At 36.1% G+C, this 81429-nt stretch carries 73 protein-coding genes and 2 tRNA genes; 31 read left to right on the top strand and 44 right to left on the bottom strand.

The features are described 5' to 3' along the window. The 3 genes from SVZ03_16940 to SVZ03_16930 all read left to right on the top strand — a co-directional run. Window positions 1-112: IS5/IS1182 family transposase (locus SVZ03_16940; protein MDY6935891.1), on the top strand; the 112-nt coding region annotated here is incomplete at its 5' end. A 194-nt stretch (window positions 113-306) separates the two neighbouring features. Beyond that, window positions 307-1740 carry an MBOAT family O-acyltransferase gene (locus SVZ03_16935; GenBank protein ID MDY6935890.1) on the top strand — a complete coding sequence of 478 codons (1434 nt, stop codon included), beginning with the start codon at window positions 307-309 and terminating at the stop codon, window positions 1738-1740. Between the two features lie 10 nt (window positions 1741-1750). After that, complete coding sequence (locus tag SVZ03_16930) at window positions 1751-2707, top strand: hypothetical protein (GenBank protein MDY6935889.1); 957 nt, start codon at window positions 1751-1753, stop codon at window positions 2705-2707. 187 nt (window positions 2708-2894) lie between these two features. Here the strand turns inward: SVZ03_16930 and SVZ03_16925 are convergent, their stop codons facing one another. The 7 genes from SVZ03_16925 to SVZ03_16895 all read right to left on the bottom strand — a co-directional run bounded on the left by SVZ03_16925 (window position 2895) and on the right by SVZ03_16895 (window position 12246). Next, window positions 2895-4334: a polysaccharide biosynthesis C-terminal domain-containing protein gene (locus tag SVZ03_16925; protein MDY6935888.1), complete on the bottom strand. Its 1440-nt coding sequence runs from the start codon at window positions 4332-4334 to the stop codon at window positions 2895-2897. 16 nt (window positions 4335-4350) lie between these two features. Next, on the bottom strand, window positions 4351-6318 hold the full coding sequence (locus tag SVZ03_16920) for a beta-galactosidase (GenBank protein ID MDY6935887.1): 1968 nt from the start codon (window positions 6316-6318) through the stop codon (window positions 4351-4353). A 74-nt stretch (window positions 6319-6392) separates the two neighbouring features. Then, window positions 6393-7553, bottom strand: coding sequence for a glycosyltransferase family 4 protein (locus SVZ03_16915; GenBank protein ID MDY6935886.1), 1161 nt, complete (start codon window positions 7551-7553; stop codon window positions 6393-6395). Between the two features lie 436 nt (window positions 7554-7989). Continuing rightward, entirely contained in the window at window positions 7990-9249 is a 1260-nt protein-coding gene (locus SVZ03_16910) for an SPASM domain-containing protein (GenBank protein ID MDY6935885.1), read from the bottom strand. A gap of 165 nt (window positions 9250-9414) precedes the next feature. Continuing rightward, on the bottom strand, window positions 9415-10131 hold the full coding sequence (locus SVZ03_16905) for a nucleotidyltransferase family protein (protein MDY6935884.1): 717 nt from the start codon (window positions 10129-10131) through the stop codon (window positions 9415-9417). Window positions 10132-10371: 240 nt separating this feature from the next. Further along, window positions 10372-11106: a DUF1698 domain-containing protein gene (locus SVZ03_16900; GenBank protein MDY6935883.1), complete on the bottom strand. Its 735-nt coding sequence runs from the start codon at window positions 11104-11106 to the stop codon at window positions 10372-10374. Between the two features lie 102 nt (window positions 11107-11208). Beyond that, window positions 11209-12246, bottom strand: a complete 1038-nt coding sequence (locus tag SVZ03_16895; GenBank protein MDY6935882.1) for a GDP-mannose 4,6-dehydratase — start codon at window positions 12244-12246, stop codon at window positions 11209-11211. 448 nt (window positions 12247-12694) lie between these two features. On the opposite strand from SVZ03_16895, the gene SVZ03_16890 reads away from it, so the two are divergent. From SVZ03_16890 to SVZ03_16870, 5 genes are all read left to right on the top strand, one after another. Continuing rightward, entirely contained in the window at window positions 12695-14086 is a 1392-nt protein-coding gene (locus SVZ03_16890) for an MBOAT family O-acyltransferase (GenBank protein ID MDY6935881.1), read from the top strand. A gap of 113 nt (window positions 14087-14199) precedes the next feature. Beyond that, window positions 14200-15273 carry a hypothetical protein gene (locus SVZ03_16885; protein MDY6935880.1) on the top strand — a complete coding sequence of 358 codons (1074 nt, stop codon included), beginning with the start codon at window positions 14200-14202 and terminating at the stop codon, window positions 15271-15273. 892 nt (window positions 15274-16165) lie between these two features. Beyond that, window positions 16166-17473 (top strand): hypothetical protein, encoded by a 1308-nt coding sequence (locus SVZ03_16880; GenBank protein ID MDY6935879.1) that lies wholly within the window; start codon window positions 16166-16168, stop codon window positions 17471-17473. Window positions 17474-17934: 461 nt separating this feature from the next. Continuing rightward, complete coding sequence (locus SVZ03_16875) at window positions 17935-18465, top strand: hypothetical protein (GenBank protein MDY6935878.1); 531 nt, start codon at window positions 17935-17937, stop codon at window positions 18463-18465. A 348-nt stretch (window positions 18466-18813) separates the two neighbouring features. Next, window positions 18814-19227 (top strand): DnaJ domain-containing protein, encoded by a 414-nt coding sequence (locus tag SVZ03_16870; protein ID MDY6935877.1) that lies wholly within the window; start codon window positions 18814-18816, stop codon window positions 19225-19227. A 225-nt stretch (window positions 19228-19452) separates the two neighbouring features. Here the strand turns inward: SVZ03_16870 and SVZ03_16865 are convergent, their stop codons facing one another. The 4 genes from SVZ03_16865 to SVZ03_16850 all read right to left on the bottom strand — a co-directional run bounded on the left by SVZ03_16865 (window position 19453) and on the right by SVZ03_16850 (window position 23078). Continuing rightward, complete coding sequence (locus SVZ03_16865) at window positions 19453-20364, bottom strand: prohibitin family protein (protein ID MDY6935876.1); 912 nt, start codon at window positions 20362-20364, stop codon at window positions 19453-19455. 112 nt (window positions 20365-20476) lie between these two features. Then, window positions 20477-20614 (bottom strand): hypothetical protein, encoded by a 138-nt coding sequence (locus tag SVZ03_16860; GenBank protein ID MDY6935875.1) that lies wholly within the window; start codon window positions 20612-20614, stop codon window positions 20477-20479. After that, window positions 20589-21788 (bottom strand): aminopeptidase, encoded by a 1200-nt coding sequence (locus SVZ03_16855; protein ID MDY6935874.1) that lies wholly within the window; start codon window positions 21786-21788, stop codon window positions 20589-20591. The genes SVZ03_16860 and SVZ03_16855 overlap by 26 nt, the downstream gene beginning before the upstream one ends. A gap of 195 nt (window positions 21789-21983) precedes the next feature. Then, window positions 21984-23078, bottom strand: a complete 1095-nt coding sequence (locus SVZ03_16850) for a 4Fe-4S binding protein (protein MDY6935873.1) — start codon at window positions 23076-23078, stop codon at window positions 21984-21986. A 491-nt stretch (window positions 23079-23569) separates the two neighbouring features. On the opposite strand from SVZ03_16850, the gene SVZ03_16845 reads away from it, so the two are divergent. Continuing rightward, window positions 23570-24322, top strand: a complete 753-nt coding sequence (locus tag SVZ03_16845) for a ParA family protein (protein MDY6935872.1) — start codon at window positions 23570-23572, stop codon at window positions 24320-24322. Between the two features lie 71 nt (window positions 24323-24393). Here SVZ03_16845 and SVZ03_16840 read toward each other — a convergent pair whose 3' ends face one another. From SVZ03_16840 to SVZ03_16730, 23 genes are all read right to left on the bottom strand, one after another. Continuing rightward, the gene (locus SVZ03_16840; protein ID MDY6935871.1) at window positions 24394-24813 is read right to left on the bottom strand and encodes a cyclic nucleotide-binding domain-containing protein; all 420 of its coding nucleotides are present in this window, start codon (window positions 24811-24813) and stop codon (window positions 24394-24396) included. A 139-nt stretch (window positions 24814-24952) separates the two neighbouring features. Then, on the bottom strand, window positions 24953-27100 hold the full coding sequence (locus SVZ03_16835) for a diguanylate cyclase (GenBank protein ID MDY6935870.1): 2148 nt from the start codon (window positions 27098-27100) through the stop codon (window positions 24953-24955). Window positions 27101-27103: 3 nt separating this feature from the next. Further along, the gene (locus tag SVZ03_16830) at window positions 27104-29278 is read right to left on the bottom strand and encodes a hypothetical protein (GenBank protein ID MDY6935869.1); all 2175 of its coding nucleotides are present in this window, start codon (window positions 29276-29278) and stop codon (window positions 27104-27106) included. A 618-nt stretch (window positions 29279-29896) separates the two neighbouring features. Further along, on the bottom strand, window positions 29897-30295 hold the full coding sequence (atpC, locus tag SVZ03_16825; GenBank protein MDY6935868.1) for an ATP synthase F1 subunit epsilon: 399 nt from the start codon (window positions 30293-30295) through the stop codon (window positions 29897-29899). 144 nt (window positions 30296-30439) lie between these two features. Then, window positions 30440-31855: a F0F1 ATP synthase subunit beta gene (atpD, locus tag SVZ03_16820; protein ID MDY6935867.1), complete on the bottom strand. Its 1416-nt coding sequence runs from the start codon at window positions 31853-31855 to the stop codon at window positions 30440-30442. A gap of 21 nt (window positions 31856-31876) precedes the next feature. After that, window positions 31877-32764 (bottom strand): ATP synthase F1 subunit gamma, encoded by an 888-nt coding sequence (gene atpG, locus SVZ03_16815; GenBank protein ID MDY6935866.1) that lies wholly within the window; start codon window positions 32762-32764, stop codon window positions 31877-31879. 30 nt (window positions 32765-32794) lie between these two features. Then, complete coding sequence (gene atpA, locus SVZ03_16810) at window positions 32795-34333, bottom strand: F0F1 ATP synthase subunit alpha (protein MDY6935865.1); 1539 nt, start codon at window positions 34331-34333, stop codon at window positions 32795-32797. Further along, window positions 34323-34892 (bottom strand): F0F1 ATP synthase subunit delta, encoded by a 570-nt coding sequence (locus SVZ03_16805; protein ID MDY6935864.1) that lies wholly within the window; start codon window positions 34890-34892, stop codon window positions 34323-34325. The genes atpA and SVZ03_16805 overlap by 11 nt, the downstream gene beginning before the upstream one ends. 203 nt (window positions 34893-35095) lie before the next feature. After that, on the bottom strand, window positions 35096-35614 hold the full coding sequence (gene atpF, locus SVZ03_16800) for a F0F1 ATP synthase subunit B (GenBank protein ID MDY6935863.1): 519 nt from the start codon (window positions 35612-35614) through the stop codon (window positions 35096-35098). Window positions 35615-35678: 64 nt separating this feature from the next. Further along, on the bottom strand, window positions 35679-35906 hold the full coding sequence (atpE, locus tag SVZ03_16795; GenBank protein MDY6935862.1) for an ATP synthase F0 subunit C: 228 nt from the start codon (window positions 35904-35906) through the stop codon (window positions 35679-35681). A 41-nt stretch (window positions 35907-35947) separates the two neighbouring features. After that, window positions 35948-36808, bottom strand: coding sequence for a F0F1 ATP synthase subunit A (atpB, locus tag SVZ03_16790; GenBank protein MDY6935861.1), 861 nt, complete (start codon window positions 36806-36808; stop codon window positions 35948-35950). 59 nt (window positions 36809-36867) lie between these two features. Continuing rightward, a complete protein-coding gene (locus tag SVZ03_16785; GenBank protein MDY6935860.1) occupies window positions 36868-37134 on the bottom strand; it encodes an AtpZ/AtpI family protein in 267 nt (88 codons plus the stop codon). Between the two features lie 344 nt (window positions 37135-37478). Further along, window positions 37479-38996, bottom strand: coding sequence for a monovalent cation/H+ antiporter subunit D family protein (locus tag SVZ03_16780; protein ID MDY6935859.1), 1518 nt, complete (start codon window positions 38994-38996; stop codon window positions 37479-37481). Beyond that, a complete protein-coding gene (locus tag SVZ03_16775) occupies window positions 38993-39370 on the bottom strand; it encodes a cation:proton antiporter subunit C (GenBank protein ID MDY6935858.1) in 378 nt (125 codons plus the stop codon). The genes SVZ03_16780 and SVZ03_16775 overlap by 4 nt, the downstream gene beginning before the upstream one ends. A 4-nt stretch (window positions 39371-39374) precedes the next feature. Continuing rightward, window positions 39375-39833: a Na(+)/H(+) antiporter subunit B gene (locus SVZ03_16770; GenBank protein MDY6935857.1), complete on the bottom strand. Its 459-nt coding sequence runs from the start codon at window positions 39831-39833 to the stop codon at window positions 39375-39377. Window position 39834: 1 nt separating this feature from the next. After that, entirely contained in the window at window positions 39835-40107 is a 273-nt protein-coding gene (gene mbhE / locus SVZ03_16765; GenBank protein MDY6935856.1) for a hydrogen gas-evolving membrane-bound hydrogenase subunit E, read from the bottom strand. Then, on the bottom strand, window positions 40104-40349 hold the full coding sequence (locus SVZ03_16760; protein ID MDY6935855.1) for a hydrogenase subunit MbhD domain-containing protein: 246 nt from the start codon (window positions 40347-40349) through the stop codon (window positions 40104-40106). The genes mbhE and SVZ03_16760 overlap by 4 nt, the downstream gene beginning before the upstream one ends. Further along, entirely contained in the window at window positions 40350-40703 is a 354-nt protein-coding gene (gene mnhG, locus SVZ03_16755; protein ID MDY6935854.1) for a monovalent cation/H(+) antiporter subunit G, read from the bottom strand. It lies immediately after the preceding gene. Then, entirely contained in the window at window positions 40704-40970 is a 267-nt protein-coding gene (locus tag SVZ03_16750; protein MDY6935853.1) for a monovalent cation/H+ antiporter complex subunit F, read from the bottom strand. It lies immediately after the preceding gene. Continuing rightward, window positions 40971-41453 carry a Na+/H+ antiporter subunit E gene (locus SVZ03_16745; GenBank protein ID MDY6935852.1) on the bottom strand — a complete coding sequence of 161 codons (483 nt, stop codon included), beginning with the start codon at window positions 41451-41453 and terminating at the stop codon, window positions 40971-40973. Window positions 41454-41630: 177 nt separating this feature from the next. Continuing rightward, complete coding sequence (locus SVZ03_16740) at window positions 41631-43382, bottom strand: Na(+)/H(+) antiporter subunit D (protein MDY6935851.1); 1752 nt, start codon at window positions 43380-43382, stop codon at window positions 41631-41633. Further along, on the bottom strand, window positions 43372-43587 hold the full coding sequence (locus tag SVZ03_16735) for a hypothetical protein (protein ID MDY6935850.1): 216 nt from the start codon (window positions 43585-43587) through the stop codon (window positions 43372-43374). Before SVZ03_16735 ends, SVZ03_16740 begins: the two co-directional genes overlap by 11 nt. Next, window positions 43587-45086 (bottom strand): monovalent cation/H+ antiporter subunit D family protein, encoded by a 1500-nt coding sequence (locus SVZ03_16730; GenBank protein MDY6935849.1) that lies wholly within the window; start codon window positions 45084-45086, stop codon window positions 43587-43589. Before SVZ03_16730 ends, SVZ03_16735 begins: the two co-directional genes overlap by 1 nt. A gap of 508 nt (window positions 45087-45594) precedes the next feature. Between SVZ03_16730 and SVZ03_16725 the strand changes: the two genes are divergently transcribed. Continuing rightward, a complete protein-coding gene (locus SVZ03_16725; GenBank protein ID MDY6935848.1) occupies window positions 45595-45846 on the top strand; it encodes a hypothetical protein in 252 nt (83 codons plus the stop codon). Window positions 45847-45985: 139 nt separating this feature from the next. On the opposite strand, the gene SVZ03_16720 is transcribed toward SVZ03_16725, so the two are convergent. Next, complete coding sequence (locus SVZ03_16720) at window positions 45986-47377, bottom strand: peptidylprolyl isomerase (protein ID MDY6935847.1); 1392 nt, start codon at window positions 47375-47377, stop codon at window positions 45986-45988. A 617-nt stretch (window positions 47378-47994) separates the two neighbouring features. Between SVZ03_16720 and SVZ03_16715 the strand changes: the two genes are divergently transcribed. From SVZ03_16715 to SVZ03_16685, 7 genes are all read left to right on the top strand, one after another. Then, the gene (locus tag SVZ03_16715; protein ID MDY6935846.1) at window positions 47995-48531 is read left to right on the top strand and encodes a hypothetical protein; all 537 of its coding nucleotides are present in this window, start codon (window positions 47995-47997) and stop codon (window positions 48529-48531) included. A 164-nt stretch (window positions 48532-48695) separates the two neighbouring features. Continuing rightward, on the top strand, window positions 48696-49280 hold the full coding sequence (gene nadD / locus SVZ03_16710) for a nicotinate-nucleotide adenylyltransferase (protein MDY6935845.1): 585 nt from the start codon (window positions 48696-48698) through the stop codon (window positions 49278-49280). Then, entirely contained in the window at window positions 49277-50380 is a 1104-nt protein-coding gene (locus SVZ03_16705) for a LytR C-terminal domain-containing protein (GenBank protein MDY6935844.1), read from the top strand. Before nadD ends, SVZ03_16705 begins: the two co-directional genes overlap by 4 nt. Next, a complete protein-coding gene (gene rsfS, locus SVZ03_16700) occupies window positions 50377-50736 on the top strand; it encodes a ribosome silencing factor (protein ID MDY6935843.1) in 360 nt (119 codons plus the stop codon). The genes SVZ03_16705 and rsfS overlap by 4 nt, the downstream gene beginning before the upstream one ends. Window positions 50737-51372: 636 nt before the next feature. Beyond that, a tRNA-Cys gene (locus SVZ03_16695) sits at window positions 51373-51445 on the top strand. Between the two features lie 215 nt (window positions 51446-51660). Further along, window positions 51661-51745 (top strand) — tRNA-Leu (locus SVZ03_16690). 11 nt (window positions 51746-51756) lie between these two features. After that, on the top strand, window positions 51757-52347 hold the full coding sequence (locus tag SVZ03_16685) for an NUDIX hydrolase (GenBank protein MDY6935842.1): 591 nt from the start codon (window positions 51757-51759) through the stop codon (window positions 52345-52347). Between the two features lie 171 nt (window positions 52348-52518). Here the strand turns inward: SVZ03_16685 and SVZ03_16680 are convergent, their stop codons facing one another. The 4 genes from SVZ03_16680 to pyk form a co-directional block, all read right to left on the bottom strand. Continuing rightward, a complete protein-coding gene (locus SVZ03_16680; protein MDY6935841.1) occupies window positions 52519-53124 on the bottom strand; it encodes a hypothetical protein in 606 nt (201 codons plus the stop codon). Window positions 53125-53328: 204 nt separating this feature from the next. Then, a complete protein-coding gene (gene pta / locus SVZ03_16675; GenBank protein MDY6935840.1) occupies window positions 53329-55431 on the bottom strand; it encodes a phosphate acetyltransferase in 2103 nt (700 codons plus the stop codon). Between the two features lie 137 nt (window positions 55432-55568). Continuing rightward, on the bottom strand, window positions 55569-56777 hold the full coding sequence (locus SVZ03_16670) for an acetate kinase (GenBank protein ID MDY6935839.1): 1209 nt from the start codon (window positions 56775-56777) through the stop codon (window positions 55569-55571). Between the two features lie 138 nt (window positions 56778-56915). Next, window positions 56916-58667, bottom strand: a complete 1752-nt coding sequence (gene pyk, locus SVZ03_16665) for a pyruvate kinase (GenBank protein ID MDY6935838.1) — start codon at window positions 58665-58667, stop codon at window positions 56916-56918. Between the two features lie 544 nt (window positions 58668-59211). Between pyk and SVZ03_16660 the strand changes: the two genes are divergently transcribed. Together SVZ03_16660 and SVZ03_16655 are read left to right on the top strand one after the other, a co-directional pair. After that, entirely contained in the window at window positions 59212-59679 is a 468-nt protein-coding gene (locus SVZ03_16660; protein MDY6935837.1) for a chemotaxis protein CheX, read from the top strand. A gap of 183 nt (window positions 59680-59862) precedes the next feature. Next, complete coding sequence (locus tag SVZ03_16655) at window positions 59863-61824, top strand: sugar phosphorylase (protein ID MDY6935836.1); 1962 nt, start codon at window positions 59863-59865, stop codon at window positions 61822-61824. A gap of 4 nt (window positions 61825-61828) precedes the next feature. Here the strand turns inward: SVZ03_16655 and SVZ03_16650 are convergent, their stop codons facing one another. Beyond that, window positions 61829-62698 (bottom strand): HDOD domain-containing protein, encoded by an 870-nt coding sequence (locus SVZ03_16650; GenBank protein ID MDY6935835.1) that lies wholly within the window; start codon window positions 62696-62698, stop codon window positions 61829-61831. A 57-nt stretch (window positions 62699-62755) separates the two neighbouring features. After that, window positions 62756-64483, bottom strand: coding sequence for a FapA family protein (locus SVZ03_16645; protein MDY6935834.1), 1728 nt, complete (start codon window positions 64481-64483; stop codon window positions 62756-62758). Window positions 64484-64786: 303 nt separating this feature from the next. On the opposite strand from SVZ03_16645, the gene SVZ03_16640 reads away from it, so the two are divergent. Both SVZ03_16640 and SVZ03_16635 read left to right on the top strand, forming a co-directional pair. After that, window positions 64787-65032, top strand: coding sequence for a hypothetical protein (locus SVZ03_16640; protein ID MDY6935833.1), 246 nt, complete (start codon window positions 64787-64789; stop codon window positions 65030-65032). 184 nt (window positions 65033-65216) lie between these two features. Continuing rightward, window positions 65217-65906 (top strand): hypothetical protein, encoded by a 690-nt coding sequence (locus tag SVZ03_16635; protein MDY6935832.1) that lies wholly within the window; start codon window positions 65217-65219, stop codon window positions 65904-65906. Between the two features lie 12 nt (window positions 65907-65918). Here SVZ03_16635 and SVZ03_16630 read toward each other — a convergent pair whose 3' ends face one another. Together SVZ03_16630 and SVZ03_16625 are read right to left on the bottom strand one after the other, a co-directional pair. Next, a complete protein-coding gene (locus SVZ03_16630) occupies window positions 65919-67154 on the bottom strand; it encodes a porin (protein MDY6935831.1) in 1236 nt (411 codons plus the stop codon). 39 nt (window positions 67155-67193) lie between these two features. Beyond that, entirely contained in the window at window positions 67194-68408 is a 1215-nt protein-coding gene (locus tag SVZ03_16625; protein ID MDY6935830.1) for a GEGP motif-containing diheme protein, read from the bottom strand. Window positions 68409-68671: 263 nt separating this feature from the next. Here SVZ03_16625 and SVZ03_16620 point away from each other — a divergent pair, with 263 nt between their 5' ends. After that, window positions 68672-69589 (top strand): helix-turn-helix transcriptional regulator, encoded by a 918-nt coding sequence (locus SVZ03_16620; GenBank protein ID MDY6935829.1) that lies wholly within the window; start codon window positions 68672-68674, stop codon window positions 69587-69589. Window positions 69590-69725: 136 nt separating this feature from the next. Then, window positions 69726-69992, top strand: a complete 267-nt coding sequence (locus tag SVZ03_16615) for a hypothetical protein (protein ID MDY6935828.1) — start codon at window positions 69726-69728, stop codon at window positions 69990-69992. Window positions 69993-70038: 46 nt separating this feature from the next. On the opposite strand, the gene SVZ03_16610 is transcribed toward SVZ03_16615, so the two are convergent. Then, window positions 70039-71457: an MATE family efflux transporter gene (locus tag SVZ03_16610; protein ID MDY6935827.1), complete on the bottom strand. Its 1419-nt coding sequence runs from the start codon at window positions 71455-71457 to the stop codon at window positions 70039-70041. A gap of 486 nt (window positions 71458-71943) precedes the next feature. Between SVZ03_16610 and SVZ03_16605 the strand changes: the two genes are divergently transcribed. The 8 genes from SVZ03_16605 (at window position 71944) to SVZ03_16570 (ending at window position 81228) form a co-directional block, all read left to right on the top strand. Continuing rightward, window positions 71944-72867: a class I SAM-dependent methyltransferase gene (locus tag SVZ03_16605; GenBank protein MDY6935826.1), complete on the top strand. Its 924-nt coding sequence runs from the start codon at window positions 71944-71946 to the stop codon at window positions 72865-72867. A gap of 440 nt (window positions 72868-73307) precedes the next feature. Beyond that, window positions 73308-74600 (top strand): CoA transferase, encoded by a 1293-nt coding sequence (locus tag SVZ03_16600; GenBank protein MDY6935825.1) that lies wholly within the window; start codon window positions 73308-73310, stop codon window positions 74598-74600. A gap of 107 nt (window positions 74601-74707) precedes the next feature. Continuing rightward, window positions 74708-75940, top strand: coding sequence for a CoA transferase (locus SVZ03_16595; protein ID MDY6935824.1), 1233 nt, complete (start codon window positions 74708-74710; stop codon window positions 75938-75940). Between the two features lie 85 nt (window positions 75941-76025). After that, complete coding sequence (locus SVZ03_16590) at window positions 76026-76760, top strand: Sir2 family NAD-dependent protein deacetylase (GenBank protein MDY6935823.1); 735 nt, start codon at window positions 76026-76028, stop codon at window positions 76758-76760. Window positions 76761-76765: 5 nt separating this feature from the next. Beyond that, window positions 76766-77689: a carbohydrate kinase family protein gene (locus SVZ03_16585; protein MDY6935822.1), complete on the top strand. Its 924-nt coding sequence runs from the start codon at window positions 76766-76768 to the stop codon at window positions 77687-77689. An 85-nt stretch (window positions 77690-77774) separates the two neighbouring features. Beyond that, a complete protein-coding gene (locus SVZ03_16580) occupies window positions 77775-78083 on the top strand; it encodes a hypothetical protein (GenBank protein MDY6935821.1) in 309 nt (102 codons plus the stop codon). Between the two features lies 1 nt (window position 78084). Further along, a complete protein-coding gene (recG, locus tag SVZ03_16575) occupies window positions 78085-80181 on the top strand; it encodes an ATP-dependent DNA helicase RecG (GenBank protein MDY6935820.1) in 2097 nt (698 codons plus the stop codon). Window positions 80182-80466: 285 nt separating this feature from the next. Next, window positions 80467-81228, top strand: a complete 762-nt coding sequence (locus tag SVZ03_16570; protein MDY6935819.1) for a methyltransferase domain-containing protein — start codon at window positions 80467-80469, stop codon at window positions 81226-81228. Window positions 81229-81429 lie beyond the last annotated feature (201 nt).

Here is an 81429-nt window from a genome sequence, read left to right as displayed (position 1 = left end):
TCGATTCCGGAGGATTCTTGTTCGATGGGAAAAAAGAGCTGATACTTTTCTTGCAATGTTGCACATCGCATGCGGAATCATTACATGGAGAGCAACTGGCCTACTGGAATAGGCTCTAAGTAAACAATTGATTGGTAATATATTAGCGTACCGAATCTTAAAATCCCTCATCTCTGGTGGTGATTGTTGGCTATATGTAAAAATTAATTAGGCAAGCAAATGTTATTTAATTCAATACAATTTATTATTTTTTTCCCGATCGTGGTTATTATATATTACTGTATACCTCATAGATGGCGGTGGTTTTTGTTGTTGGTAGCGAGTTGCTATTTTTATATGGCTTTTACACCCTATTATATTTTTCTCATAATGGCTGCCATAATAGTTGATTATATTATTGGTATTTTAATAGAAACTTGCAGAGAGCAGGGGAAAAGTAATACAAAGTTATTGTTGGGGATTGGGTTTTTTTTCCCTCTTTTGATACTTTTTGTTTTTAAATATTATAATTTTTTTAATCAGAGTATCATCGATATCGCAAAATTTCTTAACCTGAATTACAGCCCTAATATATTGAATCTGATTTTGCCGGTAGGAATTTCCTTTTATACCTTTCAGACTTTAGGCTATGTTATTGACGTCTATCGTGGGAATCAGAAGGCGGAGAGACATCTAGGCATATTTTCGGTGTATGTGATGTTTTTCCCTCAATTGGTAGCTGGACCAATTGAGAGGTCGAGGAACTTACTGCAGCAGTTTTATGAGAAACATTCATTCGATTATAAAAGAGTCACAGATGGCTTGAAATTAATGGCCTGGGGATTCTTTAAGAAGATGGTTATTGCGGACAGGATAGCGGTAGTGGTTAATGAAGTATATAATAATCCGGGAAATTATACAGGTATTCATTTTATAATAGCCACGATATTTTTTACTTATCAGGTATATTGCGATTTTTCCGGTTATTCGGACATTGCAATTGGCGCTGCCCAGGTGATGGGTTTTAGGTTAATGGAAAATTTTCAACGCCCATATTTTGCGAAGTCGATTCAGGAATACTGGAGGAGGTGGCATATTTCTTTGACTTCGTGGTTTAGGGATTATGTTTACATCCCATTGGGCGGGAATAGGGTAGTTAGATGGCGTTGGTATTTTAATGTATATGTTGTCTTTTTAATAACTGGTTTATGGCATGGAGCGAATTGGACATTTATTATATGGGGAGCGCTTCATGGACTCTATTCTTTATTTTCAATAATGACAAGAAATATAAGGGCGAGGGCAACCAGGTTTATTAGCATAGATAGAGTCCCGATGATAAAAAAGATATGGCAGGTTGGAGCAACATTTAGTCTTGTTAATTTTGGATTTATATTATTTCGATCTAATAGCATATCAGATGCATATTATATAATAACCCATTTATTTTCAGGGATAGATAAATTATTTTATGCAATAATGAGTTTTGATTATCAAATGATAAAAAAACTAGTTATCGTTACAGATACAAATGCTTTAGGTATTAAACCTAGTAAATTATTCCTACCAGAGATGTTCATTGCTATTCTGGCAATTATTATTATGGAGTCTGTTCATCTCATTCAGAGAAAGGGAAGTGTAAGATATTTGCTTTCACAAAAGTCGGCTTTTTTAAGATGGAGCATCTATTATCTATTGCTGTTGAGCATTATATTTTTTGGAATAAACACGCAAAATCCGTTTATCTATTTTCAATTTTAGTTATAAAATAATGAAAAAGCTGCTCATAAAATTATTATTTATATCCCTATTGATAACAATTACTTGTATTGGAATCTGGATTTTACCAGGTAACTATATTTCCGATTTAGCTATACTTATCAATAAAATAAATATGTTACAATCGAAAGATACTCCAAGAATTGTATTTATAGGCGGCAGCAATTTGCTTTCATTAGATAGCCCCCTTATTGAAAGGGAATTAAAATATCTGAATTACTCTGTGGCGAACATGGGATTGTTCGGTGCTCTTGGTATAAAGCATTTACTTAATAATATAAAACCTTATTTAAGACCCCATGATGTGCTTATTATTATTTCTGAATATGGCGTTCTTCTTCGTAAAGAGGAGGAGACAGAAGAGGATAAAAAATTAAGGAAGTATTATTTTTTAATTTCACCAAAGAAAAATATTTCAAGATATTTCATTAATAATCAATATTACACTTTACCTCGGGATATTTTTGAATTATTGGGGCTTAAGATAAAAACCTATTTGAGAAATACAATAGAATTAAATTACACCCAAATATTTGAAAATGGGAGAAGAAATTATAAAAAAAATTATAACGAATATGGGGATAGAATAAATCCTTATCAAATTATACAACCATTGCTAAGTAGTGGAGTGATTTATACTTTTTCTGATGCATCTATTATGAATAATATATTATTCATAAATAATATCTGTGATAGTTTATTGGAAAATAATGTTAAAGTTTTATTGTTTTTACCACCTTTCCCTTATGAAGAGTACAATCTAAACAAAAAAATAATTAATAATTTATATGATAATCTAATAAAATACTTAACAATTCCTGTTATTGGTACTACAAATGATTCTCTCTTTCCAAGAGAATACTTTGCAGATTCTATATACCATCTTAATGTAAAAGGGGAATCCCAAAGAACTAGAAAGCTAATAGCTAAATTAAAGGAGGTTCTATAACGTAATATATTTATTTTCCCTCCTTATAATTATTTCAATAAATAGGGAATGGGATATAGGGATGAAATCCCTATCCTTAGGGAGTGTATCATTCCGGCTGGTCGAGTAGCAAAATGTCGAAATCTAAATTAATGAACAGTGTGTTTATGGGAAAGTATAAAAACTCTTCTAAAGTAACGACTAAACTTCATCTTTCAAATGTAAAAAGCATTCTTTTAATGTTCATTACCTCTTTTATTGTATAACCACGAATAATAAGAACAAAAAATATCATAATTATTATTCCAATAAGAGCCCTTAAAACATAAAAAATTGATGAATAATGCAAAAATATCCCCATAGGAATAACAGTTATAGCAGCAATAATAAAATGTTTTAAAATTTTTACAGGATAAATTTTTCGAAAATAATATACATAAAAGACTATCCCCACTATCTCTGTTAAGACAGTTGCAATAGAAGAACCTATAATCCCCATGGGAGGAATAAGTATAAAGTTCCCAATAATATTTGCACACAATTGGATTATTATTATCCCAAGAAGTGTTTTTTCTTTATGTGCTGAAAGTAATCCGCTATGAAGTGGGGCGTTGATTGTTATAAAGAATAAGGAAATCATGAGTATTCTAAAACATAAAATACTTTCATGATAATTTTCCAGATTATAAAAAATATCTAAAAATGGTACAGCTAATATAATAAAGATAACAGTTACCCCATATCCAGAGAAAATTATAAATTTAATATATGCATCAAAATACTTTGTATAATTTTCAAGGCTGTTTTTGTAATTTTCAAATAGGATAGGATTCATCAGATTAAAAAATATCGCAAAAAACTGAATAATCATAAACATCGCTCTATAGGCAGCACTATACAAACCTACGGCAATATCATCTTTCATAAATTCAAGCATAAAGACATCAAAATAATGTATCATCATTATTGTTATCTGAATAAATCCGACAACAATTCCGCTTGTAATGAATTTCTTCCACAAAGTTGTATTAATATGAGCTTTCCATTTACCATAAAATTTCAAAAAAAAGAGATTATGCAATAAAGCTGTTATAGCATTAATTGAGAGGATAATGAGGCCAACATTTATAAGATCATCAGAAGTTTTCACAAACGTGAGTGCTAAAAAATAATTTATTGCCTGAGTAATTATTGTTACTATTGAAGGAAACTCTAATCGCTTTGTAGCCTCAAAAACAGACTGTGCCGAGAAGGGAGAAACCAATATAGTTGCGGAAAATACTACTAATATCCATCCAAAGTTATTAAATTTAGGAACAAAGATCATCGGCGAGAGCATTATTATAACTGCGGACAAACTGAGGAGTATTTTTAACGGGACAAGAGCACCAAATATTTCATTCAGGCTTTTCTTATCCGTGGTTATCGATCTTATTGCAACAATATCCATCCCAAGTGAACAGAGAAGCAGGAAATAAGTAGTATAGATTAAAAGGAAATTAAACTTTCCAAATCCATCAACTGAAAGGACTTGAGAGTAATGAGATATGATGAGAATATTGATTATTGCATTAAATGCTGAGGAGAATATTTTGAAGAAGAAATTTTTTACAAACTTTTGAAGCTCATTTAATTGTATTTTGAACACAATAACAATTTCAGTCTTATTTTTCCACTTCTATTGATACAATAGTGTCTGGTTCAATATCAATATAAGAATTTGATTTTATATAGGAAGGGAATAAGGTTAGATTTTTTTTTATTGAAAGATCATTTGAGTTATAGAGAATTATTTTATCATTAAAATAAGTGGTGTAAACGTTGTCTGATTCAATATCTACAAATAAACTCCCGATGAAGGGATAGTCCGAGTTTTTATTTGCGATTACCTCAATGATAAAATTGATGTAATTCTGTCGGTTATATCCATTAAACCTGATGATACATCCCTGTTTGACCTTAGATAAATTTCCTTTACCCAAGATTGGTTTAAAAGACTTTTTATTATCATCAATATTTGTCATTGAAGTATACTTGGGATATATTAGAATTCCACCATCAGAAATCCATTGAATAATTTCACGCAAGTGTTGGTCTCTCAACCAAGGGCATTGAAATATCACCAAATATTTATTTTTATATAATGCCCCATCACTTATCATGGTTTCGTCTACGAGATCGATATCAATATAATTACGAAGTTGTGAACATGAGCTATAGATATCAGAAATGGATGTTCCAAGTGCAATTGAAGTATTGGGGAACAGCACTGCGGCATCGATAATTGGTTGAGAAGCGGACATATGACTGATGTTATTTATAAGGTTGACCGCTCCTTTGGTAGGCAAGCCAACAGGAAATTCCCTTTGACTGCAGAGATCAACGCCTGTTCCTATAATGTTTTTACAATAAAAACCCCTTGCACCGGAACTAGCAGCATCAAATATTCTTGCAATAACTCCATTTGGACTATTTATCCAAGCCTCTTCGGTAATAAAGTAAGTTTTATAAAACCGGCTGGCTGATGATACAAGTCGTGTCAAAATAAATGATTCGCTGTAATCATCAGTTTGGTTTGTTATACGAATTCCAGTATTATATTTTTTAGCCATTTTTGTTTGCTCAGAAAAGACTGCTCCAGTCCAAGGCGCTCCATCACCTCCAGTGACCAGATATATCTTGGAGCCTGGGAAATGTGTCCTCGCTGTTTTAATCCAGAATTCAGCCCATTTAGTCATTTCATTTTGGTACCATGAGACGAACTCAAGATATTCCTTCCATCTTGATGGGCGGGATAATATCAGAGGATTGGTCATCCATGGCAATCTTTTATGCAATTGGTTGAATATTAGTCTTTTATATTTATGATATCTATACTTAATAAACCTGAGAACTTTCATAGGGTAATTGGGAGCATCTTTGATGTTATATACAATAACCGGAAATGATATATCGGAGAAAGTGCTATAACTGGTATGATATTCATGATTTAATGCTTTGATATTCCCATACTTATTCTTTAGATAATTCTGATAGCTTTCATAGGCATAATTATCCCCACACCACCATCCTTGATGAGTATGAAAACCGCCCCTGAAACCACCGGTTACAGGAAAGATTGCTTCCCCCCAGTTACCGCTTATACCAAGAAGAATGCTTTCAATGATATCCTTATCCCTGTAATGCTCTGCAAAAACACCTATGAATCGTTCAACACAGTCAGATAAAAATGGATTCCATATTGACTGTATTTTTGATTTCTCTCCATGCTCAAGACATGTTGCATATATAGATAAATCAGATTCGTGAAACCATTCTGGGATCGAATAATTCGGGCCCAGGATAAGAAAGGGAACCCATTTTAACCCATATTTTTTTAACTTATCAATTAGCACATCATAGGCGGAAAAATTAAATATCCCACTAACTTTTTCTATTTCCGCCCAGGAAACATAGGATTGCACACTTGTAATGCCTGATCTTTTTGCATATTCAAAAGCTTTATCTTCAAGCAAATGTGGATGAACGTTGCCAATATATTGCCATTGCTGAATTATTTCTATGCCATCATTCGCTTTTGGAACGTCTTTTGTCCCATTTATAGTGGATATTACATCTTTCGTATTATTCATGATTAGTTAAATGCAGTTTATGCTGCAAACATAATTGGATTTATATCCCTCTCGGGGATTGGGTTGCATCTGCTTTAAAAAATCTTAGAAGAGGTCTTCGCCTCATTAATAGACTTAGAATATATCTCAACCATTTTGCTGCAGAAATTATCCCACGTAAGGTTCTCTCTGACAAATCGTTTGCCTTGTTCTGCCATTAAATTGTATCTTTTTTTATCTTTATATATCTTTAATATAGCCTCAATATAATCTTCTGTCACTATCCCAATATTTTCACGTTCAATTATATATGATGATGTCATTTCGGTTGATACAATAATAGGCTTGCCTGCAGATAGCATTTCAAATGGACTCAGCCAGCCGCCTTGTGATTTTATTGGATGTATCATAAGGTCAGAGTGATAATAAAGCTCTCGAAGTTCCTCCCTGTTTATATGACCCTTAAAAAGTACATGTGAATCAAGCTTATTCGCTTTTACGTAGTCCTCACATTGCTCTTTATATTTTTGATCAAATCCACCTCCTGCAAGTATAAGAAGAATATTTGGAATCGTATCCTTTAACTGAGCAATTGCTCGCAAGCTTTCAAGCTGATTTTTAAAAGGAGTGAACATCCCAACATGCAATACTACAAATTTGTTTAAAAAATCTTTATCCCAATTTACATCTTCACCTTTTGAGAAATAATCGTAATCAATGCCATAATGAATTACACAAGGAAGAAATCTATATATATTCATAAATCTTTGTGCGTTGTATTCATCTGAAACAACCGCATGCTTAATATTTTTTTTCAGGAAGACTTTTTCATATAAAAATAATTTATTGTAATAATATTTAATTTTCAAAGAATACTTTTTAAAATCATCATGGCTAATTGTCAGATATAATTCTGGTTCATTACACATCCATACAACTGGTTTAGAGCTTTTCATTGCCGCAACTTCAGTCGGGAAATTATGGGGATTAATTATATCATACTTCCCTTCATGCTTTCTAAGCCCCTTTTTCAAAGCTTTTATCTCGTTTTGGATAACCTTAGTTTCATTCCTCAGCTTATGTTTTTCAATAATTACTTCAGTTTCGGTTAAATCTGACTCTATTTCAGGTATCATGTGTGTGGTTAGAATAGAATTTTTTATTCCATTACGAGTAAGATAGTTGCAAAGACGTACTAAAAGCACCTCACCTCCACCATAAACGTAGAATTTTGGATATATAATTAAAACTTTCATAACTATTTTATTTCTGTTGTCGCTTTATTAGATTAGTAATTTCAAAAAATTGTCACCAACCTCAAGCCGTTGGATGGTTACATTTACTTCAGCTAAACTCACTATAAGTATTTTATTACTTTTATCAATCATCAGTTTTAGTTGGCAATCTGAGCATATCACATAAGGTAACTTCTCAAAAAACAGCACACGCATGGCTTTCTGTACACAAGGCGTCTGGAATAATATATATTATTGAGCTTTGGTTTAAAACCTGGTCTAACGAAGTATAAAAACTCAAAATTATATTTTCTCGATCCAGGTCTTGCTTGTTATTGCACAGGTATAAACTAAAGCAGCTACTTTCGCAATTCTCCCATGCAGAGTGGTATATTTGAAATCCATGTTCTATCCCAAATACTACGATGGAATGCAAATATCGGATGAAGTCCTATAGTTATTTATCCTTATGAACATCCCATATGCCGTTTTTCGCTATTCTATGCTTTGTCCTAAATGCTCTGCAACCAACGCAGAGTGTTGGAACTGGTTTATCCGGATCATTTACCATACTTCTGAATTTCAAATAGTATTCATTTTCCCAGATATTTATAAAATTGTCATTTAAAACATTGCCGAAAGAATACTTTCGTAAATGCGGTCTATTGTTTGACATCATTACTGCACAGCAGGGAAGCACGTACCCCGGCATCATAATATATGGTTCAAGCCAGGCTATGCATTGTTCAATAGGAGGATTGCTAGGCTCCTCAGCATGGCTAAACTGAAACTCAATACCATCTCTCCTTTTCATTAACTCATCAACAATTGATTGAGGTATCTTTTCGATATAATACTTATTTATCTCTTTAAAGTTGAGTAATCCTGTAAATTCCACCATTGTTGAAGAGCCACCCCACTCGGTTTGCGAAGCGATAGAATTAATTAAATCTAAAAATAGGGGAAGTTCATGAACATTTTTATTAATAATTATATAACGAAATGAAAGGTGAGGGAAAGGGGTGTTGTTCCTTTTTTTATATTGAATTATACTTTTGAGATTATTTATTACATTATCATAATTGCAGCCTATCTTAATTGATTCATAAGTCTCCTTAGTCGCAGCGTCCATTGATATATATATTCCATGGATATATGGGAATACCTCCTTTTGCAGTTTTTCAATTGATATATCATCGAGATGATCAACAAGCCATATAGAAGATTTATGTTTTTCCCATAGATATTTTACCATTAGTGGATAATCTTTGTTTAAAAATGAAGATCCCTCACCGGTTAGATTTGCCCAACGAATGACAGGGAACTGATTAATAATATGTTTAAATTCATCGAGCTTTAGATGCCTTTTCACCTGAGCATCCTTTGACCAATAGATATATTCGCATATTATACATTTTTTATTACATACCGTTGTAGTTTCCATTTCTATGTTGCGAGGAATTGGGATCTTGTCAGGATATTTAATTAATTTTCGATGAAGGCCTAGATGAAAGCCCTCACCAGTCGGCACATAAAGCTTAGTGAAAATAAAATTATATAAACTCTTTAGCTGAAAATGTTTCAACAAATACAAATAACTGCTAAAATCTCTAAACGTACGCTTTATATGTAGAGCTTTAATGAATTTATCACCAAAAAGCATACGATTTAAATCTAAAAGTACTACGTCATTTATGATATTATTCTTATTAATCATTCTCTTACCTTCAATATTTTGATTTTCAAATGGTTTGACAGTAATATTTTTCTATCACCTGATTATTGTATAACCTAGCGGAGTTGCAATCAAATGGATGGATGTTACGCCGCCGTCAAAAGAAGAGGGAAACATCGATTAGTTATTGTTATTTTAGAATAGATATTATAAAAGACTTTCTGCTAATTCAATATCATCTTTGGTGTTAATATTAGTATACTTATCGCATATTATAAACGATTTTACTAAATTGCCATCATCAATCGCACATTGTATTAAGTCGGGCAATTCCTTTTCGTTTCGCTCATGATGAATTGGTGTGACATCTATATAATCAAAAATAGCATTCTTGAAAACACAATCGCCAGTGCCCATATAGTTATTTAAAGGATTACGCGGTTTCTCAATAAGACGATGAATTCTATTATTATCATCCTGAATCAGGGTATATGTCCTTTTTATCAAATTTTTATCATCTACCCACAAGATACCGCATAAAACAAAAACCTCACCCTTATTAAATTCCTCGAGCATTTCTCTATGCCTTGGATTTAATAAAATTTCATCTCCCAATAATAACATAAAATCATCGCCATCAATTGTATCTTTAGCGCATTCAATCGCGTGAACCAATCCCTTCTGCTCCCATTGAATAACATACTTAAGCTTTTTGGTTTTATATCTATTGCCATAAACATTTATTATCTCTTCTGCTCTGTATCCTACAACGATAACGATCTCATCAACATCGGTATTTACTGCATAATCCAAACTAAATTCAATTACATGTCTGCCGTTGACCTTGATCATGCATTTATTTTTATTAGCAGAAAGTTCATCAAGCCTTTTGCCTCTACCTCCAACCAATAACAGGGCTTTCATAATAATATCTACTCCATGAATGGCGTTCCTGCAAAAAGTCAATTTTTATAATATCGATACTGATTACTGTCAATTACAGGCGATTATAGCCAAATATGGAACACAAAATTTTGTCAAAAGTAATTTTTGCAGTAGCGCCATGAATGTGTTATAATATCTTCAGTTAGTATCCTGTTAATACGGATTAATCGCTATTTAATTGAGACAAGTCGGTTCTCCATAATAAACCGGCGATAATAATTATTTATAAGCACATATTATAATGCGACCAAACAAATGCAACCTAAAATTAATTAGTGTTTTTATAGATGTTTTTAAACCAGCGGGAGTTTTATGCAAAATTTCAATTTTATTAAAACCAACATCCTTTAGCATTCCTTTCAAACTCTTTGTGTTGGGTATAAACCAATTCGTTGGGTCCTGATTATAGCTATCACCTTCAGTGTAGTATAAATAAGGGCCTGTGGCAAAGGTATTTAACCATTCTGTTTCAACAATTAAAAAATCCTTAGTTACTTCAGATATCTTTTCTAGAGCTAATAGTGGGTGTTGTAAATGATATAAAACTCCCAGAAACAAAACTATATCAAAGGTACCTATTTTTTCTTTTGTTATATCATATACATCTAAATTAAGAAATTGAACTTTGGAATTTAATATTGCTTTACAAGTTTCAAATCCCATGTTTCCTATATTTGCGTATTCTTTCTCATCCGGCCTCTGCATTCTTTCACAATTATCTATAGCAAGGACCTCCGCCCCCCTTTTCTCGCATTCAAAGCTATAAAATCCATCCCAAGTACCAATATCCAAAACACGTTTACCACTTAAATCAAGCGGAAGGTTTAGCTTTTCAAATGTCAATAAATTATCCATAACCTTCCCGGGAGTGACGATACCATGGGGCAGAGGTATTGAATGTCCCCAGAAAGGCACTTGGGAGATTTTTTCTTCAATTTCTTCTTTTGTTAACATGCATTTACATTCTCATTATGATTTGATATAGCTTATCTGAAAGTCCCAATGAGGCTTACTTGAAGTATGTTTGTGCATTATCCTTCACAGTACTTAAGATGACTACTCAGATATCTTTTGGAATATTATACGGTTTTCTTTTATCCAATCAACAAGCATCTGTATACCTTGTTCAGGCATAATCTTAGGCTCCCAGTTAAGTTCTTTTTTCGCTTTTGTAATATCGCAGATAAAATATCGCAGGTCTCCATGTCTATCAGGTTCAAATTTAACGTCTGGTTTCTTTTTATTAGTCTTTTCTAATATATCCACACATTCGAGCAGAGATATTGCAGTTTCCTCACCACCACCAATATTGTAAATCCCTGGGGTTTGCTTTTTATAGAATGCATCAAAGGCCTTGCATATATCTGTTGCATATATTATATCACGCACCTGCTTGCCTGTACCGTAAATTGTTAATGGCCAACCAAGAATGCTTCTTATTGCAAAGTTCGCCACCCAACCGTGATCTTCACCTCCAAACTGCCTTGTCCCGTATATTCCGGTAAGGCGAAAGCTTGCAACCTTTAGATTATATGTATCAATATAAACCCTTGCATATATATCACCTGATGCTTTTGATGCATGAAGGGGGGTTATTATGCCTTCCAGTGTTGGGTGGTTTTCATCAATTCCAATTGGTTCTCTAACATATTTATTATCTTTTTCAGTCAATGTCTCATTTATCTTATTACCGTAAACATGTATTGTCGCGCAGATGGCGACTGGTATTTTCATTTTCCTTGCAGTTTCAAGAACATTAAATGTACCCATTACATTCGTTGTGATATCCAACTCAGGATCTTCCCAGCTTATTGTCATTGCAGGTTGTGCAGCAGTATGAATGATGTAATCACAACCCTGAGAATAATCCATTAACTCTTCAGCATTTCTGACATCCGCTTTAACAGTTTTAACCCCAATGCTATTTAAAAAGTCCCAATTATAATTTCTTGCAACCTCTTCTGCAAATCCTGTACGTTTTAGTTCATGTTTAGTCATATTGTCATAAGAAATAACCTCATCGCCCTTCTTTGTATAGAATTCACAAACATGTGATCCCAAAAATCCACATCCGCCTGTAACTAGAACTTTCATCCTACTCCTCATATAATTATCTACTATAAAGTTTTCCTCATTTATATATTATATATACAATATTTTCGAAAATAGTCCTCCTCACCTCTCGTTGGAAAAGGATATTTTTCTATATCTTTCGCAATAGTCATTAGACTTCTAAAATTACATGTCAAGAATAAAATTTATTATTGCCAAATTCGTTAATACAACTCAATAAAAGTATAGTATCCTCCACCGTCAGCGGGGGATTCAATAACAACAAGTCTTCGTTCCACTCTTTTTAGGAATGATTGAAGCCGCCGCCTTTGGCAGTAGTGACTGGTTGATGAAAAATTCGAGAATTTTATTAGATGAAAAATTGCATTAAGGTTATTATTTTATGAGTTTTAGTTCTATTACATTCTTATTCTATTTCTTTCCATTGTTTATTTTAATATATAATAAAGCTCCTAAAAGATATAGAAATATGATAATACTCTTAGCCAGCTACTTATTCTATATATGGAGTTCCCCGCAGGGTGCAATCGTTTTATTTATCACAACAGTTATCGATTTTATATTAGTAAAATATCTCTATAATTCGAGAACAAAAATCAAGCAGAATATCATTTTAGCTCTATCTGTGATTGGGAATATCACAGTTTTAATATATTTTAAATATTCTAATTTTTTTATATATGAAATTAATAAAATACTAGAAACATTTCACTTTAATCCCCTGGTATGGGAGAATGTAATTTTTCCAATCGGAGTATCATTCTTTACATTTCATAAAATAAGTTATGTGATTGATGTTTATTCTGGTAAAGCAGAGCCAAGTGATAATTTTTTAAACTATGCGATGTATATTGCCTTGTTCCCAAAGCTATTGATGGGGCCAATAATTCGATATCATAATATTGCTACTCAACTAAAAGGTCATGATAATAGTATTGATGACATTTTTGATGGGCTATTTCGGTTTTGTGTTGGATTTGCAAAAAAAGTGTTAATTGCTGATGTATTGGCCGAAGTAGCGGATAAGGTTTTTCAGCTTGATTTTTCTTCAATCACTGTTGGATATGCATGGTTAGGTATGACATGTTATACTTTTCAGATATATTTTGATTTTGCAGGTTATTCTGATATGGCAATCGGTATTGGCAAAATACTCGGTTTTACATTTCAGGAGAACTTCAACAGGCCATACATTTCACAAAACTTTTCTGAATTTTGGAGACGCTGGCATATATCCCTCTCAAATTGGTTTAAAGAATATCTGTATATCCCACTAGGTGGGAATAGGGTCTCCAAATTCAGAAACTATCTAAATCTATGGGTAGTTTTTCTGATATCAGGTTTGTGGCATGGCGCCAACTGGACATTTATAGTCTGGGGTATCTATCACGGTTTTTTCCTTTTTATTGATAAGATAGCCCATTCTTGTAATTTTTCGAAATTTCGATGCGTTAAAATGTTTTGGGGAGAAAGGTTTAAATGGCTAAGCAAGGTTATCAATATATCCTTAACATTTATTCTAGTTATGATCGGGTGGGTTATTTTTCGTTCAGATAATATTACTTTTGCATTTCAATATCTGCAAAGAATTTTTGATTTCACAAATATAAATCAGATATCAACAAATGTAATGCTTGATGATCTGATCAATAATAGAAATATTTTTACATTATTTATAGCCTCATTTATAAGCTTTTTCCCTGATTCAGGTGTAACCAAACTCCAGGGAAAATTTAAAAATAGGATTAATGAATTACAGACTTTTTGGATAAAACAGTGTATAATAATCATTCTATTTGTGCTTTCCTTTGCTTCATTGCTTAACAAAAGCTTTAAACCATTTATTTATTTTAGGTTTTAATAAACGTGAATCGAACTAAAAATATTTCAATAATAATACTTTTTTTCTACTCTTTATACTTAACAGTAACATTATCACTAACAGTAGTTAAGGGATTGGAATGGACTAGAGGTATGAAATTATCTGGAGTTGAGAAGACTACTAAATTTCCATCATTATCAATAGGTCGTTTTTTCACAGGACAATTTCAAAGGGATATTGAAAAATGGTTGTCATACAATATTGGGTTAAGGGCGGCTTTTATAAGAATTGATAATCAAATAAATTATAGTTTTTTTAATTATGTTAGTGCAACACCTTCGATTATTATTGGAAAAGATAAATGGCTTTACTCAACACCCTATATTGATAACTATTATAATAGAGATATAGTGCCAATTTGTGAATTGGAGAAAAAAGCAATTAATATAACAAAATTACAAAAATTGTTGAAATCAAAAGATATCGGTTTTTTATTAATAATCACACCAAATAAAGCCAGCATCTACCCTGAGTATATTCCCGAGTATATAAAGAAGAAATATATAGCTGAAAAGAACGTTAGAAAGAAAAGCAATTATGAGAATATAATTTCATTATTTAATAAATATAAAATAAACTATCTCGATGGGCATAGTTTTTTTATTGAACTAAAAAAGAAAAGCCCATATCCCTTATTCCCCAAAAGTGGTATTCATTGGAGCTACTATTCTGCATATTTCTTTACAGATAAATTTATTTCGACATTAGAGAGGATAATTAATAAAAAATTAACATCTATAAACTTTAAAGATATTGAAATTACCAAGATTCCTTTTGGTTCAGATAATGACATTGCAGAACTGACGAACATAATATTTACTAAATCGTTATACGACAGATATCAATATCCAAAAATTTCATGCCGCAATAATAATGGGAAATTGTTTAAACCTAAGCTGTTATTTGTTGGTGGTAGTTTTCTGAGGAATATTTTTTACTATCTAAATACATGCGATGTATATTCGCAATGCAATTTATATTTTTATTATAACTTAAACAGGACATTACCTCAGCAAACAGATGAAGTAATCGACAAAAAGAATTTGAATTTGTATATGGAAATGTTAAAAAATAATATTATTATAATTGAAGCTAATGAACAAGTTATAAATAACATTGGTTTTGGATTTGTTGAGGACGCGCTTAAGGCTTTTAATAAAAAATAGTGCCCTATTTTCTTATTGACTGCTTAAGATCTATTCTTCAGTATAGTGTTATTGTTAAGTAAATTTTTTTGTCAATTCAACTATGCTGGAAACAAAAAGCAATTTGATAGAAAAAAAATTGGATCTATTCCTCACTACTATAACACCGGAAACTGCTCCTACGGATGCAGAAGATTCGGGATGAATTGTCCTCATTCAAAAGACGCCTGAGTAGTCACGAAATAACAATGAATATTGTAATAATATAATTCAGCATATCGGAATTTGAAGTTTTTATTTTTTCATTAATTATCCCTTTGCGGTTGTGTCACTTATTTATCGGATAAAAAAATATTATATCTATGAATATAAAAATATGAGGAAAACAATTAACCGATTATCTATTACAAAAATAATTTGTATATATTTATTCATATTTATATCAAGCTTAATAATTTTAACATATGTTATGGAATTATGGCAAATCAATTTAAATATTCCATTTCGATACAGCAATGATTACTTTTTATTCGCTGAATGGATTAAAGGAATGATTGATAATGGCTGGTATTTGCATAATGATTTTGTAGGGATGCCATTTGGTCAGGATGTATATGATTTTCCACAGTCTGATAATCTGCATTTTTTATTGATAAAACTGATCTCATTTTTTTTTGATGATGTTTTCATCGCGATAAATTTATTTTTTATATTTACATTTCCTTTGATCGCTGCTGCATCGTTTTATGTTTTCAGAAAGTTTAATTTTTCATTTCTGCTGTCTTTTGTCGGCGCAATCCTTTATACTTTTCTTCCTTATCATCTCTTTAGAAATATAGACCACATTTTTCTATCAGCCTATTACTTGGTGCCGCTAACGATAATGGTGATACTATGGATATTTTCAGGTGAATTGACATTAGTTAAACCAAAAGAAGGTGGAAAAGGATTTTACTTAAGTATAAATCCTAAAGCTATTTTTAGCATTGTAATATGTATATTAGTTGCTACTTCAGGAATATATTATGCTTTTTTTGCTTGTTTCTTTCTTTTAATTGCAGGAACAGCAAGTTATTTTATGGGAAAGAGGTCACCTTCTTTAATCTCTGCAGTTATTCTTATAGTAACAATTACCTGCACAGGTTTAATAAACATTTCTCCAACTTTTATTTATCAGATAAAAAATGGGATTAACAGTGAAGTGCCAAACAGACATTATGGTGGCACTGAAAAATTTGCATTAAAAATATTTCAGATGTTTCTTCCTGTAACCGGACATAGGGTAGACTTATTAGCAGATGTTAAGAACATATATAATGAGAAAGCGCTTATGGTAAATGAAAATGATTGTGCCACATTGGGAGTAATTGGATTTGCAGGATTTATTATATTAATTGCCTTTTTATTGTTTTATCAAAGGAATATTTTAATGGAAAAAGAGAGAATAAAATTATTGAACCATTTAAGCATCTTAAATATCTCTGCGGTTTTACTAGCAACAGTTGGTGGTTTTTGTTCAATAATTTCTCCCCTTGTTGCTTATAGAATTCGTGCATATAATAGAATTAGTGTGTACATTGCTTTTTTTTCATTTATTGCTATACTTGTTCTAATTGAAATTTTGTATAAAAAATATCTTGATGAAAAGTACTATATAAAACTCCCAATCGGTAAGGGGTATAAAAGGATAAATTTATCGAAATTTTTTTTAAACATTTTTGCTATTCTAATACTACTTTTGGGTTTATTTGATCAATCAAGTTTATATTTTATTCATAAACAAGATAAGTACAAATCAGCTTATGAACACGATAAGGAATTTATTCAGAGAATTGAAAAATCAATCCCTGAAAATTCCATGATTTTTCAATTGCCCTACGACTCTTATCCTGGAACTTCAACAGTTCATAATATGGAACATTATGATCATTTTAGATGTTACTTGCATTCAAAAACCTTGCGATGGAGTTATGGAGTAATAAAGGGTAGGAAAGATGATGCATGGCAAAAATCAATTGCATCAAAACCTGTAAAAGAAATGATTAAAATTTTATCTAAAACCGGATTTAATGGAATATATCTTAACAGAAATGGATATATTGACAATGGTATGAAGATAATAAGTGAGATAAAAAATGTTCTTAAGGATAGACCAATTTATAGTAAAAATAACCAGCTTCTTTTTTTTAGTATGATTGATTATAACGTAAGCACTCAATAATAATGAATATGGAAGAAGAAAAGAAGAAGCACTAAGTGCGAGGGAAATACTTCCCATTTTGATTGTAGCTATACTGGATTATTATAATATTCCACATAATTATACTACTATTCTTTATAGCAATATAATTCACTTAATAGCTTGTTTGATAATCCTGCTAGTCTTGCCATCTATACCTGACTTCGTATATTTATCATATAAATTTCTAAATCACAAAATACCTGGATATATGAGGGTTATGTGATATAAAAATATGTTCTTTCAATATATTACTATTATAACAATCAGGAATAGTTGGTAGGTTTAACTGAAATACGCACTATCTATTAAAATTACTCCACTTTTTAAAATACTACTGATAATAAATGTATTGACAGAATTCACACCAATCCCTAATCTACAAAATCATTAGAACTATGAAAATATAATTATGAAATCTAAATATTATTAAGGAGATAGAAATGAAAATATTGGGAATCCTGTTATTGGTTGTTAGTATTATCTTTATATCAACTGATAAATCATACTCAAGGGCGATGGGGGTAAAAGGTGGATATGCTAAAATGATGGATGATTACTCTGATCTAGAATTCGATGATACTTGGACATTGGGTATCCTCTTTGATTTAGGAACATTTATATTCAATTCTCTTAGGTTTAGACCAAGTATAGATTATGTTGAGATGGCAATAGATGATACGGAATTATTTGATGTTTACGCCTTCCACATCGACTGGTACTGGTTTTTTTTGAAAAAAAGCACTGTATCGCCATTCCTTGGATTTGGACCTGCATTAAACTATCTTGATTACGAAGATGACACCACAACTGATGAGGACTCTGATGCTGGAATTGAGGGATTCGGTGGTATTGAATTTGATATAAACGGACCACTTTCCATGATTTTTGAAGTCAGATTTTTATTTCACGATATAGCTGACAGAGATAAAACAATGCTAAAGCTGACTTTTGGTCTATTATATAGTTTTTAATCGAGGGACTCATTTTATACTGCTACAAGTAATAGTATAAAATGAGAAACAAATTTTATTAATAATAATAAGGATAAATACTTAGTAGATAATGTAAGTTACAGTCTATCAAATCCCCTCAGACTAGACCTATACTTTTTATATATTATACAATAGAGAACAATACTATAATAGTAATTAATTCTATACAATATTCTAGCCTATTATATTCAATTATTTGTTTGCTACCACCTCTACTTATCTGAGTTATATAGAAATTAATTTTTTATTAGTATAAAAACGTTGACTATTATTAACAAATAATAATCACAAAATTTATATAATTCCATACACAGGGCGAATAGGAAAATGATCAAAAAGTATCTTCTATGGATAATAGCAATTGCATATTTGCTCAATCCTTTTGATATTGTGCCAGATTTCTTATTAGGTGCTGGATGGATAGATGACCTCTCAATAATAGCTTTAGTTGTATGGTGGATATCCAGAATGAAACGAATTCACAAAACTGGAAGGGCTTCATCGTACTCATATAGAAAGGAGCAACAATCAACCGATAATAAGAGATATCCGGATGATGACCCTTACAAGATACTTGGAATTAAACAAGGAGCCTCAAAGGAAGAGATTAGATCAGCATATAACAGATTGATAGTACAATATCACCCAGATAAAGTTCAACACCTTGGGCAAGAATTTCAGGAGATGGCCCACAACAAATTTATTTCCATTCAGAAAGCCTACGAAACCCTCTTAAGATAATTTTTCTATACAAAAAAATATTTCATACACTCTCTACATAACCAAGGTCAGGGAAATAATCTCTTGAAAAGTTATATAATGCTCATCTCATAGAAAATAGATACCACATAGTTAGCTACAATAAATGAAACAGTATTCGTATACTTAATAATACAGTCCCTTAGAAATCCTGTTACAATAACACTACAATACAATATTACACTAAAATTAATTCCTCTCCATCTATTATTTAGAATTAAGTATCAATGGCATTCCAGTAGCCTTGGGGTTCGTTGGCATTATAACAAATGTTGTATTCTTCGAGTTTACTAATTCCTTATATGCCGCTATCGCCTCGTGTTGAAGATAATTGGGTGTCAGGGTTCTATTTATTATTGACTGAGCCTGTGCAATCCCCTTTGCCTCCTCTACTTTTATCTCTGCATCCTTTATTGCCTTCAACTTCTTATATTCAGCCGCCTCTGCGTCCTGTTGAGCCTTTATCTTCATCTGAACCGCACTCTCAATATTTTCAGGGAGTTTTATATCCCTCAACATTACATTATCAAGCAACACATATTTTTTTGCTAACTCCATCTTTGCATCTTCAAAAATTTTCTTTGATATATCGGTTCTCTCAACATAAAGCTGTTTTACAGTATACTGTGAAACTGTATTTCTGATTGTAGTCCTTAAAGCTGGGAAGATAATGTTCTCTGCCAAAGCTGTAACATCAGCCGCAATTTCCTTATATATTCTATCAATACTTCCAGTATCCACCTTATACCATGTAGTAGTATCAATCCTTACACTCATCCCATCTTCGGTTCTAACCTCAATAACTGTAGTATGTTCCCTAATTCTCTTAGGATATGCATGAATGGTTGCCCACGGTCTCTTCGCATGTACTCCAGGTGAATCAATAGTAGAGTAGAGTTTACCAAATTGTACAAGTACAACCGCCTCGCCTTCATCAACTGTGAACAAAAAGGAATATATTAATATGAATAAACCTATAATTACACCAGCTAATCCTGCAAATTTGCCAAACTCCTTATTGATACCAAATCCTTCCATAATTTGGCCCCCGGCACCTTTGGAATATGCAATAACTAATCCTAAAATAATTATTATTATTGATATTATAAATAGTCCCATAGCATTTCACCTCTCTTTAATTGAATTAATTATTTTTTAGTAAGGTTAAATCGAAGCAAGGGGTTGTCAAGACAAATCTAATAAAACGATAATAAAAGGAATATTCATGTAGTTAATAGATAGATTTCCCTAATTCCCCAAAAGTAATAATCCTTTTTTTCTTACTAAGCTTTACCACACCAAGGGTGGATTGAAAATTTTCAATATTTACTTGAACAAAATCATCAGCATTTGAAAATTCCATCCTCATAGATTACCCTTTTCTCCCCTGAAGTAAGGGAAGCGGTTACCGTCTTTTTCTCAGTATTTACCAAATCCCAATGTAGTGCCGAATCATTAAATCCCAATTTATCCTTTCCATCTTTTTTAAGCATTGATGCATCCCCATCGTATGTATCCAAATAGGATGAGCCTAGAGCGAGATGACAGTTCCCAAAATTACCCCCGTAATTTTCATCATAGAGGGTGCTAGCCATAAATTTATTTATCTTGGAAAATCTTTTATCAGTGAGTGAAAATTCCCCTACCCTGCTTGCTCCAATATCTATTGATAACTGCTTTGAGATAAAATCTTTCCCTTTAGCAGCCTCAACCTTAAACGCTACACCCCTTCTAAACTCAATACGCACATTCTCAACATAATTTCCACTGCGAAAAGATGGCTGATTGGCAAAATATACACCCTCTGTCCCTCTCCAGTCCGGAGAAAGAAAAATTTCAAAACTTGGTATATTATGACCCGAAATTCCAATCCATTTCCTCTTTTTTCCCGGTTTTATTATTAGATTTATGTTTTCTGACTGAATATGAAAATATTCAACATCCAAGCTATTCATTCTTTTTTTGATTGCAGCAGCATCCTTATAAATCTTTTCCCATTCACCAACAGGATCGTCTTTATCCAGATAACAAGCCCTAATGATTTGATCAGAGTACCTCTTCATAGATAGCCCAGCATGCTTTGCTAACTCAGATGTTGGCAGCATACAAAGAGTCCATCCGAAGGTGCCCTCTGCCTCTCTCTTTTCCAGTATGTCACGCAAGGGCTTTCTAGCTAAGATCGCCTTCCCTATCCTTTTCGGATCTATATGGCTGAGATGTGTTAATGACTCTGGGGCATGAAGAAATATACTCCCATTTATACTCTTATATAATTCCTTCTCACTTGGCGCTTGAAAAACAAGCTGATTATTATTGGCCCTCTCAAAAAAATTTCGCTCCATTCTTGATGTCAATCCCATCCGTAGAACAGGATTCATCCCCATTTCAAGAAATCTTGCATGCATGATTTCAGATAACTCAATTGAACCCCTCTCATAACGAATTAAAATAATATCATTCTTTTTAAAATTACCACTCCTCGCGGTTTTCAGAGCCCATAGGAGAACATCTGAATACCTTTCCATTTGTACCTCTGTTAACATCGTTTTCCCTCTTATTTCTTCTTCAGAATTCACTCTGCAGTTCAATAAAGAGACTAAAGAAATAGGATGTTTGCAATAAGCCAAATCTGTTGAATCTGCTGAATGTAAAATACAAAAGCTAACGCTATAACCAAGCTACTGACAAAATAAAATTAACCAATAAGACTAATTGATCCGGACGACTATCCATAAACTCTAGCTATTATCATTGATTAGACCTTTAACATCCTCCATTTGGATCATACCAAGCTCTCGAAAATCCCTCGGAGGATTCTTCTGCTCAGCTCCCAACACGAGTTCAATCGCATTGTTTGTACAGCTTGAAACACAAACCCCACATCCTATACAGCGATCTATATCCATATGTACCATATACTCACTATCATAATAAATAGCATCCATCTGGCAACGTTCTATACAATAGCCACAACCTACACAATTATTTTTTTCAATCCTGGCAAGATAATTACTCGTTGCAGCCATAGAAGGAATATTAGATGATTTAATAGATCGAAGAATTCCGCAGCAACAGATACAGCAATTGCATATAAAATCGATGCGGTCACGAGTGTTATTTGATGTATGAATGAGTCCTGCTTCCTCGCTTCTCTCAAGAACTTGCCGCGCCTCATCACGACTAATCGCTCTCCCGAATCCTCTCTGCACTACGAAACGCGCAAAGGATCCGAACTGTAGACAAACATCATCAGGATGCTGGCAACCCTTTTCTAAGAGTCTCTTTTCATGGCGGCAGTAACATGTAGAGAGCGAGATAGTATCAGCTTCATCTATATACCGATTAGCCATTTCAAATGGGAATATTTCGACATCCGCTTTAATAGTCTTCTCAACTGGAATCACTCTAGCGAATGGTGTTATCTTAATCTTATCTGTGATCACCCGCTCCTGTGCATGGGAATAATCATCAAAAAGCCTAGCCAATTCTCGACTTCTATCATCAACCTCCCCCCGCATAAACTGAAGCTCAAATATACCCGGGATAACCTGAATGATCTTGTACCATTTATCCTCCCCTCGCTGACTGCAGTATATTACACCCTTATCAGCCATTCCATCCAGAATTTTAGCTATCCTTTTGGGATTCTCCTTCATCCGCTGAGCTACATTCTCCGGAGGTTCTGGAGCCATTGGCGATAGGTTAACAGCTACTCGTGCTTCCTCTTCTGTAAAAAGAGCTTTGAGTAATCTATATAATTCAGGGCAGGAATAAAGACCAAAGCTTATTGTACCAAGATGCATGATAAGATCTTCATAAATACCTTCAGTCATTATAATCCTCACATTTTCACTGAATCAATTTATATAATTATAATCCATTCCATATCTATTTTTATTATTAACAATTCAGTAGAGATCATGAACATTCACCAACTTCATTGAATTACAAATACCATTACCTACTCTAGGCTAGATAAGTCATATCACTTCAAAAGTCAAGAGAAACAATTTAAAATATACAATTTGGACTTGAATTTCATCCCTTACCCTTATGCAAGAATTGCTTTAACATCTAAAGCAACACAAAAACTATTATCAATATTTATGTTTCACAAAATGATAAATTACCTTTTTTGGTTGATTTTTATTAAACCCATATTATAAGAGTAAAAAAACAGGAATAATATAAATTCTGAATATACTAATCCAATAACGCAAATTAAAGCTACTTATATGTTTCGTCTGTTTATTATTCATGTTTTAACTATAATTGAAAAGAGGCTTATCTAATTTTGAGTTGAGAAATGCATAGGGGAATATGAGTGAGAATAATATCAATCTCCAATAATAAGGGCGGAGTAGGCAAGACCACCAGCACCGTTAACATTGCAGCGGGGCTGCAATTGCAGGGGAAACGAGTTCTTGTGATTGATATTGATCCTCAAGCTCAGTCCACCTATCACTTTGGCATTAAATCTAAGGAATTAAAATATAGCATCTTTGATGTAATCAAGGGCGATATATCCTTTGAAGAGACACTGATTGACCGATATGGACTTCATATCCTACCATCCTGTTTAGAGCTTAGAGGAATTGAATTTCTACCAATTCCCGCAAAAGAGTACTTGCTCAAGGACTCACTGGAAGACCTGCAGGGTTATGATTATGTATTGATTGACTGTCCTCCATCGCTTGGAACCTTAACCCTTAACTCCCTCTGTTATGCTAAAGAGATATTTATTCCTGTACAACTTCAATTCCTGCCCTTTCATGGTATGTACAATCTATTTGAAGCAGTGCAGCTTGTAAAAAAGAGGCTAAATAAGAATATTGAGGTTACTGGCATCATCGGAACGATGTACAATGCCAGAAAGATTATTAACCGAGAGGTAATAGATGAAATAAAAGAACGCTTTCCTGGTAAACTTTTTGATACGGTTATCAGGGAGAATGTTTCTCTACAGGAAGCCCCGAGTTGGGGACAAACAATATATGAGTATAAAACTGATAGTAATGGGGCTATTGATTATATGAACCTAACAAGAGAAATATTAAAACAACAAGAGAAGAATTGACATCTCAATGATTATATAAATTACACTAACTTCCCACCATAGACCTACAGAGTTATCCGATAGCAAAAGACCTAATCAACAAAATAATGCAGACCAGACACATCTCTCATAAACTTATATTTGTTAAGTTCTTTGAATTCATTCACGAGAATTTCATTCGTCCTTGCCAATCGCAAGGCCAGAATATGAACCATTTTAGCAGCAAATGTGGGATTCACCATAAGGAACGCCTTTAATTGCTTAATATTATCAATATATGCAAGCTTTACATCCCCATCGGCAGTTGCGGTTGCACTCCTGGGTGTATTATTAAAGAGTGACATTTCTCCAAAGAAATCACCCCTCTTCAAATTTGCCACTATAATCGATTCATCCCCATCAGATAGTGATATCTTTACATTCCCTTCTAAAATTATATACATCCGTTTATCCAGTCTTCCTTCTCTAATAATCCTCTCACCTTTCTGAAAATACATTATTTTCTTGGGCATTGCTCCACTCTTACTCACACGCAAATGAAAATTCCTCTTGATATGAATCTACTATATTTATTATCCCTTGAAATTTATCTGTTATTATAATAATAACACTGCAATTGACTGGCATTAGTCAAAATGTATCTCGCTTCAATCAATCAATGCAATCCAAAAGGGTGTATAGATCATCCCCATCTTCAGGATATTCAGACGTCAGGAATGTTATTAAAAGCTGCATCTCCTTCTTCTTAAATCCTTTAGTAATCTCATTTCTTATCACATTTGCAAAGGGGATAGCATATTTCTTATCCTTGCCAGGAAGGACTATGAGAATTTTATGTCTTGCCAATCTTACAGAAAAATCATCCTCTCCCAATCTGCTCTTTATAACCTCAATTAGGCTATCTATCATTTTTTTTGCTTCATTATATCCAAAAACATTATGATAACGCTTAAAATTCTTTATTGAAAAGAGGACAAGTGTTAAGGGTATTTGCAGATCCTTTGCTTTTTGCAATTCTTGATTAATTCTTTTCAGTAAAATCTCTACATTATCAACATACATACTTTCATGAATATCATAACTCCTAATATTCAGGATGTAGTGGAAGATTATCTTTGAAAACCTAGATAACTTTTTTTCAATCTCGCAATCCCTATTTTTATCCAAGATATCAAATATGGTAATAAATCCTATCAGATGAATGCCAATCTTAAAAGGGTATATCCACAGGATTGACATCTTTTTTAATCGACTCTCACCAAAAAGATTATGAATATCCTTTAATCTATCAAAATCCTTTAGTCTTTCATTATGTCTAATTTTTTGCACATATTCAATAAATGGATTATCACCCTTTATCCTAAAATTTGATTCATTTAACGACAGAAGATCTTCCCTCTCAACAATAATTGGCACATAATCTTCATCCCTTTCATCTTTAATAAAAACTCCAAAACACACAATACTCAATTTTTCAAACTCACTGATAACAATCTCTTCCAATTCCTTTATACTGTTAACATTAACGACTTTTTCATGAAAATTGTCAATATATTGTATAACATCTATATCATTCTTATAGATTGCATTTTGACTTACTAAGTCCTCGATTACATTCATTCTGGATAATGCAATTGCTGAGGAGTTACATACAGAGAGTATAAAATCTCTCTCTCCTTCTGTATAATCGAGGGTATTCAACTTCTCTCCAACGATAAGAGTGCCATATAGGTTATCATTATCAACTATAGGCACCAGTAACCTTGCATCTATTGAGGTTAACTGATAATATAACTCTCTGAATTCTACATTATCCTTATACTCTTCAATATCCACAATTCCTCTTCTCAATTCATTCACTATGCCTTCTGTAAAATCAAAGGCAACATTCTCTTCATTTGGTTTTATTCCCTTTGAACATGTTAGAGTCCACCTTTTCTCATCATTCAGGTCTATTGAAATAATTGAAGAGGAAGAAATAGCAATCTGTCCCATTACTAAGAATAAAATCAAATCAAACAGTTCTCTTCTGCTTCCCATTTTTTCAATTTCTTTCTGGAACTCGTATAATGCTTGATAATCCCTATAGCATGTGGGAGGACTCTTCGCCCCTGCATCAATATCGTCAAAGGCTACACCTGAATCCATTGTATCGGGATAGACCGCTTCTGACAATTCACCTGCAATTATAGACTCTTCCTTCAATATATCATCAAGACCAACATCAACATCTCTATCAATATCGATCTTATCGCTTTCTACATCATCTGCCCCTTCAGTAACACCCTCCTTCATATCCGCAATTATGGGTTCATCCTCAGGACCTAAAGGTTTAAAATCATCCTCTTTGATCCCTCCATCTGTTTTTGAATTAACAATTCCTTCCTCAACAGAAGAATCAATGACACTCTCCTGTTTTTTCGATTTCTGTTCGTTCAAAGCCTCCTTTAAAGATTGATCATCATCATCTGGCAATTGAAAGAGTTCATCATCTATCCCTGTTTTCACTTCTTCGATTTCAGATAGCGTTTTACCATTTTCCTCTTGGGATGCTGTTATAGGATCGCTCTCAAACCCAACATCTAATGAATCCTCGTCATTTATTAAAAATTCATCGCCTCCATTTATGTCCTCTCTATTACCAAAATCAATTGAATCATTCAATCCGTTGTTATTATGAATCATCTCGTCTTCGACGAAATTTGTCTCAGTAGGTAAATTATTATTGTCAGCTAGTGTTTCCGCACCAACGCTGTTCATATCCTTCTTATATTGCATCGCTTTTTCTAATAAACCCATCACTTAACCATCAGAATCTTCTAATGCTTTTTTATATAGCTCATAATACTCAGATTTGGCAAAATTCTCTATTACATTCTCGGGCAATTTCTCTAAAAGTCCATTTAGGTATTTCAATAACTTTTTCATCTCTTTTTGATCTAGCTCCTGTCGCTCATCCTTTTCGGAAACTTCTTCAATTATTATAATATCATCGCTTATATCAGCTATATCCTCTGTATCACCCACCCTCTTCCTAGACTTTCTCTCCAATCTTCTAATGATCTCCTTTACGTCCTCCTCAACAACTAATGCGCTTGATGATAACAAATCAACTTCAATGCTTCTTTTCTCTTCGCCTATTAAACTCTTATCCATTGGAAGTAGATATGTGCATTCCCTAAAGGGAACATCGTCTCTTTTAGTCTCACCTGATACAGCCGTTAGGGTATTGGCAAGTTTATAATGATCATTCACTCCATTTCCATTTTCATATATCTTGTCTTCAATTACATCCATCTCATCAAGTTTAAGACCTAATAATTCTGACATGGAATCAATCCCCTTATCCTCAACCTCATCATCGTCCCCCTTATCCTCCTTGATATAATCCCCAAATCCCTTTCCTGTAAATGAACGATCAATATAGTCTATTTCTTCATCTTTCATTACAAATTTTTCCCCTGTATCATTAAACATATCTTCACTATCAGGGGTAATATCACTTGTTATACCACCAAGACCTCTAAGATTCTCCTGTGCATCTGTCTCAGTTAGAATTATTGCTTCACCCTCCGCTATTTCTACAATCCCAGTACTTATCTTTTCTAACTCGTCATCCTCAAATATAGACTCACTCTCCTCATCCTCTACCATCACCTCATCATCAATTATATATAAATTATCTTCAGTTTTATCAATATTTAACGATCCCGTAGGCAAATCAAATGATTCATTTCCCTCATCATCATGTAATTCTAATCTATCATTGACAATAGGCTCTTCCATATCCCCCACAGATAAATCCATTTCACCCTCTTGGTTTTCTTCAACTGATTCAATAATTTCTGTACCCTCTTTCACCTCTTTCTTATTTAATTCCTCAGGAGTATCATCTATCACTATTATACTTTCATCTTGTATTTCTTCTATAATTGATTGGTTCTCATTTCCTTTTAAATCCATACCATTGGAGTTAGCAACCTCCTCTAAGATCATTTGATCAATCTCTTCATGTTTCACTGATACCTTTTTTGATTTTTCTAAATCTGTCATTCTCTCCTCACTCTTCCCAACCACATCCTTCTCTTCAACATATCCATCCGTAATTACATCATCTTTAAGTTCTTCATTAGTAGTATTAAGTATCGGCATAAGATCTAATTCATCTAACTCTTTGATAAACTCATCCTCAGTTGTAAATTGAAAATCCTCATTTGCAATCTCTTCAGCCTCCTTTAAATTAACCATACTAAGTTCAGACATGTTAAAATCTTCTGGTAATTTATCTAATACACAATTGGGCACCTCTAGGGTAATCGTATTTTTGTTCTTATTATTTAGTGTTTCATTCAAATTGACACTATTTTTATTCCCCTGTTTCGCTTCCTCATAATTATTTTGTTCAATTTCTTTTGACGAGGAATAAGAATCATCCAGCTCTGGATCATTTATGATGTTCTCTAACTCATCTGTAGATAAAGTAATTGTCTCATCTTCTGACAATACCTCAGTATCTTTGACATCTTCAATTGACCTATCAGCAAATGCAACTGCTGCAAAATTCTCTTCTTCAACGAGATTTGTATATTCTACCCTATCTCGTGTCTCATCATCATCTTCATTAGATGAAATCAATGAGTTCGCATCCTCAACTCCCACTATTTGTGTAAGAGTATCAACCTCAGCAGATAACAATTCAACATCAATTGTATCAATGACTCTTCTGTCTATATGCCCTCCATCAAAAAAAGTGCTATCAACAAGTTCATCAATTATTGGAATTGATTCTACAACCTCATTTCTAAAATCCGCAATCTCCTCCAACTCCCCATATTCACTAATTCCATCACTTTCCTCATTTAGTTCGCCATCCTCCCCAATCAGTTCACTATCAGCTTTCTTTTCTGGAAACTCTGCATACTCTTCAAATCTCTTCTCATAAAAGTCTAATTCAATGCTGTCCCCTTCTTTTATCATCTTATTCTTCATCAAAATCTAATTTTATGACTTACTGCGTAAAGTAGCGGTTACAATTTATATTCTACAACATTACATCATTAATAATAAATCATTATATGAGAATATTCTGAAAAAAATAAAAAAATCTGCCATATTATAGTAATCTTGTGAAACAAAAACCTAAAATGCAAGTTAATTTTTATACCTGCCCTTTGCCGCTGTAACGTGACATAGTCATAATAGTAAATCCAATAATACCCCTCCAAGCATAGAGAGAAAGAGAAACAAATTGATCTCACTAATTTTGAAGTCTCTCAACCAGCTGGCGGGAAATAAATAAAAGAGCAAGTTCTCAAAAATTGATGACTAACTTCGAAGTTACAACAATTAAAGAGAGATCCATCTATAATATCGGATACATTTATAATTAAATATAGTTATTGAATTAACCATATTAGCGTTGCTTAATTCAACACAATTATAAAAAAGAATTCTTTGTTTAATGTTGAACCTAAATTAATTCTGGGATTATTTATTAATGTTGGCTATGATGGGAGTTGTAAAGTTGCAGTTTAATTTTGTTCAGATTATAAAAGTGGGTATTATTAATAAACAAATTTGAATGGGTATAATTCATCACCTGGAAGCGACTTTTAACCGTGCCTTCTGTTTTTTAAGCTCAGTTTCAAGCCTTAATCCCTCTTCAGTGTCAATGATTCTTGGGATATTCTTTATTTCCTCAATACTCTCCTGAATCTCAGCTTTACAAAGCTCATCCTTCCTGTAAGCATTTTCTGCTAGCACGATCAGTGTATTATCTCGTATTTCGACAAAACCACCTTCCACAATAAGATACTCAGTATGATCACCATTGCGCATCCTGGCCTCACCATTCCCTAATTCGGATATAAATGGCGCATGATTATACATAAAACCTACCTCTCCATCATGCGCCTGAATTACCATAAGATCAGCCTGACCCTCAAATACAATCCTATCTGGGGTAACTATACTACATTCTATTTTTCTATCCATATCTATATCTTTTTAAGTTATTATATACTTTAATAGTAAGGCAGGCCCTAACCATTCCGCTTGCTCTTTTATGAATACTCATCATTTACTATACAATAGTAGCTAAACAACAGATACCTAAATTATTACGAATAATCCTGTATCTTATGATTCAGACTTCATTTTATTGGCTTTTTCAACTGCCTCCTCAATGGCTCCTATCATGTAGAAGGCCTGTTCTGGCAAGTCATCGTATTCGCCAGCAATAAGTCCCTTAAAACTTCTTATTGTATCTTCCAGCTTAACGAATTTTCCGGCCTTCCCTGTGAACTGTTCTGCCACAAAAAAGGGCTGGGACAAAAATCGTTCAATCTTTCTTGCACGCTGGACAAGTAGTTTATCCTCTTCAGAGAGTTCATCCATTCCCAGAATTGCGATTATATCCTGGAGATCCTTATATCTTTGTAAAATTCTCTTAACCTCCATCGCTACAGTATAGTGCTCCTCCCCAACCAATTCTGGAGCAAGAAGTCTTGAGGATGAATCGAGAGGATCAACAGCAGGATATATCCCCTTTTCAACGATCTGTCTTGAAAGAACAGTGCTTGCATCCAGATGAATAAAGGCAGTTGCTGGTGCAGGATCAGTCAAATCATCAGCAGGGACATAAATTGCCTGCACAGAGGTAATGGATCCATGCTTAGTTGAGGTAATCCTCTCCTGCAATGCGCCCATCTCTGTAGCTAATGTTGGCTGATATCCCACTGCTGATGGCATTCTTCCCAAAAGGGCTGAAACCTCAGAACCCGCCTGAGAAAATCTAAAAATATTATCTACGAATAAAAGAACATCTGTTCCTGACATATCCCTGAAGTATTCACACATAGTAAGAGCGCTGAGCCCTACCCTTAACCTCGCTCCAGGGGGTTCATTCATCTGTCCATAAACAAGGCATGCCTTATTAATGACGCCAGATTCCTGCATCTCTAACCACAAATCATTACCTTCCCTTGTCCTTTCGCCAACACCAGCGAAAACTGAATATCCACCATGATGTTGAGCGACATTATGGATTAACTCCATTATAATAACAGTTTTTCCAACCCCCGCGCCTCCGAATAAGCCTGTCTTACCGCCCTTAATATATGGTGCAAGCAAATCAATGACCTTTATACCAGTCTCAAAAATCACTGATTCAGGCTCCAATTCCTCGAATTTGGGTGGTTCCTGATGAATTGGTCTCCTCTCTTTAACCTTTAATTCTCCCTTCTTGTCTATCGTTTCACCAAGAAGGTTAAAAACCCTGCCTAGAGTCTCTTCCCCGACAGGAACAGAAATCCGCGCACCAGTATCAACTATCTCTACGCCTCTCTGTATTCCATCAGTGGATGCTAAGGCAACAGCCCTTACCCTATTACCTCCTAAATGCTGCTGGACCTCACATACGGTGCTAACCTTCTCTCCCATAATATCTCTTTCCAAGACAAGTGCGTTATATATCTCTGGAATCTGATTCTCAGGAAACTCCGCATCAAGCGTTGATCCAATAACCTGGACTACCTTTCCTTTTACCTGACTCATAGTATGCTCCTTGATGTTACATTATTCCAGCGCTGATGCGCCGCCCACAATCTCCGCTATCTCATTTGTTATTTTTGCCTGTCTGGCTCTGTTATATTTAACAGTTAGTTCCTTTACCATATCAATAGCCGCATCTGTTGCATTTTTCATTGCGACCCTTCGTGCAAATTGTTCTGAAAATCCCGATTCTAACAAATATGTATAGATACTTACTTTAATATATAACGGCAATAATGATGACAAAACCTTATATGGCTCTGGGTCAAAGATATATTGCACTGGCATCTTAGTTAATAAATCTTCACTATCAACATCCATTGTATATGTTATGGGCAATAATCTTATAATTGCTGGCTTCTGAGAAGTTGATGAGACAATCCCAGTATATGATACATAAACATCATCTATCTCGCCCTTTAAGAATAAATCTATTAATTCATCACCAAACTCTGAGGCATCATTAAAGGTTAATTTATCCTCTCTATTCTGAACAGATTGATAAATCGGAATATCCATATAATCAAAATAATTTTTACCCTTTTTCCCTATCGCATAGAGTAAGACCTCTCTCCCATCATCCCTTTCGAGTTTGTCTTTCAAACTGAGGGTATTATCAATCACATTCATATTATATCCGCCGCAAAGCCCACGATTACCCGTTATCATAATTAAAAGCACACGATTGGGATCCTCTCTCTCTTTCATCAGAGGTATATCACTATCCATTATTCCAGATTCTTTTATATGAGAGATTAACTCTTTTGTTCTTAATGAATATGGTTTGGTGGCATTAAGGCGGTCCTGCATCTTCTTCATCTTTGCAGTTGCAACCATTTCCATGGTCTTAGTAATCTTCTTTGTAGTAGATACAGACTGTATTCTCTTCCTTATTTCTTTTTGAGTTGCCACAACCTCAATCCTTTCTATTCATTTCTACGACTATTTATTATCTTCATTAACTGCAGGCCTTCGATTAAATAAAAATTTATCTACAAATTCAGAGGTAATTTGACTTAACCTAGAGTCATCCTTCAACTCGCCTGTATTCAATATCCCTTCCAAAATAGCTGGATGAGAATCATTCAAAAATTGTAAATATTCCACTTCAAAATTACTTATATCCTCAATTTCTATTTTATCCAAAGCACCATCAGTCCCAGCAAAAATAATTGCTACCTGTTCAGCAACTGACATGGGAATATACTGACCCTGTTTCAGCACTTCAACAAGCCTGCGCCCTCTATCTAGCTGGGTTTGAGTTGCATCATCAAGTTCTGTTCCAAGCTGGGCAAAGGCCTCAAGTTCCCTAAACTGAGCGAGATCCAATCTCAATGAACCTGCATACTTCTTCATGGCCTTAATTTGAGCATTACCCCCAACGCGTGATACTGAAATACCAACATCCACTGCAGGTCTTACTCCAGAGGCAAACAAACCTGGTTGAAGGTAAATCTGGCCATCCGTTATTGATATAACATTAGTTGGGATGTATGCAGAGACCTCACCCTCCTGTGTTTCTATAATGGGCAATGCAGTAAGAGAGCCGCCCCCATTGTCATCAGAGAGCTTGACTGACCGTTCAAGCAATCTGGAGTGACAATAAAATATATCACCAGGATAAGCCTCCCTCCCAGGGGGTCTGCGTAATAGAAGCGATAATTGCCTATATGCATTCGCCTGCTTGGAAAGATCGTCATAAATGCATAGTGTATCCTTACCTTTATCAAACATATAGTACTCCGCCATAGCACAACCCGCATATGGGGCAATATACTGTAGGGGAGCGGGATCAGAGGCATTAGCAATAACCACGATTGTATAATCAAGGGCATTATATTGCTCAAGCTTTTCAACAACTCCAGCGACAGTCGAGGCTTTTTGGCCGATTGCAACATATACACAAATAACGTCCTTACCCTTCTGATTAATTATTGTATCAACCGCAATCGCAGTTTTACCTGTCTTCCTATCGCCAATAATAAGTTCTCTCTGCCCCCTTCCTATGGGGATCATTGAGTCAATTGCCTTAATGCCGGTTTGAAGCGGCACGTTAACCGGCTGTCTATCAGCAATGCCTGGCGCCAGATATTCTACAGGACGCTTGTTATTAGCGTTTATGGCTCCCTTGCCATCTAATGGGATCCCAAGCGGATTAACCACCCTTCCTAATAATTCATCTCCAACTGGAACTGCCAGAACCGTGTTTAATCTCTTCACAGCATCCCCTTCAGCGATGGTCAAGTAATCTCCAAAAATAACAGAGCCGATTGAGTCCTCTTCAAGATTAAATACCAAACCATAGGCACCATTCTTAAACTCCAGCATCTCACCTGCCATAGCATTATTCAAGCCATATATCTTGGCAATTCCATCTCCAACTTGAATGACTGTCCCCACCTCACTTAAATCTATCTCTGATTTATATCCTTCAATCTCTTTCCTGATAATTGACTTTATCTCTTCTGCTTTAATCTTCATAACACAGTTCACTCCTGACTTTTCTGCTTAAAAGATTTCTCCTTATTTTTTGAAGATCCTTTATGATCGAGCCGTCATAGATTAAATCACCAATCTTTATTATAACACCGCCTAATATAGACTTATCAATAATCTCTGTAATAATAATATTTTTATTAAGCTTCTTACTTAAAATATACTCAATCTTTTCCAGTATATCCTTATCCAGACCCACGTTGCTTACTATTTCAACCCTCTGCCTATTGTTTTCGAAATCGATCAATTCAATCAGAGATTCATTGATCTCAGAGATACGTGATTGTCGCTCCTTATCGATCAGTACATATAAAAAACTCATAAAGGTCTCTGATAACATGCCTGAAAATATTTTTTCAATAAATTTCTTCTTAGATTCCTTAGTAATACTTGGCGCATTTAAAAAGAGTCTAAAATCCCTATTCTCTATTACTATTACAGTAATAAAATTTAGCTCCTCTTCAATTTGATCTATTTTACCCTTTTCAATACCTATATCAAACAATGCACCTGCATAGGCTCTTGTCATCTCATCAATTGCCAAACTACTATCCCTATAATTAGTGATTTAATTATTATTTACTCCCAAACTTGTGGGAGTTTATTCGTTAATAACTATATTTCTCTACTATACACATTAAATAGTGCCAAATTCCTTACTTCTGTATACTCATTCTAATAAATGCTCACAATCTTTTATGCGGAACTTGATAATAATTTATTACGCGTTCTCCTATAAATAAGCAATTATTGAACAAATTTCTGTGATTCTAAATTCTTCAAAACCTCTTCTACCAAATCCCTTTGATCCTCTGGTTTTAAATTTGTGGTTATTATCTTAGATGCAATATCCGTAGATAAATTAACCACTTCAGCTTTCAAATCAATTATAGCCTTATCCTTTGCCAAATTGATTTCCCTTTTAGCCTTTTCAATAATCTCCTTTGATTCCTCGTTGGCCTTCTCAATCATATCACTCTTTACCTTTTCAGCATGAGATCTGCTCTCTGTAATAATGTTGTTCGCTTCATCCTTAGCCTTATCCATCATCTCTTTATGCTGAGCTAGTAGTTTTTCAGCCTCAATACGATTGCTTTCAGCCCTTTCAATGTCGCCCTTCACCTTTTCTGCTCTAGCTCCAAGCGCCTCGATTATCGGTTTCCAAGCAGCTTTCCATAATATCAAGAACAAAACAAGAAAAGTTATTACTGTCCAAAGGAATAATCCCGGATCAACTTTTAAAAGCCCTTCCCTTATAGCATCCATATTTCACTATCCATATTTTCAATTTATGGACTTCATTGGTAAAAGCCCTCGCTACTAAAGCATACTATTTAGTAGCTAACATAAATGTTACAACCAAAGCAAAAAAAGTAAAACCCTCTATTAATGCAGCAGCAATAATCATTGTTGTTCTAATATCACCACTACTCTCTGGTTGACGGGCTGTACTCTCCAGAGCTGTACTTGCTAATTTTCCAATTCCAAACGAAGCGCCAAGCACTATTAAGCCCGCACCAATACCCGCTGCAAAGTAAGATAGACCTAAACCTTCCATCTATTCCTCCTGTAATCAAATTATTATAATTTAAAACTCACTCAATGAGCATGCATTGACTGCCCAATAAACATTGCTGAAAGTGAAGTAAAAATATAGGCTTGAATAAAAGATACTAATAGTTCAAGTAAGTATATCATCAGTGCGCCAGTAACTGATCCTATTCCGACTAATAGACTGTGAAACATGATTGAAATAAATAAAAAGATAATAACAACTACATGCCCTGCCGTCATATTCGCAAAAAGTCGAATAGTCAGTGCAAAGGGTTTAATAAACAGACCCAACAACTCTATTACCCACATTAAGGGGAATAGAAAGAAGGGAATACCCTTGGGAACTATCCCCGTGAAAATCCATAAAGGACCCTGTTTAATCATCCCAACACCAATCATTCCTATAAGCGTAAATGCGGCTAATCCGCCAGTTACTGCAAGGTTACCAGTAGCGGTTGACATCCCCGGCACAAGACCCAACAAATTACAAAATAAAATAAAGAAAAATATGCTGCACATATATGGCATAGCCTTTTTTACATAATGTGCGTCAAAATTCGTTTCTACTATATCATCGTGAATAAAACCGATGAGGACCTCCCACAGATTAATCCATTTAGATTTTGAACCATTCTTTTCCTTCTTAATTTTTTTAGCAAGAGGTATAAAAATTAACATACATAAAATTGATACTATCCACATCATAATTACCCACCGGGTAATCCTCATATCAAAGATGCCAAAAAGCTTTGTGTTGAGAAATTGCTCGTTTATTTTACCTATAAAACCTGAGGTAATAACATGATCCGTAAGGTGATGAATAACAACTTCGCTAACAGATTCCTCTTCACCATGGCCACCACCAGATACTATTAAATACTTCATAGTGTGCAAAAGCTGAAGCATATTAAATTCCTCTTAAATATTAAAATTTAAACATAGTTAATTATGAAAAAACTAAATAATCATAGCCATTTGCTTTTTGTATTATTAACTTCTTCTTTTTCTCTTTTCGTACTTTCCTCAATCTGCTTTATGCCCTGAAGCAAATTGTAAAAGCCTGCAATCATTCCAATAATTGTACCCGCAATGACAAACAAGGGAGTTGTTTTATAATAATTATCTAACCTATATCCTCCATATACAAAAAGCAATAGAGTGACGGCTAACTGAATTCCTATTGTTGAATATCCAAATATTAGTCTTCTAGTGCTTTTATTCTTCCTATTCAAAATCTTTTATTTAATTAAAATTTAATATATAATTTCACAGAAAGGTAAAGGTTCTCAATCTCGGTTGATAATGACAAGACACGTCTCCTCATAATAAGGCTATGTGTCTCTCATATCTGCTTGCAGCCAATAACCTCTTCTCTATTTAGAAGATTAAAGTGGCAACTAACTTGTGAACATAATTATACACTCAACAAACTAAACACGTCAATTACTTTTAGACCCTTGAAGAATTGGCGGGTACTACTAGCATATAAACAGAGTGTTAAAAACATCTATTTATAATTATGCATACTATTAAATGTTGAGAACATTAGCAAATAGAATGTCCTTCATCGTAATCTTTATAATAATGATGAAGGTATGGCAAAATCAATTATATTATTAACAATATTTCCACTAAAAATTCCAAGAAGAATAATACCAACAGCAATTACTATCATTGGCATAAGCATACTCATAGGCACTTCATCTAAAGCAACAACACTATGATGTACTTCATCATGATGATGAGCATGATCTTCCTCTTCACGTGGTTCAATATAGGCATTTTCAAGCACACGGAAGAAAAGAACCGCATTGATTAAACTGCTAATTAGTAGCACTGTTAAAAGCATCCATTCCTTTGATTGAATCGTGCCCAGTATCAAATACCATTTACTAAAGAAGCCACAGAAAGGGGGAACCCCAACAACTGACAAAGCCCCAACTACAAAGACAGCCAGGGTAATAGGCATTTTTCGATGCAAACACTTAAGTTCATAGATATTTCTGGTACCTGTCTGATAATAGATTGCACCAACTGCAGTAAACAAGCATGTCATCATAAATATATCATTGACGATATGAAGTATGGAACCGGTTAATCCTAGCCTGTTTGCTGAAGCGATACCAATCACTATATAACCCATCTCCGCTACAATCAAATATGAAAACATCCGTTTCAAATCAGTCTGAGAAAGTGCCATTACTCCGGCAAAAATTATTCCAATTGCTGATATCCAACCCAATACTTCTGTCACCGGGTAATCATCTATTGAAAATGAAGGCTCAAACACAGTAAACATCAATCTGATAATAACATATGCACCGACCTTGGTAAATAATGGAGCAAGCAATGAACTTACAGCAGATGGAGCTAGGGTATATGCATCCGGCAACCATGAATGAAGGGGGAAAATACCCATTTTTATCGCAACACCCACCAAGAAAAAAGCAAATCCAACTAATATTGCTTTAGAATTTATTAACTCAGGCAAAATTTGAGATAAATCCGCCATATTAAGAGAACCAGTACTAATATATAGATACCCCACTCCGATGAGATAGAGGCAGGCTCCGATTGTACCATAGATCACATACCGAAAAGAGGCAAAGACAGAACCCCGCTCTCCCATTGCTATAATTGCATATGCTGCAAAAGAGGCAATCTCTAAAAGCACATAGAGATTAAACATATCGCCGGTTGCGCAAATCCCTAACAGACCTGCCACCTGCAGCAACAGGAGTGTATAGAATAAAGGCACCTTTGATTCGGGAAGTTCCTTCTCAACAGACCTCTTCGCATAAAGGGAAACTACCCAGGAAACAAAAGCAACGCACACTAGCACAAGTGCATTTAAATAATCAATAACATATTCAATACCCCAGGGAGGTGGCCAACCACCCATGTAATAGTGAATCGGCTGATCCTCAGTGATGACAGTATGGATAATGCCAATTGAGGATAAGAAACTAATTAAAAGCGAAATAAACACTATTGGATAACACCACTTCTTATTCCACCATCCTACAATAGGAACAATAAAAGCAAGAATTAAAGGAGTGACAACGATAAGTGCTGGCAATTGTTCCATAATCATCTTTTCAACTCCTCAATTATTTCATTTTCTTCTAAGGTACCATACTTCTTATACAGCACAATTAGCAGTGTCAATGCAATTCCAGTTGTTGCCACACCAACTACAATAGCAGTAAGCATAAGAACATGGGGCAATGGATTTATGTAATCTACCGCATGAATAACATCATGCACAGCGCCATGTCCGCCAAGAACAGGCACAGTAGCACCCTTCTTCGCTCCGATGGAGACAAAAAAGAGAATTATTGACCATTGAAAGATATTCATACCAATCAGCTTCTTCATAAGATTGCCCTTTGCCATCATGGCAAAAAAACCGGTAAGTATTAGAACTATATAGATCCAATAATTAATTTTACCTATAATATATTCCATAATCCTATTCCTTTAACATACCCTCATGTTTTCCACTTGTTGCTAAATCAAGAAATATAGTGACCATCACAGCCATAACCGTAATCTGTACACCAGTCTCTATTATCGCCATCCCATAGTACCTCGCCATAATCTCATCCGTTGGCAAAATCTTACTAAGAAAGCCATAATCTAAAAAATTACCACCACAAAACATACACAGAAAACCAGTTCCGACATAAAGAAAAACACCCAGGCTGCAAAGAAGTAGAACCCTCCTCTCCTTAAAGCGTCTGTTTATCTCCTCTATATCATAGGCTACCGCCATTAGGATAAAGCTTGCAGCCAGGATACAACCTCCCTGAAAACCTCCGCCAGGACTTCCATGCCCATGAACCAACACATAAAGGCTGTAAACCTGCATAAATGGTATCATAATCCTGCCAACTGTCTGGATTATAATGTTATCATATTTTCTAATCATTTTATGACCTTCTCCTTAATAACATTACAACTGCAATGCCAGCTGTAAATATAACTGCGGTCTCAAACATGGTGTCATAGCCTCTATAGTCAGCAAGAACCGCAGTTACCATATTGGGGACAGCTGTCTTCTCATAAATCTCTTCAATATATTTTGGTGAAACATGAGTACTGGCTGGTTGATCTGGATCTGCCCATTTGGGGAAATCATTTACTCCGTATACAAGCACCCCCCCAGCTATAAGAATAATAATGATGGATAGTAGCTTCCTCAATCTTTTGACCTCCTAGTTGTGTTATATACCGCAACAATAAAAAATGCAGTACTTACTCCAGCACCTACAGTAGCTTCAGTAAATGCCACATCCACAGCCCCCATCTCCGTCCATATTAGACACATGAAAAGGCTGAATGCGCTAAGGAGCGCAACAGAAGCCAATAAATCTTTAACATTTATGGCAGCAATGGCTACAATCGCTGCAAATATTAAGAGAATAATATCTAATTGCCAAATCATTTATTTCTCCTCTTTTAATGGCCAATCTATTACAGTCTTCCCATCCTTTGTCCACGGCTGAACACCTGACTCGAATGTGGATCTAAGCAGAGCATGTGTGGCCGTAGGACTAGCGATAATCCAGAAGACTGCTATTAATATAAGCTTAACACTTTGAACGATATCAAGCCATACAAATCCATGATGAAGATTATACAGGGCAAATCCCAGTAGAATAAGCAATGCCCCTAAAGTATCCCCCTTCCCGGTTGCGTGCATTCTGCTATAAAAATCCGGAAACCGTAAAAAACCTATTACACCAGTAGTCAGAAAAAACAGACCTGACACAATCAAAATCTTTGACGCTATAACCATCTACTTGTCTCCTTTTCTCACAAAGTACTTGGCAAATAACAAGGTTCCAGTAAAGCTTAAGATTGAGTATACTATGGCTAAATCAATAAACATATCTATTCTATTATAGATAAATCCAATAAGAACAAGAAGGATGATAGTCTTGGTGCCAATGAATCCGGAACCGATTATTCTGTCAAATATGGTAGGCCCAAAAACCGCCCTGTATATACTTAACATCATTAAAAAACCTATTGCTAACGCAATAATTAAAGAGAAATTCTCCATCTAATCCTCCAAAAATACCTGAGCTACCTTTTCTTCCATCTTGCCTGGCAAATCTGCAGCAATAGATTTGTTTATGGCATGAACATAATATTGATCATCCTCAATAAGTACTGTAATTGTACCAGGAGTTAGTGTTATCGAATTGGCAAAGAGTACAAGGGATAAATCTTTTTTAAGTTTCGTTCTAAACTTTATTATGTGTGGGTCTATAAGCTCCCGCATCCTTGGGTGCAATGCTAAATAGGCAATTTGTAGATTCGCCAAAATTATCTGGTACAAGAGCCAAGGCAAATATGTTAATAATCGTAATACTTCCGTGAAGGACTTTCCCCTTACTTTATTATTCTTAAACAATACACTGCTTGACATATATGCAACCAACGCACATGATATTATTCCCAACGTAAAATGCCAGTAGTCAAATAAACCAGATACTAATATCCAAAAAATCAATAAAATTATAAACGTAACTGTAAATGCCATCTTACTTCCTTATCTTATAAAATCTTAACGCTATACAAGCCCATAGACCTATATAAACACTATTACTTCTTTTGCAGCTCTATTTAAACAATTGGGAAAGGTCAAGCAAAACATTTCATTGTAGTAATAATAATATAATCCTTCCATCATGACCTCCGAACACCATAACGACTTCACTTAACTCACCAGAAAGATGATACTGAATAGTGAAAACAGGGCCAGTGAAACCATAACGCCGATCCCTACGGCATTACGATAGATATTCGCATCAAAATGAACTACTTCGGTTTCACTCTTATTGAATATCAACCTTGTATAATATATTGGATTATAACTCAGTTTAATTGCACTGTTTACCAAACGCTTAGCATACTCTTGAACAACGATCCTGAACAGGCTCAACCCCTCGCAGAACCGCATAAATTGTTCACCACCCTTGCGATAAAACCAATCTGTATCCATGCTCACCGTAGGCTCTCCGCCCAATTTGTCAATCATTAGCCAAAATGCAGCACCAGTTAAAACCAAAAGCTGAAGCATTCCAACCACGTGATAGGCGGTGTAGGGATGGTAAGTTACCTCATAAGGCAAAATATTATAGAGCACACTTGGATAAATCCCGGTTAAAACACATAGGAATGCAGCAATCCCCATTGCTAAGAGCATATTAAATGGAGGCTCTTCAGCCTTAAGCTCACCTACAGGCTTATCAGATTTCCCGAACCAAGTACCCCACGGTAGCTTTAGTCCTGTATGAAGAAATGTTCCGACGGATGCGAGATGAAGCATCAACTCAATAGCTGGTCTGTGCAACTCGCCAGCCGCAGCTACTACCATGGTTTTACTAATAAATCCATTAAACAAGGGAACAGCGGAGATTGAAAATGCACCTACCATATAGAGGGTCAAGGTAATCGGCATACTCTTATACAGACCCCTTCCCTGAAGTTCGGTCATCTTATTCTTACCTGTTACATGAATTACAGCTCCAGCTCCCATAAAGAGGAGAGCCTTATATAAGATATGGCAAAAGGCATGCGCACTTGCACCATTAATGGCCATCTCACTACCTAAACCTACACCACACACCATATAGCCCACCTGGCTAATAATATGGTATGCCAACAACCTTCTGATATCGTTTTCAAGAACAGCAAACACAACACCATAAAGGGCCATAATGGCTCCTAACCAAACCAGTATCTCAACCCCAGGGAATGTCCTAGCTAAAATATAGACAGCGCTCTTGGTTGTGAAGGCCGTCATGAATACACTGCCTGTGACAGTAGCTTCTGGATATGCATCCGGTAACCATGCACTAAGAGGAGGTACCGCTGCATTTAATATAAATCCGATAAGTATGAGTATTGGGCCTAAGCCCTCGAACTCGATGTTACTAAAGGCAATTGTGCCTGTATCCGATACTACGATGATTATACCTGCAAGAAGAACACATCCCCCGACAAGATGGACCATCAAATACCTAAAACCAGCCTTTAATGCTCTCTCATTTCGAGCATACCATACCAAGAAAACCGATGATATTGCCATCAATTCCCAAAAAACAAAGAGAGTGAAGAAATCACCAGCGAACACTACCCCTAAAGTGCCTCCGATATATGTTAATGCGGCTACATGTTGACCATATTCTTCAATCTTGATGGCATATACCATACCCAAAAAGGCCATAATCACAAATATATACCCAAAGACGAGACTAAGTTTATCAACCCTGCCAAATACAAGGGTATAGTTTAAAAAATCAAAGCACCAATACACACCCTCTGGCATATGATAGATCATCATAAAAGCAAAAGCAGGAATAAGCAACACAATCAACTGCTTAAGGATTCTCCATTTAAGAAATGGAAGCAGAATAGCCCCAATAATAAATATTAGAGCTGGATGTACTAGGTTATTATTTATCATAATAGTCTTCCTCTTTCTGTAACCAGTTGTGACCTAGTGCTTTTGACACTATGACAATTATTATACAACCAACAAATCCCATAACCGCATCGTAGACAGGTATTTTCTGCCAAAAAAAGTGGGGATGTTCTGCACGAAAATAAAAACCCAAAAGGCAGCATATAGCAATTGAAAGATAAAATATCCATTTAAATAGCTTAAACATCACAATCCTCCTCCAGAAACTATGGATTCAACTGCCAATCCAACTATTGAGTAAAAATTGAATATCAAATCAGGGAACAGGAATAGAAGCACCGAGAAAACCGCTGTAATCACAATAGCAGTCACAGCAAATATAGGCGCCTCATCAAAATGCGATTTAATATCATTTGCAGCTTTCTTAAAAAAGGCACTGTACACTATAGGAAAGAAGTAAGCCGCGTCCAGTATCGCACTCAAGAGGAATACACATAAAAATATTATCGCATTGGCTTGCAAAGCCCCAAGGCATAGATACCACTTGCTAATCAATCCACATACAGGCGGCAGCCCTGTCAGACCTGCCGCGCCGATAGTAAAAGCGGCCATTGTTATGGGCATCTGCCTCCCTATGCCATCAATTTCACTGATATTCTCTTTATGTGTTTTAACAAGAATCGCTCCGGCACACATAAATAGTGTAATTTTCATAAATCCATGAAATGGGATATGAAGCATTGCCCCTTTGATCCCATCAGAAGAGATCAAAGCAGCGCCTAAAATAATTAAAGAAAGATTATTGATTGTTGAAAAAGCCAACCTCCTTTTCAAATGATCCTGTGTTAAAGCAAAGAAGTTGGCAACAATCACAGTAATAGAAACAAAGATAGCTAATATTGTCCATAGTCCTAAGTCTGTCAGCAAATCCGGCCCATAAACATAAAGGATTATTCTAAGACAGCAGAAAACCCCAGCCTTTACAACTGCAACAGCGTGAAGCAATGCGCTTACAGGGGTAGGCGCCACCATTGCCGAAGGAAGCCATTCATGAAAAGGCATTATGGCAGCCTTGGTGCCAAATCCAATGATAAACAATACAAAGACCAGACTCAAAAGGGCATTAGACCCATGCCCACCAATAAATCCACCTGGAATAAAATCTAGAGTTCCTGTAAGATGGTAGGTCATTCCCATGGAAAAAAGAACTAAAGCCGCACCTGACAATAAGTAAGTAAGGTACTTTCTACCAGACTTGATCGCGTCCGGTGTCTCCTTATGAGCTACAAGCAAGAATGTGGCGACAGTCAATATCTCATAAAACATATAAAGGGTTAATAGATTTCCTGCCATAGCTATGCCAGTTGCGCTAAAAATTGCAAGAGCAAAACAAAAATAAAAACGAGTTTGAGCATGCTCCTTCAATCCCCGCATGTATCCAATAGAGTAAATCGAAACCACAATCCATAGAAAGGAAGCGAGCAAAGCAAATATAGCCCCAAAAGCATCTATCCTAAACTGAAGGGATACCCCTTTACAGACCTCCACTAGCGTGAATTCAATAATGTTACCATCGATGACATGAGATATTATTGAAAACAAAAGCACAAATTTAACTACAGAAGCTATAATAGTCCAAGTTTCACGGAGATTAGGTCTCTTCTCACCTGTAAACAAAACCAGGAATGCACCAATCAGAGAAGTTAGTTGCGCGAATAGTGGAGTCGCAGAATGAATTGTCTCCATAATTATCTCTCCATAAAGCGGCTAATTATGATAAATTGAAATAGGCTAACTCAATTAAACCACTTAAAATATCCTGAATATCATATCAAATCATTGTGAATAAAAGGTCAAAGACCGAAGTCTCTCATCACTACAATTATGGTAAAATTTGAATAATCATTAACAATGTTGCCATCTTCGTGATGATGAACAATATACACCTAATAGGTGAAGTGGTAGCTCCAAGTCAACAAATAATTATTAAAATTGCAAAAAATTTTCATCTCCAATATTTTGAAGGGATTCTACACTCGCTTTAATATATATACAATCTCAATACTTGTAAATAATCCTATATTCCTACCCCAAATGACATACTAAGACAAAAAGCCTCTATGCACATTTGGGATAAAAGATATTAAATCTGTTAAGCAACTTTTGATCCAAGTCGATATAATTATTAGCAATAAAAATAGATAGATACAAATCTCTATATCTTCCATCACAAACCGTAATATTAGGAAATAATATGAAATTATCTGTAAAATTGATCGAAGCAGGAAATGAATTCATCGCCACATGTCAAGAGTTAGATATCAATTGTTATGGGCCAACAAAGGAAAAAGCCCTTGGGAGGATTAAGAATGTTCTTTTATTCTATATTGATTCTGCTAAAGAACTTGGATTAATTGTAGATAATTTTGAGGCTATCTCAATTGATGGGGAACACACAATCATACCAAACGAGACCTACCAATCCAAGACAAATGCAATAAATTGATTTATATTAAAAGAGACCTCTCTTCAAATATTGTTTCAATAATCGATAATATGAGTAATTGTATAAACTCCTCCCCAACCTCACATTCATTGGGGAGGAAACCAATTAAAAGACTTGTTATTATCTATAAAGGATTAGCCTATTCGCCCTCCAGTTTCGATTCTACTATAGCAAACTCATACTCCTTCAATAAATCATCTTTCCAATGCTTCATAAAATCTCGACGCTTTTTATTGACAAGCACTCTTTCAATTTTATCCTTTACCTTCTCAAATGGCTCAACAACCTTCACCCTCTTCTTTTTTTTCATTACCATTTTATAATATCTTTTATCTTTATTCTTTTTATACTCCTGTAGCATCTCATCCCTTGTCACAGCAATATTTGATGAGCCAATCTTCTTTGTGAATTCCCTTGCTAAGGCTGCATTCAATTTGGAATCAATATCCTTTTTGTATTCAGGCTCCCCCTCAATACCCTTCTCTTGAGCAACCCGCTTTAGGATTTCAAATTTAAACATGCTTCTTGCTAATCCCTCCCTCTGTTTATCCGAAATCTCTGGCAATTTTTTCTGACCACCAGTACTCCTTCTCATGGTTCTCTCAATGCGATTATTCAGGTCCAAAACAGTAAAAACCCTATCTCCGACCTTGAATATTACATCCTCTTTCTTTTTGCTTGTCGCCTTGTCAAAATGCTCTTCAACATCATCGGCATCTGTTAATCTATCAATATAGTCCTTTGCGTATTTTCTCTGTAGTCTTGCCTTTATTCTCTTAGCCTGAGCCTTATCCTCTATTACATTCTCAATATTCTTCTCTGTTAATTCCTTCTTATCTGTAACTTTAATTATATAAACACCCTTAGCTGTTCTTACCGGATCTTTTGTATATTCTCCCTTATCTAATGAAAAGGCTATCTCTGAATATTCAGCAGGCATCATATCATGAGTGATGTATCCGATATCTCCACCCTTCTTTTTTGAAAAATCATCCGATTGCTTTTTGGCTATCTCCTCAAAACTTTCGCCCTTATTCAGCCTTTCAATTATCCCCTTAGCCTCCCCCATCTTCTTATCAAATGTTTTATCAATAGCATCCTTAACAAACTTTTTCCGCTTATTCTTCTCTGCCTTATATTCTTTCACTCTAAACAAAATATGGCTTACCCTTATTGCAGGCTCTTGAAATTTTGCTTTCTCTCTTATTTCCTTTTTGTATAGAATACTCATCAATTGAGATTCTGTTATCCGATCATGAATTCCCTTAAAATCATCACTCTTGTCAAATCCTTCCCCTTTCGCCTTTTCTACAGTTAATCGCTCAATCATCATCATCCTTAATCGATTCTTTTGCCTTTTCTTACTCTTTATTATTGAATCCATTGCATAATGATTTGATTTAATCCAATCATAGAATTCACCTCTAGTGATACCCCCGCCTTTATAGGTAGCTAAAACATCACCCTCACCTTTACACCCTGCGCTTAAGGCAACAAAAAGAATCAATAATCCAAAAAAAATTCTTTTCATGTAGATATCCTCCGAAATAATTATTATTTAAAACCATATATCTTTTATTGAATAGAGTACGAATATAGTGCTGATTGAGAAATGTCAATCATATTTTAGGGAATCAAAGCTACTGATAATTTTTCAATTTTTTGAAAACTATATTTTATTGCATAATACATTTAAAACGATATGCACTCATTCATGCCATTCAGATTTTCAATTTTAATTGATCTTTGCCAAGAAGAATATTATTCATAAAAATTCCCCAAAAGGTATAACAAGCAAATTTAAGACTTCCTTTGCTGAAATGGATTCTAAGAATTAATAATATAAAAATATTGACAATTACAACCATTTTAATCAATAGTTTACTAACTTATCAATTGTTGAAAAAGAATCATTCAACTATATATCATCAAACGAAAGGGAATCATCCATTAACAAATTGATATTATACACATTGAAATTTATGAAATCCAGGTACATATTCTTCATAATTCCATAAGGATGAACACTTTATATTATCTGGTCATGTTTTTATTAAGCAATTGCATATATGTTTTTATAATATAGAATGAACAGTCAAAGAGAGAGGTTTTTTTTCGCTAATGATGACACAATAAGATATGACATCCATGGACAAAAAGAATCAAGAAAAACTAAAGAGTATCTTTCCTAAAAAAGATTTTAATGAATTAAGCCAGGAATTAGAAAGTTTAATTGATTTGGGTTATGAATATATAGAACAAGAGGATTATAAAAAGTCATTCAACCTATTTAGCCTGGGTTTTAGACTGGACAAATCCAATCTGGACATAATAAATGGCCTTGGAATATCACTCTTTGAATTAGGTAGGTCGAGTTATTCAAAACGTTTTTTCAAGAAGGCATTAGATTTATATCCTGAAGACGCCATTACCCTGGCCAATCTTGCTGGGATCTTTTGGGAAGAGGGAGATTATGACAGCGCAATTCACTTTTATTTTAGGTCATTAAAGACGGATCCCTTTATTCTCGAAACCCATCTTAATATAATCAATCTCTATTATGACCAGGGAGATCTATATATGGCCTATATTGCTTGTCTTAATCTGCTTGATATATATCCCTCTAATGATCAGGCTATAGAATTAAGAGATGATATCATTATGAGCATGGCAATTTCAATTTGAATCTATGCTTAGAAATTCATAGATTCAAATTGAAATTGGCCTATCATTCTACAAAGAAAGCATTTTGACTCTTACTTCTCACTATATAAGAGATGTCAAAACTCTTTGACCAATCATGATATTCATTCTATTATTTTGCATATCAAAGTTTTTCAGGTGAGACATTGAAGTTAGGAATCTTTGGCGGGACGTTCAACCCAATCCATAATGGACATCTTATCAATGCACAGGCTATAAAAGAGGAACATTACCTAAATAAAATTATTTTTCTACCTACAAAAGATCCTGTTCATAAGTCACTTGAAAACATCACATCTACAGATGATAGATTTGAAATGGTAAGATTGTCAATTGAAGACACCTGTGGGTTTGATGTCTCTCGAATGGAAATTGATAGAAAAAGCAAATCCTACACAATAACAACATTAAAACAATTAATGAAAAAATATAAAGATGATAGATTGTATTTAATTATTGGGAGTGATGCCTTTGAACAGATAGATACCTGGAAGGATTACCAAAAAGTTATGCAAATGGTAGAGTTGATTATAATGAAAAGACCAGGCTTCACTTACAATAAAGAATCAATATACAACATTGCCGGGAACGTGATGATCTCTAATAATCCCTACATAGAGATAAGTTCATCAGATATACGGAAGAGGATCAGAGAAGGTAAATCCATTAGGTATCTAGTTCCTCCAAAGGTTGAGGAATACATTGTAAAGAGAGGGTTATATAGAAATTGAAAAGGGGGTTCATTTTAATTGGATTAGCAACAATAATACTCTTTATTATTCTATTCATTTTGTATTATAATTCAATATTCGCGCGGAATTCAATTGAGAAACTGATTCAGAATAAAAAGATGATCAATGTACTTATTGCGGGAAGCAATGTTTTTAATGATAATAAACATCAGTTCTATGGTATATTGAGCATCAATCCAGAAAATGAAAGAATAGGTTTTACAATTATTCCACCTAACCTTACAATCAGCATTGATAGTCGGAGCAAAGCACTTCAAAGAATAAGCCAAATCGATATTAATAATTTCAAGAAGCTGAGCACCTTCCTGAACCAAAAACTACAATTGAATATACCCTTTTACATTGAACTATATTCCCCGGATGTAGAGAGGTTGGTTGACATTATTGAAGGCATTGATCTATACGTAATCTATCAGATTGATGAAATTGATGGCATAGAATACGGCTTGAATTATTTTGACGGCATGAAGACTATCAAATATATTAATTCAGCTGAAGAGAATTCGATATTTATTAAATATGATCGGATACAGGATATTCTGTTAACCTTATTTTATAATAAAAATAAATATAAAAAATATGTGAATATAAAATTAATATCTGAAGCCCTAAAAACGATTAAAACAAATCTTGTTCCTCAGGAGGCAATGACAATTATAGATCTATTATACAAAAAATCGGATCTAATTTGCGCTATACTACCGGGCCAATATAATGATGGGTTTCTACATTTTGATGATATTTCATACAAAATCTATGAGAAAGAATTCTTAACCAAACTTGTATTCAATAATGAAATTGAATCCTCCATGAAGGTGAAGATACTAAACGGCTCTGGTATCTCAGGCATGGCTAGAAAGATGAGGAATCTTCTTGTAAGGGAGGGACTGAATGTTGTTGAATTTGGGACATCCCCATACCCTATAATAGATCATTCAATTATTATCAATCAGAAGGGGGATATTGGAGCCGTGAAAAGGGTTTCAGAATTAATAGGAGTGAACAGAATATATCATATCATTGATAATATGCAATTGAGCAGTGTTTTGCTAATTGTGGGAAAGGATTTTGCAAGGTGATAGAAAGCGATCTGCAGGATAATAGAATAGTTGATATTGCCAGGGACTGTGCAAGACTACTGGATGAAAAGAAGGCAGCGGATATTATAATACTTGATTTGAGTAAAATAAATAACTACTTTGACTATTTTATAATTTCAACTGGAAATTCATTTCTCCATTGCAGATCCCTGGGCAGAGAAATACGTAAGTTATTTAAAGCGATTAGTCTAAAGGAGAGGTCAAAGTCTAAATTAGATTCTGGATGGATTCTTCTTGACTATACTGATATAGTAGTCCACATCTTCACTCAGGAGATGAGAGAGTTCTACCAACTCGAAAAGCTGTGGGCTGATGCAACAAGGATAGTATTTTAGTCCTACCCTTTATTGAAGACTGACATCTACCCACAAACTAGTGTAAAATAGAGGATAAGGGGATTATAGAGATAAGGTGATTGAATATTAAGGAGGATAAACTAACTTAATTAATAATAATGTCAATTATTAAGGTTCATAATACTCTTGGTTCAGGGTTTTTGGAAAGTATTTATAGAAAGGCATTATTAATTGAGTTAAACAATTGAAATATTACAGCAGAAAACGAAAAGTAAGTTATTATCTTTTATCAAGATGAACAAATTGGCTGTCATAGGCTTGATATTCTTGTAGAAAATAGAATTATTATTGAACTAAAGACTGTTGAAAATCTTAGTAAATCACATTATGCTCAAATTCCTTCATATTTAAAAGCAACCGGACTTTAAGTTGGTATTCTTGTTAACTTTGCTAAGGAGAGGGCAGATTTTAGAAGAATAGAAATTGATTAAATATCTCCATATCTCTTTAATCCCCACATCTCCTTGTTTTACACAAAAAAATGTGAGTAGAAGTCAGTACAGAAGAAGGGGGATAGATGGGTTTCCAACTCCCCTTTCACTTTTTAGAAAGACCTTTTTTTTTGGATTGACAAAGTATCATAATTGACTATATAAGAGTCAAAATATTTCAAAAGGCGCCGTACCCAAGTGGCTAAGGGAGAGGTCTGCAAAACCTTTATCCAGCGGTTCGAATCCGCTCGGCGCCTCATGACTTTACAACAATATAGCGAATCAGAGAAGTCTTCGCACAACAAAGAGAATATAAATTCCATTTTATAGCAGTCAGGACAGAATAAAAAAATACCAAGTATTCAGCCATGTTAATTGTTTAAAGAATATACTGAAAAATACTCATTGAGCGATCTAATTGCTTTGCTGATTACACTCGATAAAAACATATAATAATCATAAAACAGAAAAAGCCCAAGTGGTGGAATTGGTAGACACAAGGGACTTAAAATCCCTCGGATTTAATATCCGTGCCGGTTCAAGTCCGGCCTTGGGCATGGATTTCAAAATGCGGCCCAAACAGGTTTTCCCTTCGTATAATTGGGAGGGGAATAGCGGAATCGACAAACTGAAATACTGCCCCCATTGTGGAATGGAATGTATATTAAATAAAAGGGGTGGAAGAGAAAGACCTGTTTGTCAAAGTTGTGGATATGTACATTTTAGAAACCCTTATCCTGGAGTCGTTGTTTTAATTAAGCAAGATGAGAGAGTTCTATTAGGTAAGCGGGCCCCTGGAAAATTCAGGGATGGTAAATGGTGCTTGCCCGGTGGTTTTATTGAGTTCGATGAAGATTTTCTGACAGCCGCAAATCGGGAGGTTAAGGAAGAGACTGGATTTGAAGTTGAGATTCAATCAATTATTAGTGTAGTAACCAATTATCTTACCGCGGAGCTTCACACCCTTGTTATTGTTCTATTAGCCAAAGTTATCAGCGGCACATTAACCACAAGCGAAGAATTAGATACTCTTAAATGGTTCCCCCTTTCTGGCCCCCTCCCTGAGATGGCCTTTGATGCGGATAAGCATATTATTGAAAGATATTACTTAACAAGAATTAATGGAGCGCCTGTTGATCCAGAACAGCACATAATCTAAATACAATCTAATCGAATTAATCCCTTATTGTATCATCCTGAAAGTTGCAGTGCGAATGGTCCTCCGCTTACGGTGTAGATTTGCTAAAGGCTAATGGAGAAAAATTTATTATCACAAAAATTGAGAGCAGCCCAACTCAATGTATTGATCAGTTACAGGATCATCAATAATCTAAATCAAATCCTCCAACTCCTTTGAACCTGTCTTTTTCGTTTCCCATCCCCCCTTTTCACTGTCAAAACGATTAGCCTGTTCATCTCCATTCAGGTAGTTAAAACTGGCCATAGCAATTGTAAATATATCCTCATATTCATAAAAGGTTTTTAATGGAGATTTACACTCTATAATATATACTATACCGTTGTTAATGGTTATCATAGTCCTCTGCAGCAGATTCTTTTTGTTTGATCTAAACTCAAAGACTAACAACTTGCCTGTAACATTCTTCTTAATTTCAATCCTTTCGGTTTCGATTATTTCGTTTAATCTGGAATCAATATTCCTTAGACTCCATTTATTTTCAAGCACAGTCTTTTCAATATCATCAGCAGATGATCTGAAGGCTCTCACCTTGATGTCAGTATGGCTCGCCCTATCGGCATACATAATGTGCTTCTTACTCAAGGTTACAACCGCCCTTTTCCAGGATTGGGGAAGTATTATCTCATAGTTATATTCCCCATTTTTATAGATAATGTAACCATTTTCAGAAGATAATGGAAGGGAATAACCCATGATAAGGAGAATCAACATTAATTTGCATAAATATCTATTCATTTTAAAATACATCCAGGATTGTTTATTTGTAATAAAAAAACTATTATCTTTTTAATAATTCATTAGATTAAATATATATTAAAAAAAAAATGCGTGTCAATCATTTTACAAATTATAGGTTTTTAGCACATTACACAGGTCTCAATTAGCTCTTATAGTTGCCTAAATGCGGTGATAAAAGCATATTCCTTATGAATAATTAATCTATGAATTCTGTGCCTGTATTGCTGTTATGGCAATCGTATAAACGATGTCCTCTATGAGACAACCCCTACTCAGGTCATTCACAGGCCTCCTCAAACCCTGCACAACAGGACCAATGGCCACAGCCCCAGCTGACCTCTGAACAGCCTTATAGGTGTTATTGCCGGTGTTGAGATCAGGAAAAATGAATACTGTAGCCCTGCCAGCCACTTCACTATTTGGAAGCTTTGTCTTAGCGACACCCGGATCAATAGCCGCATCATACTGTATTGGCCCCTCAATACGAAGATCGCTTCTTTTCTTTTTTGCTATTGCTGCAGCCTCCCTTACCCTCTCAACCTCCGGCCCTGTCCCAGACTCACCTGTGGAATATGAAAGCATCGCAACTAAAGGTTCAATATTAAACATCCTCGCTGTATCAGCGCTTGATATTGCAATATCCGCAAGTTCCTCTGCATTCGGATCCGGCACTATGGCGCAGTCGCCATATACCAACACCCTATCCTTCAGACACATGAAGAATATGCTTGATGCGATCAATGTATCAGGTCTTGTTTTAATAATTTCAAAAGCTGGTCTAATGGTATTCCTCGTTGTATGCACTGCTCCTGACACCAATCCATCAGCGTCACCCTGATATACCATCATGGTGCCATAATATATGGCTTCCTGTATCCGATCCCTCGCAACGTCCAATGTAATATGCTTGTGTTTCCTTAACTCAAGATAACTATTGACATAGTTATCAAAATTTTGAGACTTAATCGGATCAACAATCTCAACCCCATTATCCAGATTTATCCCCAAACCCTTAGCTCTCTTCCAGACAATATCCGGAGAACCCAGGAGTATAATATCCGCAATATTTATAGACCTCACCCTTTCAACCGCTTTTAATGTCCTCTCCTCATCTCCTTCTGGAAGCACTATGCGCATCTTTTTTAAATGAGCCCTCTCAATTATTTCGTATTTAAATATATCAGGCGTCCGCTTCCTGATCTTGTCCACCTTCATCTTTGCGTTAATCTTCTCATAATTAACATATTTATAGATTAAAGACTTTGCGGCATCTATCTTCTGAGTATCCCTTGAAGAGACATGAACAGCAAGGGATTCAATTCTATTTGCGGTTGAGAGCGTGTTACTCTGCACGCTAAGAATTGGAAAGGTTAGATCCGACAAACTGCCAATCAGATCCTTAATATCCTTATTCGGCAGGAGCCCTCCTGTTAGTATTATGCCTGATATGTTCGGATATGAAGTGGAGAGAAAGGAAACGATGGAGCCAAGAAGAATCTCATTTCTGTCCCCACCGGTTATAATCAGAGAACCATCATGGATATATTTTAAAGCATTCTCAAAGGTCATTGACGCTATTAAAGGCTCAATGGCAATATTCGACAGATAATCCTGACCGAATAAGATATCAGCGTCAAGACTTTGCGCAATATCGTATATCCGTGGTTTTGGCAAAACAGAATCATAGGGAATAGCGCCAAAGAAATCAATGCCTCTTTTCTCAAGAACACCCTTTAAACTCACTTCAATCTGAGACCCATCTCCAGGATCGACCTTGTTTACAATAACGCCAAGGAAATCACAGGACTCTTCATCAAATGAAGCCTTGCCTGTATATATATCTGACACTATCTCATCGATAGATTTATTATATCCATCCTCTATAAGCAATATGCTGGCATTCAGATTATTGGCAATATCAGCGTTTATATCAAATTCGTAAGCAGATATCATACCCAAGTAATCGGTACCATCAATAACAACAACATCCTTTCCTATCTCAATCCTTTTACAGCAATCCTGTATCCTCTGAAACAGGACATCAGTCTCGTTATTCGAAATGTAATAATTTACATCCTTCATAGACAGGGGATTAATATACTCCAATTCATCCTCAATGCCGAAAATCTCCTTTATCATCACTGATTCTTTATCAAATTTAGCATTTTTGATATATTTTTGCCCAATAGGCTTAAAATATCCAACGCTAGCGACCATACCTCTAAGCGCATTTATCAAACCAAGACATACTACGCTTTTACCTGTATTTGGACCAGTAGATGCAACAAAAATATTTTTCGCCATGTTTGATAAACCCCGCCAAAGACTTTTGTTTACATGGGAGAAGCATAAATCCGCTTCTCATCCATAATATAATATTAATTTTGGGCAAGCTAAGGCAATGTTAGAAATATCTATTAGTTACTTTGAATACAATAAGCCTAACGACCATTCTCATTGCTGACTATCCGAGCTGTATCCCTGGCTATGACCAGCTCTTCATTTGTCGGCACACACAACACCTTAACCCTTGAATTCTGTGTATTCAATTCCCCTTCAGCTCCGATTATTCTTATATTCCTCCCCTCATCCAATTCCACGCCTAGATATTCCATCTCACTACAGCACATGCCTCTTATAAGCGACGCATTTTCACCTATCCCTCCGGTAAAGACAATTATATCGACCCCATTCATTACAGCAGCATACATCCCAATATATTTTTTAATGCGATATGCATACATCTCTAGAGCAAGCCTAGCCCTGCTATTGCCATCATTATAAGCGTTGATCAGATCACGCATATCCGAACTAATGCCAGATACCCCGATCAATCCGCACTCCTTGTTCATCAACGCATCGCATTCCGCTGATGTCAAGTTGTCCTTCTCCATAACAAACAAAGCCATGGAGGGATCAACATCCCCGCACCTTGTGCCCATCATGAGACCCTCAAGGGGAGTAAATCCCATGGATGTATCAACCGACCTTCCAAATTTCACTGCCGTTACGCTGGCCCCATTCCCAAGATGACATGTAATTATCCTCAGCTTCTGTATGTCAATTCCAACAATCTCTGAAGCCCTCTTGGAAACATAGAAATGGCTGGTTCCATGAAACCCATAACGCCTGAACCTATGCTCTTCATAAAACCTGTATGCCAACCCATACATAAAGACATGATCCTCCATTGTTTGATGAAAAGCAGTATCAAACACAGCCACCTGAGCTACATTCGGCAATAGATCTTTGCACACAAGTATCCCATTCAGATTATGAGGATTATGAAGAGGGGCAAGCTCAATGCATGCTTCAATCTGATCAATCGTATCATCATCTATTAGAACAGATTTAGCGAATTTTTCCGCCCCATGCACTACCCTATGACCAACGGCTGAGATCTCACTTCTGTCCCCTATCACACCAAATTCGCTATTTGTTATCTCATCAATAATTCTTGAAATGGCAGAGCCATGATCATGAGTATCGCACTCTTTAGCATAATCATTATCCATAAGCCTGTATTTCATTTTTGAATCAGTCTGACCAATCCTATCAACAACCCCCTTAGCCAGCACATTTTCATTGGACATGTCAATTAATTGAAATTTTACTGTAGAACTCCCACAGTTGATCACCAGAATCTTTATCCCGCTGAATCTATTCATGAGGTAATATCTTTTCACTCCTCTATATTGCCGGGTCTCTCAAATTTCATATTTTAAAATAATCTCTAAATTTTATTTTCTATGGAACAGAAGAAGCATTTCACATTATAATCCAAAATTTCAATTCCTCTTAAGTCCGCTATACACAACCCCCGATAAGGCATCGAGTGAGACTACAGTCCCACTCTTCAAAACCGTTGTCGCTTCAACTGCATTTGCTATCACGGGTATCTCTAATGCCATTCCAACGACTGCCGCCCTTGAGTCCTCTTCATCCTCCTCAGTAATAACCCCGGAAGCATATTTTAAGGCCAATAGTATCTCATCCGTTGTTTTTGAAATAACTACGATATCCCCCGCGTTAAAATCTTTCATAGCATCATCCTTTTTGTGGACAACGTATAAATTTCCGGTTACAGAGAGATTATTTAATCCCTTCCCCTCTACCAGGACATCCCCGATTATATGAACCTTCAGGGTGTTCGTTGTTCCACTTATACCGGCAGGCGTTCCGCCAGTAATTACGACTAAATCTCCATTCTTTATTATGTCTGAATTTGAGGCCTTTTCAATAGCCTGATCAAAGATATCATCTGTGGAATCCTTAATCTCAGTTAGCACGGGACGAACCCCCCATGATAATGATAACTGCCAATAGACATTTCGATTAACGGTTGTAGCAATTATTGGAGATGCTGGCCTAAATTTCGATATCATCTGAGCAGTATGTCCTGATTTGGTTACAGAAATTATTGCTGAAGCGTCAAGGGTATGAGCAGTAACACATGTGGCATGACTAATAGCATTGGTCACATTTCTTGAAACTGCAAAATGAGTGTTGTTAAATCTAGATATATAATCGATGTTCTTTTCGGCATGAATAGCTATCTTAGACATGGTCAACAATGCTTCCAAGGGATATTTCCCTATAGACGTTTCGCCTGAAAGCATTATTGCGCTTGTGCCATCATAGATTGCATTTGCCACATCAGTTATCTCAGCCCTTGTTGGTCTTGGGTTATGTATCATGGAATCAAGCATTTGCGTAGCAGTAATAACTGGCTTTCCAGCGAGGTAACATTTGCTTATCAATTCCTTTTGTATTGACGGTAATTCCTCAAAGGGGATCTCAACCCCCATATCCCCCCTTGCAATCATCACTCCATCGCTAATTCTAATAATATCATCTGCATTATCTACCCCTTCCCTGTTCTCAATTTTTGCAATTATTTTTAGATTCCCCCCTCCATAATCCTCCAGAGTCCTTCTTAATTCCTTTATGCAACTGGCATTTTTCACAAAGGAGGCAGCAATAAAATCAAAATTATTTTCTGTTACAAATTGGAAATCCTTTCTATCCCTTTCGTTAATATAGGGCATATTGATCGACACATTAGGCACGTTTATACCTTTATTATTGCTTACAGGGCCTCCGTTAATAACCTCGCATTGAATTTCTATTTTATTTCTACTTACAACCTTCAATTTAATCAAACCGTCATCAATTAAAATTATATCGCCCCTATCCACATCATTTGTTAATCCTTTGTAGGTGACTGAGACTATTTTTTCATTCCCGACAACATCATCTGTGGTCAATGTAAATATACTCCCAGCCTTGAGTTCTATGCGATCCTTTTCAAACTGTTGAACTCTAATCTCCGGACCCTTTGTATCCATAAGCAAGCCAACTGGAATATCCAATTCATCCCTAAGGGCCATAAATTTTTCAACAGTCTTTCTGTGCTCGTCATGCGTGCCATGAGAAAAATTCAATCTTGCGACGTTCATGCCATTGATGAAGAGTTGTCTTAAGATATTATTCCTCTCCGTTGCAGGGCCAAGAGTGCATACTATCTTAGTCTTTCTCATATTACACCTCTATATGAAAACTTGTATAACGACAATTGAGACACACGCTATTCTAACAGCATCCCTCTGATATACATTCACAACTAAAATAACCAAAATGAGAAGGGATTTATTTTTCCTATGCTATAATATTATAATATTGGGAAAAAGTCATTAAAAATATTTCTTTATGCTGTTTATATAAATAATAAATCAATTGGGTAATGAATGTTTCTTGACTCTCTTCAGATAATCGTATATCATATCTACATTTGAAGAAATTAACAACAATATTGGATTAATTTTATATCAATATAAAAACCGATGACTGAATATTATATTGAAAGAAATCTTGGCGCCCAATGAAGGTTAACCCGCTTGCAATGGGGAGTTCTTTCAACATAATCAAGTTAAATCAATATCAATGGCAAAGTTATATATCTAACTTCAACGAATATAATAAAGTCATACCAATGAAACAAAAATTTTCATAAACATATATTTAATATAATAACTCGCCAATGGGATATTATATCATTAAGATCAAGGTGGAGTGAAACAAATAGTGGAGAAAAAAATCAACATCGAATATGTTAATCCCTTTCTAGTTGGAGCCAGTATGGTCTTTAAACAGCTTCTTAAAATTGAGCTTAAGAAAGGAAAAGTAAAAATTGCAAATAATCCTAAACCCTCACATGAGGTAGTCATCAAGTTAGAGATTACCGGCAATGTTCAAGGAATGGTGGTATATAGTATCGGATTTTATACAGTGAATAAGATTGCAGATGTCCTCGTGCCAGGCCTGTCAGAGGAACAGATAATGTGTGAGTACAAAGATATTATCGGGGAGCTTGCCAACATGATCACAGGTAATGCGATAAATATATTATCCGATAAGGGTCTGGATATATCAACCCCAACAGTTATGGATAGACCCAACTTCGGAACCTACAGCACAGGGAAATATTCAGTATTGGTCCTTAATCTATACAGCCCATACGGTCCGCTGGAGATAAGTATAGCCGTAAAGTAACATATAAACTTAACAGCTGCCTTTATCTTTGCGAAAACAAGGGCTCATGCTTATATTGTTGGGATATACTATAGGCGGCTCGTTCTAGTCCTGTTTATAGAATTATGGCTGATATTTTTACAATTCTATACATCACTCTTTATAACGAAGATTCAGCATAGTCAATATAAAAGGGGAAGCAATATGCAGAGAGACGATCTGACTGGTTCATCGGACAAAACAACCATGATAAAGGAATGCTCAAATAATAACACCAAAGATACCGATTCAGAAATATCCGTTAAATATACAAAAACCTTTCACAATCATGAACCGGATTATTCAAGGGAAGTGTTTCAACTCACCCCGGAAGAACATAACAATATTTTAAACAGGTTGATCTTCCTCTATGGCAGAGATATAGCGGAAGCCTATATGCCCGAACTGGAGCGATATATTCAGATTTACTATGCTCATAAACCTGACCGAATGATCAATGATGAGGAGATGTGTGATCCAAGTGACAGGTTTTCAGAAAAGGACGTTATCCTCATCACCTATGGAGACATCCTTCATGGCGAAGAGCGCTCCCCCCTTGCCACCCTAGCAAAATTTTGCGATACATTCCTCAAAGGGACAATCAATACACTCCATATCCTGCCCTTCTTCCCCTACTCATCAGATAGGGGTTTCTCCATTATCGACTTCGGAACTGTGGATCCTAGACTTGGTTCCTGGGCAGACATTGAAGACCTAGAGGAGCGCTATCAATTGATGTTCGATGGAGTCATCAATCATGTTTCATCGAAGAGTCATTGGTTTCAGGAATTCCTGAACGGAAGCCCCTACTACAGGGACTTTTTCATAACATTCAACTCATATGATGAGCTAACGCTTGAAGAGCGTAATTTGATATTCCGTCCAAGAACCTCTGATATACTTATTAAATTTGATACGATCAATGGCCCAAAATATGTATGGGCTACATTTTCATCTGATCAGATTGACCTCAATTATAAAAATCCAAACGTGTTGATACGGGTAATCGATATCCTACTTATGTATGTGCGTCACGGGGCTGATATTATTCGGTTGGATGCTGTAACATATCTATGGGCAGAGCCAGGGACTCGCTGTATTCACCTGGAACAGACACATGAGATAGTGAAACTCTTTCATGATATTTTAGATATCGTTGCGCCCGGGGTGGCCCTAATAACAGAGACAAATGTGCCTCATGAAGAGAACATCTCCTATTTCGGCAATGGCAATGATGAGGCTCATATGGTTTATAACTTTGCCCTGCCTCCCCTTGTTCTGTATACCTTCTACAAAGAGGATGCAACTCAGCTTTCCAATTGGGCAAAGTCTCTCCATGTCCCTTCGAACACCACCACTTTTTTCAACTTTCTGGATTCACATGACGGCATTGGCCTTATGGCGGTTAAGAACATATTACAAAAAGGGGATATTGACATCCTCATCCATAGGGCAGAGGAACATGGCGGATACATCTCTTACAAGAGTGGCGAAGGTGGCATTGAAGAGCCATATGAGATCAATATAACCTGGTTTAGCGCCCTTAATCGCGAGGATTCTGATGAAGATATTGCCTTTCAAGTCAAGAGATTTGTTGCTTCGAGAATTATAGCCTTGATTCTTAAGGGGGTTCCTGGTATCTATCTCCATAGCCTAATAGGAACCATCAACGACATCCAGGCTGTATTGAAAACCCAATCCAAGAGGGATATCAATCGCACTGTTATCTCTTATAGGGCCATAACCGAGGCCATGAACGATCCCTTTTCCAAGATATCGCGTATAAATCGGGAACTCGGCAGGCTAATTTCAATCAGAACAAAGAAACGAGCCTTTCACCCTAATGGAGATCAACACATCTTAGATCTATCATCTGATATATTTGCCCTCTTGAGGATATCCCCTGAAATGGATCAGCATATAATAGCCCTAACCAATGTGACAAACAGGGTTTGCCATCTGGAGATTCCTCTAAGTACTCTACCCCTTCCAATAGCATCCTCCACCAATGAATATTGGATTGATATAGTAAGCAACATGAAGTGGATGGCAGAGGATGGAAGGCTATTTATAACAATGCAGCCTTATGATGTCATCTGGTTAGAGCCATCAAATGAATTGGAATAGGACATCAGATCATAGCTTTTAAGAGATCATTGACCTTATCCCGATTTTTATTGGCAAAGGTTCTCATCTCTTCCAAATCCTTTGCTTCCATGTTTAACAGCTTTAGATCGCATTCACCAATCTCATTAGGGATCGAGTTTCCTTCATCCCCCAGCTTTAGTTCCTGACTCAAAGCATTTGCGATTCTGAGCAGGGAAACGTCAGCGACGCTAATCTCCTCTGGTAGTTCTTTCATATGATGAAAATCGATTGGATTTATTATTTTTTGGGGAAATTTCCATCGCTTTAAAAGCATTGACGCCACTTCACAATGATCGATACCGATTACCGCCCGCTCGGCTATGTGGAGGCTAAGCTTTTCAAGTTTATTTGCATACTCTAAAGCCTCAAGAAATTTCTCATGAAAAAATTGATCAAGCACAATCTTACCAACATCATGAAGGAGTCCTATTATGAAAAGTGATTCATTGGCATCCTTCTTGCAATGCCTTTTGCCTAATTCCTGAATCAGCGTAGCCACAGCCAAACTATGAGTCCACAAGCCATCCTGCGAAAAGTAGGGATTCTTCTTGAATGTGGGCAGGCTCTTCATGACTCCTATGGACAAGGCCAAAGACTTTACCATGTTAAAGCCAAGAAGGGTTACAGATTTATTTAATTCTGATATCTGTTCAGAGAAGCCATAATAGGCTGAATTGGCAACCTTTAATATCTTTGATGTCAATGCCGGATCATGGGAGATCACATCTGTAATGTCTGAAGCGTTGCTCTTCGAGTCTTCTATTAGGCTCAAGAGCTTGGGAACCACAGCAGGGAGTGTGGGAAGCTCTTCAATCTTTGAATAAATTATCTCTCTTAGTTCTTTTTTCTCCATAGCTTATCCTATCCTTTCAAAATCGGAGTTGTTATTAACCTCAATAAAAATAGTCATTTATACTATATTAGTAAATCGAATAATCCTTTCATCTTTGTCTTCATAAAATTTGACATTAGTTAGTACCTTTTCAATAAGCTTTACACAATTATTAATATTGACTTGAGTGCCGGGATAAATCTTATTTAATATATGTACCATTGGTTCCCGTTTTAGTTGTGTCATCTCCTTTGACGAATTGTAATCCTCTGTTAATAGCTTGAGTTCTTTATTATAATCAGTAATCTTCGATAGTAGCAAGAGACAGCTCTTTCTCCTTACAGGAATAAGATTTGAGATGAAAACCTTTGGATCGTTAAAGAGCTTCTCGCCAAAGATCGATTTTATATATTCCCTAACCTCTTCAATATTATACTTCATCATATCCATTTTTCTCTTCTTTTCCTTAACATCTCTTTCGTATATGCTCTTTCCTACATTAAGTATTGTCTTATTCTCCTTGGGAACCCCGGATTCATTAACAATGATCTCATGCAAGGCAACCGCTTCCCCGCCAATTATTTTCCCATGTTTATCCGTTACAGTAATCTTGTCATTTGATGAGACATTACTATTGATGATAGAATCTACAATCTCAATCTCTCCCACAGCCTGAATTGTTGAATTGAGTATATATTTAGCCTTAACCCCGCCTCCGGCTTTTATCTCTGTTAGGCCCTTGCCACCTATCCCCAATTTCACTTGAATATCCCCACCCGCATCAATTATAGCATCATCAACATGCCCATCTATAATAATGTTGTCCTTTGCTATCACAGAAAAACCGGGTAAGACAGATCCGAATATATGAACAGAACCATTGAAGTCAATATTCCCTGTATCATAGTCCACATCTCCCTTAATCAATGCAACGGGTTTTACTGATACCCTTCTCTTTGTTATTTCAAGGCATCCATCTATTGAAGATACATAAATTGATTTATCGCTGCCGGATTGCACAATATTGCTTCCTCTATCATATCCCTTATTCTCTAAAAATGTCGCCTCGATCTTATCCCCGTAGATATTAAATCCATCCTCAGGTTCAATTGCCGGAATCTTCTCTAATATCTTTTGTCCCTTCCTTACCTCAATAATTGAATTGATCTCCCTGAAATCCATACTTCCATCCTCCAAGACCTTACCAGCCTTCCTCTCCATTTCAATAAGTGGTATAAAATACTCATGGCACCCATCAATCGGGTCCCTCCCAGAAGCTACTAATATTCGGGTAATCTTTGGTTCATTTACATCGATTTTGGTTAATTGATCTATAATCAAATTTTTTTCCACAATGGAAAAGATGTTCTTCTTAACCAATGTCTCCTCTATATCCCTATTTGTTGGGATCTTCCGAAATTTTGTCGGATGGACTATATAATAAGCCTTGCTCTTATCCTTTGGAATCTGTAGAGGTTGAAACAATGATATAGTTGAACTGTTTTTATCAAATATTGAAAAGCCATAATCTGAGGTCTTATAAATCTTTGACTTCTCATCAAAATATATTCCTTCACCAGATTTTAAAGTAACTAGTTTTACGATTGTATGAAAGCTATATTCATTATCAATATGTATGGTCGCATCCTCAATATCGTCGCCTTCGACTACTTTAGCGATATTTTCATTTCTATACACAAAATTATTTGGCGATGAAAGAGCCAGAGATTTATTCCCCTGCTCATCAGTCTTTTCAACGAACATTCTGGTAACCTTAGGATCTATATAGAATATTACTATCTTCATAAATTATTAATTCTTACTTTCCCGCTGTAATCGCATATTCTGAATTAAATATATCCAAGATATTTGATGCGCATATGGTTTATCAGGTGTAGAATGATTCTTGCTCAATATTGGCACTAATACTAGTTATAATCACACGAAAAGGTGAAAAAATCAACCCCATTTAATAATACATCCATAAAATACATAGGGTAAGCGAAGGCATTCGAGGCTTTGATAAAATTGAAGGGGATGCATTAAATATTGGGAAGGAATTTCAAAGGCGAATAACTGAGAAGTCACTTGAAGAACAACGGGAAAAAGTTGAGCAAAAAAAACTGCTCGCATTGCGGAGCAAAATTAATAATCAGGGGTATATGTGAGAGATTCGTTCAAAGCCTTTCAGGCCGGTTAAAATTGACGGGTATACGCTGGACTCTCCAGCATGCGAATGCAATGGCAAGGCTTCGATGTAAATATTTCGAAGACCGTTGGCATAATTTCTGGAATTCTATAAATTCAAATGATTATATCAGGGAGCATGGCAAGACTCATGTTATAGCGGCATGACCTAAAATTTAATTTGCTACCTGTAAAGTTTCAAAATAGCGACTATATATTAAACAATAAATTCAATTTAAAACATCATCCAAATAAATGGGACTGTAGAAACATCGCATATAACCTATCATTAAAACAATCCAGGAGTCCGATAATATATTCATAATAATGCCCTTAAGACACCATTAAAGATATGAAAAAATGCCTTGTTCTACAGATCATTCTTATTGTGCATCTGTGTGCCCCGCAATTAGATGCAGAGGATTATCAGTATCAGTATTTCAAAGAAAAGAAGGAATACACACCATTTTCTGACTATATACCAAAGGTTAGGCTCCACTATAAAACTGTGCCGCACTACCTGGAGGATTATTACCAGCTTTATGGAAAGAAACAGTATTATAATGAAAACTCGCTAAGAAAGAATATTGAAAGATTGAAGAGGGCCCTAGAATGCAGATTTAGGCATCCTTCAGAGGCTCTAATTAAGATTGAGACAAAGGATGAATATCTCAAATACCGAAGGCTCATGTTTATGCATATAAACATTCTCATAATGAGAAATTATCTAAGAATAGCGTCAAGATATGACAAAAGACGAATCTATTTCTACAACCTCGATTTTGCTAAGGAGATCAGGGAGAGCCTTGACATTGCTGAAGGGCTGTACAGGAAGGCTATAGGCTATTGGAATAAAGCCAAAGGATATGCGGAGAAGGCCAGCAACATCAGGATAACAACAGACCTGGGATTCATTGAGTCAGAGAGGTATTCCATTATTAAGGGAGAATTAAATTATCGCAGGATTATTGATGATCATATAAAGAGGCTCAAGGAGAAGAGAAAAACTCTTAATAATGGACTTGCCTCAATGAAAAGATAATTGCCAATTCGATCAAAATTCATATTGCGCTGAAAGGATGAAGATATCATCATTGGTCTCAATATTGAGTTCACCCTCAAGCCTTTTCCATTTATAATTGGGCTGCATCCTTAGACCAGGAGGGATATAGTAGTTAATCCCAAGGGTATAGGTCTTCATAGTCTCTTCCCCGCCAAAGATAGAGTTTTCATCAGTGTAGGAATCGAATCTAAATCCAGCTTCAAGACGATCCTTCAGTATCTCAACAATAACCCTGAGTTCATAGCCGTGATACCTATAATCCGGCTCATTATTGTTGTCAAAGTCATCCTCAACAACCCCTTTCCCATACATGCCAGTGAGTCTGATTCGATTAAAGATGATTATCTGTATGTCAGAGGACCAGGATTCCCGATCTATATCAAGAACCGTCTTTGTGTCATTATAGAGTATATTCGGGTGTCTGTTCCGATTTCTATGCCCCCCAAGGCGAAATGATGATACTGGGAAATCTACCAGATGAAAAAGCCTCATAATATCCCATGATAGCCTCGTCCCGAAAAAATATGCTCCAAAGGTGTTAGTGTATACAAATTGCCTGCTCTCATTGCCCCCTACAAAAAGATTTGCCCCAAGCCCATTTGATATCATACAGTGATATGTGAATCCGTAAAGATTTCCCCTAATAGCCACACCCAAATCCCTATAATAGGTTTGGACGCTGGTAAAGGGGGAGATGCTCGATGTGCTCTTTGATAATGACCAGTTGGCCACATTGTCGGTAAAGCGGCTTCGTGTAGCAAATTCAAGATTTGAGCTGCTGGTTTCAACCTCATAGGTTGATGGTATCTTCATCTGCCCGGCCCGGAGTTGAAGATTATCCTTTATCAATAAATAATGTACATAGGCATCCAGCATTGATGGGGTGCCGCTTTCAAGCTTTGCTGATATCTTGCCCCTAAGTTTGCCATCAATATTCTCAATATATACCCTTGCCCTATTAAAGCTGAACCCCGATGCCTGCTGTGCAGCCTCATCATTTGTTAAACGCTGCCGCTTCCCATTCTCCACCCCTTCATAGATATACCATAACTGAAGATAACCTCCAATATGCACATTAAAGGTATAAAGAGGATCATCCTTAATCTTATCAGGGATTTCGGGATTATTGATTCCTCCATTGATATAAATAGACGCAGGGTTATTCTGCGCCTTTAGGGGATAGCAAAAAAATAACACCAATAGAATCAATAAACTTCTCAAAGCCATATTTTAACTATATTCTTACGATACATGGCGTCGCTCTATCTATTTTTCCGTTACCCCTTGGCCATAAACAATAAGTTTTTTATCCATAATCAAGGACCATCCGTTTATCCAATCATATTCCTCATACCCATCGGGCATAGGATCAATGCGAATTACACAAGTGCCCTTAACAGCATCGCCTGCATTATGATCAATGTTATCGTCATAGTCCCATCCATCGCCATATGTATTGGCTCTTGAGCCACGATCCGGTCTTCCGGCCGATTCCTGGGGACGCACAATTCGATAGGGGCCCTCTCCGCCTATTCTCCCGTCTGTGCTATCGTAGTAGGATTCATCCAGATAGCCATCATCGCGTTCATAAGCAAGAATCATATATAACTCATCAGGGATCTCGCTGCCATGGGCTAGCCCATCCGGGATTATATCAGGATAATTGATGAGATTCCTCTCAGGATCATCGGGCCAACTGGGGACTGAATAATATATGCCCCTGGGATAACTGTAATTGATATCCTCATCCAGATCAAAATCCTTCTGATAACCATCAGGAGCAAAGAAGGTCATGCCAGTAGCGCCTGATAAATCAATGCCCGCCGCAGCGATTAGATCCAGGATTGTTACCCCTTTGTAGGTTACATAATCATCATATTGCTGTTTATGAGCGTTAAGCAGCATAAACTGTTCATGTTTATTCATTGCGGTAACATCATCCCAGTAAAGCTCTATTGTGGGAGCAAGGGGCTGACCAGGATAACTGTCGGCATCCCCGGGAAAACGCAAGTCCTCAATCTCTTCCGCATTTGAATATGTATCACTATCAGAATCCTGATCAGCGATAGCTTGCAGTGCTTCCTGATTTCTGCCCGCATTATTATAAGCAAGGCCATAGGGATTAAGGGTAGACTCATAGGTTGAAGGGTACCCGGATGTGAAGTCACTCCCCTCTTCAAATGCCTTTAGATGGCAATAAGAACAGGGATTATCGATATTCTTTGTCTTTCCGCTATCCGCATAGGTAATCCTTCCCCCGGAATGGCATGTCTGGCAATCATCGAGTCGTTTGCCAACTGTGGAGGGATATGTTTTCACAAAATTGTTAGCATCCACATCACTTTCATGGCCTGAATATGCCCGTGATGAGACAATTTCCGTTGGGACAAAGCTATTAGAGCTGCTATCATCTGAACATGCGCAGAAGGCGATCAGAACAATGTAAAGGATGACCATAGGATTATTTAATTTATTTAGCATAACGGATTCCTCCTAATCTTTAATAGTTTTTTCCATGAAAAAAGCGGTTACTAGCATGTCAACAATAAAAGTAATTTATTGTAATAAAATGTAATAATTAACTATATATTGTAGTATTTCACGCAAAAAGGGCGATTAAAGCGGACGATTGTTCTATATGACTGGGTATAAACTACAAATAGGTATGCGAAATTTATGTAATTTATCAAATTAGTTATTGAAAATTATCCATATCCCTTATAGAAAATGATGGAGGGGAATCCATGCCCAAGGATATGATGAACACAAAGGAAGTGGCGGAGTATCTCGGAATTCACGAGAAACAGGTTTATTCGCTAATAAAGTCCGGCAGAATCCCCTGCACACGCATTACAGGCAAATGGATATTTCCAAAGCACATTATCGATGAATGGATCACATCACATGCCCAACATGGGACAACAGGCACAGAGGGAAAGACTAAAACCCCTGAGGGATACATAATGTCTGCCGGTAGCAATGATCCGATCCTTGATATTCTTTTGAGCTATATGAAACAGTCTCATCCTGGTTTTTACATATTCACCTGTAGTATTGGAAGCACCAAGGGTCTATGTATGCTGGGCGAAAGGAAAATTGACGTTGCCTGGTGTCACCTGCTAGATCCCAAAACCGGCGATTACAACATTCCATATTTAGCAGATTATATTCAGGATATGAAGGTCGCAGTGGTGCATCTTTTCTATAGAGAACTCGGTTTTATCCTCTCTCCACAGGCAAAATTAAATGTAACCGAATTTAGTGATCTCACAGCTAAGGGCGTGGAGTTTGTCAATCGACAGGAGGGATCAGGCACCCGAGTGCTGCTCGATTATCATTTGCAGCGGACGGATATTGATCCCCATCTGATAAATGGCTATGAGCGTGTGGTACATACACACTTTGAAGTGGGACTCGCTGTGTTGTCAGGCGAGGCAAATATTGGCATTGCGACTGTAGCTATATCAAATCTATTCGGCCTGCCCTTTGTTCCTTTAGTACGGGAAAGCTTTGATATGGTTCTTTCGCAAGAAACATTTTTCCTAAAGGGCCTACAGGCATTCATTGACACCCTTAAAACAGAGGAATTCAGAAAAATCGTTAAGCCCCTTGGCAATTACGATTTCAGTGAATCTGGGAAAATCATACACTCCGTATCCTAGATATTACCAGATGATATTTCTTACTTATTGATACAAAATTAAAAATCCACGAATTTAACTCTAATATTATTTTCATCGATAGACGATAATTATATTATCTTATCTATCATACTGCTAATGCTGGATAAGGCATGACATGGATAATAATCTATTTTTCTATAATATGGATTTTTTTGTGTTTATAACAATTGAAGTTGTAATAATAATAATTTTTTTAATTCTGCTTCGATATTCCAAATTCAATGGCGGGGTTTTTGACAGAAGAATTTCAGAGAGGAGAAGATCAGAGCGGAGAGTTCATAAAAATAGATATGAGACAGATAATAAAGACAAACTTGATAGAAGAAATTCAAACAGGAGGAGCACAAATAGAAGGGCATTCAATCTGAGAATAAAGACTTAATATTAAAAAAAATTATTCATGCTGCCCAGTTCTATCCCCCATCCCCTTAATCCAAATAATCCAAAGTTCTGTGTTCTAAATTTTTTAAATGTAGATCTGTCCAAAACCACGATATAATCAATAAAAGCATATGCCCTGTGGCGATGCTTATGAAGATGCCAACCATTCCCATCTGCAAAAATTTTACTGATAAGAATGCCAGGGGTATTGTAATTAGTCCTATTTGGATCAATCGTATTAAGAGGGCCGGCAGGGGCCTTCCTGTGGCTTGAAAGGTGGCTCCGGATATAGCGATAGTGGAGATGCCGATATAGGTAAATGAAATATATCTTATCTGTAAAACAGCCCCCTCAATTACCTCCTGAACCGTTGTAAAAAAACCGAATAATGGACGAGCAGCTAAATTGTAGACAAAGGCCAGGAATAATACAATAGATAAGGCAAACATAACATTAAATTTATAAATATTGATCAATCTCCTTATATTCTTTCTTCCATAATTCTGTCCGATCATTGTGATAGTGGAAGAAGATACAGCTATCGCCGGGATAAGCAATATTTGATCAGTTCTGCTGCAAAGAGACCAGGAGTTCATAGCCACTTCATCAATTGAGCTTACTATATTATTCAGAAAGATAAATGTGATGGACATAGAGAGCATGCTGAGGGATTCAGGAAATCCAATACGAATAATATGGTATATAATTGTTTTTCTAGTTTTAAATAGATTCCAATGAATAGGAACGCATGATTTTTTTGTAATGAAAAGCTGAATCACATATACCCCGGCAATGGCATAGGAGATTGTAGAGGCTAGTGCAGCGCCAGCCACCTCCATTTTAAATCCAAAAATAAGAAGGGGATCGAGTATCATATTTGACACAAACGCAATAATTGAGGCTATGGCAATATTCTTGGTTAATCCTTCCCCCTGGAGAAGGCCAAAAAATACATATGCGAAGAGCATCATCCCAAGACCCGGAAGCAGATAATAATAATAATCAAGCCCATACTGTATAGCATCAACGGTTAATTCTGTTCCCGCAAGGAGATGGATGATTTCATGTGCAAATGAATATCCGAAGGTAATTATAAAGAATGCAATAATTGAAGAGATGAAGAGCCCTGTATCCGCAGTATTATCAATTATCCTTTTATTATTTTCCCCGATGCCCCTCGCAATAAGGGTACTTACCCCCACTGTGAGGCCTATGCCTAATGACATAAATAAAAAGAAAAAGGGGAAAACAAGCGCAGGACCACTGAGAAGGGCAGTTGATGAGGGGTCAATCTGTGTGATGAAGAATGTGTCTGTTATCAGGTATAGGTATGCTAGTAGATTGCTTATTGCTATTGGTATTGTAAGTTTTAATGTCACAGGCCATATCCTTCCCTGAAACATATTCTTAATTTCACTATTTGAGATATTCTCCATGGTATTGACACACTCCTTATTTACTGTCATTGAGAAAGGCTTCCCCCTCTACACTAACCTTGCCTAAGGGTCAACAATCCTTCAAAAAAATTGTCCATGATTATTCTTTCCATAACCAATAAAAGCAATTTTTTATGGTTCTACGGCCCTTAGCTAGTCTCATCTCAATTGACAAAGTATCGCTGAATAAATCAAGCACTTCAATAATTATACAACTACTTACGGTTTCAAACGATAATAAAAAGGAAATCTAAGGCCTTGCTCTCCTATTCTCCATTAAATTTATTAATATTGTAACTAGTCATGTGTTTTTTCATATACACTATTAGACAAAAAATGTATAAAGGATGAGTTAGGGGTATTAAAAGTATGTCATCCCGGCTGTAGCGTAACGAAATGCCGGAATCTAAAGCAATTTTTTAAAGGGTTTTGAAAACATTTAAGACTCCTGCATTCGCTGGAATGACATTAGCTGATTAGTTGCTTAATTTCAATATATTTGTATTAAGGTATCAGATGCCTTTTGTAGAAAAAGAATATACCTTCTCAGATTCATCGATATACAGTCAATTAAAGGACCATTGTCCCCTTTGCGGCGGGAAAGAGATTGAACTCAAATACATAATAGATAAATATAATCCTTTTTTTAGGGTCGATAGATGCAGATTATGTGGCTTCATCTTTATGAATCCCGCCTTTCAAGAGAGCATAATCGAGGATTTCTATAGTGAGGATTATTATAAATGTGGAAGGGATTATTCCTACTATGATGAGAGGGAGTTGGAAAGATATGCCGGCTATGTGTGGGAAAAGAGGATTGAAATAATAAGAGGGCATGCAGCCAAGGGCAATTTACTTGACATAGGCTCCGCTTTTGGCGGATTCCTAAAATTAGCCTCACAATACTTCTCCCCCTATGGTATAGAGCTATCGGAGTATGCTGGAACATACGCAAAGGGCCTTTTTGGTAATAATATTCATATTGGCAGCCTATATGATAATCCCTTTAAAGAAAAATTCTTTTCAGTTATCACCATGATAGAACTCATAGAGCATCTTGCAGATCCAGTAACAGCTATTAGGGAATGTTACAGGCTACTGAAAGGTGGCGGGCTGCTTGTTATTCAGACAGCGAATATGGATGGACTCCAAGCAAGAGTATTGGGTGATAGATATGCCTATTATATGCCGGTTCATTTATCCTATTTTACAAAAAAAAATCTAACCTCTCTTTTAAAATGGCAAGGATTTAGTAGAATTATTACATTTCATCCAGTTGAATTCGGTCTGTTGCCCAAGCTTTTAAAGTCAAGATATTATTTCAAATCATATACAGACTATCATAAGTGGTTTAGAATATCATTCTATCACTATATTAGCAAAATCAGGTACAGGGACTCATCAATCACAAGCTCTATGGTCATTTATGCATTCAAATAGGTGTTTGGATATTTATTGAACTATAGAAATTGATAGAGTGTGATTATGTCCTTATCCCTTTCTTATCAATGAAGTTGAGAAGGGGTAATCCGATTTTGAGTTTCAGATAAGAAAGATAAATGCTATGCAACTATCATGAGCATATACAACCGATAAAACCCTAAACACTTTCTCTGTTGAGATTTAAAATGATTTTCACCCGCAGGATGATTGAGGTTGTTTACTTTAAAATAACTCGACTTTTTTCTTGACAATATTCAATTATTTAGTTTTTTATCATCAAATAATATTAGGTAGTTGTTATTGTTTCTGCAGTAAGGCTATTCCCATAATGCCATCACTTCTTGAAGATTATTATAGCGAATTATGTCAAGTAATATTCTAATATAGATATTTTGCAGCAACAAACCCAGATTTTTACAAATAAAGGAGTATAATATATGCCAATCACAAAAGGGCCGTTAAACGGTATCAGAGTATTAGATTTGACTCAGGCTCATGCAGGTCCCTTTGGCACCCTGCTTTTAGGGGATCTTGGGGCTGAAATAATAAAGGTGGAGCCACCTACAGGTGAATTCATGAGAATGGGAGATCCTAAGGTACATGTTTCGCATTCCTACATAATAGGACTCAATCGCAATAAGAAGAGTATATCATTAGATTTAAAGGGTGAAATAGGCAGAAAGACCTTCTACGAATTAGTGAAGAAATCTGATATAGTCTTTTCAAATTATCGAGCTGATGTGCCCAAGAGACAGGGAAGCGATTTTGATACCCTTAAGAAGATAAACCCAGGTATTATCCGTCTTAATATTTCGGGTTATGGTGAGACGGGACCCTATATTGCTTATCCCTCCTTTGACATCATCGCATGCGGGCATAGCGGAATTTTGAGCATATCTGGAGAGCCTGGAAGGGCTCCGGTAATACCCGGCGGTATAGCATTAGCTGATATGATGGGCGGTATCTTTGGGTGCATGTCCGTATTAGCCGCCCTTGTGAAGAGGAATAGGGATGGCAAGGGGATGAAACTGGAAATAAACCTTCTTGATGGGCTTTTGGTTATGCAACAGGTTATGTTTCAACTCTATTTCCTATCAGGGAATGAGCCTGGCCATCAGGGGAGAAGACATATGATGGCTGCCGGATATGGGATATATGATACAAAGGATGGATATATAACCATAGCTCCAATTGATTTGGAGAGGGTGCTTAAGCTCATTGGACTGGAGTATGTGTTGAGCGATCCGCTTTATGATTCCTCTGAAAAGAGATTAGCCAACAAAAAGGGATTGGATCAATTGATTGAAAAGGCCTTCCTTGAGAAAACGACTGAAGAATGGCTTAAAATCTTGCGTGATGAAAACGATATAGCCTCAGGGCCTGTGCTCAATCTAGATGATGTGATTAATGATCCCCAGGTTAAGCATAATAAGATGATTATTGAAATGGCGCTTAAGGGGGAAAAATACAATACTGTAGGCTCTCTTTTTAGGTTATATAATGAAGACGGGAGTCTAATTGAGGGTAATCCTGAACCGCCTCCTGATTTGAATCAGGATATTGAAGATGTATTGAGTGAGGTATTAGGATATTCTGGCGATCAAATTGATGAATTAATTACTGAGACTCAATCAGGTCTAAAGAGAACGCAGGAGCGCGTAAAGAGCATGACCCTGCTCACAGAAGATGACATTGCAGAGGCGGAGAAGACAAAAAATCAAAATAATTAATCATAATAAAACGAGTATCAATAGTAAGTAAAAGATTGAAAATATACTATCATAGTTTACACGGTTATTTTGCAAAACAGAAGACAAGAGAGGAGGAATAAAATAAAATGGCAATAACGAAAGGCCCATTGTGCGGCATTAGGATTCTCGACATGAGTCAAGCTCATGCTGGACCCTTTGGAACTATGCTTTTAGGAGATCTTGGAGCAGAGATCATAAAAATTGAATCCCCGCTGGGAGATATATTGAGATATGGTGAAAAAGAGGTAAATCCGATAAACTACTATGTTTTAACACTTAATCGGAATAAGAAGGGCATTGTATTAGACCTTGGAAGCGAAAAGGGGAAGAAGGCATTTTATGACTTGGTAAAAAAATCAGATGTGGTTTTTTCTAATTTTCGGGCAGATGTTCCTAAGAGGCAGGGGAGTGACTTCGAAACCCTGAAGGAGATCAATCCCAATATTATAAGATGCAACATCTCTGGATATGGCCCGACTGGACCATACGTCAAGTACCCCTCCTTTGATATAATAGCCTGCGGTCACAGCGGAATTCTAAGCCTCTCTGGGGAACCCGATAGACCCCCAGTAATCCCAGGCGGCATAGCAATGGCTGATATGATGGGCGGCATCTTTGCTGTGCTATCTATCCTAGCTGCGCTAATAAGTAGAGATAAAGATGGGAAGGGTGTCAAGGCAGAGGTTAATCTTCTGGATTCACTTATACTCATGCAAAAGGTTCTCTTCCAGAACTATTTTGCCAGCGGCAATCTCCCAGGGCTTCAGGGGAGAAGACATCATATGATGCAAACCTATGGCGTTCATGACACAAAGGATGGATATATGACAATTGGACCTGGAAGCGAGGATAAGTTGGTAGAGTTGGTGGGTCTTGATTGGATGTTTAAGGATCCGAAATTCGATAATATGATGAATAGAATTCTCAATGCGGAGGAATTCAGGGAACATTTTGCCAATGCCCTGAAAAAGAAGAACACCGATGAGTGGGTAAATATATTTCGGGATGAAAACGATATACCCTCAGGGCCTGTTCTGAGTTATGAACAGGTTGCCAATGATCCTCAGGTTGAGCATAATAATATGATAATTGAGATGGAGATCAAGGGGCAAAAATATAAAACCATTGGTCCTGTATTCAAGATGGAAAATGAGCTGGAGGGAGATCCGGAGCCGGCTCCAGATTTGGGACAGCATACAAAAGAGGTCTTAATGGATATATTGAACTATTCTGATGAGCAAATACAGCAGGTTGAGGCAGAAAATGAAGCTGGAGTAGAGAGATTGATGAACCGCAATCTAAAAAGGGTAAAAAGATAACTCAAATGTTGTTTCTCATCAGGGATCTGTTCCGATAGAGTACAGAGCATATCAATACAATGATTCCGACAAGCATTTTAGCGACATGGATCATAGAGAGATTAAAAGACTAATTCACAATTCAAATAAAATCACTGTACTTACTGGCGCAGGCATCTCAACTGAATCTGGCATTTCTGATTTTAGGAGTCCTGGAGGAGTATGGAGTCAATATAAGACCGTAACCCTTCAGGAATTCCTAAGCGATAGTGAAAAGCGGAGGTATTACTGGAGATACAAGAGCGATACAATTCCTTCAATGATTAATGCGGAACCAAATCCGGCTCATTTCGCATTGGGCAAGCTGGATAAGGATGGCAGATTATTCTGGCTCTTAACTCAAAATATTGATGGCCTTCACGAAAAGGGCGGGGTTGCGGAAGAAAGAATAGTAAACCTGCATGGAACTAATATGAAAGCAATCTGCTGGAGCTGTAAAAAAATATTCAATATTGAAGATGTGTTTGATCAGATTGCTGAATTCGACTATGATCCCAGGTGTGTGGATTGCAATGGGTATATTAAGCCCAATACCGTATCCTTTGGACAGAACCTGAATCCTGATCATATTTCCCTTGCGGAGAAGGCATCAAAGGAATGCGATCTCTTTATGTCGCTTGGTAGCTCATTGGTGGTGTTTCCTGTATGCTCATTCGTTGAGGTGGCTTACCATAACAAAAGACCGATAATAATCATCAATCGAGATCCAACCCCTTATGATAAATACGCGGCTTATAAATTGTCCGATTCTCTGGCAGAGATCCTTCCTACGCTAATTTGAGACTCATGAATTATCCGGAGATTATAGTCTTTGGCCGCAATTGCATTGATTATATTGCGATAGTTGATGAATTTCCCAGGGAGGATCAGAAGGTTCCCCTTGAATTCAGATTAGAGGAAGCCGGAGGACAGGGTGGCACTTCATCCTGCTGCATCTCTAGGCTTGGTGGATCAGTTGCCTATATTGGGAAGGTCGGTGATGATGAGGTTGGAAGATTCTGTTTAAACCGCCTGAAGGACTTTCGTGTTAATACAAAATATATTGAGATAGTAAAGAAGGGAAGAACCCCCATCGCTTATGTATTTGTGACAAAATCGAATGGCAAGAGAACGATAATCTATGATCATTCCACCCTTCCCATAATAGAGATTACGAAGAGTATCGAGGAAATACTATCTAAAGCCAGGGTAGTATTGCTTGATCCGGAGGTGACTTATCTTGCCAAGGTGTTAAGGCCCTTGGCTGAGGATAGGTTTAGGATTATCTATGATTGCGAGAGATGGCGGGATGGCATAACTGACATCATGGAGGTTGCTGATTACTTTGTCCCAACCGCAGACTTCCTTGACTCAAAAGAGCTACCCTTTGATAATAAATCATTCTTTGATAAGATATTCAGGCTAAAGGAGATGTTGAAGGGAGAGATAATAGTGACAAAGGGCATTGAGGGCGCCTACTATATAAAGAACAAGAGTCTTTACCATGTCCCAGCCATCAAAATTCGGATTAAGGATACTATTGGGGCCGGCGACAACTTTCATGCAGCTTTGGCTTATGCCATAAACAGGGATTATACCTTGGATATGGCGGTTAAGCTTTCTGTAACCGTGGCCTCACTCTCCTGTAGAGAATACGGAGGCAGGAATGGGATTCCAAATTTAACGGAAGCTATAAAAATAGCTGAAGATATTGAAGAGAGGTTAGTGTAGTTTGTATGAGATATATTTTAATGCATCAAATTAAATCATAAGTGTAACCAAAGTATAGATAATTAAATGAGGAGACTTGGATAGAATGGCAAAAAAATTAAAGATTTTTGGGATTATTCTAATATTAGTTTTGATTGCTGGAATTTTTGTATATTTTAGATACTTCTTTACTTATGAGCAGAGGAATATTGTCAAGAGAAAGATCGAAGTCATCACCGGTCAAAATCTTACTGTTACAATTTTTGGTTTTGATGGAAAAATTATTAAGAGGTGGAATGGAGTACAGAAGATAACATCCGGCAAGGAAGGGAGAAATTATACTTACTTCTATACTCGTGATGGGAAATATGTTCAAATACCGAATTCTGTATGGTATGTAGCAGAAGAGGAGTAGGTTGCTCAACAGCAACGTTCAGTTTTTAAGGGGAATAGGTCAGAAAAGGGCCGACATTCTTAGGAGCGAGGTTGGGATAGAAACAATTGAAGACCTCTTATACTTTGCTCCAAGGAAATATATTGACAGGTCTGCATTCAAAGCAATAAAAGACTCCTTTGTCAATGAGACTGTCACTATCGCTGGCACAATCAAGAGTGTAAGGGTCCTTGGTAGAAACAGAAAATTTCTTGAAGTGGAAATTACCGATGACACTGACTCCCTTTGCGGCATCTTTTTTCAAGGATTGCAATATTTAAGGGGCATTTTTAATTTAGGGGATTACGTTCTTTTCTCTGGGAGAATAGATTTTTATAGAAAGAAGCAGATTGTTCATCCCGATTTTGACTTCATTGATATAGACTCTCAGATACAATCCATCCATACTGGAAGGATTGTACCGCTATACAGATCTACTCAAAAGCTAAAGAGATACGGTCTTGATTCAAAGGGTTTCAGGAGAATAATCAGGGATGCTATCGATTCACACCTATTCTACATTGAGGATCCTCTCGATGCATCTCTACTCTTAAGGCTTCAGCTTAACCCCCTTCAGGAGGCCATCTTTTCCCTGCATTTCCCGGATTCGATGGAGAAGGCTGAACAAGCAAGGAAAAGACTCTCCTATAATGAATTATTTTTCCTGCAATATTATCTGGCCATTTCTAGAAAGTATTCAAGGGAAGAATTGAGGATAATTAAGAATAATATTGATACTTCTCTATTCAATAAACTTATATCAAGCCTGCCATTCGAGCTGACTGTTGATCAAGTGAAGGCCATTGAGGAGATAAAGAGGGATATTGAGAATCCCTACCCCATGAACAGGCTACTCCAGGGGGATGTTGGGTGCGGGAAAACCGTGGTTGCGATGGCTGCATCTATGCTCGTGATCGGAAGGGATGAACAGGTTGCTTTCATGGCGCCTACGGAACTATTAGCAAATCAGCATCTTGATATTTTTGAAAAATTACTGCCCTCGGATGTAAAGATATCACTTTTAACCGGAGCGATACCTAAATCTGAGAAAGGGGAGCTATACAGTTCAATCTCCAATGGTGAAACTGATATTGTTATTGGCACACATGCCATTATTCAGGAGGGTGTTACCTTTCATAACCTGGGGCTTATTATCATTGATGAGCAGCATAGATTCGGTGTAAATCAGAGGGCAAAGTTGAGGGGGAAGGGGGAGCATACAGATCTGATTATTATGACTGCAACACCCATCCCGCGATCCCTTTCATTAACACTCTATGGCGATCTCGATGTGACATATATTAAGGAAAAGCCAAAAAACAGGCTCGCTATTAAAACCCTTTCCCTCCCTGAGTCCAGATTAGGGGGGGTTTATGCCTCTGTTGAGAAATATATCAATCAGGGAAGACAGGCATATTTTGTATTGCCCCTTATTGAGGAATCAGAAAAGGTTGATATTAAATCCGCAATTGAGGTGTATGAACATCTTAAGGAAAACATATTCCCGCATAGAAGAATTGAGATACTTCATGGAAGGATGTCACCTGAGGAGAGGGGCGTGATAATGCATTGTTTTAAGGATGGGGAGATCGACATACTGGTTGCCACAACTGTCATCGAAGTGGGGATTGATGTGCCAAACGCCAATATAATAGTAATTGAACATGCGGAGAGATTCGGCCTTTCAACTCTTCATCAATTGAGGGGGCGTGTGGGAAGGGGGATTCATCAATCATTTTGCGTTCTCACCTATCCGGATAACATATCTCAGGTGAGTAAAAAAAGAATAAACTCCATAGCGTCTATGGATGATGGATTTAAAATAGCTGAAGAAGATTTAAAAATTAGGGGTAGCGGTGAGATCATAGGGATTAGGCAGCATGGACATTCGATAGGATTTGAATTCTCCGATCTACATAGAGATGTTGACCTCATCCTATCAGCAAAGAGAGAAGCGGAAAGGGTTGTATCAGAAATAGAGGATGTTCATACTTTGCTCATCAAATTAGAGGATAATCTTCAATTCTCGCCTATTATGAAAGGAATCAGAACAAAAAGGATTCTGTCTATCCTATCATAGCTTAGCAAAAGTAAAATCACAATGCAAATCCCTGAGGACTCGTTGGGTTATGATGAGATGACAGAATATTATAGAACAACAATTTAAGGCGACTACCCAAGAGGTGATTAATAAGCCGATTAATTCCCTTGACAATAATTACGGCTATTATGATATTATGATAAAAATTGTCTTAAGATTATACCAAGGATGGCCGATTACCACCCATTTGAAAAATAATATGTGAATGTCATCACGAACACCTTTATGTACGATTATCGGCACTTCACACTATAAGGAGTGATTATGGAGACACAAGATTATGAATTAGTATTACCAGAGATTGATGAAAATATTGAACAGGATGAAGAATGGTTGATAATAAACTATGGAGAGAGACAGGAGCGGGTAAAATTCCACGATTATGGCGCAATTTATAATATTCCAGGTCTATATGAAGAATTATTCTATGAACAGCTTCATTGCAAATCCCCTACAGTGGTGTGCGACCTTTTAAACAATACAATTGAAGAAATGGACAACAGTATAAATGATCTTAGAGTTCTTGATTTTGGGGCCGGGAATGGGATGGTCGGAGATATTTTGAAGTCTGAAGGATGTGATCTGTTAGTTGGAGTAGATATTCTGCCAGAAGCCAAAAACGCTGCCTTAAGGGATCGGCCAAATATCTATGATAATTATCATGTAATGGACTTCTCCAATCTCAATGAGGTTGATACAAATGTTTTAGAACAATATAACTTTAATACTCTCATCTCTGTTGCGGCCCTCGGATTTGGAGATATCTCCCCTATTGCATTTCTCAATGCATATAATTTAATCGAGGATGATGGAATAGTTGTATTTAATATTAAAAATAAATTTTTATCGGATGATGATGAAAGTGGATATAAAGATATCATCGATAGTATTAACGATGAATATATTTCCATCCACCATAAAGAGGAATATTGTCATAGGTTATCCCTTGATGGCAGGGAACTCTATTATACAGCGATTGTATGTTCAAAAATAAAAAATGTAGATTTTGAAGAGATTGTGCAGTAATCTATATAAATTACTATTACCTTAAGGAGATGGCCAACTCAGTGTCCCTTCAATCAAAGATTAAAATGGATATTCTTTTCTATACTCATTCTAAATAGGTTTGCGAATAAATTAGATAACGGATTTCCCAATAATTTCAAATTTTTCAGTTAGTATAGATCTTAACTCCTTTTCATAATCTTGAAGATTATTTAGAAAATG

It is taken from the genome of Spirochaetota bacterium, from assembly GCA_034190085.1.
Classification (GTDB): domain Bacteria; phylum Spirochaetota; class UBA4802; order UBA4802; family JAFGDQ01; genus JAXHTS01.
This window is presented reverse-complemented; position numbering and strand designations above follow the sequence as displayed.

Excerpts from the sequence above, each read along its gene's own strand:
- SVZ03_16930 (MDY6935889.1), top strand. The coding sequence starts at position 1,751 with ATGAAAAAGCTGCTCATAAAATTATTATTTATATCCCTATTGATAACA.
- SVZ03_16920 (MDY6935887.1), bottom strand. The coding sequence starts at position 6,318 with ATGAATAATACGAAAGATGTAATATCCACTATAAATGGGACAAAAGAC.
- SVZ03_16915 (MDY6935886.1), bottom strand. The coding sequence starts at position 7,553 with ATGAAAGTTTTAATTATATATCCAAAATTCTACGTTTATGGTGGAGGT.
- SVZ03_16910 (MDY6935885.1), bottom strand. The coding sequence starts at position 9,249 with ATGATTAATAAGAATAATATCATAAATGACGTAGTACTTTTAGATTTA.
- SVZ03_16905 (MDY6935884.1), bottom strand. The coding sequence starts at position 10,131 with ATGAAAGCCCTGTTATTGGTTGGAGGTAGAGGCAAAAGGCTTGATGAA.
- SVZ03_16900 (MDY6935883.1), bottom strand. The coding sequence starts at position 11,106 with ATGTTAACAAAAGAAGAAATTGAAGAAAAAATCTCCCAAGTGCCTTTC.
- SVZ03_16895 (MDY6935882.1), bottom strand. The coding sequence starts at position 12,246 with ATGAAAGTTCTAGTTACAGGCGGATGTGGATTTTTGGGATCACATGTT.
- SVZ03_16890 (MDY6935881.1), top strand. The coding sequence starts at position 12,695 with ATGATAATACTCTTAGCCAGCTACTTATTCTATATATGGAGTTCCCCG.
- SVZ03_16885 (MDY6935880.1), top strand. The coding sequence starts at position 14,200 with ATGAAATTATCTGGAGTTGAGAAGACTACTAAATTTCCATCATTATCA.
- SVZ03_16875 (MDY6935878.1), top strand. The coding sequence starts at position 17,935 with ATGAAAATATTGGGAATCCTGTTATTGGTTGTTAGTATTATCTTTATA.
- SVZ03_16870 (MDY6935877.1), top strand. The coding sequence starts at position 18,814 with ATGATCAAAAAGTATCTTCTATGGATAATAGCAATTGCATATTTGCTC.
- SVZ03_16865 (MDY6935876.1), bottom strand. The coding sequence starts at position 20,364 with ATGGGACTATTTATAATATCAATAATAATAATTATTTTAGGATTAGTT.
- SVZ03_16860 (MDY6935875.1), bottom strand. The coding sequence starts at position 20,614 with ATGAGGATGGAATTTTCAAATGCTGATGATTTTGTTCAAGTAAATATT.
- SVZ03_16855 (MDY6935874.1), bottom strand. The coding sequence starts at position 21,788 with ATGTTAACAGAGGTACAAATGGAAAGGTATTCAGATGTTCTCCTATGG.
- SVZ03_16850 (MDY6935873.1), bottom strand. The coding sequence starts at position 23,078 with ATGACTGAAGGTATTTATGAAGATCTTATCATGCATCTTGGTACAATA.
- SVZ03_16840 (MDY6935871.1), bottom strand. The coding sequence starts at position 24,813 with ATGCCCAAGAAAATAATGTATTTTCAGAAAGGTGAGAGGATTATTAGA.
- SVZ03_16835 (MDY6935870.1), bottom strand. The coding sequence starts at position 27,100 with ATGGGTTTATTAGAAAAAGCGATGCAATATAAGAAGGATATGAACAGC.
- SVZ03_16830 (MDY6935869.1), bottom strand. The coding sequence starts at position 29,278 with ATGATAAAAGAAGGGGACAGCATTGAATTAGACTTTTATGAGAAGAGA.
- atpC (MDY6935868.1), bottom strand. The coding sequence starts at position 30,295 with ATGGATAGAAAAATAGAATGTAGTATAGTTACCCCAGATAGGATTGTA.
- atpD (MDY6935867.1), bottom strand. The coding sequence starts at position 31,855 with ATGAGTCAGGTAAAAGGAAAGGTAGTCCAGGTTATTGGATCAACGCTT.
- atpA (MDY6935865.1), bottom strand. The coding sequence starts at position 34,333 with ATGAAGATTAAAGCAGAAGAGATAAAGTCAATTATCAGGAAAGAGATT.
- atpF (MDY6935863.1), bottom strand. The coding sequence starts at position 35,614 with ATGGATGCTATAAGGGAAGGGCTTTTAAAAGTTGATCCGGGATTATTC.
- atpE (MDY6935862.1), bottom strand. The coding sequence starts at position 35,906 with ATGGAAGGTTTAGGTCTATCTTACTTTGCAGCGGGTATTGGTGCGGGC.
- atpB (MDY6935861.1), bottom strand. The coding sequence starts at position 36,808 with ATGCTTCAGCTTTTGCACACTATGAAGTATTTAATAGTATCTGGTGGT.
- SVZ03_16780 (MDY6935859.1), bottom strand. The coding sequence starts at position 38,996 with ATGATTATGGAACAATTGCCAGCACTTATCGTTGTCACTCCTTTAATT.
- SVZ03_16775 (MDY6935858.1), bottom strand. The coding sequence starts at position 39,370 with ATGGAATATATTATAGGTAAAATTAATTATTGGATCTATATAGTTCTA.
- SVZ03_16770 (MDY6935857.1), bottom strand. The coding sequence starts at position 39,833 with ATGATTAGAAAATATGATAACATTATAATCCAGACAGTTGGCAGGATT.
- SVZ03_16760 (MDY6935855.1), bottom strand. The coding sequence starts at position 40,349 with ATGATTTGGCAATTAGATATTATTCTCTTAATATTTGCAGCGATTGTA.
- mnhG (MDY6935854.1), bottom strand. The coding sequence starts at position 40,703 with ATGGTTATAGCGTCAAAGATTTTGATTGTGTCAGGTCTGTTTTTTCTG.
- SVZ03_16750 (MDY6935853.1), bottom strand. The coding sequence starts at position 40,970 with ATGGAGAATTTCTCTTTAATTATTGCGTTAGCAATAGGTTTTTTAATG.
- SVZ03_16745 (MDY6935852.1), bottom strand. The coding sequence starts at position 41,453 with ATGGCATTTACAGTTACGTTTATAATTTTATTGATTTTTTGGATATTA.
- SVZ03_16740 (MDY6935851.1), bottom strand. The coding sequence starts at position 43,382 with ATGATAAATAATAACCTAGTACATCCAGCTCTAATATTTATTATTGGG.
- SVZ03_16735 (MDY6935850.1), bottom strand. The coding sequence starts at position 43,587 with ATGTTTAAGCTATTTAAATGGATATTTTATCTTTCAATTGCTATATGC.
- SVZ03_16730 (MDY6935849.1), bottom strand. The coding sequence starts at position 45,086 with ATGGAGACAATTCATTCTGCGACTCCACTATTCGCGCAACTAACTTCT.
- SVZ03_16725 (MDY6935848.1), top strand. The coding sequence starts at position 45,595 with ATGAAATTATCTGTAAAATTGATCGAAGCAGGAAATGAATTCATCGCC.
- SVZ03_16720 (MDY6935847.1), bottom strand. The coding sequence starts at position 47,377 with ATGAAAAGAATTTTTTTTGGATTATTGATTCTTTTTGTTGCCTTAAGC.
- SVZ03_16715 (MDY6935846.1), top strand. The coding sequence starts at position 47,995 with ATGGACAAAAAGAATCAAGAAAAACTAAAGAGTATCTTTCCTAAAAAA.
- SVZ03_16685 (MDY6935842.1), top strand. The coding sequence starts at position 51,757 with ATGCGGCCCAAACAGGTTTTCCCTTCGTATAATTGGGAGGGGAATAGC.
- SVZ03_16680 (MDY6935841.1), bottom strand. The coding sequence starts at position 53,124 with ATGAATAGATATTTATGCAAATTAATGTTGATTCTCCTTATCATGGGT.
- pta (MDY6935840.1), bottom strand. The coding sequence starts at position 55,431 with ATGGCGAAAAATATTTTTGTTGCATCTACTGGTCCAAATACAGGTAAA.
- pyk (MDY6935838.1), bottom strand. The coding sequence starts at position 58,667 with ATGAGAAAGACTAAGATAGTATGCACTCTTGGCCCTGCAACGGAGAGG.
- SVZ03_16655 (MDY6935836.1), top strand. The coding sequence starts at position 59,863 with ATGCAGAGAGACGATCTGACTGGTTCATCGGACAAAACAACCATGATA.
- SVZ03_16650 (MDY6935835.1), bottom strand. The coding sequence starts at position 62,698 with ATGGAGAAAAAAGAACTAAGAGAGATAATTTATTCAAAGATTGAAGAG.
- SVZ03_16645 (MDY6935834.1), bottom strand. The coding sequence starts at position 64,483 with ATGAAGATAGTAATATTCTATATAGATCCTAAGGTTACCAGAATGTTC.
- SVZ03_16635 (MDY6935832.1), top strand. The coding sequence starts at position 65,217 with ATGAAAAAATGCCTTGTTCTACAGATCATTCTTATTGTGCATCTGTGT.
- SVZ03_16630 (MDY6935831.1), bottom strand. The coding sequence starts at position 67,154 with ATGGCTTTGAGAAGTTTATTGATTCTATTGGTGTTATTTTTTTGCTAT.
- SVZ03_16625 (MDY6935830.1), bottom strand. The coding sequence starts at position 68,408 with ATGCTAAATAAATTAAATAATCCTATGGTCATCCTTTACATTGTTCTG.
- SVZ03_16620 (MDY6935829.1), top strand. The coding sequence starts at position 68,672 with ATGCCCAAGGATATGATGAACACAAAGGAAGTGGCGGAGTATCTCGGA.
- SVZ03_16615 (MDY6935828.1), top strand. The coding sequence starts at position 69,726 with ATGGATAATAATCTATTTTTCTATAATATGGATTTTTTTGTGTTTATA.
- SVZ03_16610 (MDY6935827.1), bottom strand. The coding sequence starts at position 71,457 with ATGACAGTAAATAAGGAGTGTGTCAATACCATGGAGAATATCTCAAAT.
- SVZ03_16605 (MDY6935826.1), top strand. The coding sequence starts at position 71,944 with ATGCCTTTTGTAGAAAAAGAATATACCTTCTCAGATTCATCGATATAC.
- SVZ03_16600 (MDY6935825.1), top strand. The coding sequence starts at position 73,308 with ATGCCAATCACAAAAGGGCCGTTAAACGGTATCAGAGTATTAGATTTG.
- SVZ03_16595 (MDY6935824.1), top strand. The coding sequence starts at position 74,708 with ATGGCAATAACGAAAGGCCCATTGTGCGGCATTAGGATTCTCGACATG.
- SVZ03_16590 (MDY6935823.1), top strand. The coding sequence starts at position 76,026 with ATGGATCATAGAGAGATTAAAAGACTAATTCACAATTCAAATAAAATC.
- SVZ03_16585 (MDY6935822.1), top strand. The coding sequence starts at position 76,766 with ATGAATTATCCGGAGATTATAGTCTTTGGCCGCAATTGCATTGATTAT.
- SVZ03_16580 (MDY6935821.1), top strand. The coding sequence starts at position 77,775 with ATGGCAAAAAAATTAAAGATTTTTGGGATTATTCTAATATTAGTTTTG.
- SVZ03_16570 (MDY6935819.1), top strand. The coding sequence starts at position 80,467 with ATGGAGACACAAGATTATGAATTAGTATTACCAGAGATTGATGAAAAT.